Here is a 115,343-nt window from a genome sequence, read left to right as displayed (position 1 = left end):
ATTGACTTCGCCAAAGGACTAGCTACCCTATCCATTATCTTTATCCACACTGCTTTCTGGTCCGGGCAGTTTTATATTCCTGCAGAAGTAAGAGTCTTTTCTCTTGTTTTTGATGTCGCCTTATTTTATGCTTTAAGCGGAATCACATCAGGAGCTAATATTGAGAAAACGTTTTACAGATTACTGAAACTACAGATCACTTATATGATCTTTGTGACCTTTCTGTTCTTTTTAGACTACTTTTTTAAAGTATTTGGTCTTTCCTTCTTTTCTATGGAATGGCTGCAAAGTTTTTATTCAACATTTGGATCAAAATATTCCACAACCAGTATTTCAACGATGCCACAATGGCAAAACTTAGGTAACTGGTACCTTCACCAGTACACCAATGCTGATACTTTTCCGGTTGTTATGGGCAGCTTTTGGTATCTGAAAGTGTATTATATTCTTACCGTTCTGGGAGTTTTAATCTTAAGGTTTTTCCCTAAACATATCAATTGGTTCATTGGACTTTGTATTGGACTAACCTTATTATTCAACAGCTTCCCGGAATATTATCCAACAGGACAGGTGGGTTATGTTGCCTTTTATATGGCCATTTTCTTAATTGGAAACAGGATGCGTGGAAAAAAGATTACTTCCAAATTCATTCCTGTAGCCTATGCAATGGTAGCAGCAGCTTTAATATGGATGTTCTGGTATTATGGAAATGAAATTTTCTATAAAATTAATAAGAATAAATTCCCACCCCAGATCCCTTATATCATTTGGGCACAATTCTCATTAGTGACCTTATTTGTTCTTTACAACCGTTTGAAGATTACCAAGGAAAACATCATTACTTATATTGGTAAAAATGCCATCTTTTTCTATTTTGCCCAAGGACTAAGTTCTTCTTTAGTCTATTTTCTGGTAGTTCCTTTGAAGGAAAATATGCCCTGGTGGCTGTTAATGATCATTATTTATGTTATTAATATCATTTTAGCCTTTGTTATTTCTGCCGGGTTGAAAAAAATAGATGCATTAGGATGGTGTATTCTTGAGTTTTTAAGAAAGAAAACCGCTATTAAAGATTGATTGCTTAATAAATGCATCTGAAGGGTAATAATAGTAACTCCCGCATTTATAAATACAATATAAAATAGGAGCCTGATTACATAAAACTCAATAGAAAATAAAATCTATCCTATCAGAAGCACCAAATATCTCTAATTTGTTTTAAATTTACAAAAATTTTAAAAAATGTTTAAGTTGAAACTCCCAACCGATCCAAGGTGGGCAAACATTGCAGAAGGAAACATCGAAGAAATTTTAACGGACCATGCATGGTGCGAACAAAAAGCAGCGACCAATGCTATTGGTCTGATCACTATGCTTCCTGAATATCCGGAAATTGTTACAGAACTTCTTGCTATTGCTCAGGAAGAGCTGGATCACTTCAATCAGGTTCATGAGATCATTAAAAAGAGAGGCTACCAGTTTGGAAGAGCCAGAAAAGATGATTATGTAAATGAATTGGCAAAGTTTATTATTCAGGGAACCAGAGAGCAGCTTATTGTAGATAAAATGCTTTTTGCTGCGATGATTGAAGCCAGAAGCTGTGAAAGATTTAAGGTTCTTACTGAAAATATTAAAGATGAAGAGCTTAAAGTCTTTTATAAAGAACTTATGATTTCTGAAGCGAACCACTATACAACCTTCATTGGATTTGCAAGACAGCTTGGAGATCCTGAAAAGGTAAATGAACGATGGGATGCATGGTTAGAATATGAAGCCAGTATCATTAAATCTTACGGAAATAAAGAAACTATACACGGTTAAAATATAAATAGTAAAGAAGAAACATTGAAGAAACCAAGCTTTGAAAGTATTGCCAATCTATTCCTGAAAAACTTTTTTCAGGGACTGGTTATTATTGGACCAATCGGACTTACGATTTTTGTGATCTGGTATATTGTAAGTGCAATAGACAATCTTGTTCCTTCGCTTGCCAAACAGATTCCTGGGCTTGTTTTCGTTTCAATTATATTACTTACGGCTATTTTAGGATATCTGGGAAATAAATTTGTGGTGGGAAGGTTCTTTTTCGACACCATGGATAGCTTACTGGAAAAAACACCGGGAGTAAAACATATTTACACTCCTACAAAGGACGTTATGTCCTCTTTTGTGGGCGACAAGAAAAAATTCAACGATCCTGTATGGGTTAAGACCAATGAAAATCCGGAGATCTGGAGAATCGGTTTTTTAACTCAAAAAGAAATGTCGGACGTTGACAAGCATAATTACGTTGCGGTATATTTACCCCATTCCTATGCAATTTCGGGCTGGGTAATTGTTACTGAAGAAAAAAACATCAAACCTGTAGTGGGGATGACTGCTGCTTCTGCGATGAAGTTTGCAGTAAGCGGCGGTGTAGCCGGATTCCATTCTGATGAAAATATATTTAAAGCACCGGAATAATCTCTATTCTACTTTAGATATACATTGATGAATTTGAAAATTATTTTCAAACAAATTTTCTTTTACAAACAATTTAAAAACATACCAACCCATGAATTTACCGTACGCGGAGCCTTTCCGCATTAAAATGGTGGAAGAAATCCGCCAATCTACAAGAGCTGAAAGAGAAGAATGGCTTAAAGAAGCTAATTACAATCTCTTTAATTTAAAATCTTCACAAGTTTTTATTGATCTTTTAACTGATTCCGGAACCGGAGCAATGTCTGACAGGCAATGGGGCGCATTGATGACCGGAGACGAAAGCTACGCAGGTTCCCGTTCTTTTGAAGAACTTCAGAACAGTGTTGAAAGAATTACAGGGTTCAAATATCTATTACCAACTCACCAGGGAAGAGCTGCCGAAAATGTACTTTTCTCAGTATTAGTAAAAGAAGGAGATATTGTTCCAGGAAATTCACATTTTGACACAACAAAAGGACACATCGAGTTCAGAAAAGCTCATGCCGTTGACTGTACTATTGACGAAGCTTTTGATATTAATAATCCTCACCCTTTCAAAGGAAATATCAATCTTGAGAAACTGGAAGCGATTTATAAAAGCCATCCTAAAGAAAATATTCCTTTCTGTCTGATTACCATTACCTGTAATTCTTCCGGGGGACAACCTGTTTCTTTGGAGAATATGAAAGCTGTAAAAGCTCTTTCTGACCAATATGGAATCCCTGTATTCTTTGATTCTGCAAGGTTTGCAGAGAATGCTTACTTCATTAAGAAAAGAGAGCAAGGTCAGGAAAACAGAACCATCAAAGAGATCTGTAAAGAAATTTTCTCTTATGGAGAAGGAATGACCATGAGTTCTAAAAAAGATGGATTAGTAAATATTGGAGGATTTATCGCTTTAAATAATGAAGAAGTTTTCAGAAAAGCTTCTAATTTTACAATCATCTATGAAGGATTCATCACTTATGGAGGAATGGCTGGAAGAGATATGGCTGCATTAGCGGTAGGTCTTGATGAAGCTACAGAATTTGCTTATCTGGAAAGCAGAATTTCTCAGGTAGAATATCTTGGAAATAAGTTAATTGAATATGGAATTCCGGTACAGAAACCAATCGGAGGGCATGCCGTTTTCATTGATTCTTTAAGTTTCCTTCCTAATGTTTCCCGTGAGGAATATCCGGCACAAACTTTAGGTCTTGAAATCTATAAGGAAGCAGGAATCAGAACGGTGGAAATTGGAACGTTACTGGCCGACAGAGATCCTGAGACAAGACAAAACCGCTATCCGAAACTGGAACTGGTACGTCTTGCCATCCCTAGAAGAACCTACACCAATAATCATATGGATTATATTGCTGCAGCAATAAAGAACGTATATGAAAGACGTGAAGAAATTGCAAAAGGGTATAAAATTACCTGGGAACCGGAAATATTAAGACATTTTACTGTTCAGCTTGAAAAAGCATAAGGATAAAAGCAAAACCGGAATTCATTTCCGGTTTTTTTATGCCGTTTATTCATGCAGCAAATATCTTCCTCAAAATCTTATCTTTATCCTCATGCATTTCTTATGCTTTTCATCTTATTTTTCAAAAAATCAGAATCAATTTAATTTATTTTTTAAAAATAATGAATGATTTTAATTTACTTTTGTATCCATTAAAAAACAGACCGAAAAGTATTTAAACACCAACCTGAAAAAAACCATTATTCCGAACATGAACAAAATTGTTGTCGTGGGCGCTGGTATTTCCGGCTTAAGCATGGCGAATCATCTCGAAAAACACAAAATTGATTATCACATTTACGAAAGAAGAAAAAAAGAAGATTTGGCCGGCCATGGCTTTCTAATTCCACAAGAAGGCATTGAATATCTTAGTCAGATTATAGATCCAGCTGTTCTTTTTGAACACGGAAGTTTTCTGAAAAAATATGTACAATATTCCCATACAGGGAAAAAACTTGCAGAAAAGGACCTCAACAAAGTGTTTGCCATTTCGAGGCATGCACTCATTCATCTTTTATCCAGAAATATCTCCCCTGAAAAAATAACGTATAATACATCAGTAATTCCTTCTGATACAGAAAAAGGAAAACTAAAACATTCTGACGGAAGTTATATAGATGCTGACATCACTATTGTTTCAGATGGTTCTAAAAGCCGTATCAGAAGATGCCTCTTCAAGGATGAAAAAATGAGGCAGGTACAGGAAAATGAAGTGGTTAATATTATTCAAAATGAAGAAATAGCAGCAACTATTGAAAATGATTTCATAAAGTTCCATCACGATCAGGGTGGACTTACTTTTGGGATTCTTAAGCTTTCTCATGACACGATTCTTTGGTACTCGCAGTTTGATAATGAAAAATATAAGATCAATGAGTGTAGCTCAGATAATCTGAAGAAATATATGCTTGAGGTTTTTGCTGACTGGGATCCTTTAGTTTCTTCAATTATTCAAAAATCGAGTTACGAAAATGTACATTTATGGTGCGTTTATGAGTTGGAGGAGCTTAACCCCTTTTATAAAGATAACATTGTATTCATAGGCGATGCAGCACATCCGCTCATTCCTTTTACAAGTCAGGGAGTCACCTCAGCATTGAAAGATTCTTATATACTGACGAAATATTTAGTTGAAGAACACTCTATCACAGACGCTTTCCGTAAATATGAAGCAGAAAGAAAGCCTGAAATAGAAACCCATATCAATAATGGCCGAATATTATTGAATCAGTTTCTTCTCCCAACAGACCAACAGACAGACAATATTTTACCCATATCATATAAATAGAAAAATGTTTACCAATAACGATATCAACTTTGAAGCGCTAAAAAGAAAAGCGTATAACGGAAGATGGGCAACCCTAGAAGATGGGATAATCCCTTTAACAGCTGCTGACCCAGACTTTAGAACAGCTCCTGAAATAGAACAAGGAATCATTGAATACATAAAAGACGGTTATCTGAGCTATGGTCCTTTCTCCGGAATTCCTGAGTTCAAGAAAAGTGTTGCAGATCATTTTAACCAGGAAAAGCACGGGAGTTTTGCTCCTGAAAATGTATTGGCCGTCAACAGTGCAGCACAGGGAATGTTCCTTATCGCCAAATATGTTTTAAGCCCTGGTGATGAAGCCATCATTCTGGATCCTGTTGATTTTTTATTTAAGAAATCTGTAGAAACATCTGGTGGAACTGTAAAACTCTGTCCTGTAAATACCCAAACCGGAGAAATTGATTTTGAAAAACTGGTTTCATTAATCAATTCCAATACAAAACTCATCAGCATCTGTAATCCGCATAATCCGCTTGGTAAGGTATATTCCAAAGAGGTTTTGAAAAAGGTTTCAGAGATTGCTGCGGTTCATGATTTATGGGTAATGAGCGATGAAATCTGGAGTGATATTATTTATGACAACAGAGATTTTTACACCTATTCATCAGTTTCTGAAGAAGCCAAAAGAAAAAGTTTCACAGTTTATGGATTTTCGAAATCATTTGGAATTGCAGGACTGAGAATTGGCGCTGTTTTATGTAACGATCAGGAAATTCTGGAAGATTTTACAGAGAAATCCAATTTTAATTCTACTATAGAAGGTGTCTCTACCCTATCACAGATTGCTGGAAGTGTCGCATTGGAGAAAGCTAAACCTTGGTACAAAGAGTTTTTAAGTCACTTACAACAAAACAGAGATCTGGCTTTCCGATTGCTGAACGGATCAGGACTTGTAACCCCTAATCTTCCCGAAGCTACTTTTGTATTATTTCCGAAGATTGAAAACGGAATGTCCAGCGATCAGTTTGCCCAGCATGTTCTGCAACATGGAAAGGTAGCCATTGTTCCCGGATCGGAAAGATGGTTTGGAAAAGGAGCCGAAGGACACATCAGAATATGCTTCTCTACTTCTCAGGAAATTTTGGAAGAAGGTCTTAACAGAATCATTACCAGCTTTTAAGATTAAAAATTTTCGTTAAATTAAATATTTTAACTATTATTTTACTTTCATTTAATATAAACCATATTAAATTAAGACATTCATAACAAATATTTAATTTAAGTGTTGATTTAAAAATAAATATTGATAATTTTGAGTTAACCATCACTCAAAATTATCAATATGAAGATAAAATACATAAGTATCATTTTTCTTACGGCATCTTCACTATCTTACGCTCAACAGGTAAAAGATACGCTGACAAAAGAATCAAAAATAGATGAAGTAGCTATTACCGGAAGCCGGAACAAGAAAAGAACCGTCATCAATACTCCCGTTCCCATTGATGTCATCGATATCAAACAAGTAAGTCAGGCTACAGGTCAGGTAGAAGTGAACCAGCTTTTACAGTTCTCTGCACCTTCCTTTAATTCTAACAAACAATCAGGATCCGATGGTGCTGATGCAGTAGATCCGGCTACATTAAGAGGACTCGGCCCGGATCAGACTCTTTTGCTGCTTAATGGAAAAAGATACCATCAATCTTCATTAATTAACCTTTTCGGAACCAAAGGAAGGGGAAATACCGGGTATGATATGAATACCATTCCCATTGGAGCCATTAAACGGGTAGAAGTACTGCGTGACGGAGCCTCGGCTCAATATGGTTCGGATGCTATCGCTGGGGTTATCAATGTTATCCTTAATGATCGGGATAAAGGGTTTGAAGGAAATGCTTTCTATGGAATAAACCTTTTTAAAAGCCCGGGAAATAAAGATGTAGTTTCAGATCATAAAGTAGATGGAATTACTTTTGACTTCAGTGGAAACCTGGGAACAAAAATTGGAAACAAAGGAGGCTTCGGAAATTTCACCGCAGAATTCATCAACAAAGATTACGCTATCAGAAATGCTAACCCAGATGTTTATAGTGCTCCCAGACAACGTTTTGGGGATGCAAAAGCTCAAAATGTCTATTTCTTCGGAAATATTGAACTTCCATTAACTGATGGGCTGAAATTTTATTCCCGTCAGGGGTTTTCGCATAGAAATACTAAAGCCTATGCCTGGACAAGAACAACTAAAGCCAATGGTAACATCCCTGAAATCTACCCGATGGGTTTTGACCCTATTGAAGATACCAGCATTAGTGATTTCACCTTTGATAATGGTTTAAAGTTCAAAGTAGCCAATTGGGATGTAGATTTTTATAATGCCTTTGGAAATAATAGATTTACTTATGATATTACCAATACCGTTAATGCAACTTTAGGTACTAAGTCTCCGACTCAATTTTATGCAGGTGGGCATTCATTATTGCAAAATACAACAGGCTTTAATGCCGTAAGACAGTTTAAAGTACTTGAAGGGCTAAATATTGCCTTCGGATCAGAATTCAGATATGAAAAATTCAATATCATTAAAGGTGAGGCTGCTTCCTATACAATGTATGACATTAATGGAAATCCTGTAACACCCAATACTCCAGATAATTTATTAGTGAAAAATCCTCTCGCTGATCCAGACGATAACATAAGACCGGGAGGTTCACAGGGATTTCCGGGTTACTCTACAGATATCGGTAAAAACAGAAATAATTTTGCCGCTTATGTAGATACAGAACTTGATATTACTAAAAACTGGATGATAAGTGTAGCCGGAAGATTTGAGAATTACAATGATTTCGGAAGTACTTTAAATGGTAAGTTTGCCACGCGCTATGCCATTACTCCACAATTTGCCTTCCGCGGATCTGTTTCCACGGGATTCAGGGCTCCTTCTCTTGCACAGAAGTATTACAGCCAGCAGTTCACGAATTTCCAAGCCGGTAAATTGGTTACCATTCAATTGGCTTCTAATGACAGTGATCTCGCCAGCAGATTGGGTATAGAACAGCTGAAACAGGAAACATCTGTAAACGGAAGTGCCGGATTTACTTTTAATACGGGTAAGTTTACAGCAACTATTGATGGCTATTATATCAGTGTAAAAAACAGAATTGTTCTGACAGGGAATTTCTCAAGAGACGATTTACCTGCAGATGTACAAGCTGATTATCCTTATATCGACCAAGCACAATTCTTTTCCAATGCTATTGATACCAGAACTAAAGGGATTGACCTTATCCTGAGTTATAGTGAAAGCTTAGGTTCAGGGAAATTAACGGCAACATTAGCCGGAAACTATAATGACATGGAAATTACCAAAGTCAATACTTCACCCAAATTACAAGGTAAAGAAGATGTTTATTTAAGCGCAAGAGAAAGAGCTTTTATTCTGGCTTCTGCACCTAAAACTAAGATTAACCTCAACCTCAACTATAAGATCAGCAAGTTCAATGCGAATCTTCAGCTGGTAAGGTTTGATAAGGTTACATTAATTGGATATGATGATGCAGAGCAGGTTTACAATCCTAAAGTAACAACCGATATCTCTTTTGGATATGAGATTTCAAACAACCTCAACTTTACTTTGGGAAGCAAAAATGTATTCAACAGATACCCAACCTTGCAAAGCGCACACGTAAGTGATGGAAATACAGAAGCTGGTGGAATTTTTGACCCTGTGCAAATGGGATTTGCAGGTAGACAGGTTTTTGCCAGACTTAATTTTAAGTTTTGATAAGATTGGAAGATGGAAGAACTTCACTTTTCCTGCTTCCTTACAAAAATGCCAGCTGAACATCTTCAGCTGGCATTTTTTATTTCTTTGAAACTTTATACAGTTTTCCGCTATCTGTTACAGCATAGAGATTTCCATCTATCCCGTCCAGAACATCTCTGAACCGTTCATTCTGATCTGCCAGAAGGCGCTCCTCTCCTATTACTTTGTTATCTTTCATCACGATTCTGTTGATATGTTCACCACTTAGGCATCCAATAAAAAGATTTCCTTTCCATTCTTCTACATTCCCGGTATAGAAAGTAACTCCACTCGGAGAAATTACCGGATCCCAATAATAAACCGGTTGCTCCGTTCCTTCTTTCTTAGTAATGCCATCTCCTACTTTAGCCCCGGAGTATTCAATACCATAGGTTACATCTCCCCAGCCATAGTTTTTTCCAGGTTGAATAAGATTAATTTCATCACCGCCTCTTGGCCCCATTTCCACATCCCAGAGATTCCCGTTTGGATCAATAGCCAAACCTTGAGGATTACGCACTCCATACGCATAAATTTCAGGCTTATATCCCTGTTTCCCTACGAATGGTTTTCCTGGAGCCGGTAGTCCGTCCTTTGTGATTTTTATGATTTTACCTAAATAATTATCCGTTTTCTGAGCATAAACTCTTGTTACTTTATCAGATCTCTCCCCTGTACTGACGAATAAGTTTCCGTCTTTATCAAAAACCAGCCTGCTTCCATAATGTTTGTCTCCATCATATGATGGCTCTGCCCGGAAAATCACTTTCACTTCTTCAATAGATTTAAGATCATCTGATAACTTTCCCTTAGCCACAGAGGTCAGGTTCCCTTTTCCAAAGGGTTCTGAAAAGCTGAAATAAATAATGGAATTGGTTGTAAAATCAGGATCCAAAGCTACATCAAGCATTCCACCCTGGCCTTTTGCATCTACCTTTGGAAAGCCTTCTATTTTTGTAATCTGTTTTCCATCCTTTGAAACCACATTCATGTATCCTTTCTTATCTGTAATGAGGAATCTCCCATCCGGTAAGTTAATTATTCCCCAAGGTCTCCCGAGGTCTTTATTCAATATCTCAACATTATAGGCTGTATTTGTTTTCACTGCCTTAATTCTTGTCTGCCCTTTAAATGCAGGCTGATACTCAGAATTAGGCTTTTCGGTCTCTACACTGCCATCATTTCCAACCTGCTGTGCATGCGCATTATTCTTTTTACATGAAGATAAAGTGAGAATAACACTCAGCAGTGGGATATAAAATTGATTGATTTTCATTACATTATGATTAGATACTTGAAAAGATATGGAAAAATAATGATATAAAGTTTGCCTAATTAAATTTTTATTCTACATTTGTAGAACAAATTACAACATTGTAGAATGAAAGAGATTAAACTAACTGATTCTGAAAAAGTTCTTATGGATATTCTTTGGGAGAGAAAGAATATTTTCATGAAGGATATTCTGGAAGCCTATCCGGATCCTAAGCCAGCAGCCACTACAATAGCAACCTTATTGAAAAGAATGCAAAATAAGGAACTTGTAGGTTACAAATTATATGGAAACTCCCGTGAATACTATCCAATGGTAGAGAAAGGAGAGTATTTCAAGGAAGAAATGACTTCTATGATTGACCGTTTTTTCAACAGCTCTGTAGCACAGTTTGCTTCTTTTTTTACGTCAAATGCCAAACTTAGCCAAAAGCAGTTGAAGGAACTTCGTGATATTATTGACGATCAGATAAAAGAATAGCTATGTTACCTATTATTCTAAAAATAATTCTGTGCTCATCGCTTTTCATTGCGGTATATTACTTGTTTTTGGAAAAAGAGAAAATGTATAGATTCAATCGTGTCTATCTGTTGAGCTCACTGATCCTATCCTATGTAATTCCATTCATTACATTTACCGTACAGGCCCCAAAAATAACTCATCCACAACTGATTATTGAGGAAGCAGCACAGTATGTTTCCATAGTACAAACTAAACAGGAGAATTTTAATTGGACAAATATGGTATGGATAATCTATGCAGTGGTCACTCTTTTTATATTGATTAAAAGCTTTTTAGCTATCATAACCATTAAAAGAATACAGGGAGAAAAACGTATATACCAAAGTTACAATGTTATACTCACTCAGAAGAATCTATCCCCATTTAGCTTTTGGAATACCATCTATATGGGAAAAGAGTATCTGAAAAATGATACCATTGATCCAAGAATTTTTCTTCACGAGAAAAGCCATCTTGATCAAATGCATAGTATAGACCTCCTACTTATACATCTTGCAAAAATCTTCACATGGTTCAACCCTGCTCTTTATCTATATAAAAATGCAATCATTTCAAATCATGAATTTTTAGCAGATGAAGCTGTGCTGAAGAATCAGTTCAACCTTAGGGAATACCAGAACCTTATTCTGGATGAACTTATGGGCAGCCAAAATATGACGTTTACCCATTCTCTTAATTTTAACAACACCAAAAAACGATTTATCATGATGAAAGCTCAAAAAACAAAATTCAGTTTATTACGAAAAACTATAGGCATCATTACGCTCATGACTGCCACAGCACTCCTTTCAGAAAGAACTTATGCCAATACATCTGTTAAGTCTGAGAACAATACAGATTTATCTACCAATATACATGAGAAAACGACCAATACTGAAGCGCCAAAAGTTGTCCAGTATTTTATGAAAAGTATCCCTGAAGATGTTCTTCAGAAAAACAATCCTGCTGCTCCCATAGCATTAAAGAAGGAAACTATAAAATCTGTCACTGACACAATTTCTCCGAAAAAAAGCCAAGAAGGTAAAAACACAAACAACCAGGAAGACGCAAATTTTGTCAGTGCAGAGTATCCAGGCAGTATGGCAGTCCTTAGAGCTCAGATAGGTAAAACTATGGATGTAAGTGCGCTTCAATCTATAAAAGGGGTGATAAAAGCAACAGCCTATATTCACATAGACCAAACAGGAAAGGTTACCAACGTGACGACCTCAGGAGACAACGACCTTTTCAATAAGGAACTGCTAAGAACGGTGACAGCGATCAACAATGAAACAAGTTGGAAACCCGCAACAAAAGATGGACAACCCATCGCATCAGTGTTAAAGGTTCCGGCAACCATGAACTTCATACAACCATGAGAACGAAGCGCTTTTAAAGCGCTTTTTTTTATTTCTTAATTTGATATTTTCACTTAAATCCATCTTTTCAAAAAGAAACGAAAGCTACCCAAACAATCAGCAATAGTTTTGACACCAAAATATTCATCATCAAAACTTTATCATGCCTAATAATTTCTTTCGTATTTTTGTTCTATACATTCTTTTCTTATGGATTTTAAGCTTCAATCAGAATATAAACCCACCGGGGATCAGCCCCAAGCTATCGATAAATTAACTGCTGGAATAGAGATTGGTGAAAAATACCAGACTCTTCTAGGGGTAACCGGATCCGGAAAAACGTTTACAGTTGCCAATGTTGTTCAAAATGTTCAGCGCCCTACTCTGGTTCTAGCCCATAATAAAACGCTGGCGGCACAGCTTTTCATGGAGTTTAAAGAATTCTTTCCGGAAAATGCGGTAGAGTATTTTGTAAGTTACTATGACTACTATCAGCCGGAAGCTTATATTGCCACCACCGGAACTTATATTGAAAAAGATCTGAGTATTAATGAAGAAGTTGAAAAATTACGTCTTTCTGCTACTGCAAGCCTTCTTTCAGGAAGGAGAGATGTCTTGATTGTGGCTTCTGTTTCCTGTATTTATGGTATTGGGAATCCTACAGAGTTTCACAAATCGTTAATTTCCATTGCTATTGGCGAAAAAGTTACAAGAACGGCATTACTCCATTCTCTAGTGAATGCTTTATATGCAAGAACTTTAAATGAATTTCAAAGGGGAACGTTTCGTGTAAAGGGAGATGTCATTGATGTTTTTCCAGCCTATGCCGATAACGCAATCAGGATTCAGTTTTTCGGAGATGAAATTGAAAAAATTCAAAGCTTTGACCCTGTATCCGGCAATGTAGAAGATAATTTTGATCAAATACAGATTTACCCTGCTAATCTTTTTGTGACCTCAAAGGAGACTTTAAATGGAGCCATTAAAGATATTCAGGATGACATGCTGAAACAGGTTGATTTTTTCAGCTCTATAGGGAAGCCACTGGAAGCAAAACGACTTCAGGAAAGAACAGAGCTGGATCTTGAAATGATAAAAGAATTGGGTTACTGCTCAGGGATTGAAAACTATTCCCGATACCTTGACGGCAGACTTCCCGGTACAAGACCTTTCTGCCTGATTGATTATTTCCCTAAGGACTTCCTAATGGTTATAGATGAAAGCCATGTAACTGTTCCTCAGGTTCACGCCATGTATGGTGGTGACCGAAGCAGAAAGGAATCTTTGGTTGAATATGGCTTTAGACTTCCTGCTGCTATGGATAATAGACCTTTAAAGTTTGAGGAATTTGAGGCTATACAAAATCAGGTTATCTATGTTTCCGCTACTCCGGCAGATTATGAACTGGAAAGAACAGGAGGAGCTTATATTGAACAAATTATTCGCCCAACAGGACTTCTTGACCCAATTATTGAAGTAAGGCCAAGTTTAAATCAGATTGATGATTTAATGGAAGAGATCCAAAAAAGAGCCGATGCCGATGAAAGAGTTCTGGTAACTACCTTAACCAAAAAAATGGCTGAGGAATTAACCAAATATTTTACAAAATTCGGGATCAGAACACGGTATATTCACTCTGATGTAGAAACGTTGGAACGTATTCAGATCATGCAGGATCTGCGTTTAGGACTTTTTGATGTCTTAATTGGAGTAAACTTATTAAGAGAGGGGCTAGACTTACCGGAAGTTTCCTTAGTAGCTATTCTTGATGCGGATAAAGAAGGGATGTTGAGAAGCAGAAGATCTATGATACAGACGGTAGGTCGTGCGGCAAGGAATATCAACGGAAAAGCGATTATGTATGCCGATAAAATCACTAAATCTATGCAGGCAACATTGGATGAAACTGAATACCGCCGTGCCAAGCAGATGAAGTATAATGAAGATAACGGCATGGTACCAACGGCTCTGAATAAAAAGATTTCTGAAAATCTGGTTGGAAGAAGTAAAGATTTCCCTGATGAAAAGTACACTCAGAAAGAAATTCTTCAAAAGGTTGCCGAAGTTAAAGCTACCTATGCCAGTGAAGATGTTGAAAAAATGATCGAACAGAAGCAGAAAGAAATGGAAGCTGCGGCCAAAAACCTTGACTTCATTAAAGCGGCTAAACTAAGGGATGAAATTGCTGCTTTGAAAGATTAAAAATACTTAATAAAAAAGTATCGGCAGCTTCTTCGAAGCCGCCGATACTGTATATCAAAAACAGAATGTTCTTATGTTTACAATCCATTTCTTACCGAAGCTCTGATAGGTATTAGCAGCTCCATCAATCCATTCAATTTGATCTCATAGATTGTTGCCAACTGCATTCCCAGCTTTCCTTTAGGCATTCCACTTCGGTGAAACCATTCAAGGTAACTGATAGGAAGATCTGCTAAAACTGTTCCTTCGTATTTACCAAACGGCATTTTAAATACGCAGATTTCTTTTAATATTTCTGGATTTATTCCTTCCACTTTTTATATAATTAAATCAATTTATCATTTACTTCAGCCTGATTGGGTAATTCCAGATCAGGAGGAGTATTCTCATCCGTAAACTCATTTCTGTATACCTGTATCAAAAGAAGGGTTAGTGAGATCAGAATAGGACCAAAAATAAGTCCCATAAAGCCAAACAGGTTCATTCCCATGATAATTCCAAAAACGGTATTCAGAGGATGGATATTTTCAAGCTTCTTTAAAAGGGTAAAACGAAGCAGGTTATCTGTAAGTCCTACTACCACTACACAATAGATTGCAAGACCAATTCCTTGTGCCGTATTCCCTTCTGCAATCATAAAGATACAAACAGGTACATACACAATAGCTGTTCCCACAACCGGAATAACAGAAGCCGCCGCGGTTAAAGCAAAAAGCAGAACTGCTCCCGGAGCTCCGAATATCAGATAGCCAATAAGAGATACGATCCCCTGACCAATAGCAACTACAGGAATTCCTATAGCATTCGCCATAATCAGTTTTCTTAGTTTTTCGCCTAATAATGAAACATTTGATCGCTTTAAAGGTGCCGAATTAGTTAAAATTCTCTCAAACAGCCTTGGTTTATCCAGCATAAAATATAGAATAAAGTACATAGACATCACTACCGTAAGGGTATTGAATGTCCCACTTAGTGCTGAAGTAGAGAATTTCCCTACAAAATTTTTCAGCTTATTCATATTTTCCTGACTCAGAATATCAAAACCTGTTTTTGATTCGATATAAGAATGTATTTTATCTAAAAACACATTGAATTTATCCATATAAGCCTGTGCATTCCCTAATTTATCGATAATCAAATCGGCGATAAAATAAATAGGCAGGATCAGAATGATAAGACTCCCCAGCATTAATACAAAAGCGGCTAGAGAAGATTTCCACTTCTTTTCTTCCTGAAGATAGAAGTTATATTTTCTACAGACTACATAAATGGTAATAGCTCCTAAAACTGATGGAATAAACAATGCAAGATTAAAGCAGATTAAACCTGCCAGCACCAAAATAATGGCGAGCAAAGAGACCTGCTTTATGGCAACACTGCTTATTTGATTGTCTTTATTCATCAAATATTATTTTATCTTATTGTTTTGTATGTATGATCTGTCTTGGCTTTCCTACAAAAGCGCAGTATGTAGAATACATTACGATCATAATGAACGGAGCTGTTAAAATAAGTCCGATTCCACATAGAATGATTCCCGCCATTGAAATTAATACTCCTAAAAGACCTGTTGCCAGGAACGTTCCATAATTTTCTTTTGCAATATTAAAAGACTTCGATAAAGCATCTGTAGCCGAAGCATTTTCAAATAATAGAATAGGATATCCAATTAATAGAAGAGGATACACGAAAAATACAGGTATCACACACAATGCCAGGGCAACAGAAGAAATAAGCCACGTAAGTAAGCTGTAAATAAGAATATTTACAAAATTCTGACGGTATCCGATAAAAAGATCAGAAAACTCAATAGGATTCTTAGTATTGTATTTATTTACTATGTAGATCAAACCAACATACAAAGGAGACAATAGCAGTCCAAAAAGACTGGACGCTCCCATATACAATGGAAGTCCCGGAGTGCTCCAGTAGTTAAAGTTCCCTCCAGACTCTCTCATTTCTTCCACCATGGAAGCAGAATCAATCCCAAAAACAAGCTGGATTATATATCCACCCAACATATAAACGATCATAGCAACCACAGCGTAGCCCAAGACCCCTTTATACATTTCGAAAGCGTGAGAAATAATTGACCCTGTTTCCTTATTGGGAACAGAACCTTGTTGATCAAATTCGTTAAATTCAGACATAGTTTAAATATTTTAATGATTTTACCAAATTTAACTTTTTTTGATAAAAAAACACATTAAACCGGGTTGAATTTTAGCTTTTCTCAGAAAATATTGTTTTATACATTGAATAAATCATAGCATTCCAGAAAGGAAATGTAAAAAGGCCTCCTATCAAAAACAAACTGAAGCCCAAATATTTAAACAAAACAGCAACAAATACACACACCATGATTTCTACAAAATACATTCTAAGGGCTTTAAAGTTTAAAGAAATCGCTTCAAATATTCTTTTATTGGTAAAAAACATGAGTGGCGCTACGAATACCGTTACTGCTACCCAGATAATTGCCAGAAGAATCGTAGGAAACGTAAGTCTGTAGATCATGAACCAGAAAAGATAATATCCCAGGTATTTAAAAAAGTTAATTCCGTTATACCCTACAAATAAATCCCCGAGTTCAATTTTCTCTTTAAGATCAAGTTTTCTGAAGATCTGGAACATTCCAAGATTCAAAGGATACAGAAACGCTGTGCTAGCCCAGATCGCAAGGGTAAACATCTGATACCCTTCTGTGGCACTTAGCTCCGCAATCTTAGCCATATAAGCCTTTGTTCCTTCTTTTAAAGCTTCTGTCAATACTTGATTTTGCTCCCATATTCCATACCAGTTCCCAAAAAAGAACACGGAAGTAAGAAAAATTCCAAAAAAGATCATTGAAAACATCAACTGAAAAACCAGTGTTTTATTCCAGTAGAAAAAAGCCTGCTTCAATATAAAATCAATTCCCGGTTTCTGAGGATATTTACTCTGCATCATAAAAATTTTATGCAAAAGTAAACATCAATAATTATTTTTGCGGAATGTTTTCAGTGAATCATCAAAAATTTATGGAAATGGACGAACTTTCTCTTCAGAAGGTTCCCTATTTCTTTGTTATCGACTTCCTCTCAGAGAATGTTGAAATCTATCAGGAAAGCGAGATTGAAAAATCAGGCTTATTAATTGATTTTCAATCATTTTCATCCTCAAAAAAAGCACACACGCTAAATAAAAAAGTAGAATGGAAATCCTTTCCGGAAACTCTGGAAAGCTTTAAAATAGGATTTGATAAAGTTCAAAAAAATATTCGTCTCGGAAATTCTTATCTGGTAAACTACACCCGGAAAACCAAAATTGAGACTAATTTAAGTCTTGAAGAAATTTTTTATCACTCCGAAGCCAAATACAAGGTTTTTTATAAAGATTTTTTTGTATTTTTTTCTCCTGAAACTTTTGTGAAGATTATTGACGGGAAAATTTTAACCTATCCTATGAAAGGTACCATCGATGCCTCCATAGAAAATGCAGCGGAAATCCTGAAGAATGACCCTAAGGAAAAAGCCGAGCATTATACGGTAGTAGATTTACTCCGCAATGACCTGAGCATGGTAGCAGATAATGTACGTGTAGATCAGTTTCAACATATTGACTTCCTCAAAACCCGGCAGAAAAATTTGTATGCTATGAGTTCGGAAATTTCAGGAATAGTAAAACCTGAATTCGACGGAAAAGTAGGAAGTATTATGCAGAAGCTTCTCCCTGCAGGCTCTATTTTAGGAGCCCCAAAGCCTAAAACACTGGAAATAATTCAGGAAGCAGAAGGTTATGACAGAGGATACTACACAGGAGTTTGCGGCTGGTTCGATGGTAAAAATGTCGACAGCTGTGTAATGATACGTTTTATTGAAAAAGAAGGCGAGAAGCTCTATTTCAAAAGCGGAGGCGGTATAACGCACATGAGTAAATTAGAAGACGAATATCAGGAAATGAAAAATAAAATCTATGTCCCAATTCATTGAAAGCATTAAGGTAGAAGATCAGGAGGTTTTTCTATTGGAACTCCATCAAAAACGTGTTAATCAAACATTTTCCCACTTTGGAAAAGAGGGATCTATTGACCTGGCCAAGATCTACAAAAACCTGGAGCATGATGAGGACGGACTTTTCAAGCTTAGAATTTCTTATGATCTGGATAAAAGGATCAGAACTCAGATGATTCCGTATGCTATTCCTGAGATTCAGGATTTCCAATTGGTGGAAAATAACAGCTTCGATTACTCCTTCAAATTTGAAGACCGCAAGGAACTGGATAAGATGAAAATGAAGTCTAAGGCTGAGGAAATCATCATTGTTAAGAATAATCATATCACCGATACTTCTTTCTCCAATCTTTTATTTTTAAAAGGTAAGGATTGGTTTACCCCAAATTCTTTCCTTCTGAATGGAGTCCAAAGACAGCATCTTCTAAAGCAGAAAAAAATTAAAGAAGCGGAAATTACCTTACAAAACATAAAGCAATTTTCCCACTTCCAAATTATTAATGCACTAAATGATTTTGATGATATGTTCATTTATCCTATTCACAGAATCAAAAATCTTCCGGGAAATGAAGAATACCTCGATCTTTAGTTTTCCTTCATGAAATTAAAGTAAGCTTTCTGAACATCAGCACTGTTCTTCCCATAAGTATTCACTTCCAGAATTTTTGGTTGTGCATCCGGCTTGAAGAAATTTTCCAATACTCTGTCTAGCGTAAGGTCATCTTCCACCTTGATGTAAGAGAATCCGAAATGCTTAGCCAGATGTTCAGCATGTTTACGGTGTTTGGTTGCGATAAACTCATCCAGGGTATTTGGATTGGCATTTCCAGGTCCCGGAATAATTTTAAAGATATTTCCTTCCCCATTGTTGAAAATTATGATTCTTACAAAAGGAGGAATATATTGGTTCCAAAGACCGTTGATATCATAGAAGAAACTTAGATCTCCTGTAATTAACAATGTAGGATTGGCATTTTTAATGGCAAAGCCCATTGCTGTAGAAGTGGAACCATCAATCCCACTGGTTCCTCTGTTGCAATACATTTTTCTCTTACCGAAATCAAACAGCTGTGCATATCTGATCGCTGAAGAGTTAGCAAAGTGAATATTATAATTTTCAGGAACTGTTTGTGACGCTTTATTGAAAAAATAAAAATCTGAGAATTCAACGGTGTTTAAAAACTGCTGGTGTTTCGCATCTTTTTTATCTCTCAGAACATCCCAAAGATTGAAATAAGGTCTTGGTTCCAGATTAATGAATTTCAATAATTTAGAAAAGAATACTTCCGGTTTTACCTCTATTTTTTCTGTCAGAGAGAAGTAAGTATCCGGCTGCCAAACTTCATCCAAATGCCAGTGTTGTTTTGGTCTTGCACTTCTAAGGAACTGCTTTACTTTTTTAGATACCACATTCTGTCCTACCGTAATCAATAAATCCGGAGCATACTTTTTAAAATCTTCTTCTGTAAAATTGAAGATATAGCGGTCTATATGCCTGAAAAACTTCTCGTGATGCAAATTTGAATTCGCTTCACTTAATACAACAACAGAATGATTTTTAACCAATTGTGTCAATTGATTTTCCAGTTCCGGGCTATAATCTCTTGTTCCTACCAATAACATGATTCTCTGAGAGGTATGCCATTCTGCAATAAGATTGGATGGGATCTCATAATCTTTATGCTTGATTGTTTTTTCAACCGTAGGAAAGGTTGGAAGCTCTGATACCAATTCATACAATGGCTCTTCCAAAGGAATATTGATATGTACCGGTCCCTGCTTTTCAAAGCAAAGCTCGATTGCCTTTTTAATAATGTCAAAATTAATATCTTCTGCATTCTCCTTACTGTCTTCCAGCAATTGAAAGTCTCCGTAAGAATGCTGATGAAAAACATCCTTCTGTCTGATCGTCTGCCCATCAAAAATATCAACAAAATCCGTTGGTCTATCAGCTGTTAAAACTAAAAGCGGAATATTCTGATAAAAAGCTTCTGTAATGGCAGGATAGTAATTAACTACTGCGGATCCGCTGGTACAAGTAATTGCTGCTGGTTTTTTCTCACTCTTAGCCATTCCCATTGCCACGAAGGCAGCACTTCTTTCATCTACAATACTGTAGCAATTGAAGCTGTCTATTTCTGAAAAATGAATCGCTAAAGGAGCATTCCTTGATCCAGGTGAAATTACAACATCTGCAATTCCGTACTGCTGAAGAAGATGTGCAAGTATTTGGATACTTCTCTTAGAAGAATATTTTTTCATACAGCAAATTTAACTTATAAATAATGATTTTAAAATCATTTAATTTAAAAAAAATGTAATTTTGCTATTCGTAAATTTCTAAAAATGGATAAAATACCTAGTGTAGACCTGCGTGATTTCCTTTCGGACAACCCGGAACGCAAACAGAAATTTGTAAATGAAATCGGAAAAGCTTATGAAGAAATTGGTTTTGTAGCCTTAAAAGGCCACTTTCTTGATGACAACCTTGTAGAAGATTTATATGGAGAGGTAAAAAACTTTTTTGACCAACCAGTGGAAACGAAACAGAAGTATGAGATTCCAGGAATTGGTGGCCAGAGAGGGTATGTAGGATTCGGTAAAGAAACTGCAAAAGGTTTCAAAAAAGGAGACTTAAAAGAATTTTGGCACTTTGGTCAGTATCTGACTGATGATTCAAAATACAAAGCTGAGTATCCAGACAATGTTATCGTTGATGAACTTCCAAAATTCAACGAAGTAGGTAAAGAAGCCTTCCAAATGCTTGAAAAAACAGGACAGTATGTTTTAAGAGCATTAGCTTTACACCTTGGTTTAAATGAGTTCTATTTTGACGACAAAATCGCAGAAGGAAACTCAATCTTAAGACCTATTCACTATCCGCCAATCACTGAAGAACCAGATGATGCGGTAAGAGCAGCAGCTCACGGAGACATTAACCTTATCACCCTTTTAATGGGAGCACAAGGAAAAGGTCTTCAGGTTCAGAACCACAACGGAGAATGGATTGATGCTATTGCAGAACCAGATGAATTGATGATTAATGTTGGTGATATGTTATCTAGACATACCAACAATAAACTGAAATCTACGATTCACCGAGTGGTAAACCCGCCAAGAGAATTATGGAGCACTTCAAGATTTTCAATTCCTTTCTTTATGCACCCAGTGAGTGCCATGTCATTAAACGCTCTTGACAACTGTGTAGACGAAAACAATCCAAAGTTATACGAAGACACTACAGCAGGAGAATTCTTACATGAAAGATTGATCGAATTAGGATTGATTAAAAAGTAATATCAATATAATGATAAGAAGTCGGCTACCTCAAATGAGGCAGCCGCTTTTTTTATCCTGTTATACAATAAAACTCTGGACAAGGAGTAGGTTGTGTGAAAGTACCCCACGGACAGATACAGGTGTAACTGGCTCCTCCTCCAGGCCCTCCTCCTCCGGGATCACCAACATAAGGTACACATTTTCCTCCCGAACAGATCATTCCTACTCCGCAACCACCTTCACCTGGTCCTCCGCCTTCAAAACAATAGGCCGGTCCTATATCACCGGCAATCATTTTCTTTTGTTCATCTCTGGAAAGTTTTTTGAAATTTTTCATAGTTATTGATGTTTAGTTTTTTCCTACTCTCTAAGCTTTTCGGATACCGCTTCACTAAAATTAGAACTTATTTACTTAAAATTCAAATATTTACCATTAAAATTCACACTCAATTGAGTTTTCTAGTAATATTTTAAATAAATTCTACATTTTAACACATATCATTTCATTTAATTGATAATATTTTAATTAATTTTGTTTTACTATCAAATTTTTAATTAAAACTATATGAAAAATCTAAAAAAACTAAGAAAAGACCAGCTAAAAGACATCGCTGGAGGAGCTAATTTCCCAGGGGTTGAATACTGTCTGTATGCCTGTAATGGTACCATCATTTGTGCAGCTTGCCGTGATGATTTCCAATGCCCTGTTACAGGAGGAGTCGAAATAATGTAAGATCTGTTATGAAAAATGCAATTAACCGTTTCTTCTGAAGCGGTTTTTCTATTTTCCAGCATTCCAGCACAGCAATGAAATAAACAACTCATAAACAAATGCTTAATAATATTTTCATATCTTTATTTAAACCAAAATCAAACAATATGAAAAATTTAAAGAAATTAAGTAAAGGCAAGTTGAAGACAATTTCCGGAGGAATAAGTTTCCCTTATCCTGGAGAATGCTTTTATGGGTGCAGTGATGGAATACAGTACAAAGCATTATGTAGGTTAGAATTCTTTTGCCCCGATGGTGAACAACCAATTATTTATTAGAACAAAAAAATGCTCCTTTTGGAGCGTTTTTCATATATTCTAATCAAACAATCTCAATTGCTGATCCTTTGTCCCTGTAAAGTTGGCGGTTGACAGTTTAGGGAACTCTTTTCCATCAAAAAACTTTTTCCTACCTATTTTAAAGGTTGTGTGAATCATTTCGGCAATATTCCCTTCTCCTCTTTGTCTTTCAAAATATCTTTTATCACCCAACTTTCCACCACGCATAGACCGGATCAAATTCAATACTTTTTGTGCCCTGTCCGGGAAGTGAGATTCAATCCAATTAACAAAAACAGGTTCTACAGTATCATTCAGTCTTACCAGCGTATATCCAAATCCTAAGGCACCTGCATCAGAAATAGATTTCAGAATATTTAAAGGCTCATCGCTGTTCAATCCGGGAATAATTGGTGCCACCATGACGTGAACTGGAATTTTATTTTCTGACAAAATTTCAATAGCCTTTAATTTATTGGGAGCAGAACTCGTTCTCGGTTCCATCTTTCTTCTCAGTTCTTCGTTGATGGTAGGAATACTTAGAGAAACAGAAACAAGATTTTGTTCCGCCATTGGCTTTAAAATATCCAAATCTCTCAGTACCAATGCGTTTTTTGTCAGAATATTGACAGGATGTCTGTAATCCAGACAAACCTGCAGAAGTTTTCTGGTTATTTCAAATTGTCTTTCAGCAGGCTGATAGCAGTCTGTATTTCCAGAGAGTAAAATAGGAGCCGCTTTATAGCCTCTTTTCTGAAAAAATTTCTCCAACAGTTCAGGAGCATTTTTCTTCACCATGATCTTTCTTTCGAAATCAATTCCGGCACTGTAACCCCAATATTCATGGGTAGGTCTGGCAAAGCAATAGGAACAGCCATGTTCACAACCTTGATAAGGATTCATAGAATACTCCATGGGAAGATCCTCACTTTTCACCTGATTTACAATCGTTTTTGGAAAAACTTCAGTAAAAGAGGTCTTCACAGTTTCGAAATCTTCATCATCAGGCTCATAGGTATACCTGTCGAAACGGTTGATAACGTTTCGCTGAGCTCCCTGACCTTTTATGAAATTTTCGTTTGACATTCTGATGTAAAATTAGAATGGATTTCTTATAAAATAATGAACTTTAACATTTAAGTTTTCCACAAAAAAATCCAACACTTTCAAAAGCGTTGGATTTAAACATAATTTAATATATTTTTTTACTACTTCAGCGCGTAAAATTCCACTCCGTGTGTTTCATCGTCGTGGTTCTTTTCATCAAAGTGTCTGTGATAATCTGAATAATTATCACTATATTTTTTATCTTTTTTAGTCAAAATTTTCTTGATACTTATTAAACTTAATACTGCCAAAAGACCTACTCCTCCTGCCAGTAAAACTCCAACTTCTTTTTTCATATTTTCTTTGATTTATTGTGATGAGTATTGCAAAAAGTGTACCTATTTCTTTTTTCCGAATTATAAATTTTGTTAACATTAAACACTATTTTTAAGAAAATTATAATCCGCTATTTTTCTTATCTTTAGAAAAGCAATGGTTTAATTATTGTACTAATCAACAAAAATAATATTATGGAAAATCCAGAAAACATTGATCAAATGACCACCTTAAGCCAGGTAATGAAAACACTATCTGAGAGAGGAATACAGAGGGAATTCAGAATGAATGAAAGCTGTGAGATGAAATTTGAAAACTCTGAAAAAATTTATACTCCTTCTGAACTGACTATTTTAAAAACATACCGCTTTGAAGGAGATAGTAATCCTGATGACAATGCCGTATTATATGTGGTAAAAGATAATGCCGGAAATCGCGGAATGATTATAGATTCTTATGGAGCCGACAGCAATTATCCCGGAGATAAATTTGATGAATTTCTGAGAGACATCCCCATTCACGAAAGTGATGAATTCAATTTTTAAATATTGAAATGCAATATTAATTTTTTAAACCATTAAGGCTATTTTAATTAATGTAAAATTGATTTCGTGCCCATTGAAAAGATCAGCTTATAATTATACTTTAATGGTTTAAAAAATTATTTCTCTTCAGCATTATCTTTCTTTTTAAAAATACCATTTAAAAAACCTTTCTTCTCTTTTTTTTCTTCCTGAGGTTGAGAAGCATTCTTTTTCTGTTTGATTTCTTCTTTAATACCTTTTACAGATTGTTTCATTTCCTTCACTGAAGAAACCGCATTTTTAACTTTCTGTTCCGTTTTTTCAACATTTTTACCAATAAGTGTTTTCTTCAGTCCCTGTTCAATTCCCTTCCAGAAAAGATTAAAGAAGGATTTTGTAGGATCGCGTTCCACATTCTCCACCATCACCGATTCCGGATAGTTCCCAGAGTTCGATTTTAAGAAAACATTAGCCACCGCTGTTAAAAAGCCTTTCTTTTCATGATTATTTTTGTTCAGAACAGCAATCTTGAGGTCTTTATGCTTTAAATTAAATGTCCCATGCAATCCGGCAGGATTTCCTTTAAAATTAAACAGCATTTCCTGAATGGTTCCAGCCGTAGCCGTCACATGCAGATAAGGCCTGATAAACGGATTGATTCCATTCGCGGGAAGGTTCGACGTTTTTCCTGAGATGGTGAAAGCATCATGCTGATCTGCAACATCAAAGCCCCAGTTTACAGAAAGCGGTGATAAGTTCATGAATGAACAATGGATATTGATGTCCACTTTGGTAGATTTTCCTTTTGCTTTTGCCGAATTCAGGTTTTTAACATTCATAGTAAAGTTGCTGAATGTAAGTTTACCAGGTCCCATACTTTCAGGAGTATCTTCTTCGTATACCAAAACAGAATTCTTCAGATCCAGAGTATTGATATTCATAGGAATTTTAATAGAACGAAGCAATTTGGAATATAAAGGTTTAATCTTCGGGTCATCCTTTGGAATTTTACTTCTGAAAATATTAGCATCCGCAGACTGAATTACAACATGAGAGGCGTTAATAAACTTATGATCTGAAAATAGATCCCAGTCTCCTTCAGCCGTCACCTGGCCAGCCTTCAAATCATATAAATCCCTCTCCACGGGTATCATTTTGATAAACTGATTTCTCGAAACGAGAGGTTTCATTGCAAAATTATTGATCTGGATTTTATTTTTATTCAGCTTTAAAAGCCCAAGGCTGATATTGTAAAACCGAGTTTTATAAGCAAAATTACGAGTAGTCAGAAAATAATCTTTTATGGTAAAAGAAAGTTCTTTACTATTTGCTTTCGGGCCTATTTCAATACCATTTACAGTGGCGTTTAAATCATGGAACGCTAATGGTTCTTTTCCTTTATCATAAATAAGATTCGAGTTCTTCAAAGAAACTTTTCTTATGATGGCAGACTGTAAAATTCCGGGATTGGTGCTTTTCTTTTGTTTATTCTCCCCTGCGTTTATTGTTCCGTTTGCATTTTCAACCAGAATGTCTTTAACATCAAGATTCAGCTTTTTATTAATGAATTCCAGCTTATTAATATTAAAGGCAATATGATTGGATTTTAAATCCATTGTTGTTTTTCCGCTGGCTTGAACACCAGGAGTTAAGGAAAGATCTCTAATTTCTCCGCTAGTAGGCTTCAAAGCAACGCTTCCAATAGCAATATTCTGATGATCAGTATACATGATATCTTTTCCGGAGAATGTAAAGTCTTTATACCCAACCGGAATTACCTGCTCAGCCGTTTCTTTGTTGAATGCAAGCTGATTGATATTTAAATTCAGGTTTCCTGCAGACAAATGCCTGCTTCCGTCAGCCTTGTTAATTTGAACTACAGCATTTCTAAACTTTATGTTCTCCAAATGAACTTCAAAGTCCGATTTCTTCTTTTCTTTTTGAGCAGTTTTCACACCGGTATTGTAAACCGTAAAAACCGGGGTTTGAAAATCTGCATCAGAAAGAGAAACTTTATTTTTATTTAAAACAACATCTTTAAATTCCATTTTGGGAATGGTACATTCAAAAAGCTGAGTTTTTTGAGGATAAAACCTTTTAAACTGAGCAAAAGACAAGAGCGGAATAAGTTTAAAATTCTCAACAGCCATCTGCCCATCCGTAGTCTTGATGGAACTAATAGTAACAGCATATACATCTGCCGGTCTGAAAAAGAAGTTTTGCCCTTTAATACTATATCGGTCAAAAGCAACAGGCAGCTTATCTTCTGCAGACCCTTCTGTCATCTGCAGATTTTCTACCACTAGATCAAGTTGTTGGACTGACAAAAATTTCTGTTTGGTATGTTTAAAAACAGTAAGTTTCCCTTCATTGATCCGGATATTTTCAAATGAGACAGGATTTCTTTTTTTTCCGGTTTTTTGGTCTGCTGGTTTTGCAAGGATGATATTCAGGTTTGGTTTTGCCAGCAATACATCAGATGAACTTATTGTTTTATTGAAAATAGCATCGTAAATCCCAAAACGACTGACTTTTAATGTATCAACAGTTCCCTGGATCCCAATGACACCAGTATTTTGTGGGTCTTTACTGTTGACTGAAATTCCTGTTGCCAAAATGTTTCCCGTGCTAAGATCTACATCCAGGCTTTTGTAGGAAACTTTATAATCCGTATTGTTTTTGATGTACTCAGGCAGCTGGGTTTTAAGCCAAAAATTCAGCCCGAAATTCGCAGCAAGAAGAAGTCCTGCCAGGATTCCGAAACTGATTAATAGTCTTTTAACCCATTTTTTCATATTTGTGATTTGGTTGATTCTCTTTTAAAAACATTAATTTTTGATTTCCAACTCTATCACATATCCTTCATGTCCTCTTACATTGATAAAGTTTCCGCCTTCAAATCCAAGATACTGTCCTTTTACTCCAGTAAGTCTTCCGGTAAACTCAGGCTTTTTATCTAAAGTAAATGAAGTTACTTTCTCCGGTTTTTCAAATGGATAATCAAATGCCCAGAGCTCTTCTCCTTCACTGTAGAACTTCTGGAAATCCTCAGGGAAATATTCTTTAATCTTCTGTCTGAAATCTGCAAGATCTACTTCTCCTTCAAAGTCATCCTGAAGCATCTTTCTCCAGTTTGTTTTATCTGCTACATGTTCTTTTAGGGCAACTTCTATCATCCCCGCTTCATAACGGTTTTCAGTCCTTGCGATAGGCAAAGCAAAAGTTGCTCCCTGATCAATCCATCTTGTAGGAATCTGAGTATTTCTGGTCACTCCTACTTTTACATCTCCGGTGTACGCCAGATACACCGTGTGAGGTTGAAGCTGAATTTCTTTTTCCACTTCCAAGTCACGTTCTGCAACCCCTAAATGTGCCGTTGAAAGCTCCGGACGAATAATGGTCTCACTTGCATAGGGACTTTCAAAAAAGCAGCTTTTACAGAAACCCATTCTATAAATAGGTTTATTCTCACCACAGTTTACACATTGAAACCCTACATGCTTAATGCTTAATTCTTTTCCCAACAACTCATTAACATGAATCAAATCTCCTGAAAGATTCAGATAATATTGGATGGGTTTAGCATCGTAGCTTATCATTTTTAAAATTTGCCCTTGAAACTGCATATTATATTTATATTACTTTTTTACGTAAATTTAATGATTATATTTTTCAAAAAGTAAAATTTATATTTTTGTATTCATAAAAAACCATTGATGATTTATCTTGTAACAGGCGGTAGCGGGTTCATCGGTTCCCATTTAGTTGAACAATTATTAAGAAATGGACATTCTGTCATAAACATTGACAATTTTGATGATTTCTATAGCTATCAGATAAAAATTAAAAATACTTTAGAGTCTATTGATAGAATTTCGGATTTCGAATTCTCTGATAAAGAGACTGACATTCAACGTCTGGTTTCTCTCTCTAATTCTGATAAATACACCCTCTATTATCAGGATATCAGAGATAAAAAAGGACTTGAAAACATTTTCAGAAACCACCCTATTGATATGGTGATTCATCTGGCCGCATTAGCCGGTGTTCGCCCCTCTATTGAAAGACCTCTGGAGTATGAAGAAGTAAATGTTCGTGGCACTATGAATCTTTGGGAGTTGTGTAAAGACTTCCATATCAAAAAATTTATTTGCGCTTCTTCATCAAGTGTTTACGGAAACAATGAAAAAATCCCTTTTGCAGAAACCGACAATGTAGACAATCCTATTTCTCCCTATGCAGCAACGAAAAAGTGTGGAGAAATTTTAGGCCATGTTTATCATAATCTTTATCACATTGATATGATCCAGCTAAGGTTCTTTACCGTATATGGACCAAGACAACGGCCGGATCTTGCCATCCATAAGTTTACAAAGCTCATGTCGGAAGGTATGGAAATTCCCTTCTATGGTGATGGAACAACTGCAAGAGATTATACGTATATTGATGACATTATTGATGGAATTACCAAATCTGTCCTCTACCTGGAAAACAATTCCAATGTATATGAAATCCTTAATTTAGGAGAAAGTCAGGTGGTAGCTTTAACAGAGATGGTATCCACTATAGAAGACGCAATGAAAGTGACAGCCCAGAAAAAAATTCTGCCAATGCAGCCGGGAGATGTCACAAAAACCAATGCCGATATTACCAAAGCAAGGGAATTAATAGGATATAAACCTGACACAGACTTCCAAAATGGCATAAAAAAATTTGTGGAATGGTTTTTGAGAAAACGACAATAGTAAAATTGCTGACATGGCTGCCATGCAGTTGGTGACAGTGATTTACAAGAAAATATTATAAAAAGAATTGAAAATCAAGTATAAAAAAGTTTATTATACAACCTATTTTTATACTTTTGCAAAAAATTAGAAAATTATGTACTGGACATTAGAATTAGCTTCATATCTAAGTGACGCACCTTGGCCAATGACAAAAGCAGAGCTTATTGACTACGCAATCAGAACTGGTGCTCCTATGGAAGTAGTTGAAAACCTTCAGGCAATTGAGGATGAAGGAGAAATCTATGAATCTATCGAAGAAGTTTGGAGTGACTACCCAACAGACGAGGATTTCCTTTGGAACGAGGACGAATATTAATAAAGCGATAAGCTTTAGGCTGCGAGCTTAGAGCTTTTTTGCCCTTTTTTATATATTAACTTACACGATAAGCGTGTCATTAAAACGCTTAAAGCATCTTGCATTAAGCATAAAGCAAAAAATTTATGAGTTTTTTAAACAAAGTTCTTAAAGGGTTTTTGGGAGACAAAAAAGCGCAGGACCTAAAAGAAGTAAAAAAAGTTGTAACAAAAATCAAGGCTGTAGAACCTAACATCCAACAATTGTCGGATGATGGACTGAGACAAAAAACTGCTGAGTTTAAAGCAAATATTAAAAATGCTACCAGCAAGATCACAGCTCAAATAGAACAGATTAAAGAGCAGATAAAAAACTCAACAAACGTTGATGAGAAAGAAGCTCTTTTCTCAAATATTGAGTCTCTAAAGAAAGAATCGTACGAAATTGAAGAGAAAGTTCTTATTCAGGTTCTTCCGGAAGCTTTTGCATTGATAAAAGAAACCGCAAGAAGATGGGCACAGAACGGAGAAATTCGTGTAACAGCAAGTGATTGGGATAGAGAACTGGCTGCTGCAGGAAAAGATTTCGTTAGCATTCAAGGAGACCAAGCTGTTTGGAAAAACTCATGGGACGCTGCCGGAACTCCAGTAGTTTGGGATATGGTCCACTATGATGTTCAGTTTATCGGAGGTATTATTCTTCACAGTGGTAAAATTGCCGAAATGGCAACCGGTGAAGGTAAAACTTTGGTAGGAACATTACCTATTTACTTAAATTCACTTCCGGAAAGAGGTGTTCACGTTGTAACCGTGAATGACTATCTTGCGAAAAGAGACTCCGCTTGGATGGGTCCTCTTTATCAGTTCCATGGAATGTCTATCGATTGTATCGATAACCACCAGCCGAACTCAGACGGAAGAAGAAAAGCATACAATTCAGATATTACTTACGGAACGAACAACGAATTCGGTTTCGATTATCTGAGAGATAACATGGTGACTTCACCTTCAGAACTGGTACAAAGAGAATTGAACTTTGCAATCGTGGATGAGGTGGATTCCGTGTTGGTAGATGATGCAAGAACACCGTTGATTATTTCTGGTCCGGTTCCTCAGGGAGACAGACAGGAATTTGATGTTCTTAAGCCTTCTATCGACAGAATCGTTGAAGTTCAAAAGAAAACAGTTTCTGTAATCTTCAATGAAGCGAAAAAATTAATCGCAGCAGGAAAAACTAAAGAAGGAGGATTCAAATTGCTTCAGGCATACAGAGGTCTTCCTAAAAACAGACAATTAATCAAATTCTTATCGGAAAGCGGAAACAGAGCATTGCTTCAAAAAACAGAAGCTCAATACATGCAGGATAACAACCGTGATATGCCGATTGTAGATAAAGACCTTTACTTCGTTATTGAAGAAAAGAACAATCAGGTAGACCTTACAGACAAAGGTGTTGAATACATGTCTCAAGGTAACTCTGACCCTAACTTCTTCGTTCTTCCGGATATCGGAACTGAAATTGCTGAAGTAGAGGCTAAAAACTTATCTAAAGAAGAAGAATTCGAAGCTAAAGAAAGACTTTTCGGTGATTTTGCTGAAAAATCTGAAAGAGTTCACACCATGAGCCAGCTATTGAAAGCCTATACATTATTTGAAAAAGATGATGAGTATGTGGTCATTGATGGCGAGGTAAAAATCGTTGACGAGCAGACGGGTCGTATCATGGAAGGAAGACGTTATTCTGATGGTCTTCACCAGGCGATTGAAGCTAAAGAAAACGTAAAAATTGAGGCTGCTACTCAAACTTTTGCAACGATTACGCTTCAGAACTATTTCCGTATGTACAACAAACTTGCGGGGATGACTGGTACTGCTGAAACTGAGGCTGGTGAGCTTTGGGAGATCTACAAATTAGACGTTGTGGTTATTCCAACCAACCGTGTGATTTTAAGAAATGACAAACAGGATTTAGTTTTCAAAACTAACAGAGAAAAATATAACGCTGTAATTGAAGAAATTGAAAAATTAACGGCAGAGAAAAGGCCTGTACTAGTAGGGACAACATCTGTTGAAATTTCTCAATTGCTTTCAAAAGCACTTCAGTTAAGAAAAATTCCACACCAGGTATTGAATGCGAAGCTTCACAAGAAGGAAGCTGAGATTGTTGCCGGAGCAGGACAGCCGGGAGTTGTAACCATTGCAACAAACATGGCAGGTCGTGGTACGGATATTAAACTTTCTAAAGAAGTAAAAGAAGCTGGTGGTTTAGCGATTATCGGTACTGAAAGACACGACTCAAGACGTGTTGACAGACAGTTAAGAGGAAGAGCAGGTCGTCAGGGAGATCCTGGAAGTTCTCAGTTCTATGTATCTCTTGAAGATAACTTAATGCGTCTATTCGGTTCTGAAAGAATTGCTAAAATGATGGACAGAATGGGTCATAAAGAGGGTGAAGTTATTCAGCACTCTATGATTAGCAAGTCTATTGAAAGAGCTCAGAAAAAAGTAGAAGAGAACAACTTCGGAACAAGAAAGAGACTTCTTGAATATGATGACGTAATGAACAAACAACGTGACGTAATCTATAAGAGAAGAAAGAATGCTCTATTCGGAGATCACTTGAAATATGACATCACGAACATGATTTTCGATGTAGCCAACTCTATCGTTGCGAAAGGAAAAGCTACAGGAAATTATAAAGATTTTGAATATGAAATCATTAAAACATTTACAATGGAATCTCCGGTTTCACAAAATGATTTTAATAATAAAAACATTCAGGATCTAACGAATATCTTATTCAAAGCTGCTCAGGAAGATTATCAGATGAAACTGAACTTATTGAAAGAGAAATCATTCCCAATCATTGAGAATGTGTATCAAAACCAAGGTTCAATGTTTAAAATGATTCAGGTTCCTTTTACAGACGGCCACAAAACAATGACTATTGTTGCTGACCTGAAAGAAGCTTACGATACTCAGTGTGAAAGCTTAATCAATGATTTTGAAAAGAACATCACTTTATCAATCATTGATGAAAACTGGAAGCTTCACCTTCGTGAGATGGACGACCTAAGAAGATCTTCTCAAGGAGCTGTTTATGAGCAGAAAGATCCACTTGTAATTTACAAACAGGAATCTTTCCACTTATTCAGTGAAATGATGGAGAAATTAAACAAAGAAATTATTTCTTTCTTATACAAAGGAGAAATTCCTGCATAAGAAATAATTAAAGATATTATTAAAAAAACCGCTCTGGCATTGGCCGGAGCGGTTTTTTGTTGTGGATTGTATAATAATTTTATGACAAATATCAATATTATTGTTTATTTAGAATAGTTAAAAACAATATATTTGCATAAAATTTGACTTTCATGAAAAATGTACTGATGTGTGCCTCTATGTTGGGTTGTGTACTAACTTTTGCCCAAGAAAAGGATTCTACTAAAACTAAAAGCATTGATGCAGTAATCATTAATACATATATAAAAAAAGACAGTGAATCTTCAAATAAAATGCCTTTAAAGGCTATTGAAAATCCACAGGTTTACTCAAGTATTGATAAAGTCATTTTAGAAAATCAGGGAATTTATACTGTAGATGATGCCCTCAAAAACATTCCCGGTCTTCAGAATATGTGGACATCCAATGGTAGAGCGGGTGATGGTGGGGCTTATGTTAGCTTAAGAGGTTTTGTTTCTTCCAATTCTTTAAGAAACGGGGTATTGGGAGCCGTAACAGGGACAATAGATGCCATCAACCTTGAAAAAGTAGAAGTTTTGAAAGGGCCATCGGGAACATTATTCGGAAGTTTACTATCAAGCTATGGAGGGGTAATCAACCGAGTAACTAAAAAGCCTTATGACACATTTGGAGGAAATGTAAGCTTAGGAGGTGGTAGCTACAATACATACCGAGCTGCAGTAGATATTAATACTCCGCTTACTCAGGATAAAAAATTACTATTCCGTTTAAATTCGGCTTATACCAACGAAGGAACATTCCAAACAGAAGGATTCAGAAGAAACCTTGCCATCGCTCCAAGTTTAAGTTACAAACCTACTGACCGTTTGAGTATCAATCTTGATATGGAATTGTTCCAAATGAAGAATATGAGCGATCAGACCTTCTTCTTCTACTCTGGAGAGTACTTACAAAAGGTAAACAACATCAAAGATCTTAATCTTGATTATAGAAATTCTTATTTAGGAAAAGACCTTACCAATACAGGAAGAAGCATCAATTTCTTCGGTCAGGTTAATTATAAAATTTCAAAATCTATTACATCTTCTACTAACTTCAGTACATCATCCAGTTATTCTAATGGATTTATGCCTTACTTATACTTTTCAGGAAAAGATGCAGATAAGATATACAGAAGTGATCAATCTACAAGAGACAGCCGAAAAAGATCTCTTAATTTCCAACAAAACTTTAACGGAGACTTCCATATAGGAACCCTTAGAAACAGAGTGGTTTTAGGGTTTGATTATTTAAGAGTGAACAATAATCAAAATTTCTATGATGTGAATGGCTTTGATAAGAATGCCAAGGGAGAATCAATTCCAGTTCCTTTGCATCAATCGGGCTTCGATTATACCAATTTCAATGGTTCAGCCCTACAGGCACAATATAACGCGATGGCGGGAAAGGAAAGTCCCTACCTCATCAATGGGATACAGGAAAACTATGCTGTTTATATTTCAAATGTACTGAACATCACCAATAACCTTAATGTACTAATGGCATTGCGAGTGGATAATTTCAGTAATAAACCGGGCATTACAGATCTTGTAAATCCAAAGGAGGGCCAAAAATTAAATCAAACGTTCTTTTCTCCAAAATTAGGTGTGGTATATGAGCTGATAAAAGATAAGATTTCTGTATTTGGGAACTATCAAAACAGCTTCAAAAATCTTGATTATTATACAGATGCTTCGGGTGCAACGGCAACTCCTGTACCTGAACAAGCTAACCAAATGGAGGGAGGTATCAAAACGAATCTATTTAACGGAAAAATATCTTCTACATTCAGCTATTATAATATTAAGGTGAAAGATGTTTTGAGAAATGCTATCGGAGCAACTGATCCAAGGGCAAAAATACAAGACGGAACCATTGTAAGCAGAGGTGTTGAACTAGAAGTGAATGCGTACTTGGTAAAAGGATTTACAGCTATTGCCGGTTTCAGCTATAATGATTCAAAATATACTCAATCTGATGATACCGTTCTCAACAGAAGACCCAATACTTCAGGATCACCTTATCTGGCCAACCTTTATGCAAGTTATCAGTTTTTAGACGGAAAACTGAAAGGCCTTGGATTTGGAATTGGCGGAAACTATGCGAGTGAAAATAAGATTGTTAATAATTTAAATATTGACAAAGATGCTCATACTCAAAAAGAAGAGGTATTTACTCTACCATCCTATGTGGTCCTGAATGCCAGTGCTTACTATGACGCCGGAAAATTCAGAATTGGCGTTAAAGTAGACAATATCACCAATCAACATTACTGGATAGGATATACAACAGCTAATCCACAAAGATTGATTAATGCTGTAGGAACCCTTACTTATAAATTCTAAACTGTTACAATAAATTACTACCCCTTATAAACAATGAAAAAACTGACGATAGGAGCTATACTATTAACTTCAATGTTAACATTTGCTCAGGAAAAGGACACTATTAAATCTAACAATATTGAAGAAGTAATCGTTAACGGAAGATATTATAAGAAATATGTAGAAAAGCAGGGATCTTCTTCTCTTCGTCTGGATGAAGCCCTTATTAAGATTCCTCAGAATATTTCAATCATCACCAATAAAGCTTTAGAAGATCAGCAGGTAACAACTTTAAGTGATGGTGTGTTAAGAAACGTTGCCGGGGCTCAAAGACTAGAGCATTGGGGAGACATGTATACAAGAGTAAATATGAGAGGAGCCAGAGCTGCTGCTTTCATGAATGGAGTTAACGTAACTTCAAGTTGGGGTCCTTTAAGTGAAGATATGAGCTATGTAGATCATATTGAATTCATCAAAGGCCCTTCAGGATTCTTAATGTCAAACGGCGAGCCAAGTGGTATTTATAACATCGTTACAAAAAAACCTACTGGAAACGCTCTCAATGGAACCGCAAGAGTAACCCTTGGAAGTTTCAATATGTACAGAGGTGAAGCAGATATTGATACTAAGATCACTGACAAGGTAGCATTTAGATTGAACTTAATGGCTCAGAATAAAAACAGCTTCAGAGACTATGAGTTCAATGATCGTTATATTATCAATCCATCAGTTAAAATAGACCTTAGTGATAAAACAACTTTAACAGCAGAATATATTTATCAAAAGGCTAAAATGTCTGAGGTAGGATCTGCTTATGTTTTTAGTTTTCAGGGCTACAAAGCTAAACCGGTTGGATATACACTTACAGATCCCGGAATTGACCCAACAAAGGTGGACAATAATACCATAAACATCAATTTACAGCATAAATTCAACGAAAACTGGAAATTGACTTCTCAATTGACTTATGTGAATGAATATACGATGGGAAGTGATCTTTGGCCGAGCAAGTTTGAGGGTAATTATATGCTTCGTCGTTTAAATTATTGGGAAGCAGATAATACGATGAAATTTGGTCAGGTTTTTCTGAATGGACTTGTAAAAACAGGACCTGTTTCTCATAAAATCTTGGCCGGTCTTGATCTGGGAAGCAAAAAATATATGGCGGATTGGTCACAAGGATACAATCTGGATATGTTTAATGAAAATGGTGATGAAACCGCCGAAAATACCATTAAAGATTATAAATACTGGTATAATATAGACACGAATAATTATGATATTAATATTCCTGATAATCGCCCTTACTCAGGACCTAATAATACTAAAGCCTATCTAGCTTTTGACAAAACTAGACCTCTTTCAGTAAGAGCTGGCTCAGGAAGTACTATTGATCAAAGATATACTGGTTTATATTTACAAGATGAACTAGGCTTTTTCAATGATGCTTTAAGACTTACATTAGCAGCGCGTTATACGAATGTAAAAGAAGTTAATTATGGAGTAAAATCTGAAGCCAACAGAATCACACCCCGTATTGGATTAAGTTATTCTATTAATGAAAATACCTCTGCTTATGCTTTGTATGACCAATCCTTTGTACCACAGGCTGGATTATTCAGAGATGGAACAACAGCTTCTCCGTTAACAGGTGACAATATTGAAGTTGGTTTCAAGAAAGATTGGTTTGCCGGTAAATGGAATACTACCCTTTCATTATATAACATTAATAAGAATAATGAAATTACAGGAGATCCGAACCTAACAAACAATCCAAACGGAAAATATTCTATTCTTCTTGGGAAAACAAGAGTACAGGGAGTAGAATTTGATCTGAAGGGGGAAATTGTAAAAGGTTTCAATGCTATTTTTAACTATGCATTCACTGAGAATAAATATACTGAGACTACTGCTAAAGCACAAAAAGGAGACCGAGTTCCGGGATATGCGAAACACACCGCAAACGGCTGGCTAAACTACACGTTCAGTAATAATCTTCTTGAAGGTTTTGGGTTGAGTTTTGGAGGAACTTATATGGCAGACAGAAGCAGCTGGGGCTGGGGAAGCACAAATACTCAACAAATGGCGGATTATGTAAAATTTGATGCTGGAGCTTCATGGGAAAATTCAAAATTCAGAGTTAATTTTAATGTATTTAATATCTTCAACAGATATTTATATTCAGGAGCACCATATGGAGAGTATTACTATTACCAGGCAGATGCCCCTAGAAACTTCAGATTATCAATCGGATATAAATTTTAAAAAATAAAGGTTAGCCCTCTCGGGGGTTAACTTTTTGCTATGAGAAAAAAGCCCCACCATAAAAAGAAAATTTCTCCAACGAAGAAATGGTCTGCCAAACTACATTTGTGGTTTGGTTTGTCTGTTGGTATCATTGTATTCATAGTCTCTCTTACGGGGACTTTGTACGTTTTTAAGGATGAAATACAGAATATTCTCCGTAAGGACGTTATTTATGTAAAACATGAAGCCTCAGCCCAAAAACCAATACCTCTTACTATCCTTCGGGAAAAAGTAAGCTTGGAACTTCATGAAAAATATCCGATTAACTCTGTTGAAATATCCCTAGACAAAGGAAAATCTTACCGTTTTTTATATTACGAAAAGAGTAAAAAAGGCTGGAATTATTTTCAACAAGTATTGATCAACAAGCAAGCTTATGTCAATCAGTATACAGGAGAAATCCTTGCTGTTTATGATGAAAAATATGATGTATTCAATATTTTGAAATATATCCACTGGGGTCTTTTACTGAATTCTGAATGGGGGCCATATGTAGTTGGAATTCCAACCGTACTTTTTATCATCATGTTGATTACCGGAATCATTTTATGGTGGCCTAAAAATAAAAATGCCCGAAAAGGAAGATTCTGGTTCAATTGGGAAAATGTAAAAAACTGGAAGCGCAAAAATTATGATCTTCATAATGTGTTGGGGTTTTATGCCTCATTTATTGCCTTAATAATGAGTGTAACAGGAATTTATTTTGCATATCCATATGTAAAAAACACGTTTAATCTTGCCCTGTCTGGTTATTGGGAACAACCAAAAGAAAAACAGATCAAATCTCCAGATTCATTAATGGCAAAGAGGTCTGATCTTTTTGATATAACTGCTTTACAAACAGAAAAACTATACGCAGGAGCTGCCAGCTACAGAATTTCACTCAATGGAAAAAACAAGAAAGGAAAAGAGCTTAAAAACCTTCCCATCACCATCTATGGGCAGGAAGGAAGATTCAGTGAAAGGAACATGCTGACTTTTGATAAATATTCTGGAAAATTACTAACCAACAAACCTCATCAACAACTGAGCAACGCCGAGAAATATGCCAATGCCAACTATGACATCCATACAGGATCTTATTTTGGATTGTTTGGAAAAATCATCTGGTTTATTGCCGGTCTTATATGTACATCACTTCCTGTGACCGGATTTCTGATCTGGTGGGGAAAAAGAAAGAAACAAGGAAAGAAAATATAATGAAAAAAGCGCTTTTATCAGCTGCATGTCTGGGAACCATAACCGTTTTTGGCCAGAAGAATGATTCTTTAAATGCTCAAAGAGTTGAGGAAGTTGTCATGACCGCTTCCAGGAAAAAAGAGAATATTAAAGAAGTACCAAGTTCTATTACCATTGTTGGAGAGAAACAGATCCAGTCTCAATTGACAGTCAATTCAGACATTACCAGCATCCTGCAGTATACGGTTCCGAGTTTAGGAACCAATTCCGGGCAGACATCCAATACCGGGCAAACCTTAAGAGGACGTCAGGTGTTAGTTTTAATAGATGGAATTCCACAGTCTACTCCCCTTCGAAACGGAGCAAGAGATTTGAGAGTTATTGATCCTTCTGCCATTGAAAGAGTTGAAGTTATTAAAGGAGCTTCATCCATCTATGGAAATGGTGCAGACGGTGGTATCATCAATTATATTACGAAAGGAAACAAAACCAATAAAAATATTTCTGGGATTTCACAGATTGGTTTCACAGGGCAACGCTCAGGTGGAACATTAGGAGTAAGAGCCAGCCAGCTTTTATCCGGAAAGATCAATAAGTTTGATTATACCCTTTCCTTAGCCTATGAAAGAACAGGGTATATGAAAGATGCCAATAAAGTCTATTTAAGCCCTACCTACAGTACAGCAAAAATGGATAACTACAACGGAATGTTGAAATTAGGCTATGACATTAATGAAAATCAAAGAGTTGAAGCTTCTTATATCGGATATTCATCAAGGTCAGATCTTAATCTTGGATTAAACACTGGTGTATATGGCGTTAGGCCTACAATTGGTGAAGGGCAGGGAAAAAGTCTAGAAACCACACCACAAGGAACACCAAGGAATCATAATATCAGACTAAGCTATGATAATAAAAATCTGTTCACCGGAACCGCATTAAATGTGAATCTGTATTATCAGGATTTTAAAACCGTTTACGGATATAGTGACACATTTTTCAATGGTGGACAGTCTAATGTTCTTTCCAAAAAAGCAGGGGCAAGATTCAATTTAGACACCCAGCTTTGGAATACTCAAAACTCTCAGGCAGAAATCATCTATGGAACTGATATTCTGAATGATGAAACGGTACAGAAGCTGGAAGACGGTCGTTTCTGGACACCCAATATGAATATGACCAATATTGCCCCTTTCTTATTGGCAAAAATTGATCTGTTCAAAAAGTTAACCATCAAAGGAGGGCTTCGATATGAAAACATCAAAGTAAATGTAGATGATTTCAACACTCTTTCTGTTATTAAAAACAATGGGACATTTACCCCAAGTATTCCGGTAGCAGGCGGAAAATTAAACTATAATGCACTAGTAGGAAATATCGGACTACGTTACAATATTGAGCCTTACATTAACCTTTTTGGAAGCTTTTCACAAGCCTACTCTATCAATGAATTGGGAAGAATACTGAGAACCTCAACCTCTGAAACCATCAAAAACCTAGAAACGAAACCCATCATCGTAAACAATTACGAACTAGGAGCTACAGGACAGGTTTCCAGCTGGATGAATTATGAATTAACCTCTTATGTAAGTACTTCAAAACTAGGTGCTACCTTTGTTCAGAGTGCAGACAGAGCTTTGACTATTAAAAGAGCACCAGAAATTATCTATGGTGTAGAAGGTTTTTTACACTTCACACCTGTTAAATGGCTTCAATTTGGGGGAAGCTATAGCTGGATGGAAGGAATTACGTCTCCGGATGATAACGGAAATTATTCAGCTAAAATCAATAACAGTAGAATCTCTGCCCCTAAGGTCCTAGCTTATCTACAGGTAAAACCTATTCCTGAAGTTTTCGTTGGAGTTGATATGCTTCACTCGTTTCAACAGAACAGATTTGAGCCTGGGGCTAATAAACAATATACTTATGGAGAAGGATTTGTTCCTGATTACACCGTCTTTAACCTAAAACTAGGCAGCGAAATCAATAAAAACTGGAAACTGTCAATAGGAATTGAGAACTTTTTCAACAAACTGTATCAACCTTCAATTGCGTGGTGGTCAGCAAGAGACAGCGAGTTTGTAAATGCTACGGGAACAAGAGGAACACTTATTCTTGAATATAAATTTTAATTAATCTAAATAAAAAGTAAAGACTATCTTTGCGATACTTTTAACTCTTATATGAAGAAAAATCATCATCAAAAAAAGAAGCCGGGATTCTTTAAAAAATGGTCATCAAAGCTCCATTTATGGTTTGGGCTGGGTATTGGATTTTTAATCTTTATTATTTCCATTACCGGAGCATTATACGTTTTTAAGGATGAAGTGGAAAACTACACCCGAAAGGATGTGATCTACCATCATGAACAGAATATTGAGCAAAAGCAGATTCTTCCCATTCGTGTAATGGAAAAAGCAGTTGCCGAACAGGTAAAAGAAAAATACCCGATCCACTGGGTTAATGTCCCTATGGATAAGACAATGTCCTATATGTTCTTCTGGTATGAGCACAATACGGATGCCTGGAATTATTTTGATGAGTTTCCTATCTATAAGCAGGCCTATGTAAATCCTTACACAGGAAAAGTACTGAGAGTATATGATGAAAAGAACGGATTCTTCAATATTGTTAAAATGATCCACTGGAGCTATCTTCTGAAACAGGATTGGGGAACGTATGTGGTAGGAATACCAGTAATTATCTTCATCATCATGCTGATTACCGGAATTGTTTTATGGTGGCCTAAAAACAAAGCAGCAAGAAAACAACGTTTCTCATTCAAGTGGAAAAATATAAAGAGCTGGAAAAGAAAAAACTACGACCTTCACAATGTATTAGGGTTCTATGCTTCAATCTTTGCCCTTATCTTCTCGATAACAGGTTTGTTTTATGCATTCTTTGTAGTTCAGGCGATGATTTATGTAGTGTTTTCCGGAGGAGAAACCGTGTATCCTGATTTCTCCCACATTAAAACAAAAGCTCCCATCGAGATGAGAACTGAAAATACTCTGGATAAAATTATCAATACCGTTAAAGAAAAATACCCTGAGTCTTATGGTTTTGCAATAGATCTTGGACATGAGCATATGGATGACCATGAGCATCCTAATTTTGAAGTATATGTTAAACATCTTACTTACTCATATCACAAAAGCAGCAGCCTTATTTTTGATGAAAACTCAGGAGATTTGCTACATACCCATGATCCAAAGGATAAAAACTTTGGAGAAAAGGTTGTAAGTGCCAATTATGATATCCACGTAGGTGCTATTTTAGGCCTTCCTACAAAGATTATCGCTTTTATTGTGAGCCTTATCTGCGCTTCTCTTCCGGTAACTGGATTTATGATCTGGTGGGGGCGAAGAAAGAAAAAACCGGTAAAAACAGCTTAATCTTTTAAATAATACAAGGTTAATAAGCTATTAATACAATCTTTTTTATAATTTTAGCCCCTAGAATTTAATAATAGAAATGTCATTAATAGATTTATCAAAACAGGTTGCCCTTGGAGTTGACATCGGCGGAACCAATACCAAGTTCGGAATTGTAAACCACCGCGGGGAAGTTCTGGATAAAGGAAGTCTTAAAACCGATGCTTATGATAAAGTAGAAGATTTCATCGATGCTTTGTATGAACACGTATATCCTTTAATGGAAAAACATGGTTCAGAGAAGCACTTTGACGGAATTGGTGTAGGAGCACCCAACGCAAACTATTATAAAGGAACAATTGAATTAGCACCTAACCTACCATGGAAAGGGGTCATTCCTTTTACTGAACTGATGACCGCAAAATTCAATTTGCCTTGCACAGTAACCAATGATGCCAATGCTGCAGCATTGGGTGAGATGCTTTTCGGAGCAGCACGCGGAATGAAAGATTTCATCATGATTACCCTGGGAACAGGAGTAGGAAGCGGAATTATCTCTAACGGGAGCCTAATCTACGGACATGATGGTTTTGCCGGAGAATTGGGACATACTATTGTAAAGCCAGGTGGAAGAAAGCACTGGAGCACTGGATCTGAGGGAAGCCTGGAAGCCTATGCTTCTGCAACAGGAATTACCATCACAGCTAAAAAAATGAGAGCGGAGTTCCCGGAGTCTATGCTGAACCAATATCCTGAAGACGAGATCAATTCTAAAACAGTCTATGAATGTGCAATAAAAGAAGATCCAATTGCTATTGAAGTTTTCAGATATACAGGACAAAAGCTGGGTGAAGCATTAGCCAATTTCGTAATGTTTTCTTCACCACAAGCAATCCTTTTATTTGGTGGAGTCATCAAAGCCGGAGACTTTATTTTAAAACCAGCTAAACTTCATATGGAAAGGAATCTGCTTCCAATCTTTAGAAATAAGGTAAAATTAGTATTCAGTGAACTGGACGAGGCGGATGCTGCCATTCTTGGGGCAAGTGCTTTGGTTTGGGAAAAGTAACTGATACACTTATAATATTTAAAGCGATCTCATGGTGAGATCGCTTTTTTGTTTGCCACGTATTAACGAATAAATATATTAGCGCATGTGTGTCTTAAAATACAGCTCTTTTATACAGGCCCCTACTTACTTTTATTATTAGCATTATCTATGAAAACAATTCATCAGATCCGTATCAAAATCCATGAAGTTTTTCTTACTTTTGATTAGCATTTTTCGTAGCCTTTCGAGGACAAAAGAAATGTATTAAAACAATATAATTACCAAAAAATGGATAACAATAATTTAGAAACCATCGTTTTCGGTGGCGGATGTTTCTGGTGTGTAGAAAGCTGTTTCAATTTGTTAAAAGGTGTTGAATCTGCCCTATCAGGATATTCCGGTGGGCACAAAGACAACCCAACGTATCAGGAAGTTTGTACCGGCGAAACAGGCCATGCAGAAGTAGTACAGATCACTTACAATCCTTCCATAATTTCCTACGAACAACTAATGGATGTTTTCTTCTTCTTACACGATCCTACTCAGCTTAACAGACAGGGAAATGACATCGGAACTCAATACCGTTCTGTTATTTATTATAAAGATGAGGCAGAAAAGGCAAAAGCTCAGGAAGCCATTAAAGTTTCTCAGGAATCCGGAAGATGGGCTGGAACTTACGTAACTGAACTGGCGCCATTTGAAAAATTCTGGCCGGCAGAACAATACCACCAGGGTTATTATAATGAAAACCCTACTCAGCCATACTGTAGTGCTGTGGTAGGTCCTAAGATCCAGAAGTTTAAAAAGTATTTTGGAGAACTGGGAATGCTGAATGCAGAGTAATATAGAGCGGAGAGAAATCTTCGCTTTTTTTGTGGAAAAAATTGTTCTAACTGAACTAAAAATTATTTAGATAAATATATTCTTATGGTTCAGCATTTTCTCCTGCATAATTTTCTAATATTCTTTCAGATACATCTTTTAATGCCTTTTCATTTTTAGGATGCTTTCCAAAACTCGTAAAGAATTCAACCTTATTATCACTTTTATCATACCATACTTTACCCATAGCATTTTCAATAGTAAGAGTGTCTGGCTGGGTGATTTTCTTTAAATCTTTAAAATCGTCCTTTTGCATAGCAATAACTTTAAATTGCCTTCCTAAATTAGCACTATCTGTTGCAATATATCTTTCTCCATTCCAATACATATACTTTTTATCAATATCTAATTGACCGCCTAATAAACCCATCCAAATATCTTTTGCATCCAAAGATTCTTTTCTACTATTAGAAAAGGCAACACTCCCAGTAAGAAGAAGAAATATAAAAGTGAATTCTACAAAACCAAACCCATTTTTTACCGCTGAGGACCAGCTAATTACAGGCTTATTAACAATGTTAATTACAATTTTTGAAACTGTATGATTTATAGCATATTCAATAGTCTTCCATTCCATACAATAATTTACAAAATTATCATACTCAATATATTTACACAGATCATCAAGAATTGCCCTTTTAATATTGTAATCTTTTTCTTTTTCAACTATTGTTTGATAATAAGTTTCGAAAGACTTATAAGTTAGATTAACACTATAGTCATCTTTTAAGGATCTTTCAAGATGCTTGGCTATTCCATTAAATGAAGTCTCTATAGCTTCATTTTTAGCTTTTTCATAAACTTCCTCCAATAGCTTTTTTTTCTGTGGTAAAAATTTAGACATAACTGTAAATATTATGGCTTGAAAGTAAAAAAAAAGCAAAGAATAAAAATACGGAAAACCGTAACAATCAAATAAATAAAGTTTCCAATAACTTTCCAATAACTTTCTCACCCTCGCCCTATTCTCCGTTGCATCTTTGCATCAGAGATCAGTGAGAAATAAAAAATATAATCAAAATTCACAAAACTGATTTCAAAATCACCAGATAAAACGGAGGAAAACTCCGGGTTGGGAAGCAGATGTTTCTCCTCCGTTTTTGAAGGTTCACTTCCCAAAAAATTTAGAAGCGCTTCAATTTTTTTAATCGTGTAACACTGTCTGCGATCTGTTTCGCAGGAAAGAACACCAATGCTTTAACAATAAATTTTTTGAAAAAAATGATACAGTTTATTTTAATGCTACTTGGTTTAGCATTCCCAAATAATAATACCCACACAACATCTGATAACAATCAAACACCTGATATAGTAGTAACCTATTCAGAACCTGAACAAGGTATGGATGATGGGGGTCCAATTACTGGAAATACAGGGCAAACACCCCCTCCAGCTCCAAAACCTTAAGATATTTAATATCTTGTTATATAACAAAAAAGACAGATTGCATAAATCTGTCTTTTTTAGTATTTTGCAATAAACCCGAACCATGAAAAACTTTTCATTACTTTTATTGATAATTCTATTTTTTTTTTCCTCATGCAAGAAAAATGTGCTTTCAAAGAATAATTTTTTCTATGAAAAAGCCAAAAGTTTTAGAAAGGCTAATATTATTGATTCAGCATTCAATTACTACAACTTAGCTAAAAACGATTATTTAAAATCAAATGATTCATTAGGAGCAGCCAAATCATTTGTAAATATGGCAATAATTCAGGCAGGTAGAGGAGACTTTTATGGAAGCATAGAAACATCTTTGGAAGCTAATAATTTACTACAAAATGAAAAAGACAGTACTATAAGAAGCACTCTTGCGGCTAATTATAACAATATGGCTATTTCTTCTTCCTATCTTAAAAATTATGATCAATCAGTAGAATTTTATGAAAAGACTTTAGAATATGCTAATGATAGTGAAAATAAATCGGTCTATTATAATAATATAAGTGATGTATTAATACTTCAAGGAAAACTTCAATCAGCCAAGGTTTATTTGAAAAAAGCAATTTTAGCTAAAGATAGTAACAACTATTCAATGGCTTTAAATAACCTAGCTAAAGTTAAATTTTTAGAAAATAAAAATTACAATCCATTACCTGAATTCCATAAAGCTTTAACAATAAGAGAAATAAAAAATGACATTAATGGAGAAAATTCCAGTTATGCTACTCTTTCAGATTACTATGCTGAAAAAGACAAAGCAAAATCTTTATATTTTGCAAATCAATTACTATCCACCGCCACAGAGATTAAGAGCCTAAGTGACCAAACAGAAGCCTTACAAAGGCTTATCGTTTTAGATCCTAAAAATTATTTAATAAATTTCAAGAAATTTAATGAAATTCATGACAGCCTACAGATAGAAAGAAACAATGCAAAAAATCAATTTGCTTTGATAAGGTTTGATGTAGAGAAGATAAAAAAAGAAAATGAAAAGAAAGAAAATGAGCTTTTAAAAAGAAATATAGGCTTAAGTGGTTTATCCTTACTTTTAATCGGTGCTTTTTTTTGGAATAAAAAAAGGCAAAAAATTCTAAAACAGGAAAAAGAACTAGAAGTAAAAAACACGGAACTTAAAATGTCCAAAAAAGTACACGATGTTGTAGCCAACGGTATTTACCAGGTAATGACCAAGATTGAAAACCAAGAAGATTTTGACCGGGATAAAGCACTTGACGAACTGGAATTTGTATATGAAAAATCAAGGGATATTTCCTATGATAAAGTTGGAGAAGAAAAAGAGTTCAGCAAAGTAATTTCAGAACTTATTGCTTCCTTTAATAGTGAAACCGTAAAGACCTTTACAGCAGGAAACAACTCTGCGATTTGGGAACCTATTTCTGCTACAGCTAAAGAGGAAGTTTACCAAATGATTCGCGAACTGATGGTGAATATGAAAAAACACAGCCATGCCAGTCATGTGGCTGTGAAGTTTGAAAAAATAAACAATATGGTTGATATTCAATACAAAGACAATGGAATAGGAATTTCCGGAGATCTTATTTATAAAAATGGACTGCGTAATACGGCATCCCGCATAGAAACCATTAACGGAACAATTACTTTTGACACAAAAATTGAAAAAGGACTGAAGGTAAATCTTTCATTCCCTGTTTCCTAATCATATAGCCATGTTCAAAAAAGTTTTAATCGTTGAAGACCAGGAAGTAATGAATCAGGGAATCCTGAACACGATAAAAGAATTAAATATCCCTGACTTTGATTATGTAATGTATTGTGATGAAGCTTTAAGCAGAATCAGAACTGCTTTAGAAAAGAAAAGTCCTTATGATCTTCTTATCGCTGATTTGTCATTTGAAAAAGATCATATTCCTCAGCAGCTTCGTAACGGGCAGGAGCTTATTTTTGAGGCAAAAAAGGTTCTGCCAGAGTTAAAAACAATCGTATTTTCTGTAGAAAAGAAAGCTAAAATAATTGATGATCTTTACAAAACATATAAGATTGACGGATTTGTAAGCAAGGCAAGACGTGACGGGCAAGACCTGAAAAGTACAATACGCAAAATCTTTAATGGAGAGACTGTAATTCCTCAGGAAGTTTTGAATACTATGCGCCATATTTCTTCTGAGTTTGATATGTATGATATGAAATTAATTGAGCTTCTTGCCAAGGGTCATAAACAAAGTGAAATAAGTACTTATCTGAAAGAACATCGAATGCTGCCATATGGCATCAGATCTATTGAAAAAAGATTGAGTGAACTCCGTGACAGTCTTGGCGCGAAAAACAATATCGAAATGATCGTAACCTGTAAAGATATTGGCCTCATCTGATCAAATTTGTTGAAAAGATTGTTTTTTTCGCTTTATTTACGGGATCACGTAATGATGAAAAAATAAATGAATATACTTTTGAGGCCTTAACCTATTTTTTTAACTAAATCGTATAACCATGTTCAAAAAAGTTCTAATTTCCGAAGACCATGAAAGCATCAATATTTCCGTTCAGAAAACCCTTGAAGATCTGAATATTCCCAACGTAGATTATGTATACTATTGTGATGATGCCGTAGGAAAAATACAGAAAGCCTTAAGGGAAGAACACCCATACGACTTGTTGATTACAGATCTTTATTATGAAGATGATCATCATGAACAGAATCTTAAAGATGGAAAAGACCTCATCAGAAAAGCAAAAGAGATACAGCCTGATTTGAAAGTCATCGTATTTTCTGCAGAACATAAAACGGGGGTCATAGAAAATCTTTTTTCAGATTATCAAATTAACGGTTATGTTCGTAAAGCCAGAAACGATTCGAAAGATTTAAAAAAGTCGATTGCCTCTGTATACATTGGCGAAAACTATTTATCTTTTGATCTCAAGCAGGATATGAAAAAGTTCAATAGCTACGAATTCTCTACCTATGATATTACACTTGTTTCTCTCCTTTCTAAAGGAATCTTACAAAAAAACATACCTGTTCATCTCGAGGAAAGAAATATTAGACCTGCCAGCCTCAGCAGCGTGGAAAAAAGGCTAAACAGCCTGAAAGAAGACCTTGAAGTAAAAAGCAATGAGCAGCTGGTGGCCTTCTGCAAGGATATTGGCATTATATAAAAAAAATCATTTCACTTACAACCTTTCAAATTTTTTGAAAGGTTTTTTATTTTTTGCTCGTTTTACGGTTTTCCGTAATGAACCAAAATTTAATGCTCATATTTTTGGAGTATTAAAACAATAAACCATTTTTATTATGAAAAAGTATTATGTAAACAAAAAAGCTCAAGCAAATGGAGATCATGAAGTACATCATGAAAACTGTATATATCTCCCGAGCATTGATAACAGAAAATATTTAGGTCAGTTTTCGTCTTGTAAAGACGCAGTAAGAGAAGCAAAAAAAGATTATTCGAAAGCGAATGGCTGCAAAACGTGTTCTAACGAATGTCACACAAGCTAAAATAGTAATCATGGGAAAATTTATCATCACACAAAGAATCAACAACGAGTATCAGTTTAATCTGAAGGCCGGAAATGGCGAAATTATTTTAACGAGCGAAGGATATGTCCAGAAAGCATCATGTCAAAAAGGAATTGAATCTGTAAAAGTTAATTCACAGGATCTTTCAAGATACGACAAAAGGGTTGCAAAAAATGGAAAAGATTATTTCGTACTAAAAGCAAGAAACGGAGAAATCATCGGGAACAGTCAAATGTACAGCTCAAAGTCTGGATTGGAAAGTGGTATTGCATCCGTAAAAGCAAATGCTCCAACGGCAGAAATTGTTGATGAAACTTTAAAAAAATAATACTATGGATCTCAAAATTAAACTTGATCAATTACATCAGAAAGTAATTGGACTGAAAGAACAGATAGGAACGGAAGAAGCTACGAAAAATGCATTTGTAATGCCTTTTATACAAATTCTGGGATATGATATATTTAACCCAACAGAAGTAGTTCCTGAACATGTTTGTGATATAGGAACCAAAAAAGGAGAAAAGGTAGATTATGTAATTAAAAACAATGATGAACCTATTTTTATCATTGAATGTAAGCACTGGAAAGAAAACGCTGATGCCCATAATTCACAGCTTCACAGATATTATCACGTTTCTAAAACACGTTTTGGAGTTCTTACGAATGGGATTGTTTATAATTTTTATACTGATCTTGAAAAACCTAATATTATGGATGAAAAGCCATTTTTCACCATTAATATTGAAGACTTAAAAGACAGTTCCATTAAAATTCTGGAAAGCTTTACTAAAAAAGACTACAATCTAGAAAGCATCCTCGATTCTGCAGAAGCATTAAAGTACATCAAAGCTATCAGAAAAGAATTCGAAAAAGAGATCGAAGACCCGTCTGATGAATTGGTAAAACTTCTGGTTAATCGTTTCTTTGAAAAGCCTTTAACAGCCAACAGAATGATATCGTTCAAAGAATACTCTAAAAAAGCTTTAACCAGTTCTATCAATGAATCCATTAGTTTCAGACTAAAATCTGCATTGAATATTAATGAACAGATAGAAAAAAGAGAAGAAGATAAAAAAACGTCACAACCTATTGACGAAAATAATGAATCTAAGATCATAACAACAGAAGAAGAGTTGGAAGGATTTCAGATTGTAAAAGCTATCCTGAGAGAAAAAATTCCATCTTCAAGAATTGCTTACAGAGATACCCTATCATACTTTGGGATTCTGTTAGACGATAACAACAGAAAGCCTCTTTGCAGACTGCATTTTAATACTGTAAATAAATATTTAGAAACTTTTCATAACGGAAAAGAAGCAGGAGAAAAGGTTTTATTAAACACTCTGGATGAAATCTATAATTATAGAAATCAACTTCATCAGACATTAGAAAATTATTCATAAAAACTAGTAGCCATGAAAACTCTTATCCATTTAATACTTAAATCATGAAAAAAACACTATCCATTATCATACTTTTATTTAGCTTGTTTCTTTTAAATTCTTGTTTTAAAGCTAATGACAATATAGGACATGGAGGAAGGTGTACAGGCTCAGCATATTGTACAGCCTGTTTAAATTGCTCAGGATGTGGGCATTGCAATAGTGGCGGAACTTGTGGGGTTTGTGGTGGTGGTTCCAAAAAAACATCATCTTCAAACAGTTCTAACCCCAAAAACACATTTAAAAGACACAAATCCGGAGACTCTTATAAACCCTCAAAAATCGACCCTGGTAAACCGCCAAAAGTTTTTATTGATAAAGTGAATATAAATGTAAACTCCAGTACCAGATCTATTGCAGGCATTGCAATAACAAATATTTACGAAAGACCATCACTTAAATCTAAAGTAATAGCAGTAGTCCCTAAGGATACCAAATTGATAAAACTTTCAACCGAAGGATCATGGTACAAAGTACAAGTTAAATCAAGTGGAAAAAAAGGATATGTCTTCAATAAAGATGTAAAATAATCAAAAAACAACATAACATGAACTTAAAAAAATTTTTAAATGAAGAACAGGATCCTCAAGCTGTTGAAAAGCTTTTAGGAAGAATAAACAGCCTTCTTACCTCTCAGGAAACTGTAGAATATATAGCGGTTCAGAAGAAACCTTTAGTCAATTTATCGCCTGACTGTATTGCTCTTACTAACAGACGAATTATTTTCTGCAGGCCGAAAACCTTCGGATTATCAATGGATTTTCAGGATTACAACTGGGTAGATATATCTGATTGCCATATCAAAGAAGGAATTGTTGGTTCTACGTTTATTATGAAAACAACAACAAACTTTACCAACATGATGGATTATCTTCCTAAAAATCAAGCCAGAAAACTGTATCAGTTTGCACAGGAAGTGGAAGAAAGAATGCGTGGTTTAAGGAGAGAAAAAAATCTTGAAACATTGAGAGCCTCAGCAGGAGGAGTTACCGTGAACAATGCCACTCCAATTATTACACAGCCTCCACAATTCCAACAAGAAAAGAAGCCCATATTAATTGAAAATGAAGATCCTTTTGCCTTATTGCAAAAGTTAAAAGATTTAAAGGAAAATGGAATAATTTCTCCTGAGGAGTTTGAAATAAAAAAGAATGAAATTTTATCAAGAGTTTAAATTATGAAATCAAAATCAACCACTACTTTGCTTGCATTTTTCCTAGGAGGATTAGGCATTCACAGATTTTACTTAGGCCAAAATGTCATGGGAATACTGTATCTGATATTTTGCTGGACATTCATTCCTGCATTAATAGCATTTGTTGATTTCTTCGTCTTTATTTTTATGTCTGAAAGCCGTTTTAACTATAAATATAATCCCAAAACAGGATTTTAAACAAACATTATGAAACCATTTCTCACTTTCTGTGCGTTATGTTGTTTCGCGGCTATCTTCATTCTTCCCATACAATATTATACTTTTCTCCGAATTCTTGTTTCCATTGGAGCTTTATTGGTTTTATACAATACCTTAAACTCTAAACAACACTATTTCAGTATAACCTTTCTGGTCATTCTCATTCTTTTCAATCCTGTTTTTCCTATTTACTTATATCGGAAAAACATATGGATACCGCTTGATATCATAACAGGAATTTTATTCTTATTGATAGGGTTCGTAGAAAAAAAAGAACATAAAAAGGAAGAAGAAGAAACTACCGAAGAAATATCAGAGCACCCAATCCAAATACATCAAAGAACTGTTTCAAGAGACAGAATCATTAATCCTAAAAAAACAACAGAAGAATAACCATTATGGAAAACAATCAAATAACAGAAAACCTCAAAGCTCATTTTTTAAGATTGTATCAGATGGCCATCTGTGATGATGATTTCAGTGCTTTAGAATTAAAAATGCTCTACAAATGCGCTGAAGAAAGGGGAATTTCATCAAAAAATTTAGACGAAATTCTTTTAAATCCTATTAATTTAAAATCATTGATTCCTAAAACTATTGAAGAAAAAGTTGATTATCTGTATGATCTCACAGTCATGATCTGGGCAGATGGAATTGTTTCCCCAAACGAATATTCTGCGATGCAAAAATACGTTTTGATGTTTGGTTTTTTGGAAGAAAATGTAACTGCAATTGTAGATTATCTCATTGAAGCCGTGAAAATCGGAAAAAATAAAAGTGAAATTTTATATGAATTAAAAAACTAACTGATCATGGATACCACCAGTATAAAAAATTTATTTAAACTAAAATCTGTTCCGATAGAACCTGAACAGGAAACGTTCCCTAAAAACGAGGACAATCTGAATAATGAATCTCTCGAAGAAAACCGAAAAAGAACCTATCACGAATCTGGATACAGAGACAGCTCGCGAACCAGTGGAAACCACTCTACTCTATCCATCTGTCTTGACGCAGTTTACTCAAAATTTCAGAATGAAGAAAAAGAAATGGTTGAAAAACAGAAGAACCTGAAAGAATCTTACGTCAATGAACAGAAAAACCGGGAAACTGAGATCAAAGCTTTAACTGTCTCACAGGAAACCAAAGAAGAACAAGTAAAAAGTAAAAACACGGAAGTTGAAAATCATCAGCATGCTATTGAAAGCTTAAAGGCAGAAATTCTTGATCTTCCGAGAAACCCGGAAAAATATAATGTAAAAGCAGCGCGAGGAGCATCTGCAAAATTTTGGATCGGCACTATTATTCTTATTCCCATCACTTTATATTTAGCAACATTTTATATTTCAACCTCTTATTCCGCTTTTTTTAAAAATTTTGATGCCAAAAGTACCGTTATTCAAAGTGTTTTGGATGCACAAGCCTTCAGCAAAGCATGGAACGAAGGTGTTATTGAAGGAGCATTTGTAACTTTGATTCCCTTTGTATTTCTAGGACTAGGTTATTTGATTCACATGTTTTGGGAGAATAAAACGAGAGCGAATTACATTAAGCTTGGATTACTATTTATCGTGACATTTATTTTCGATTCCATTTTAGCCTATGAAATCGAATCAAAATTATATGAGCTCAATAAAATTTTTGATTCCCCACCTTTTGATCTTAAAATAGCTTTTACTAAGATTCAGTTTTGGGGAATTATTTTCGCCGGATTCATCGTTTACATTATTTGGGGATTGGTTTTCGATTTTGTAATGAAAGAACACAGAGAAAAGGATAAGATCAAAAACGAACAGGAAATCAGACAGAGAAAAGTTGAATTCTTTCAGGAAAAGATCAATGTTTTAAAGAAGGACATTGAAGAAATTCTGGCCAATATTGGAAATACAAAAGAACTTATTATTAAAACACGAGGCAGAATCGAAGAACTTCAGAATATTATTGATGGAGTGATTATTCCTACTAAGGATTACAAATTGTATGCTTCGGAATATGTTCAGGGCTGGATCACTTTTATTGGTGAAAAAATAGCAGTTTCAAGAACAGAAAAACAAACGATGATTGATGACTGTATTGCTACTTACAATACCAATTTGGAAACTGTGGGTGCTAATTCCGACAATCAGAATTTAGTGTATTTATCATCTTTATAACATCGTAGATTATGAAAAAAATACTTTATTTATTAATGATCATTTCTTTGGTTTCTTGTTGCAAAGGCAAAAATGACGGAACAAACATAGGAAAGAAAGATTCTATTGTTGTTGATTCAAACAATATCAATCTCAGTATCCTGATTGATCTTTCAGACAGAATTGATCCTAAAACAAATCCGAACCCAACAATGGAATATTACCAGCGAGATGCGGAATACATTAAAGCAATTGAAAAAGGATTCATTAATCATATCAAATCCAAGAAAATCATTACCTATGATGATCAGATGCAGGTTTTCTTCAACCCGGAACCTTCTGACCCTAAGATAAATGATTTCACAAAAGAGCTCAAAGTTTCTTTTAATAAAGATATTCCAAAAAGTTATTTTGACTCCGTTGATAAAAAATATTCTGAATTACCATTAAACATCTATCAGTCAGCTATAAAAGATGGAAAATATGTTGGCTCAGATATCTGGGAATTCTTTAAAAATAAAGTGAAAGATTATTGTATAAAAAATGATCGGAGAAATATTCTTTTCATTCTGACAGATGGTTACATGTACCATGAAAACACCAAGTTTGAAGAAAAAAAAGAAAACTCACACAAAACGTCCTATCTAACAACTAAACTTGTAAAAGCTAACAATCTAAATACTTCAGGTTTTAAAGAAGCCATTGAAAAAAATGGCTATGGTTTTGTTAGAGCAAATGAAAATCTAAGTAACCTTGAAGTTATCGTTTTAGGAATTAATCCCGAAAAAGGAAATCCTTTTGAAGAAGCCGTTATTAAAGAATATTGGGAAAACTGGTTTAAAGAAATGAAAATCAAGAAGTACCAGATCAAATCTGCAGACCTTCCTTCCAATCTGGAACCCATTATCTTAAAAACGATTTCAGGAAAATAAAAGCACATCCATATATATTTAACTATCAAAAAAGCGAAGAAGTTTATTCTTCGCTTTTTAATTTCTAATCATTTCCGTATGCGGAATATCATCCTCAAGATACTTCTTTCCTGTATCTTCAAAACCGAAATCACCATAAAACTTCAACAGGTAATCCTGCGCTGAGATTCTGATTTCGGAAGTATGAAAACGATTCTCTATAGTTTCAACAGCATACTTAATTAATAACTTTCCTAGGCTCTTACCTCTTCCTTGTTCCGTTGTAAGAACTCTTCCAATTGAGGTTTCATCATATTTTATTCCTCTATCGAAAATACGGCAGTACGCCAATACATTTCCGTTTTCTTCGGCCCAGATATGAACCGCTTTCTGATCGTAATTATCCAAATCAGGATAAGGACAGTTCTGTTCGATGATAAAAACATCAACACGTGCTTTCAAAACAGCATACAGTTCAGGAACTGTAAATTCGTCAAATGTTTTGATTTTCCAGATAATATTACTCATCGAAACTTATATTATTATTTGTTAAAAACTCATTGGTTTTTTGTATAAAATCAAGAATCTTGTCTCCCCCCTCTTTCTTTTCTGCTGAAGTAACATACAATTCTGGAAGATCTTCCCAGGTTTTATGAAGCTCCGTCTTATAATCCTCAACGTTTTTGATAACAACGTTCGGTTTTAGCTTATCAGCTTTTGTAAAGACAATTGAGAATGGGATTCCGCTTTCCCCACACCATTGGATAAATTCCAGGTCAATTTTCTGTGGAGTATGTCTTGAATCTACCAAAACAAAAAGGTTCACTAGATTTCTTCTGTTCAGAATATAATTGGTGATCAGTTTTTCAAAATCCTTTCTCTGAACCTTTGAAACCTTTGCATACCCATATCCTGGTAAATCGGTAAGGTACCAGTTTTCATTCACCAAAAAATGATTGATCAGCTGAGTTTTTCCCGGAGTTCCCGAAGTTTTAGCCAAATCTTTATGATTCATCATGGCGTTGATCAGTGATGATTTTCCTACGTTTGACCTTCCGATAAAAGCATATTCGGGAATATTGGGCTCAGGGCATTCCTGCCATTTTCCACTACTCTTTACAAACTCTGCTGTTTTAATAATCATTTTGAATATATTTTAGAAAAATAAACCACTAAGAAAAGCTCTTAATGGTTATTTATTATGTTTTAAACTTTATCTTTTATCCAGTTGTATAGGATTTCACTGAATTCATCCGGCTTTTCCATCATCGCAGCATGGCCACAGTGGTCAATCCAGAATAAATCCGAGTTAGGAATAAACTTATGCATATCCTCAGCTACCTCCGGTGGTGTTACATTATCCTGTTTCCCCCAGATCAGACACGTTGGTGTTTGAATCTTCGGAAGATCGTTCAGCATATTGTGTTTGATGGCACTTCTTGCCAACATTACCGTTTTTATTCCTTTCATTCTGTCATTCACCACAGCAAAAACTTCATCTACAAGATCTTCAGTAGCAACCTTAGGGTCGTAGAAAACTTCTTCCGTTTTCTTTCTGATATAAGATCTGTCATTCTTTCTAGGAAAACTGTCTCCGAAAGTTCTTTCATACAAACCGGAGCTTCCAGTTAGAACAAGGTTCTTTACCAGATCAGGTCTTGCTAAAGTTAAAATAAGTCCTACATGCCCTCCCATTGAGTTTCCAACAATGGTAACAGGTCCTGAAATATGACTTTCTATAAACTTGATAATATATTTTGCTATAGTGGTGAGATTCGTATTGAGTACCGGCAAATCATAGATGGGCAATTGAGGAACATATACTTTGAATCCTCTGTCCGAAAAAAAATCTACCATTTTATCGAAATTACTCAAACCACCCATTAACCCGTGCAACAGCACTAATGGATGTCCTTCCCCAGCCTCTACATAGGAATATTTCTTTTCTTTTTTTGTACTAAATATCATATAATGCCTTAATAAAGCCTTGCAAAAATACAAATTAAACCTCAAAAATATTTTGATTATCCTAATTTAAGATAAAAATAATACAATATTCCCCTTTTTAACTTTTTTTTTCAAAATCGCTTTATTATGGCTTAAATAACAGTTTTAACAACCATCTACATATCAATTAATTACATTCTTAGAACTCAATCTTTAATAAAACTTATTAACATTGAGTCAAAAAGTGGGAAAAAGTGGGAAATTTTGGAAATTATTATATAAATTTGTCCCAAATGAAAAATTTCATTGGGACATATGAGTGTAAAATTGACGACAAAGGCCGCTTAAAAGTTCCTTCATCTTTAATCAAACAGATGGAAAACTTCGAGGATAAGGCGTTTGTAGTCAAAAGATCTGTGTTCCAACCTTGTCTGGAGGTCTATCCAATGAATGCATGGGATAAACTGATGGGCAAAATTAATAAACTGAACAGATTCATAAAAAAGAATGCTGATTTCATACGAATGTTTACGGCAGGAGTAAAAACAGTTGAACTGGACAATGCAGGGAGATTACAAATTTCTAAAGACCTGATGACTTTTTCAAATCTTCAGAAAGATGTAGTAATCACCAGTGCAGGAGAACTTTTCGAAATTTGGGACAAAGAAGCCTATGAACAGGTAATTTCAACCAATGAAACTGATTTTGCCAGCCTTGCCGAGGATGTAATGGGCTCTTTTGAAGAAGAATAGCTGTAAAAGTTATTAAAATTTTATTTAATAAAAAACACAATTAAGCATGTATCATAACCCCGTTTTGTTGAAGCAGAGTGTAGATGATTTGGTGACGAATCCTGACGGAATCTATGTGGACTGCACCTTTGGAGGTGGCGGCCACTCAAGAGAGATTTTGAGCAGACTTTCTGACAAAGGAAAACTGTTCAGCTTCGATCAGGATCTGGATGCGCTTAAAAATACAATTGATGATCCCAGATTTACATTGGTAAATCAGAATTTCAGATTTCTCGAAAATTCTTTACTGATGTATGGAATATCACAGATTGATGGTGTTTTGGCAGACTTAGGAGTTTCATCCCACCAATTTGATGAAGCAGACAGAGGTTTCTCTACAAGAAGCAATGCTCCTTTGGACATGAGAATGAATGTAATGCAGAATCTTGATGCCAAAAGAGTCATTAATGAATATGGAGAAGAAGAACTTGCTGACATTTTTTATCACTATGGTGAACTAAGAGAAGCAAGAAAACTGGCTAGGGATATTGTTCATCACAGAAAAATAAAAAGCATAGAAACCACTGAGGATTTGAAAAAGCTTTTCAGCTACCTTCCTCCTCATAAAGTGAATAAATTCTATGCACAACTTTTTCAGGCAGTAAGAATAGAAGTAAACCAGGAACTTGAAGTATTAAAAGAAATGCTGGTTCAGGCTTACAATGTTTTAAAACCTGAAGGAAGATTAGTAGTAATCTCTTACCACTCTTTAGAAGACCGTTTGGTAAAAAGATTCCTGAAAAACGGAATGTTTGAAGGAGAACCGGAAAGAGATATCTACGGAAATTATCAGAAAGCATTCGAGTTGGTGAAGAGCAAAGCAATCATCCCGGACGATCAGGAGATTGAAGAAAACTCAAGAGCGAGAAGCGCAAAAATGAGAACAGGAATTAAGATATAAATGATAAATCATAAGTGATAAACGATATCAGCTATCTTTTATCATTAATCAATTATAAATAAAGCGTTGGCAAAAAGAACAACAAATCGCCCCCAGAAAAGACTCACTTTTATAGATATTATAAAAGGGAACTTTCTGAATCGTGATGAGATCAAAATACATTACAAGTATTTTCTCCTGTTGTTTATCTTGATGATGGCCATGATTTACAGTAATCATCTCGTCAATAAGAAAATTAAAATTGTAAACGCCTTAAAGGAAGAAACAGAAGAATACAAATCGAGAAACGCTTACGCCCAGAGTAAGCTGATCAAGGTAAAAATGGAATCAGAGCTGGGGAAAGAGGTTGCGCGGGACTCTTTGATGACCCTCGAAAACCACCCTCATAAATTGCTAATAAAACTGGACAGTACAGATGCAAAAGCAAAATGAATACGACAACAAACGTAAAAAAACGTTACGATGGGGCTACCTCTTTGCAGTGGTAGCTTTGTGCGTGTTTGTAATGTTCTTGGCAAGGATTGTAATCCTTCAGAATACCAATGTTCAGGAAATTAAGGATGATTACATTAATAAAAATTATCGTGAAGCCACTCTAAAAGCTGCCCGTGGTAATTTATTTGCTTCCGATGGATCTATTTTGGCCACAACCGTGATGCGCTACGACATCTATCTTGACTTCAAAACAATGAAAGATACGATCTACAGCAATCACATCGGAGCATTAACGGATTCTCTGAGCAAAATGTTCGGAAAATCCAGAGGAGAGTTCAGACAAAAATTCGACGAGCAGAAGAAAAAGAAAAACCAATATTATACCCTGGTAAAAGGGCTTGATTTTGACCAATACGACAGAATCAGACAGTTCCCGATCTTCAAAAGAGGTAAAAATAAAGGCGGCTTCATTGTAGACAGAAACTACAAAAGAGAACTTGCAACCTCAGAAATTGGTGCCGGAACCATTGGTATGGATAACGGAGATCTTAAATCAGGATTAGAGGGCGCTTTCTCAAAGTATTTAACAGGTACCGACGGAAAAAGACTAGAACAAAGAATCAATTCTTCTCAATGGAAGCCTATTGACTTCTGGAAAGTTCAGGAACCCATTGATGGAGAAGATGTATATACAACCTTAGACCTTAGAATTCAGGATATAGCACACTCTGCTTTACAGAAACAGCTTATTCATTACGAAGCTAAGCACGGAACTGTAGTAGTAATGGAAGTAGAAACCGGAAAAGTACGTGCTTTGGTTAACTTAAGAAGAACTGAATCAGGAGAATACGAAGACTCTTACAACTACGCGTTAAAAGATAATATCGAACCAGGATCCACCTTCAAAACCATTTCTCTTTTAGCAGCAATGGACGACGGATTCATCGATGAAAACTCAACGGTAAACGTAGGAAACGGAGTTTGGACCTATGCAAAACAAAGAATTTCTGATGGCCACGGTGGTGGAACTTACGATATCAGTGATGTTTTAGCCAAATCCAGTAACGTAGGAACAGCAAAACTCATTACAAAATTTTATGCTGAGAAACCACAGATCTTCCTGGACCATTTGAAACGTTGGAAATTATTTGACAAAATGGATATTGAGCTTCCAGGAATCACAAAACCGAAGATCTTAACCCCAGAAAATAAAAGATGGAATGCTGCGACACTCGCTTCTATTTCATTCGGGTATTCATCTAATGTCAACCTGCTTCAGCTGGCAACCTTCTACAACGGAGTAGCCAACGGAGGTAAAATGCTTAAACCATTATTCATTGATAAGATCATGAAAGACGGAAAGGTAATGTACAGTGCAAAACCTGAAGTAATGGTAAACAAAATGGCATCCGAGAAGGCTATTAAAATGATGACCAGCGCATTAACCAAAGCCGTAGAAAAAGGAACCGGACGAAGCATTTTCACCCCTAACCTTAAAATGGCAGGAAAAACAGGAACCGCAAGATTTGAATATTGGCTTCCTGGCCCAATGAAATATCGTGCATCATTCGCAGGATTCTATCCGGCTGATGCCCCCAAATATACATGTTACGTGATGGTAAGCGAGCCCAATACAGCAATTGGATTCTATGGAGGTCCTGTAGCAGCTCCGGTGTTTAAAGAAATTGCAGGAAAAACCTTCCTGAAAACACCACAAAACATTGAAAAAGAAATGCTCGTAGACAAAAAGGTAAACCTGAGCAAAATGGTTGAACCTAATGTAAAAGTAGCAGTCAATGATAAGCAAATGCCTAATGTAGTAGGATTGATTGGTAAAAACGTCATCCCACAATTGGAAAACTTAGGATACCGTGTCGATTTTAAAGGAGTTGGACGAATCAAAGAACAATTCCCATTAGAAGGCACAACAATCAGTAAGAACCAGAGAATATATTTATCTCTACAGAATTAAAAACAGAGTCCCAAAGGGACAATTTAAGCCGAAATAGGATAAAATCCTATTGATATAAAATGATAATAACAGAATTAGTAAACAGAATCCCAGTAATCGAAATCCACGGAGATAACAACCGTGAGGTATCCGAATTGGTGTTCGACAGCAGAAAGGTTACAGAAAACTCTCTTTACATTGCTATAAGAGGAACAGTGGTGGATGGACACTCATTCATTTCATCTTCTATTGAGAAAGGAGCAACAACAATTGTTTGTGAAGAATTCCCTGAAACGCTTGCAGAAAACGTAACTTATATCAAAGTGAAAGACTCTGCCAAAACTTTAGGTCACCTTGCTTCTAACTTCTACGGGAATCCATCTAAGAGACTTAAACTGATCGGCGTTACCGGAACTAACGGAAAAACCTCAGTTTCTACCCTGCTTTTTGATGTTTTCAAGAATTTAGGATATGATTCTGCTTTATTATCAACCGTTGAAATCAGAATTGGGGAAGAAATTATCCCAGCTACTCATACCACTCCGGATGTAATTACCATCAACAGAATCTTAGCTGAAGCTGTTGAGAAAGGATGTGAATTTGCTTTCATGGAAGTAAGCTCTCACGGAATTGCACAAAACAGAATTGAAGGATTACACTTCAAAGTAGCAGGATTTACCAACCTTACTCACGATCATTTAGATTATCACAAAACATTCGAAGAATATTTAAAAACAAAAAAGAGATTCTTTGATGAATTAGAAGATACAGCCATTGCCATCACCAATGTGGATGACAAAAATGGGAATGTCATGCTTCAGAATACAAAGGCTACAAAAAAGTCTTATGCTTTGAAAACAATGGCAGACTACCACGGAAAATTATTGGAAGTGGATTTCAACGGAATGCTGCTGAACTTCAATGGAAAAGAATTCTGGACTACATTAACAGGAAAGTTCAATGTGTACAACCTATTATTGGTTTTCGGAATTGCAGAAGAACTTGGATTTGAGCAAGCAGAAATTCTTCAGGCTATTAGCCAGTTAAAAAGAGTTTCCGGAAGATTTGAAACTATGAAATCAGATGGTGGAATCTTCTTTATTGTAGATTATGCACACACTCCGGATGCTTTAGAAAACATTCTGGACAGCATCAACGATATCAGAACCAAAAACGAAAGATTAATCACCGTTTTCGGTTGCGGAGGAGACAGAGACCACTCCAAAAGACCTGAAATGGGAAATATTGCCACGAAAAAATCAACCCTGGCAATCATCACTTCAGATAACCCGAGAACAGAAGATCCGGGACAGATTATTAAGGAAATTGAAGCAGGCGTTGAACCTCAGAACTTCAGCAAATACACTTCAATTCCAGACAGAAAAGAAGCCATAAAGATGGCCATAAAGTTTGCAGAACCTAAAGATATTATTCTCGTAGCCGGAAAAGGCCACGAAAACTATCAGGAGATAAATGGTGTAAAACATCATTTTGATGACAAAGAAGTAATTAATGAGCTTTGGAAATTAATGAGCAAATAATTATTAACAAATTGAAACTATGCTATACTATCTATACGAATATCTAACCGACCATGGAATTCACGTTCCAGGATTAGGAATGTTGAAATACATCTCCTTCCGTGCAGGAATGGCAGTATTGTTCTCTTTAATTATTGCTCTTGTCTACGGAAAAAGAGTCATCAACTACCTGAGAACAAAACAAATGGGCGAATTAGTCCGTGACCTAGGATTGGATGGTCAAAAACAAAAAGAAGGAACTCCTACTATGGGAGGGCTTATCATTATTTTGGCTACCATTATTCCCGTATTGCTGTTTACAAGAATTACAAACGTATATATTGTCTTACTGCTGGTTTCAATGTTCTGGATGGGAGCTATTGGGTTCCTGGATGATTATTTAAAGAAAATCAAGAAAAATAAAGACGGGCTAAGCGGTAAATTCAAAATTGTGGGACAAGTTGGCTTAGGGTTAATTGTCGGAATCACCATGTATTTCCATCCGGATATTACCGTTAAACGAAAATATGCAGATGCAAAAGTAGTGAACAGAAACAACGTAGAGCAAAACTTCATGCCTACAGAGAAAATCACAGTTTCTACAGTACCATTCGCAAAGAACAATGAGTTCGATTATAGCGGAATCCTGTTTTGGATGAATGAAAAAGATGCCCATGAGTGGGCATGGATTGTCTTTATCCCTATCGTGATCTTCATTGTAACAGCTGTTTCCAATGGAGCCAATATCACCGATGGAATTGATGGGCTCGCCGCAGGAACCAGCGCCATAATACTGCTTACTCTTGCCCTTTTCGCCTATCTTTCAGGGAACATCATCTTCGCTGACTATCTGAACATCATGTTCCTACCCAATATGGGTGAAACCACCATTTTTGCCGTCGCAATGGTAGGAGCCGTAATCGGGTTCTTCTGGTATAATACCTATCCTGCTCAGGTTTTCATGGGAGATACAGGAAGTTTGATGCTGGGAGGAGTCATTGCTGTTTTAGCCATTATTTTAAGAAAAGAATTGTTGATTCCTGTTTTATGCGGAATCTTCCTGATTGAAAACCTTTCCGTTATGCTTCAGGTAATTGTTTTCAAATACAGAAAGAAAAAATATGGGCTGGAATATGCTCAAAACAATAGACTATTCAAAATGTCACCATTACACCACCATTATCAGAAAGAAGGATTTCACGAAAGTAAAATCGTAAACAGAATGGTTATCATAGGAGTAATACTGGCAATTGTTTGTCTGATCACCTTAAAAATGAGATAAAACTTAATTTAAAAATTGAAAGATTAAAACACTGAAGATCTTTCAATCATTAAATCAAAATAATATGAAAATAGTTGTTTTAGGAGGAGGAGAAAGCGGATGTGGAGCTGCTTATTTGGCCAAAAAGAAAGGTCTGGAAGTATTTCTTTCAGATAAAGGGGCCATTAAAGATAACTATAAGCAGTTTCTTACCGAAAATGGAATTGAATTTGAAGAAGGAAATCACGATGAAGAAAGGATTTTAAATGCCGATTGGATCGTAAAAAGCCCAGGAATTCCGAAAAAGGCAGAGATCATCCACAAAATTCATGAAAAAGGAATAAGACTTTCCTCTGAAATTGAATTCGCTTCTGAGTTTACAGATGCTAAGATCATTGCCATTACAGGAAGTAACGGAAAAACAACCACCACTTCCCTGATCTATTATATCCTGAAAAATGATGGATTAAACGTAGGATTGGGAGGAAACATAGGATACAGCTTTGCAAAACAAGTTGCAGATGAAAACCATGAATATTATGTATTGGAAGTAAGTTCTTTCCAGTTAGATGATATTCAGAATTTCAGACCTTATATTTCTTTATTGTTGAACCTGTCTCAGGATCACCTGGATCAGTACAACTACAACTATGAAGAATATGCATTGGCAAAATTCAGAATCACTGAAAATCAGGAAAATGATAATTTCTTCATCTACAACAAAGATGATGAAATGAGTAAAAGCCTTCTTGAAAAATTAGAAATAAAAGCGAAGATGATTCCTTTCTCCACAAAGGAACAGCTTCCTGAAGGAGGTTTTGTAAACGATGATCAGATTGTAGTTAAAATGAAGGATGAATTCTCCATGAAAGTTGAAGAATTATCCCTACTTGGGAATCACAATGTTGCCAATAGCTTAGCGGCCTCTATTGCAGGTAAGATATTGAAGATCAATAATGAAAGCATAAGACATTCATTAATGACATTCCAGGCGGTAGAACACAGACTGGAATTCGTAACTGAAACAGATGGAGTAAAATACATCAACGACAGTAAAGCAACCAATGTGAATGCCACTTATTATGCTTTGGAAAGTATGAAAACCCCAACCGTTTGGATCGTTGGTGGATTAGATAAAGGAAATGACTATACCGAAATAGAGGATTTAGTTAAAAGAAAAGTAAAGGCAATTGTTTGTCTTGGAGTTGACAATAAGAAGATTATAGATTTCTTCAAGGATAAAAAGGAGTTCATTTATGATACTTCAAGCATGGAAGAAGCCGTGAAAATATCAAAATCATTGGCTAAAAAAGGAGACACCGTTCTACTTTCTCCATGTTGCGCAAGCTTTGATTTATTCAAAAGCTATGAAGACAGAGGACGTCAGTTTAAAGAGCAGGTATTAAAGTAAAAATGTAAAATGTCAGCTGTACAAAGTGGGTAACACTTTATACAAAAACATCAATACAAACTATATGGACGAGCAGAATACAGAAACCAGATTTGAATTTCTAAAGGGCGATAAAGTACTTTGGATGGTCATTCTTGTGATCTCCATTTTCTCTATTTTCCCTGTTTACTCTGCAAGTTCAAACCTGGAATACATTGTGAATAACGGAACTACAACAGGTCACGTTATCAAACACATGTTCTTTGTACTTCTGGGGTTAGCAATTATGCGGCTTGTAGGAACAATAAAATATGAATACATCGGAAAGCTCAGCAGTATCCTGCTCGGTCTGATGATCGTTTTATTGATTGTTACCATGTTTACCGGACAAACCATTGATGGGGCCAGTGCTTCCCGATGGCTGAAAATTCCGGGAACACCCATCTCATTCCAGCCGTCATCATTCGCCTTCCTGATGTTGATTATCTATTTATGCAGATATTTAACCAAAAAGATCACAAGAGAAAGGCTTCCAATAGAGAATATCATGTATATTTTCGGCCCAATTCTTCTTGTTTTTGTACTGGTGGCAAAAGACAACGGTTCAACAGCATTAATGATTCTGATGGTTTCAGTAATTGTTTTGATTGTTGGGCAGCTTCACTGGAAATACATTGCTGGCTTTATTTCAGCCTCATTTGTAGCTATTGTACTCTTCCTGTTGATTGCATTGAATACCAATATGATTGGTGGAAACCGTGTTCACACATGGATGAGCCGTATTGAAACATTTACATCAAGTAAAGCAAAATCAGCAGATACCGATGATGAAAGCGTAAAAGCCAAGAACTATCAGGTAATGCAGGCAAAAGCAGCCATCGTACACGGTGGTATTACCGGAATGGGCCCTGGAAAAAGCGCATTAAAACAAATGCTTCCACAATCTGCCTCCGACTTTATCTTCGCCGTAATCGTAGAAGAATACGGAGTAATCGGAGCCGCATTTTTAATCAGTCTCTATCTGATTATGATGATAAGGATTGTAATGATTGCCAGTAAAATGCCAGCCTTCTTCGGATCATTGCTGGTACTCAGTCTCGGGGTAATGATTTTTATACAGCTATCGGTAAATATTGCCGTAGCAGTCAATCTGATCCCGGTAACAGGGCAGCCACTACCATTGATAAGCTACGGAGGAACCTCCATGTTGGTAACCTATTTACAGTTAGGAATTATCTTAAATATAAGCTCCAGAATTCAGATTTACGATGAAGAAGGAATGGGCAAAAAACAAAGCATAGCAGAAATAAACGATATCGCATAAACCAAAAAGTCCCAAAGGGACGATTTAACAAAAAATCGGACGCAGTCCTATTATATTATATCAGACAATGAACAAAAAACTAAAAATACTACTATCAGGCGGAGGAACAGGAGGACACATCTTCCCTGCCATTGCCATCGCAGACGAAATCAAAAAAAGATTTCCTGATGCAGAATTTTTGTTCATTGGAGCCAACGGAAAAATGGAAATGGAAAAAGTTCCACAAGCCGGTTATAAAATTGAAGGAATTGATATCGCCGGAATCGACAGAGGAAACCTATTATCCAACTTAGGACTTCCTTTTAAAATTCTGAAAAGCTTATCCAGATCCAAAGAGATCATCAAAGACTTTAAACCAGACGTTGCTATAGGAACAGGAGGATTTGCAAGTGGCCCCGCTTTATATGAAGCTACCAAATTAGGAGTACCTGTCTTTATTCAGGAACAGAATGCTCATGCAGGAGTTACCAATAAGATTTTAAGTAAAGCAGCCAAAGCCATCTTTACAGCCTATCCAAAAGTAGCCGGTTTTCCGGTAGAAAAGATAAAGTTTCTGGGAAATCCAATCCGTTCTGTTATTATTTCAGGGATGCAGGAAACCACTCAGGCAAAACAAAAAATGGGATTAAATAAAGACAAACTTACCATTTTATCGGTAGGTGGATCTTTAGGCTCCAGAACATTAAACAATGCTTGGAAATCTCATTTAAAACAAATTACAGACAAAGATTATCAGCTGATCTGGCAGACAGGAAAGCTTGATTATAAAGATATTATTGAGGAAACGAAAAATATTGACACCAGAAATATTCAGATCCGTGAGTTTATCAAAGACATGGAGTTGGCCTATTCTGCAGCAGATATCATCGTTTCAAGAGCCGGAGCCATTGCCATTTCAGAGTTGGCCGTAGCACAGAAACCGGTATTATTGGTCCCATTCCCTTTTGCAGCGGAAGACCATCAAACTAAAAATGCCATGAATCTGGTTGAAAAAAATGCAGCCAGAATGGTAAAAGACTCTGAAATGCAGGAAAAATTCTGGAATACATTATCAGAAATCTGCGAAAATGAAAATGTAAGAAAAGAAATGTCCACCAATCTCGAGTATTTTGCAAAGCCAGATGCTACAAAAGAGATTGTAGATGAGATATTTAAAGTGATTAATAGATAAAGGAAAAATGAAGAATTTAGAAACATATCAAAACTTTTACTTCGTTGGAATCGGAGGTATCGGAATGAGTGCATTAGCGCGCTATTTCCATGCGTCCGGAAAAAAAGTATTGGGTTACGATAAAACCAACACCAAGCTTACTCAGAATCTGATGAAAGAAGGAATAGATATTGTTTTCGAAGATCTCATTGATGAAAAGGTTACCTCTCTTCAAAAAGAAAATACATTAGTAATCTATACACCAGCCATTAAAACACTTGGGATTTTAGATTACTTCAACCAAAATCAGTTTGAAGTGCTGAAACGAGCAAAGGTTTTAGGATTAATCACAGAAAATACAGATTGTATCGCTGTAGCAGGAACTCACGGTAAAACAACAACGTCTACCCTGGTTTCTCACTTATGTAAAGAAGCAAACCTACCATTTTCATGCTTTCTAGGAGGTATTTCTGAGAATTTTAAATCAAACTTCTTATATAATGGTTCTAAGTATTCAGTAGTGGAAGCAGATGAATATGACAGAAGCTTCCTGAACCTTTCTCCGGACTGGGCAGTAGTTACTTCAACTGATGCAGACCACTTGGATATTTATGGTGATAAAAGCCATATTGAAGAAGGTTTCAGACAATTTGCAGCCTTAGTTCCTGAAGACAAACAGCTATTCGTAAGAAAAGGTATTGAAATAGGAAGAGGGCATCAAACCTACGCTGTAAATGAAAAAGCTGATTACTATTCTGATAACCTGAGAATGGATCATGATAAAATCTATTTTGATTTCCATACTCCAACCGAAACAATAAAAGATTTTGTTTGGGAAATCCCAGGAATCCATAATGTGGAAAATGCTACCGTAGCATTGGCAATTTTACACAATTTGGGCGCAGATTTTGATACGCTGAAAAAGGCAATTGCCAATTTTAAAGGAATTAAAAGAAGATATACCAAGCATTTTTACGAAAACGGTAAAATTTATATAGATGATTACGCTCACCACCCAACAGAAATTAATGCGGTAATGGGTTCTATTAAGACATTTTATCCTGATAAAAAATTATTGGTGGTCTTCCAGCCTCACCTGTTCAGCAGAACAAGAGATTTTGCAGATGGATTTGCTGAAAGCCTGAGCAATGCAGACGAGTTGATTCTTTTAGATATTTACCCGGCAAGAGAGCTTCAGGAGAACTTTGAAGGAGTTACGTCAAGCTGGCTGTTGGAAAAGGTAACATTAGATAAAAAAGAAGTATCCACTTTATCCAATGCTTTTGAAAAAATAAAACAAAAGGATTTTGATATCCTTCTCACAGTAGGTGCCGGAAATATAGACACCCTATATGACCCGATTTGTGATTGGATTGCAAAAATTTAAATATAAACGCAGTATATGCGAAACAAGAACACAAGATTTATTCGTAAAAGTGTTTAAAGAAAAATATGAAAAATAAATACAGAATATTAAAAATTGTTATCACGGTAATCATCCTTGGATTGTTGCTGAGTTTCTCCTTAAAGAGATTCGGCGGCCAAAAGATTACAGATAATAAGATTTCTGTAAAAATGAATGAAAAAACTCCCGTTTACTTTGTTGATGAAAAAGACATCAGAGAGATTGTAAAAAAGGAGAATCCATCAGGAAAAGTAGGAGATCTGAACATTCCGGCATTAGAAAAAAAGATTAACTCTCTTCCAGCGGTAGACAGTGCCAATGTCTATCTGAACTTAAATGGAAAATTGAACCTTGATATCAAACAGAGAGTTCCGGTATTCAGGCTTAATAAAGAAGGAAAAGACTTTTATGTGGATGAAAAAGGAGTTGAATTTCCTATTTCAAGAACCTATTCTCATCCATGTATGCTCGTCACAGGAAATGTACAGCCGGATGAATATGAAAAACTGGCAGAACTGGTTGGAAAAATTGATAAAGATGACTTCAGTAAGAAATTCTTCATTGGAATTTCAAAAAATAAAGACAGCTATAATCTCCTGACCAGCGAAGGAAACTACAGAGTAGAACTTGGAGATCTGGAGAATATTGACTTTAAAGTAAGAGGATTTAAAACCTTTGTAGAAAAATACCTGGTTTATCAGGATCCTCAAAAATACAGTATGGTTTCTGTAAAATACCAGAACCAGATTGTAACCACTCTTAATCCACACTTCAAGGAAAACGACAGTATCCTGAAGGCTGGTAAATTAGAAATGGCAAAAGCTCCAGCACTTACAGCTGCTGCTAAAAAGGCCGATGCAAAACCAAAAATTGCAGAAGTGAAAAAAACAAGCTCAACTCCGGCAAAACCGAAAGTGAGTACGAAACCTAAAACACAGGCAAAGGAAGTAAAGAAAACAGAGAAAAAAACAACGGCCCCGGCACAGTCCAAGCCAAAGCCGAAACCAAAGGTGAAAATAGAATAAAAAACAGTCCCGAAAGGGCAATTTAACACAAAGCAGGACCTATTCCTGCATGGAAAAAGTAGAAAAAAATCAAATCGATATAAAAATGGAAAATCAAGAGTATTCAGTAGGTCTGGACATCGGGACAACAAAGATAGTCGCGATTGTCGGAAGAAGGAATGCACACGGGAAAATAGAAGTTCTCGGTGTAGGAAAAGCTAAAAGTCTTGGTGTTCATAAAGGTATTGTGAATAATATTTCACAAACTATTAATTCAATCAAGGCTGCAGTATCCGAGGCACAATCCAGTGCCGGAGTTCCTATCCGCAAAGTTACGGTAGGTATTGCAGGAAAACACATACGTTCTCTGCAGCACTCCGATTATATTATGCGTGAACATCCGGATAAGTTCATCACAGATGATGATATTGAAGCATTAAAAGACCAGGTCAAGAAGTTGGTTATGCTTCCTGGAGAAGAAATTATCCATGTACTTCCACAAGAATATAAAGTGGATTCCGAAGGGGAAATTCAAGAACCTGTCGGAATGCACGGAAAACGTTTAGAAGCCAATTTCCACGTTGTAGTTGGGCAAATGGGAAGCATCAGAAATATTGCAAGATGCGTTCGTGAAGCCGGATTAGAAATGGAAGCCCTTACATTAGAACCATTAGCCTCTTCAGAAGCTGTTCTTACCAAAGAAGAGAAAGAAGCAGGGGTAGCTATTGTTGATATTGGAGGTGGTACTACAGATATTGCAATCTTTAAAGACAATATCATCCGTCATACCTGCGTGATCCCTTACGGAGGTGGAATTATTACGGAAGATATCAAAGAAGGATGCTCCATTATTGAAAAACATGCTGAACAATTGAAAGTAAAATTCGGTTCGGCTGTTCCAGAATTAGAAAAAGACAGTACTTTTGTAACAATTCCGGGACTTCATGGGCGACCAGATAAGGAAATCTCTTTAAAAACCCTTGCTCAAATCATCAATGCAAGAGTAGAAGAAGTTCTGGAAATGGTTAATACCGAGCTTAAAGCCTACGGAGCCTTTGAACAGAAGAAAAAGCTGATTGCAGGAATCGTTCTTACAGGTGGTGGGTCAAACCTTAAACACCTTAGACAGCTGGCCAATTATACCACAGGTTTTGACAGCAGAATCGGTTTTGCAAATGAATATATCGCCAACGATAAAAACCAATATCTGAAAGGCCCTGAATTTGCTACCTCTATTGGGTTATTGATGGAGAGTTTGAAGATCAGAGATAAAAAACAGACTGTTGACGATATAGAAGAAGCTGTAAAAGAGCAAACTAAGCCTGAAGCAGCTCCTGTACAGGCAGAAACTGTTCAACCTATTCAGCAAACTGCAACTCCTGTTCAGGAACAGCAAATTGCTGATGAAAGACAGGAAAACAGAAAAGCTAAACTGACTTTCGGGCAGTCGCTTATGGAAAAAGTAAAAAAATTCTTTGAAGAAGTAGAATAAATTATAAATGATGAATGATAAGCGATAAACGATTTTTTCCTTATCAATTATCATCAATCAATTATCAATTATAATTATTAAAAATATAGTTATGGAAAATATAGGTACACAAGGATTTTCATTTGACCTACCAAAAGGAAATTCATCCATCATAAAAGTAATCGGTGTAGGAGGCGGAGGAAACAACGCGCTAAAGCACATGTACGAAAAAGGGATCCACGGAGTTGATTTCGTGGTCTGCAATACAGACGCCCAGACCCTGGATAATAACCCCGTTGCCAATAAGGTTCAATTGGGAACTTCTATTACAGAAGGTCTTGGAGCCGGTGCTGATCCTGAAGTAGGAGAAAAATCAGCCATTGAAAGTATTGAAGATATCAAGGCTGCTATGGGCCAGAACACGAAAATGGTGTTCATCACTGCCGGAATGGGTGGTGGTACAGGTACCGGAGCCGCTCCTGTTATTGCTAAAGTGGCAAAAGACATGGGAATCTTAACCGTAGGTATTGTTACCGTACCTTTCAGTTTCGAAGGAAAAAGAAGATTGGAACAGGCTGAAAACGGGCTTGAGAAATTAAAAAATAACGTTGATTCATTAATTGTAATCAACAACGATAAACTGAGACAGCAATTCGGAAACCTTGGATTTAAGCAGGGATTCTCTAAAGCAGATGAAGTATTAGCCAATGCCGCTAAAGGAATGGCAGAAGTTATTACGGGTTACTTTGATGTAAACATTGACTTTAGAGATGCTAAATCTGTGCTTCAGAACTCTGGTACAGCTCTAATGTCTACAGGTACTGCTTCAGGTGAAAATAAAGCTGAAGAGGCCGTAAGAAAAGCGTTAGATTCTCCATTATTGAATGATAACAAAATTACAGGTGCTAAAAATGTACTATTGTTGATCAGAAGTGGTGCGGAAGAAGTTACCATGGACGAAATCGGTATCATTATGGACCACATCCAGAAAGAAGCTGGAAATACAGCTGATATCATTTTTGGAGTAGGTGCTGATGAAGAACTTGGAGATGCAGTAAGCGTACTTGTTATTGCTACAGGATTCTCTAATGACAATAAAAAATTCTCTGGTCCTACAGAAAAGATAAGAATCAGTCTTAATGATAATTTAGACGCCCAAAAATCGTCTCCTTTTAAAACAAGAGAAGAAAGAGAGTCTGCTCCTGAAGTAACTCATGATTTTGGCAGAAAAAGCCTTTTCAGATTGGATGATGAGGACCATGACACCCCATTCAATGTGACCTCTACCGAAAAAAAAATGATTATTGAGGAGGAGGAAATCAGAACAGAAATAAAATTCTTTGATAAAGAAGAAAGTACGATCAACACTCCTGAACAAGGGTGGAGAAATGAAGATGAGCAGGAAGAATACAGCCTTTCTATTGAAGGAGAGGAAGAAGATCCAAACGATTTGGAAATTCAGTCTTTCTCATTTGATTTCGACAATAAAAAAGAGGATCCTCAGTCTGGAAATGTTTTCAACAACAATTCTTCACAAGAGAAACCGGTTGAGTTCAACTTCTTTGTTAATGAGCCTATCAGAAATGAGCCTAAAACAGATTACGGACAGCCTAAAGCAGAGTTTAATGCTCCGGTAAGTGCAGTAGCAGAACCCGCTCAGAAAATTGAAACCTTCTATCAAAAAGAAGAGCCAAAAACTGAAACAAGACCTGCTTTTGAAACTAAAACAGAAATTGAAACTCCAAAAACTGAAGAATCAGAATTCACTTTCGTGAATAAAACGATCGATCAGGACAGGATAATCGAAAGAAGAAATAAATTAAAAGAATTTAACTCCCGTTATCAAAGCTTTGACAGCACGAGTGAATTCGAATCTATTCCTGCTTTCAAGAGAAAAAACATCTCTATTGACGGAACCAATGCATCAGATCAAAATATCAACACGTATATGTCTGACAACAATGGTTCTATGCAGATCAGAGAAAACAGATTCTTAAATAAAGACGTAGACTAAAATAATGTAACAATGTACCAATCTAATAATGTAACAATTCTGTGCATTTTATAATTGGTACATTGGTATACTGTTACATTGGTAAATTAATTAAAATGAGTTTAGAAAATATTATAAGCGAAGCTATAAAAACAGCGATGAGAGAGAAAGACAGAGTTGCTTTAGACTCTCTTCGTGCCGTAAAATCTCAAATTCTTCTTTTACAAACAGAAGCCAGAGGTGCTGAAGTTTCTGCAGAACAAGAAATTGCTATTCTTCAGAGAATGATTAAGCAGCGTAAAGATTCTTTTGAGCAGTTTTCTGCCCAGGGAAGACAAGATCTTGCAGATGTGGAAGAAGCTCAAATGAAAGTTATTGAGAAGTTTTTACCAAAACAGCTTTCTGCAGAAGAATTAGAAACAGAAATTAAAAATATAATTTCAGAAACCGGAGCTGAATCTATGAAAGATTTAGGAAAGGTAATGGGAGTTGCTTCAAAAGCATTAGCCGGAAAATCAGACGGAAAAAGCATTTCCGAGATGGTTAAAAAGCTCCTTTCATAATGTGATCCGGGTTCCGGAGTTTGGATCTATTCCTGCTCTCGTAACGCGTTTCTCGTTCCATAACTAAGGATATACAACCTTTGCATATCGATTTGATTAAGAAGCCCGGGACTTTTTGAGTCTCGGGCTTCATTTTTTTGGATATTAAAGTCTGTTGATTCAAAAAACTTTAAAAAAAGAGTTTAGATACGATCATATTTCGGATAGTATTAAATGATTGATTGCTTGAGGGAAAGCCTTAAATGTTTTTTTCATGGTCGTTTGTTTTTCAGAATCATTTCAAATTTAATAATTATATTTGATTATTCCTAATTTTAATTCACATTTTTTTGAATATTGTTATATTATTAATATTCAGTTCATTTTATATACCTAAACCATTCATAGTTATTATATATTGAACAAACGTAAAGAATTCCTTAACTTTGTATCGATAAAAAACAAAATATATGTATCCAACAGATTTAGTAATGCCTATGAAGGCTGAACTTACAGATAAAGGTTTCCAGGATTTAACAACTCCTGCTCAGGTAGAAGGTGCTTTGAAGCAGTCTGGAACTACATTATTGGTTATTAACTCCGTATGCGGATGTGCTGCAGGAGCTGCAAGACCAGGAGTAGTATACTCTTTAACTGGAGATAAGAAGCCAGATCATTTAACAACTGTATTTGCAGGTTTTGATACTGAGGCTGTAGTAGAAGCAAGAAAACACCTTGCTCCATTCCCACCAAGTTCTCCTTGCGTTGCACTTTTCAAAGATGGAGAATTGGTTCACATGCTGGAAAGACACCACATTGAAGGAAATCCTGCAGGAGCAATCGCTGCAAACCTTCAGGCTGCTTATGATGAGTACTGCTAAGAAACAATAAACTAGATATTAAACCGTTACAAAATTTGTAACGGTTTTTTTATTTAACTCCACAAAAAATTCTCTAAACATTCAAATATCATTATATTTGTTGGAATGGCAACCAAGGCACTTTTTAATACTGTAGTCAACTGGTTCATCCGTCAAAGGATAGACCAGATTCAGAATTTCATGGATCATCCCATTGAAACTCAGAAGGGTATATTGTTTTCCCAACTGTTTCATGCGGAAGATACTGAATATGGTAAACTGCATGGATTTAACTCTATTTCAAGCTATCAGGACTTTAAAAATAAAGTTCCCATTGTTACCTATGAAGAAATGGAGCCTTATATTGAAAAAGCGAGGCAGGGACAAAAAGATGTAAGCTGGCCGGGACTGATTAAGCATTTTGCCAAATCCTCCGGAACAACGAATGCTAAAAGTAAATACATCCCTATTTCTACAGAAAGCCTTGAATACTGTCATATGAAGGCCGGAAAAGACATGGTTTCCATTTATGCCAACAACCATCCTGAAAACCAGCTTTTCAATTATAAAAATTTACGTTTAGGCGGAAGTTCTGAGTTATACGCAGATTTTAATACAAAATTTGGCGATTTATCAGCTATTTTAATTGATAACCTCCCGTTTTGGGTAGAAATTACCACCACTCCCAGCAAGAAAGTTTCTTTGATGGGCGAATGGGAAAGCAAACTGAGAGCAATCACCTCTGAAGTAAAAAATGAAGATGTGGGAAGCATCCTTGGAGTACCCAGCTGGATGATGGTTCTTCTACAAAAGGTATTGAACGAAACCAATGTTGATAATATTTCAGAGCTATGGCCTAATCTGGAGGTGTTTTTTCACGGTGGAATCAGTTTTAAGCCCTACAAGGAGCAATACCGCAAGATCATCGGAAAAAACATCAATTACTACGAAATTTACAATGCTTCTGAAGGCTTCTTCGGAATACAGGACAGATCTAACAGCGATGAAATGCTTCTGATGCTTGATTATGGTATATTCTACGAATTTATTCCAATGGATCAGTTCCATTTCTCCAATCCAAAGGTGGTAAGCCTTGAAGATGTGGAAATCGGGAAAAATTATGCTATGGTTATCACGACCAACGGCGGATTATGGAGGTACCTGATTGGTGATACGGTAGTCTTTACGTCTACCAACCCTTTCCGAATAAAAATAACAGGAAGAACGAAGCATTATATAAATGCTTTTGGAGAGGAATTAATGATCACCAATGTAGAATCTGCCCTATCTAAAGCCTGTGAACTCACCGGTGCTCAGATTACAGATTTTACAGGTGCGCCAGTCTTTATGAAAGAAAATGAAAGCGGTGCCCATGAATGGATCTTTGAATTCAGTCAATACCCTGATAATCTGGATAGTTTTGTTGATGCTTTTGACCAGCATTTAAAGAAAATCAATTCGGATTACGAAGCGAAAAGGTACAATAATATAACGCTTAGAAGGCCAATCGTTCATATTGCCAAGAACAATCTGTTCTATTACTGGCTGGAATCCAAAGGAAAACTTGGTGGCCAGAATAAAGTACCAAGGCTGAGTAATGATAGAGAATATATTGACCCTTTACTGGAACTTAATAAATAACAGGAAGGGAAGATGGAGGCTGGAAGATGGAAGTTCTTACAGTCTTTATACAACTTATATTTTTTAAGTAAAAAGGAGTAAAAATACAGAGACTAAATGTTATTGAGGAAGAAGCATCCAGCTTTCCTCTTTTGACTTTCAACCTAATAAAAAACCCGCAGCTGATTTCAACTGCGGGTTTTGTTTTTATTTACTTAAATCTTCTTTTAATTTTTTAGCAGCATCCTCTACTTTCGCGGCACCTTTTCTAGCGGCATCTTTTGCATCTTTTCCTGCTTCCTGAGCTCCGGTTTTAATGTCTTTTCCTACTTTATTAGCCTCATTTTTAATATCCTGCCCTGCTTTATTAAGATCTTGTTTTGTCTTGTCTGCCGTAGCATCAATCTTATCTTTAGCATTTTGAGCGGCATTATCTATCTTATTTCCGGCCTGATCTAGTTTTGCATCAACTTTTTCTTTAGCTTCATTCACTTTTGCTGAGTCAACGATGTGAGGAGACGTTTCAGAAACCGTTGTAGTTGTGGTAGTAACAGTTCCGTCTGCATTCTCTACCTGTTCTGTCTTTGTTGTGGATTTTGTGCAGGCAACTGCGAATACTGAAATCACGATTGCTGCAAGAATTTGCTTTTTCATATTGTATATTTTTAAAGATGTTTTTTGAATTTATTCTGTTTTGATTACAGGGGAAGTTGGTGTTTCAGCAGTTTTCGCTTTCTTTTCAGCATCTGCTTTTTTCTTTTCTTCCTCTTCTTTCTTTTTATTTTCCTTATCCAATTCTGCTTTAATTTTCTGTTCTTCTTCCAGCGCTTTTTTAGCCTGTTTTACAGAGTCCAGATACTGTGGTGAAGACATTCTGATCTTGCGGGCAATATCTACAGTTACAGCCCCATTGGAGAAAGAATCCACAGCCATTGTATCATAATGAATTTTCAGATCCTGTTCAGCACCAAATCCAGGAGATTCCTTCTTGGAACAAGCTGTTAAAAGAAGCACAAAAATGAAAATTGCAGACAATAAATTTTTCATGGAACTAATTTAGCAGAAATTCTGCAATTACGGGATAGTGATCCGATAATTTCACAGACTGATCTACTTTATAGCTTAGTGGAATGATTGATTTCGAGCTGAAAATATAATCAATTCTCAAAGGAATTTTATAATCATGAAAACTGGAAGCACTTCCCTTTCCTGCTGTTAAAAAAGCATCCTGAAGGTCTTTTCCCAAACTATAGTATTCATAGGAATTCGGCACAGAATTAAAATCTCCTGCTACAATAACCGGATAGGGAGAAAAATCAATCGCTTTTCTGATCTTTTTAATCTGATCTTCATGAGCCTGAAAAGTAGGAATCATGTGAGAAAGAAGGGCAGAAACATTTCCAATTCCCATAGCGTCCAGTTTTGTGAACATTGTTTTTTGAAGCCTGAAAGGCTCCAGATAAACATTTACAATTCTGATGATCTTTCCATTGATATCTACATCTGCATAGAAAGAATTTCCTCTTGAATTATCTTCTATGATTTCTGCTTGTCTTAGAATTTTATGCTTTGTTTTTAGAATTACAGAAGGGTATTTTACCAGATCCTGTCTTAAAGCACGGTTGGTATCTTTTTCCTGTACCAGAATGATATCCGGATCCTGCTCTTTGATATAGTTTTTCACTTTATCCCATCCGTAATCACCATATTTTACATTAAAAGTAAGAACCTTGATATCTCGTATTGTTTTTACTTTATCTGATTTGGGTGAAAAATTAACCCATCTTCTGATTGGATTATAAAAAAGCAATGTTCCCAATGCAAAGGCAATAGCAATTTTGTTTCTTTTGAAAATCCATACCAACGTAAGAAGAATATGTGCAGATATCAGATAGGGGAAACCAAGAGAAAGTAAATTAAGGTTCCCTAAAATATTAGGCGGAACCCATGCATTTCCCAATGTGCATAGCAGTAAAACAGCAATAGCGAGATGTATAAATAGTAATATCTGATTCGACTTCATGAAAAACATTCTTGGTACCCGTTTTTTTAAGCAAAAACCCTACCAAGCAGCCAAACTTTAACTATTTTTATGATTATTTATCACTAATCGAAAGCTCAGAAATGACAGGATAATGATCTGAAATACTGACAGAACGGTCAACGACATAGGAAATCGCCTTCAAAGATTTTGAATAAAAAACATAGTCTATCCTGATCGGAAATTTATAATCATGAAAGCTGGTTGCACTTCCTCTTCCTGCTGTCATGAATGCATCTTCAAGGCCTTCGGATAAATGATAATATTCGTAAGAATTGGGAACAGAATTAAAATCTCCGGTTACAATAACAGGATATGGTGAATTTTCCATCCCCTGACGGATTTTCTTTACCTGATCCTGGTGTATTTTGAAAGTAGGAATTAATTTTTTTACAACACCCTTTACTTTTTGCTCATTGGCTTCAGTGTCTCCATCAAGCTTAATCATCTTCTTTTCAAACTGAAACGGATAAAGATAGACATCAACAAATCTATAGGTTCTTCCTTTTATTTCAATATCTGCCTGTAGAGCACTTTGTAATTTCATATTTTCATCTTCAGAAAAAATTAATTTTTCGTTAGATAGATTATGCTTCGTCAGAATGGTTAAAATTCCGTTCGATTTAGTTCTATTATAACCTTTAAGTGTTGGATATTCTATTCCCCCATCTTCCTGCAAAAGGATAACATCTGCATCCTGAGCTTTGAGATAGTTTAAGACCTCTTCCTTGCCCATAAGCCCCGCTTTTATATTGAAAGATACAATCTTTATAGCGCTGGAACTCTCTTTCTTCTCTGAAGAGAAATTAATCCATCGTTTTACAGGATTAATGAATGCTAGCCCCACAAACATGAATACAAATGCTCTTTTCTTCCAGCTGAACACCCAAAATACCGTTAATACAATATACAGGCTCATAAGAATAGGAAATCCTAAAGAAAGCAGATTAAACCACGGAAATATTTTAGGTGGAATATAGTCATTCAATAGTGAACCCAGCAATAGGAACAGAATTCCTACATGCAGGATCAGTAATATAAGTCGGAAAATCTTCACAGGAAATGATTAATTGAATCTATACAAATGCTTCTTCCAAATTCTTGCCAACAGCCAGCCTACCAAAGCTCCTCCTACGTGAGCTAAGTGAGCAATCCCACCTCCATTTCCGGAAATTCCCAGATATACAGAAACCACAATAACAATGGGTAACAGGTATTTTACTTTTATGGGAACAGGGATAAACATAATTCCGATTTTTGAATCCGGATATAATGTTGCAAAAGCAGCCACCACTCCGAAAATAGCTCCGGAAGCTCCCACCATAGGGGTTGCCACAATTCCTTTTAAACTATCCAGTAATTCTTTCTGTTTCAGAACAGCATCTGCATTCCCTGCAAACTGTACACTGGCTCCGGACAAATAAGCATCTACATTAAATCCTAGTTGTTGTAATTCGCTGGAAAGCTGCTGAGCTTCAACAAAATTCCACAAATTAAACAGGAAGAAAGCGCCCAGCCCACTTAAAAAATATAGAATCAGATATTTTTTTTCTCCCAGAGTTTGTTCCAAGATAGGACCAAAACTGAAAAGCGTCATCATATTGAACAAAATATGCATAATGCTTCCGTGCATAAACATGTGAGTAATCACCTGCCATGAATGGAAGAAGGGAGAAAAAGGATAAAATCCGGCAAGATAACCGATAACCTGATTCCCCATTAAAGAAGTAACAATGAATACAATCACATTGATGATGATGATATTCCTTGTAATGGGTGGTATATTGTTAAACATATTCTTTAAAATTTGTTTTTAAAATCGTTAAACGGAACTTCATAGAAGCATCTTTTTCCATCCGGCAAAAACTCAGGGAAACCTAATGCTGTAAAGTCTTTGATTACCTGTTCCGCGTCTTTTTTATATATAAAGTCAAATCTTGACTTCGACTGCATTTTGCTCCACTGGTTATGGTAATAATGCATGAATTCATCTTCTGTTTTATAATCCAGAATCTCAAAAAGGTTTTCCAGGAACTTCATCGCCTGTGTTTCTTTTAATCCTTCCGGAAGTGAATCTATCCTCAATACGCTTTCATGAGCAATTTTCATATCAAACCCTAATTCAGGGAGATATTTTTTGATGGATTCGTATTTACTTTTCTCAATCTCATTCATATGATACTCGAGGGAGAAAAGCAAAGCATGGCTGTTTGTGTTTGTATTTGATTTCCTGGTAGATTTATTATTTTCTGAAACCAATAATCTGTGCATTCTTCCTAAATCAAGCATCAGGGTAACATCTCCTTTGTTGAACAGCCAGTATCCGTTGGGTAACCTCATCAGATCTTCATCAAAATCTTCATCTTCAAACAGATTGATCTTTGAAGGTTCTGCCGTAATATTCTGATGGTACATTTCCGTAAGATTCTGAATTTCTTCAGGATGTACTACATTTCTTTCTTCTAAAAATGGGTTATAATCCCTGTCTACAATAATTTCAGGCATTTTTATAATACCGCCTCCACCACCGTTGCCTTTGCTTGGAATGGGTTTATTCATCATCTCATCCAATTCCGGGTCTCTGTCGAAATCAAGACTTGGAGAAACATTATAGATTCCCAGTGATCTCTTGATGGTAGAGCGGAGTAAAGCGAAAATAAGGTGTTCATCTTCAAATTTCACTTCTGTTTTCTGCGGATGAATATTGACATCAATTTTCTCAGGATCAAGCTCCAGATAAAGGAAAAATGACGGAACATGTCCCGGCTGAAGCAGCCCTTCAAAAGCTTCCTGCACTGCTTTATTGAAATATGGACTTCTGAAATATCTTCCATTCACAAAAAGGAACTGTTCACCTCTAGCTTTTTTGGCTCCTTCAGGTTTAGCAACAAACCCGTGAAGTTTACACCAGATGATATCTTCTTTAATAGGAACTAAAAGTGGCTGCAGCTTTCTTCCGAAAACATCTACAATACGCTGCATCTGACTTCCTTTTCTTAATCTGAAAACAGCTTCATCATCATGAAACAGAGAAAACTCTAATCCTTCATGTGCTAATGCAACACGTTGAAACTCATCAATGACGTGTCTGAATTCAATATTATTATTTTTCAGAAACTTTCTTCTGGCAGGAACGTTATAAAAAAGATTCTTTACCAGAAAGTTTGATCCTTCCGCAGTCTGAACAGGATCCTGAAACTGAAAAACTCCTCCTTCAATATATATGTTGGTTCCAATGGAAGCCTCCCTTTGCTTTGTTCTCAGCTCAACCTGTGAAACTGCAGCAATGGAAGCCAGTGCTTCACCACGAAACCCTTTTGTTGCGATCTTAAAGATATCTTCCGTTCCTCTGATCTTAGAGGTAGCATGTCTTTCAAATGCTAATCTGGCATCTGTTTCGGACATTCCTTTTCCGTCATCTACGACTTGGATAAGGTTTTTGCCGGAATCCCTGATAATCAGTTCAATCTTCGTTGCATCTGCATCTATAGCGTTTTCCAAAAGTTCCTTCACGATGGATGCAGGTCTCTGCACCACCTCTCCTGCCGCAATTTGGTTGGCTACATGATCCGGTAAAAGCTGAATAATATCTGACATAAAAACGTAAATCAACTTACAAAAATAGTCAATGAAAATGGGAATTAAAACATTAAAAACGGGAATTAATATTTAATTATCAACATTTCAACAATACAGCTTTCTGCAAATTCTGCTCCAAACTGTTTGTGATATTAGCTTTCAAAGAGAACAATCCCCTATTGTTTTATACCAATAGAGGATTGAACCAGCTAGTTTATACAAAAAATTAATAGTGATATTTACCCTGCACCAGGTATCTAATCCTAGTCTTCAAAGACCAGTTTTCTATTCTTTTTACTTTTAGGAATCCCATGGATCTTCTCATACAGATAAGCCAAAAGGTTCGGTTTTTTATAAATCCTGTTGTATCTGTACTTTGTATTGAAGTGTCTTACATGAATTTTATAAGCATCATATCCGATCACGATCATAAGACACATACTGATAACGTAGAATACTCTAAATTCCAGATAGTAATAGGTTAATCCTGAAAATACAGCGCCTAATACATAAGCTAACATAATACTCAAGAGCAATTTTGCTCTTCCGATTAATTCACCGTTTTTTCTGTATTTCTTTTGAGTAAACATGGAAACCAGAATTCCTAAGTCAGTTGTTGTTCCCGTAAGGTGGGTTGTTTTAACAGAGAAGTTGGAAATACTTGCCGTTAAGCCATTCTGTAATCCTGTGGCAAAAAGCATTATTGCTACTAAAACTTCCGTTTCTTCCAACGTTTTCTGATAATACAATTGTCCGTATACTCCTACTCCAAACAAACATAATATTTCCAATACAAGAGGCATTGCATGAGCAAAATACTTGCTTTTCTTATTAAAATTAATCACAATGAAATTGGACAGGAAACTTCCGAAGAAGAATAAAAATATCCAGCTGCCCATGATTGCTACCTGAGACCAGTTTCCTTTACTGATTTCTGCAGCTAAAATGGCATAGTGACCTGTTACGTTGGATGTAAAAGAGAGAAATATAAGTAGGGATGCAATATTTATAGTACCTGCCGTGAAGGCAGTCAGCGTCCCCAACCTGATATTGTCTCCCAATGTTCTGCTGTTACTATAATTTCTTAACATTTTTTATCTTTTTTAAATTGTGTTGATGATGATTAGACCTCTACAAAGATCTCTGCCAGCCTTCCTCTTTCCGGAAGTCTTTCTCTAATCTCAAGGGTAATTTCCCCGGACTGAAGCGATTTGTGTTTTTTGATGTAAGGAACAAGATCAAATTTTCCTTTTCCTTTACTTTTAATAGAGGGAGAATAATAAGCCTCTTCAATATTATGAGCCTCTACATATTGGTTGAAAGTTCTCTGAAAACTCCCTGTAAAGATGTCGCAGACAATTTTATTAACTAAATGAGGATATTTATTCTTGATGATTTCATAGCCATCACAGAATTCAGTAGGTCTGATTTTATTAAAAACCGTTGTCTTGGTATTGAATAAAAGATCTCTGATAGAATCCCCGGAGTCATATCCCGAAACCAGAAGAATATTATATTGATTTTGATCTTCAGAAGCATCTTTTTCTCTCAGTACTTTTTTCAATATGTTTAATGACTCAAGAGAGTAATCTGTTGCAATTAAAATTGTTTTAGCCATGTTCTTATTATTTTGTATTGTGTTTATCTTTTTTGATGATACAAAATTAGAATGGCGAGATTAGAAGTTCTTTGGAACGGAATTAAAATGTCATTAAAGAGATTAAAATGAGATTAGAAAATTGTTAATAGGTATTAATATGAACAAATCTGCAGCAAGTAAAATAACATAACAACAACATTACCAATAACATAAATCAGTGTGATTAAATTTTATCGCAGATAAAATCATTGCGCCTTTGCGCTTTTCCAAAAAAAAATTCATTATGTTGGATGGACGCAAAGGCGCAAGGGTTTAAATAATAAACTGCTTTTAAGGCGCAAGAAAATCAAAGATTTTCAGCAAGCATATATTAAAGCAACGCTCTATGTGCCTATGTGGTAAAAAATTAAACCACATAGGCACATAGACTTATAAGCTAACATAAAAAATCATTAATAACTGTGGAATGTGGATCCTCATTGTTGAAGATCCTTTCAAAGCATTTTCAGAAAGTCTTTAGTTACTTTTATCTTCAGATCTACACTGTTTCTTTCTGTGTACTGTAAAAGTTAGGAAAACGCATCTGTACTGTAGTTCCCTGATTTTCATTGGATGTCACAATCAGTTCCCCGTGATGCATTCTTACAATGTTTCTTGCCAATGGAAGTCCTATTCCATAGCCTTCATAATTATTGGTATTGGAAGCTCTGAAAAAAGGATCGTAGATTTTATTCATTTCCTGCTGCGGAATTCCGATCCCGTTATCCTTTACAATGATATAAACATCAGCATCGGTAGCGCCCAGGGAAACTTTCACCTGCTGGAAATTAGAATATTTACAGCCATTACTGATAATGTTTGCAACCGCCAGGTGCAGAAGCTGCTCATTACCTTGTACTTTCAATTTTTTAGGATTATCAGGAAGCATACTGATATCCAGATAGATATTATTTCTGGAATCAATTTTTCTCAAGGTTTCAATAACATCCCAAAGCAACTGATCCATTCTCACTTTATCCATTTTCTGGATCTTCCCATCAAATCCGGTTTGGGCAATCATTAAAAGTGCCTTGATCTTTTTATCAAGCTTCTCAGCTTCATCCAGAATAATTTCAAGGGTTTCTTTATACTCTTCCGGCGTTCTGCTGATGGAAAGGGCAACATCCGCCTCTCCCATAATGGAAGTTAAAGGAGTTCTCAGCTCATGAGAAACATTTCCGATCAAATGGTTTTGAGTCTCAAAAGAGGTTTCAATGCGATTGAGCATGTCATTAAAGGTATCTACCAGCTCATTCAGCTCCTTATTATCCGGTTGAGGCTCTAATCGAAGGTGAAGGTTTTCAGAACTGATCTCTTTTACTTTTCCTGTAATTTTAAGAATAGGCTTAAAGAGGGTTTTCGACAGATAGAATGAGAAAATCATACTGAAGAATAATGAAAGCACAATACAGGTAAGCAGCGTTCTTTTAAGGAATCCAAGATAATAGATTACATAATGGTTTTTGGCTGATGCAATGGCGATATAATCTTTATCATCATACCTAAAGCTTTGACCAATATAATAGAATTCTTTGTCGTTATAATTATCTTCTCCTTTTTTAAGGATATTTTTAAAGAAATAATCGGGAATATGAACTTCCTGAGAGATTTTCCTGAAGTTAGAATCCGTTGGAACCGCAAAAACATAATCCTTTTCCATCGGAAGCTCTTCATCATTCAGGCTGCTGAGAATGTAATTTTCTGGAAGGTCCAGATGATCCTTACTTTTTTCTATCTGAACAATAGTAGCCGTACGAATTTTTAAGAGTTCATAAAACCTCTGGTGGGAAAAATTAACGATTGAAAAATAAACCAAACCACTGAACAACAGAATAATGGCGGTAAAAACCAACATTAAAAGTACCATCGTTTTGGTCTGATTTGTAATCACTCTGTTAAACATTCATTAAGCTTTTTTCAGAACGTAACCCATTCCTATTACGGTGTGAATTAGTTTATTATCATCCCTATCATCCAATTTCTTTCTTAGATAATTCACGTAAACATCTACCACATTGGTTCCCAGTTCATAGTTTACTCCCCAGACAGCGTCAAGTATTTCAGCTCTGGAAATCACTTTTTCTGGGTTATTCAGGAAGTAAAGCAATAACTTGTACTCCGTAGAAGTAAGGGTGATCTCCTCTCCAGCGCGAGTTACCTTTTTCGTATAATCATTTACTGTTAAATCAGAGAAGTTAAATACATCTTCGTTATCTGGTTCCGGCTCAACAGTTTCCTGTGGTCCGTTATTATGACTTCTTCTTAACAAAGATTTTACACGGGCCACCAGTTCAATAAATTTGAAAGGCTTCACCAAATAGTCATCTCCACCACTTTCCAGTCCCAGAACGATATTTTCAGAAGTTCCCAAAGCTGTTAAGAATAAAATCGGAACACTTTGGTTGGTTTTTCGGATCTCCTTACACACGTCCAGTCCATTCATTTCCGGAAGCATAATATCTAAAATCACCAAGTCGAAATCATTGGCCTGCACCAGCTGTACACCGGTACGCCCGTCAAAAGCTACGGAAATTTCATATCCGTTTTCCTGAAGGCCTTTTTTAATAAAAGAGACTACACTGGTTTCGTCTTCGATGAGAATTATTTTTTTCATAAATGAAATAAGGAGTTTTACAAAAATAGGGAAATTTTATTGGGATAGACAAACCTGGAAACTCCTTCAATCTTTTTATGATTTTACCTTTTTGTGAATTCCTCTTTTTACCATACAACCTATATAGAATAATACTACCTTTGTTTTTCATTGAATATAGCATGAATGATTTTTTAATAGGGATCGGAAAAAGATTAAAGGACATTAGAAAAAAGAATAATCTAACCATTAACGAACTGGCTTTCAGAGCTAATGTAAGTAACGGTCTTGTTTCCCGCATCGAAAATGGAAGAACGATTCCTTCACTTCCTGTTTTATTGGATCTTATTCAGTCTTTAGATATTGATGCCAGCTACTTCTTTGAGGGAGTAGAGAAAAAATCCAATGCAAAATTCATTTACGTTCCTAAAGAAAGCCAGCAGGTTATAGAAAAAGAGGTTGAAGCTGAAGGCTTTAAATACATGCATATCTTCAGCAAAAGTCTTCATTCTCTGGGCTTTGAAGCAGTATTGCTTACTCTTGAACCGAATTCTAAAAGGGAAAAAGTAATTACAGACGCCTGGGAATTCAAATATATTCTGAAAGGAGAAGTAAAATACATCATTGATAATGAGGAAGTCATTATGAAAGAGGGTGATTCTTTATATTTTAATGGAAAGTTTCCGCACGTTCCGGTAAGCATCAGTAATGAAAGCTGTGTGATGCTTGTTCTTTATTTTTACACCGCTTAGGCTCTTATTACACAAAGTTTTTAGCCACGAATGCACGAATGATTTCTATGTGCCTAATGTGGTTATACTTAATTTTTAAACTACATAAGTCCATAGATTTTTAAAATACTGCATTATTTTATTCGTGTATTCGTGGCGAAAAATTTATTTTATCTGTAGCAACATCATGATCTGCCATCAAAAAGTTTACTATTTGTAAACTTTTAGTTTTCTTATTTTTGATTAAAATGAACGATATGTTAATCAAAAACCTCATTTAAACTGAAAATTATCCTTTAAAAAATTACGTTTTAATCCATTTATAACAATCTACAAATAAAGGATTTATTAAAAGATTGTCGCCCTGCTTTTTCACATCAATAAAAATTCAGAAAGTAAAATTTGGGTAATAAATAGCCCTGATTTGTTAATCAATACTTAACACGAAATATTTATATATATTAAAATTATTAGCTTGATTTGCATAAAAAATTTAATATATGTAAAAATGAAAACAAATTTAGAGAAATTACTTACCCTTGCTTCTGTCTGTCTCGTCACTTTTGTTTCAGCACAAAAGCAATTAATTATAGGAACTGTTCTTGATGACAGTCAACCGCTTCCCGGCGCCACCGTCAAAATAAAAGGTTCATCCAAAAGTATAACCACGGATGTTGACGGAAAATTTACCATCAATGACATCAAAGAAGGAGAATATAGTTTACAAATCAGCTATATTGGTTATGCTACTACTGATATTACAGTTAATTTAAAATCTGATGAAACCACGGATCTTGGAACGATAAAGCTTTCACAGCCCAGAAAGAATATTGACGAAGTTGTTGTTACCGGAACCCTAAAAAATACAGAGGCAAGAGCCTTAAACTTACAGAAAAACGCGATCAACATCACCAATGTAATCGCCTCAGACGGAATTGGAAAACTTCCGGACAGAAATGCTGCAGAAACCGTACAGCGTGTACAGGGGGTTTCTATTGAAAGAGATCAGGGAGAGGGAAGATTCGTTTCTCTAAGGGGACTTCCTCCATTCTGGGCATCTACCACTATCAATGGGAACAGATTACCAACTGCAGAAGAGGAAACGACATCCAGAGCTACTGCTTTTGACTTTTTCCCAACAGAGCTTATTTCTTACGTTCATGTCAACAAATCCTTTACTCCTGATTTAGAAGCAGATGGAATTGGCGGCGGTGTTAACTTTATTACCAAAACTCCTCCTATGAAAACGGAGTTTAAAGCCACATTAGGAAGTGGTTACAATGCTAAAGCAGATAAAGGCGTTTATAATATTGGCTTATTGTATGGCGGAAGAACAAAGGATAAAAAATTCGGATACTTATTCAATTTTGCACATTTCATCAGAAACTGGTCAACGGATAATTTTGAAGCAAGGAGAAGCGGTGATGAGGGAGTTTTCAGAATGGAACTTCGTGATTATAACGGAGTAAGAAAGACAACCGGAATTAATGCTGCATTTGAATATGTACTTTCTCCTAAAAACACCTTCTATCTGAAAGGAATGTACGGAACGTTATCTGATGATGAGACCCATTACAAACACAGAGTAAGATTTGATAAGTTCAGTTCGGCTAATAATACTGCCAGAGTAGAACTTCAGAACATCCATAACTTATTGATTACAGAGCTTACTTCAATTTCATTAGGTGGAGTTCATAATTTAAATAAAGGAAAAATTGACTGGGATTTATCGTATTACGACAATCAGTTTAAGTATGGCAATATTCCTGATAAACAGAACAATTCTTATTATGTAATTAAATATACGCAATCCGGAGTTGGGATCAACCCAGATTATATTTCTGATCGCGGAAATGGACCAAGAGCCTATTGGAAAGCTGATGGTGGGAAGTTAGATTACAAAAACCCGGATGCATTATTTGGTTTCTACAGCAATCCAGACTTTAAAATGGATGCTACCCAGATGAAGTTTACCGATCTTGAATTTTATAAGGTTTTCGTACAAGAAAAAGATAAAATTGTAGCCGCTTTCAATCACGAAATCAATGCATCAGATAAACTAACTGTAAAGTATGGTTTCAAATACAGGGATAAGGAACGTAATGCTAAATTCTCTGATATTTTCTACAACTGGAGTAACGGAACCGCTCCTCTTCTATCGGATTACGCTCAATTTATTACCACTCAGCCGAATGGAAGAAAATATTTAAGCGAAATGAATGCTCATATTGGCAATACATTCGGGCCTGTACTTTCTACGGGAGGAATGAACCAATTCTGGTATGATAATCAGGGAAAACTGAAGATCAATACTGCTGATTCTGAGTCACTAGAATATAATAAAGCGTTGGGAAGAAACTTTGATGTTTTTGAAAAGCACGCTGATGCTTATGGAATGGCAACCTACAAACTGAATGATAAGATTACCCTTTTAGGAGGAATCAGATTATCAAATACCAATACAAAGGTAAAAGGATATAATGTGATTGATGATGTACTGACACCTGTAGAGCATACTAAAAATTACTTGGCTGTTCTTCCTATGCTTCATCTGAAATATACGTTGAATGATAAAACCAATCTTCGTTTTGCTGCAACCAGAACTTTTTCAAGACCTAATTTCGGAGATCTTACACCCGGTGGAACTTATAGTGAAGCGGATAATGAATTCAAAGGAGGGAATCCCAATCTTAATCCAACCTATTCATTGAACTTTGATCTGATGGGAGAATATTATTTCTCGAATGTCGGTATCCTGAGCGGTGGTGTTTTCTATAAATCTATTACAGATCCAATTTTTCAGGATTCTTTCATTGGAGAGTATAATGGAATGAACGGAGTGCAGTTCTCTGCCCCAAACAACGGAAGTGCAGCATGGCTAGGTGGTATTGAATTAGGAATCACCAAAAGATTTGATTTTCTTCCAGGCTTCTTGCAGTATTTTGGAGCTCAGGTGAACGCTACCTTCATGACTTCTGAAATGGAAAAACCAAGCGGAAGAAAGGTGGCACTTCCTTACCAGGCTAAAGAATTGTATAACGTACAGCTATTCTTCGAGAAAAAAGAGTTCAATGCCAGAATAGCTTACAACTATAAAGGAAAATATGCTGTAGAATACGCTGAAGAGGATATTAATGATTCTTACTATGGAAAATACAGCAGCTTAGACTTTGGAGGTTCCTATCAGTTCACCAAAAATATAGGCCTGTATATGGACATCAACAACATCCTGAATAAACCTTTGATCTACCACTTCGGAAAAAACGAAGACCGTCCTGAACAGGTAGAATACTACGGAGTACGATGTAACCTTGGAATAAAACTGAACTTCTAAACCATCACCATGGCCAGAACCATCAATAAAAAAACAGTGATAACCCTGAAGGCTGCTTTTGCTGCCTTCGGAGTTTACTTTTGCATGTACGGTTTCAGAAAACCTTTTACTGTAGCCTCTTTTGAAGGACTCTCCTATTTCGGGGTTGATTATAAAATTCTGATTATTATTGCGCAGGCTGTAGGTTATTTTATATCTAAGTTTATTGGAATTAAATTTATTTCTGAGCTAAAACCTGCGAAAAGACTGACTTATTTATTTTCTTTTATTGCCATAGCAGAGCTTTCTTTATTAGGGTTTGCATTGGTACCGGCTCCTTACAATATTCTTTTTATGTTTCTGAATGGAATTCCGTTGGGAATGATCTGGGGTATTGTATTTTCATACATTGAAGGCCGCAAAACAACTGAAATCATCGGGCTTTTCCTTTGTTCAAGCTTTGTTGTTTCTTCAGGATTCACCAAGTCCGTAGGAAAGTTTTTGATGGATACTTTTTCCATTTCAGAGTTCTGGATGCCTTTTTCTGCGGGATTGATTTTTATTATTCCGTTAATTCTTTCCGGACTCCTGTTGGAAAAAATCCCCAAGCCTAATGAAGAGGATGTGATGCTTAAAAGCAAAAGACAGCCTTTGAACGGTACAGAAAGAAGAGCACTTGTTCAACGTTTCTTTGTTCCGATTGTCTGTATTATTTTTCTGTACATCTGTTTAACTGTCTTAAGGGATTTCAGAGATAATTTCAACCGTGAGATCTGGGATGGCCTTCATTTTAGTTTTGACAGCTCTGTTTTTACCCTGACTGAAATTCCGATTGCGGTCATGGTATTATTGATACTAAGCTTCATGGTCAAAGTAAAAAACAACAAAAAGGCATTTGCATACTATCATTACATCCTTTTTGCGGGAATTCTAACGGTAGGGCTTTCCACTTATTTATTTCAACAGAATGCATTATCTCCTTTTTTATGGATGACAATTTCCGGTTTTGGAATGTATATCTGCTATATTCCGTTTAATGGGATTTATTTTGACAGAATGATAGCAGCATTTGATATCAAAGGAAATGTAGGGTTTCTGATCTATATTGTAGATTCTTTCGGGTATCTGGGAAGTGTTTTAATTCTGCTTTATAAAAACTTCGGTTCGGCTCAGACTTCATGGCTTAATTTTTATATCAGCCTGAATTATATTATCACCATCAGTGTTTTAATCCTTTCAATTATTGCTTTTCTGGCTTTCAGAAAGAAGGCAAAACCTAATTCAAATTCTAATCAATACATCAATTTCGATACTTCGAAAATCTTATAAATTATAGTACAATGAAAACAAAATTTGATTTACTCGTTGTGGGAGGCGGAATTTTAGGAACATTCCATGCGTATCATGCGTTGAAGAAAAATCTTAAGGTAGCTTTACTGGAAAGAAACTCTATCCCTCAGGGGGCCACCGTAAGAAATTTCGGACAGGTAGTTCCTTCCGGAATGGATCTTAAATGGCAAAACTTCGGAAGAGAAAGTCTCGCAATATATAATGAACTTCATACTCAAGCAGATCTTACCATCAGACAAAACGGATCTGTGTACATAGCTTCCAATGATGAGGAACTTCAGCTTATTGAAGAGCTGTATGAAATCAACAGAAATAATGATTATGAATCTGCTTTATTATCCAAAAGCGACTGCATCAAGAATTTTGACGGCCTTCGTTCCGATTATTGTAAAGGCGGATTGTTCTTTCCTCAGGAGCTTTCTGTAGATTCTGCAGATATGATTGTAAAGCTTCACAAGCTGTTACAGGAAAAAATGGGTTTACAGATTATTTATAATACGACGGTTGTGGAAACCCATGAAAACGATCAAAAATGTATTGCTATCACAGCAGACGGAGAAGAATACACCGCTTCTAAGATCATTATTTGTGGGGGACATGAGTTCAAAACTTTGTATCCTAATGTATTCAATGACAGTGATTTGGAAGTAAGTAAACTTCAGATGCTTCAAACCAAGCCTCAGGGAATTTATTCTCTTCAGGGAAATATTCTGACAGGGCTTTCCATCCGAAGATATGAATCATTTAGCGAATGTGCTTCTTTCCAGAAAATCAAATCGTTAGAAGATCCTAATTCGTTTGAGAAAAAATTTGGAGTTCACATCCTTTTCAAGCAGGCATTAGACGGATCCATAATTCTTGGAGACTCTCATGAATACGCTGATGCTAAAAATGCAGATGATCTTGGTTTTGATTTAAATATGGAAATTGACGAATTCATGATTCATGAAGCAAAGAAAATCATCGATCTTCCTACTTATGAAATCCAGAGAAGATGGTTTGGAGTATACTCTCAGTGCAAAACAAAAGACATTTTTGAACACAGCCCATCGCCTAACATTCATATTGTAACAGGTATTGGTGGAAAAGGAATGACGGGAAGCGGTGGCTTCTCTAAGTTTAACATAGACAAAATTTACGCATAAATTTCAATGAAAAATATAGAATTATTGGTTCTGGATATGGCCGGAACTACAGTGGATGAAGATAATGTAGTGTATAAAACTTTAACAGAAGCTGTTAATGAACATGGCTACAAAGTTAATTTGGAACAGGTTCTTATCACTTGTGCTGGAATGGAAAAACTGGAGGCCATCACCAGCTTATTAAAGGAAATTAATGGAAATGAGGCGGATGCTGTTCCTATTTTTGAAAACTTCTCCGGAAAATTAAAAAATGCTTACCAGAATTTGGATATAAAACCCATCAACGGAACGGAAGACTTTCTTCTTACAATGAAAGCTCAGCATAAAAAAGTGGTGCTAAACACAGGCTACACCGCAGAAATTGCCCAACAGCTTTTGGATAAACTTCAGTGGAAAGAAAATGTACATTTTGATGCTTTAATCACTGCTGATGATGTTTCGGAAAGCAGACCAAGCCCGGAAATGATTCATCTGGCCATGAAAAAATTCAATATTCAGGAACCGGAAAAGGTTTTAAAAGCCGGAGATTCTGTGATTGATATTGAAGAGGGAAAAAATGCAGGCTGCGGATTGACGATTGCTGTCCTTTCTGGAGCTCAGAGTAGAACAGAACTGGAAAAAGCGGAACCTGATTATATCTTCAATACGATTTCTGAGGCTATAAATATTCTTTAAATACTTGCTTTATACTTTGACACAAATGTTTTTACTAGGCATTTGTGTCTTTTTTTTAACCACCCAAACCACCCCGTCAAATCTTCGATTTGCCACCCCTCCGAGGGAGGGGAATTATCACTCTCTCGACTGAATATTTGCCTTCGTTGAACTTTCCCACTGATCATTCTGAATACAGACTGAAGGTCTGAGAACGGGCTTCAGAAGCGTAATGAAGAATCTCAAAATGCATTTAAGATTCTTCGACAAGCTCAGAATGACAAATACCTACTTTTACTATTTGTCAACTTTGAAATTTTCAATAATCCTTAATTGCATCTCTACATGCATAGTTTCAATTTAAAGCAATCAATACGTTAAAACATTAATAATATTATAGTTACAAGACTACACCTATTTCTAAAAATTCATTTTTAGAGCAACTTTTTAATTATCAATAAATTAATTTTCAGTTCACATATATTTACAAATAGTAAACTAATTTTACAATTATTAAAAAATAAATTACTATTTGTAAACTTTTACTTTTCAAAACCCTTTATCCCATGAAAACAAAACTATTCTCAATGGCTGTTGTAATGAGCTGTTTCCTTGGAGCTCAAACCAAAAAAGTCCTTTTTATCGGTATTGACGGTTGTCGTGCAGATGTCATGATGTCTACCAATGCACCTAACATCAAAAACCTCATCAGTCAATCTATCTACTCTCTTGACGGATTGTGTGCTGCCACCACATGGAGCGGAAATGGTTGGAGTACCATGCTTACAGGTGTATGGCATACCAAGCATAATGTACAGGATAATAGTTTTACTAATCCAAATTATAGTAACTACCCTGACTTTATCTCAAGAGCTGAAGCCTATAATCCTAATTTAAGAACAATGTCTCTTGTCAATTGGGCACCTATCAATGATAAAATCATACAAAATGCAGACGTAAAATCGAATTTAGGAACAGATCTCGCCGTGAAAAATGCAGCCGTCAATGCTTTACAGAATGATAATCCGGATATTCTGTTCGTAGATTTTGATGATGTGGATCATGCAGGACATTCTTACGGATTTTCTTCTGCCATTCCACAGTATGTTTCTTCTATTCAGACTACAGATACCTATATTGGCGAGATTGTAAATGCTATGAAAAGCAGATCGACTTACCAAAATGAAGACTGGTTGGTAGTTTTAACAACAGATCATGGTGCTGTAGAAAGCTCTCATGGCGGCGGAAATCTTTCAGAACGAAATATTTTTACGGTATATTCCAACCCCGGATTTACCCCTCAACAGATCAGTAAAACAGTTCTTGAATCTAATAAAACCTTTAACCAATTTAATCTTCCTTCAGGTGCTTATGCAAAACCGACAAACCAAACTCCATTTAATTTTGGAGCAAATCAGGATTTCACGATTGAATTTTGGGTAAAACCTAATGCCGCTTATACCAGTGATCCTGTATTTATTGGAAATAAAAACTGGAATAACGGAAAGAATAAAGGAATTATCTTCTCAGGATATTCCGGACAGAATTTTAAAATGAATATTGCAGATGGCACCAACCGAATTGATCTTGTAGGCGGCAAAGTGGAAACCAACAAATGGAAACATATTGCCGCAAGCTTCGACAGAGACGGCCTTGTAACCCTATTTGAAGATGGTGTTCCCGTTACTTTTGCTAAAATGAGCACAATCGGAAACATTGATTCTGTACTTCCATTCACATTAAATCAGGATGGGACAAATACTTACAGTGTTAATCTTGCCGCTTCTTACAAAGATGTAAGAATCTGGAAATCTGCGCTTCCGAATGATGTACTTGTAAATTGGGCGAATCAGGATATTACTGCATCACATCCTTATTATGCTCAGCTTTTGGCTAATTGGAAATGTGATGAAACAGCAGGAAATACTTTGACAGATTCAAGTCCTAATGCGAATCATATGAATATTACAGGTTCTCCAACTTATACTGCCAATGCCTCAAATACGTTTAAAGTTTATGATTATTCCTCAACAACAAGAGAAACAGATCATTTCCCAACCGTATTGAACTGGCTTTGTATTCCGATACAGGCTTCATGGGGAATAGATGGGGTAAATAGAATCCCGGCCTGCTCAAAAGATGTATTAGCAACCAAGGATGTTACAATGATCAGCGAAGATTTTAAAGTCTATCCAAACCCTGCCTCCACTCAAATTAACATCAGCTATCAATCTGGAGATAAAGAAATTAAGTCTGAAATTATGGATTCTAAAGGCTCACTTGTTTCCACCAGAAAATTAAGATCTTCCAATGGGAATTATAATGAGAAAATCAATATTGAAGGTCTTCCATCCGGAATGTATTTCATTAAACTTAATGGAAATAAAAAGTCTCTGACAAAGGCTTTTATCAAGAAATAAAACAGTAAAACAATTAGATTTAAATTTGATATTGGAACAAGGATATAACCATCCGAGTTCCAATATTTTTTTTGATTATGATTGAAGATCTAATTCCATCTGTACATCTACTCGATCGTAACCTGGATTAGTAATTTCAGTATGTTTAAACCCTAGTTTTTCATATAACTTTATGGCAGGAACAAGTATAGAGTTAGTCTCCAAGAATACTTTTTCTGCTTTTAATTCTCTGGCTTTTTCAACAAGAGCATTGCCCAACAGGTAACCGATCTTCTTACCTTGTGCTTTAGGACTTACGGCCATTTTTGACAGTTCAAAAGCAAGTGGTTGCTCGTGAGCTCTTACTAAGGCACATGTTCCTACCGCTTCACCATTCAACAAAGCGAAAGCAATATATCCACCTTTATCTAAAATCTCTTCTTCCGGATTATCCAACAGCTTATAATCACTGGATTCCATCACAAAGAATGTTTTGATCCATTCTTCATTTAAGGCTCTGAAAGCTTCCTTATACTGAGGCTCGTAGGCTATGATTTTTACTTCATTATTGTTATTATTCATCGCTTTAGGTGTATTAAATTCTGTTTTTTATCATTTTACCCAATTTTTCCAGATCGCTTTCTACACGGTCTGTCCATTCCAGGGCATAGTTTAGTCTCATACAGTTTTGGTACTGATTATATTGTGAAAACATTCTTCCCGGGGCAAAATTTACTTTCTGGTTAACTGCTTCATCATACAAATCTTCAGTACAAATTCTTTTATCAAGTTCCAGCCACAGCATAAATCCCCCTTTCGGTTCTGAAACTTTTGTATTATCAGGAAAATATTGTGTTACAGATTTCTGAATCTGTAAATAATTGGCATACAATTTCTTTCTGAACATTCTCAAATGGTGATCGTATCGGCCATGCTCAAGAAAGTCCGCAATCACATCCGAGAATAAAGAAGGGCTGGAAACAGTCTGCACCAGCTTTTGGCGGATAATCTTCTCTTTAAATTTTCCAGGTGCTACCCAGCCCACACGAAAACCCGGCGCTAAAGTCTTAGACACAGAGCCTACCCACATCACAATTCCTGCTTCATCATAAAATTTACATGGCTTCGGCCTTCCTGCTCCGAAATAAATATTTCCATAGACATCATCTTCTACCAAAGGAACATTATGCTCGGTAAGCATTCTTACCAGTTCTTTCTTATTTTCATCCGGCATCTGAAAACCTAACGGATTATTGTAATTCACCACAAAACAACAGGCAGAAAGTTTTGGTAATACCTTTTTTAAGGCATCCAGATCTACCCCAGTAATAGGATGGGTAGGAATTTCCACCGCCTTCAATCCCAGCAGCTGAATCGCCTGAAGAATTCCAAAATAAACAGGACTTTCCACCGCAACTGAATCTCCCGGCTGGGTAACAGCCATAAGACAATTGTAAACCCCATTCATAGCACCGGAAGTAATCACCAGATCATCTTCGGTAATTTTGCCTTCCATCACTATAGACCACTTAGCAATTTCTCTGCGAAGACTTTCACTTCCCTGCACCGGCTCATAATTGGTTCCACTATCACTCTTCCTCTTAATCACTTCTATCATGCACTTCTTCATCTTTGCTACCGGAAGAAGGCTTTTCCCCGGAATCCCCAAAGCAAATTGAGTAACATCCGTTCCCGCAATGGTTCCAAATACCTTTCCAACAAGATCTTCCGGGCTGTTTTCTCCCTCCCACACCTTCATTTTCGCCACAGAGGGTAATGCTAATTTTCGCTGAGAGGTCTGGCTTACATAGTAGCCATATTTTGGCCTTGATTCTACCAGAGAACGGCTTTCCAACTCCATATAAGCCTGCTTTATGGTATTTAAACTAACATTATACAGCTTTTGGGCACTGCGTAATGAAGGTAGCCTGTCTCCAAACTGCAGTGTTTCGCTATTGATCTGCTCTGTAACAGAATTGGCTATTTTAAGGTAAAGAACATCTTTAGGCATCGATCACTGTTTTAAGTAAATGTACAACTTTATCACTTTTTGATTACTGATTGAGCCAGCTAACCATCTTGCAAATACTATTTTTAAGCTGTTCTGGGTTACGGAAATTAGCGGTATTATTCTTTTTAAAATAGCTCTCGACCCGGGAGATAAAGTTTTTCTTTTCAGCGTTCTGTTCCCCTGTTTTATCATAAATTTTAAAGGCTATTCCTCCTTTTTCATTCATAACCAGACTCGCAAAGGCAATCACCTCTTCTTTCTTTTTAGCCAATAGGAAAGGGAGTCCAAATTCTGTGCTCACCTTTCCGGTATTCTGTGCTTGTAGAAATATATTTTTTAGCTCCAACATGTCTGAAATATAGACTTCTGCATATTGAAGCGGTTCCTGATATTGAACATTGGTTTCCATAGTATTCTTCTTAACAAAGCAAAATTATGGAGTATCCAAGTTTGGATACAGATACAGAAGTATTGAATATTATGGGTACAGATTTTCATGAATGAGAATGTTCTGTTGGAAAGCACAATGGCTGCTTCAAAGAAACAGCCGTTATATTTTCAAAAATTTAAAATGAGAAGTACTACTCCACTTTTTTCAAAGCTTCTTTAATTCCATCCAATCCGTCCCCGAACTGAGCAAGCAAAGCAACAATCTGAGACATTCTATCATTTTCTCCTAACCCTTTCAGCGTTTTATTTTTTACAAAGGTCTTTTTGATTTCTTCCCAACGTTCTGTTTCTTCTTCCGAGATTACTCCTATCAGTTCTTTCAGTTTCAGCATATTGGCTTCTGCACCTGTTGTTAACGTTTGAGATTCATTCTGATAATGGTTCAATACGATCTGCATGACTTCATTTTTCTTTAAAATAGGCTGAATCTGTGCAATCAGCTTATTCATATTACGATAAGATCCCTGAAGTTTGAACGAAGGTTCATTTCTGTAGTCATCAGACATCGCTGCGGAAGCAATATATTCTTTGTTGACTTTCAGAATCATATTTCTAACCATGATCGTGTTTTTCAGCACCGCTCTGAAGTCTGATATTTCATTGGAGCTGAAATTTCCATTGAGATTGTCTGCTGGATTATCTGTTACCACACAATCATACAGTTCATATAGATTTTGCATTCCTGGATGGGTAAGTCTAGTCAGATATTCATTGGACATCAAAGCGTTTTCTATCAAACTCAGATCAAATAAGTCTGTTTTTGAACCTGATATTTCCCCCAAATTGTAAGTATCTGAACGGTTTGCCAGCATATCCGGAATTTTAAACTTCTCTCCATTCTCTGTATACGGGTTTCCTGCCATTACCAAACAGAATCTTTTCGAGCGTAAATCATAGGTTTTACTTTCTCCGTTGTAAATTCCTTCAATTTTTCTCTGACCATCGGCAAGGGAAATGAATTTTTGCAGAAACTCCGGATTACAGTGTTGAATATCATCCAAATATAACATCACATTATCTCCCATTTCCAAAGCAAGATTTAGTTTCTCCAACTCCTGCTTTGCTCCTGCATTTCTAGCTTCAGACGGATCTGTGGAAACAATATCATAGCCTAATGAAGGTCCGTTGATCTTCATAAATACCAAGCCCATACGTTCTGCCATATATTCCATCAGAGTTGTCTTTCCGTATCCAGGAGGCGATACCAGTAAGAGCATTCCCATTCTGTCTGTTCTCTTATCCAAACCAACTGTTCCCAGCTGCTTTGCAAGGTTAGCTCCAATCAGAGGAAAATAGACCTCATTGATCAGTTTATTTCTGACAAATGAACTTAATATCTGCGGCTGGAAGGTCTCCAGCTTCAATGCTTTTTTCTTTCCATCTACCCAGCTGTATTTCAATTCCTGAAGTCGTTTGTATTTCGGAACGGTAATGGTATTGAAATGATTCAGTCGGGATACGAACTCAAAATAATTCAGATTATATTCTGTATCTTTTTCAAGCGATTTCAACTCTTTAAGTATAGATTCATAGGAAATATGTCTGACATTTTTCGGATCATACTTTTGTGTCATAACAAATACCAATACTTCATCTATGATATTTTTTTCGGCCTTCGGATCAAAAGCTTGTAATGCACCTTCTGCAATATAATAACAAGCTGATGGATATTGATGCATAGCCTGTATTTGAGCAAAAAACTCCAGATCTTTGCCTTTTTCTTTAAGTTCTTTTAAAAACAACTCATATAATGCTCCTGCTTTTTCTGAGATCAGGAAGTTTTCTTTATCTTCTTCTTTCAGATATATTGCAGCATTCATATAATCTGTTTCTGTCAATATATTATGTATTGATGCAAAAGATCTCATCTCTTCAGCCATTTCTCTGCTTAGGTATTCAAATCCCTGCTTTACAGCAAAAGATTGAGCAATAATAGCAGTTGCTTCGAATTGTTGGGCATAATATTCTTTTCTCTCCGGATTTAGAAAAAACCAGAATAACTGTGCAAGGGCTCTTTCCTGTGTGGTAAACCTCATCAATCCCAACTCATTGTGTGTCTGCTGAAGTCTTGTTACAATGATTTGTGCATCTTTATCATGAATACCTTTCACTAATCCTTCTCCAAAATGCTGGGTCATAAACTGCTGAACCGCTTTTTCATTCTGTTCCGCTGTTGTTATTTCTTGATGATTTGAAAATACATTCCAGGCAAGGTATTCAAACTTTTTCACCTGAGTGTTTTCAGAAACAAGTTCCTGATTCCAGACATCTTTGAATTCATCTGCCGTATTAAAGTTTAACGGCTCATAGAAGCTGGTTCCAGTAAGATGATAATAATATTGTGCATTTCGAAGAACAAGAGTAAGATCCAGTTTCTGCTTATTAACTGCGAATTTATAATCTCCCAGCGCAATAACGCTTTCACCGTCTACGTAAATTTCCTTTTTATCTTTGAGCTTTCTTACCGATTCCTGCTGGCAGGTTTTTAGAAGGGTTTGAATTTCTTCGGATTTTGCTGAATCTCCTAATTCTACCAATTGTCTCGAAAGATCCCTCACTTTTTCAACCATCAGATCCGAAGCAAAATACCCATTAATCTCATTTTCAGAGTCAAAGGATTCCGCCTTGGTCTGAACAGAGTTCAGAATTCTTTGGGCTGCATCAAAGAGGCTTTGTGTTCTTTTATTTCTTGATTCTGTAAGCTGTACTCTTTTATTCTGGAAATGTCCGTAAACTTCTTCTCTTTTGGCTCCTATCTGCTGGATAAATTCATCAAAATCAATGAATTTCGTCTCCATTTCTTCCAACTGAATGGAAAGTTTGGTCAGATATTCATCACATTTCTCAGGAGTCTGAGAAAGTTCCAGAAAATTAATAACTGACTGATCAAACAATGTAATCTGAGCCTGAAAATCTGAAGCGAGTTCTTTTCCGGAGATCTCTCTTTTCCTTTTGCTGAGTTCAAGCCTTTCCTGGTTCAATCGGGCAAAGATCAGTGATATGTTTTCAATAATCTGAGTAGATTGAGAAGCATCTTCAATTTTAAGATTATTGACAATATCTACCAACAGCTCCAGCTGTCCTGATAAGGTACTTATATCTTCATCAATAATTTTGGCATCAATGGTTTTTTGTAATGCTATAATTTCTTCTGAAATTTTCTGTGCTTTTTCCTCATAAGGCAGCAGAGCTCCTTCCTGCAAAAGAAAATCCACGCAGGCATTGGAAAGTTCAGTATAGCGGTCTGCCAAGGCTTTTTCAAGAGAGTCCAGAAGGCTGGTATCTGCATATTTAAGTTCTCTTGTACCTATTACTTCTCCTCTTAATGCTCTGATTTGTGAAAGGGCATCAATATATTCTGTAAGCTGAGAATAATGAAGTCTTTTAGTATCATCAAGGATCTTATCACAGGTATGCTTTATTTTTTCTAAAGCTTCTTCTGTATTTTTCCTTTGCTCAACTACTTTTTCATACTCATTGATTGCAGAATGAGCAATACCTCTGATTTCCTTTAATGGCTGATCCAGTTTATGAACTTCTTCTTCTCCCAGAAAATAATAAGTATCCAGAATAAAGGTGGAAAGCTTTACAATATCGTTGTAAAGTCCGCTGTAAGAGTCTTTTTTATTTAAAAGGGTAATAAGTTCTTGGCTTTCTGCCATAACTCTTACAATATCTTTGTTTCCGATCTTATACAGTAAGCTGTCTGCCTTTTCGGCATTGGGTAACAATTCCTTTGAAAATGGGGTTTGCCAGATCTGAGCGAGATGGTTTTTTGTAGTTTCTATGCTTTCTCTAAGGTAAATGAGCCTTCCATCACTCAGGAAGGTAAAGCCGCTGCATCGAATCGGAGTTTCAATGGTTTGGGTGATGATATTATAAGAGATCAGCTGATAGTTGTTTGTTTTATCATCATAGAAAACATACAAAAAGTTCTCTCCGTTAGGTTCTACAATGGTTTTCAGGTAATATAGTCTATTCTGATCCTGTGAAATCACCTTCAATCCCCCGGTTTGGAGTGCATATCCATTAGAAAACAGTACGCCCTGGCTCTCTGGTAATAGCAGCCCGGAATATTTCAGTGCATCTGCTCTTGAAACAGTCTTTTCTTTATGATTATAAATAAAATAACGTTCAGTTTCCTGATAAGGCTTTATTTTAAACAAAACAAGGTTATCCAAATCGCAGAAATGGATCTCGGCATCATCGAGGTTTTGATCTTTATGGATCACATCTTCGGAATAAATTCCTTTTCCTGTGTCTGTATTATCCTCAACCTTAATGGTAATATCTCCACCGATACTTTCTACGAAAACTTTATCAGCAAGAGAAATATGAGGATGTTTACCTGATCGCTGCATGTCTCTTGTAGCCTTCATCCATACAAAACCATGTTGGGGTGGATAAGCTGTTTCTGAAGCACTTCTTGAATCTATATAAATCAGCTGGCCTTCTTTAATTAACCATTTGAAGGCTTTAATATCTGTAGTGCTTTCCGAAAGCTGGAAAACCATATAAAGATAATTCTCTGTAAAGCTAAACCTTGCAAAGAAAGTATTTCTGTAGTATTTGTAAAGGTTTTTAAACTCGTCAATAAAGACCTCATCATTGATAAGGGTATGATCCTGAGGTTCAAACCTGTTTCTATTAATGGTATAAATGGAGAAAACATCCGAAATATTGATTTCAGTCTGTAAGCCTAAATGTGCATTGGAGCCCAATATCAAATGATCTCCAAGAGAATAAATATCCTTCGCAATACAGTTATGATCTGTGGAAATTCTTTCATTAGCAATCAACGAAAAATCTATTCCACCAAAGATATTTTTACGGTCTTCATTAAGCTGCTTAAGCCTTTCTATAAGGTCATTTTTTTGCTCATTCAGACGATTCTGAATAATTTCGTAAGTCCCGGAATTAAGTGTTTCTGACATAGTGTTGAATTATATTGTCATTCCTGCTGAGAGCAGCAGATCCGTGTGTAGAACTTATAATATGTTGTTTTAGTCCAGACCTTATAGGTTTAGTAAACCTGTAAGGTCTGTAACATCAGCAATATTATACGTGATTACCGTTCACCGGTTTATTGTCTACTCCCATATGTTTAGCCATGTCAAGAGCTCTTTCCAGAATTCCTCTTTCTTGTTGGTTGGCTACTCCATTCAGTTTGAAGATCAGAGATGCAATACTCATATTCTTGATATCATCTGATGAAATTTTGTATTTGTCTACCATTCCCATTACCTTGGCGATGATGTTTTCACCATCTCCTAAAAGATTCTCTCTCACCATCTGAGCATTTTCGCTATGGCTTACAAATTTATCCAGTCCTTTTCCTGCAGAAACCTGGCGGATTACATTATCAAAGAAGGTATTATCACCCCCTACGATATCAATTTTTGCTGTTTTGAACGCTTCTGCTAATACCAGAGACTGAGCTTCTGCAATATCTTTCTGAATTGCTATTTCAGCCAATTCCACTTCTTTTTCCTTGTTCAGTTTCAGACGGAATTCTTCATGGTCTTTTCCGGCTTCATTCAGTTTCTTCATCGCTTCTGCTTTTTCAGTAATACCTGCTGCTTCTGCCAATGCTTTTTCTTTGATGACTTCAGCCTGAGCAATTCCTTCTTTCTTCACAGCATCAGCTTTTTTCTCAATCACCACAGCTTCCGCAATCCCCTGTCTCTCTGCCGCATCAGCTTTAGCATGCATCACCTGAGCTTCAGACAACCCTACGGTCGCTTCTTCTTTAGCCTTAGCATCTGCTATAATCTTGCGGGCTTCTGCTTCTTTTTCTGCAGCATCTCTCTTTGCCTGTGCTTCGATCACATATTTCTGTGCATCTTTTTCTGCTGCCAGCTTGCGTGCTTCTGCCGCTCTTGTTTCTTCGATTAGTTTTTTCTCTGCTTCCTGAGTAGCCAGGGTAATTTCAACCTGTTTGTTTCTTTCTGCTGTTTTGAACGCTTCAAGATCTTTGATTCCCTGCTGCTCTTCGACTACCGTTTTCTCCATTGTTAAACGTTCACGGATTGCATCCTGGATACTTTTTTTCTCTAATTCTATAGCTTTCTCTTTTTCAATCTGCGCAAGGGAAACAATCCTTTCTCTTTCTGTAGCTTCTAAAGCTTTATCTTTTAATACTCTTTCTGTTTCTACCAAGTCTGCACGTTCTTTATTTTTGGCAGCAATGACCACCTGGCGAAGTTTATTTTCTTCTGCAATCTGTAGCTTTTCTTCTGTTGCGATACGCACTGTTTCATATCTCAGACGTTCTTCTTCCTCTACTTTTAAAATTTCAGCATTTTCACGCGCTTTGATATTGGCAACTTCTCTTTTCTGAGACTCCTGTTTCTCTGCCAGTTGTTTTTCAAGCTCCAGAATAGCTTCACGGGCTTCTACATTTTGTTTTGTAATTGTTTTTTCTTCATCACGACGAACCTGATTGGCTTTAATATTCTGTGTAGCAGTAAGTTCTGTAATTTTTTTAATCCCTTCTGAGTCAAGGATATTGTCTTTATCCAGCTTATCAATGGAAGTTTGCTCAAGATAGTCGATCGCGCAGTCGTCCAAAACGTATCCATTCAGGTCTGTTCCTATAATATCAAGGATTTCCTGACGGAATTCACTTCTTGCTTCGTATAATTCAGTGAAATCAAATTTCTTTCCTACTGTTTTTAGCGCTTCTGAAAATTTAGCTTCAAAAAGTTCTCTTAAGGTTTGAGCATCAGAAGCTCTCTGGCAGCCAATCGTCTGAGCAACATTCACAATATCATCTACTGATTTATTAACACGGATAAAGAATGCTACCTGAATATCTGCTCTCATATTGTCTTTACAGATCAGTCCTGCTCTTCCTTCTCTTGAGATTTCTAGTTTTTTCACGGAAATGTCCATAGACTCCATGCGGTGAATGACTGGGATTACGATTCCTGCGTTAAAGAAAACTTTTGTACCGCCGTAACCGGTTCTTAAAATAACAATTCCCTGAACAGTTTTTTTATACATGGATAAAATCCAGAAAATCAATCCTATTGATGCTACTGCAACAATGATAATTCCAGCAATTAATGGTAAGTTCATAGTTTTATAAGTTTATCGTTTATATAAATGTGTTTTTTTTATTTAAAAGTATTGAGACAGCATCTCCAAAATACAGTTCAACATGATTAAAAATAAGCTGAGCATGATTATAGTTTTTTTTAATATCTCATGGATTTCTGTACATAGTAAACTCGTTTATCAAGATCTTCGTCTACGATCATTACACGCGTCCCGTGTTCCAGCTTCGTTCCATCATTACTTCTTACCATCAACGTCATTGGGTCACTGCCGATAAAGACTTCCATCATTCCTATTTTATCATCCTGAATGCTTGATTTCAAACGTCCTTCTCTTCCCAGAAATGCATAGGATGCCTCTCCTTTGTGGTTAATTTCCTTAAAAAAGGGATTTAAAGGCTTTAGAATTACTTTGGTAAGTAACATTCCTGCAATAAACAATGGAAAGAGAATCAATATTCCCGCCCATGTTGGTAATGGAATGAAATAATTAAGATAAAATGATCCTAACCAGGTAATCAACAATGATAGTGTAAGAAAATAAGTAATCGGAACAATATCCAGGTTCAGAAACTTCAGGAAGTGCATCCATGCAGAGGGGTCATGATCGGGAGCATGAAAATGGCCGTCCGGAACATGAGTATCTGCCCCGACATCAAGATCAGAATGCAACCCCACATCAATATCCAGTCCAGTAATTATGGTAAATAACCAATACACCACCGAAAGACCCAGCAATACACTCAAAACAGTGTTCACCGGTGAAAATGCTATGTTTAAAAATTCCTGAAAGGTCATATATTAGCCTTTTTTAAGAGTTTCTTTTAATCTGTTTAAAGCTTCTTCAGCTTCTGTATCATTGCTGTTTACCATGGCATCAATCTCTTCATCAATGGTCTTTCCGGATTTTGAAATATCGGAATAAGCTTCTGCCAGTGCTTCCTGCTGTACCACTCTTTCTTTCAGTTTTTCCAGCATGCTTACCGCACTTCCGGTATCCATCTGGGTCATTTTCTGATTAATATCCCTTGTGGCCTCACTTACCTGAACTCTTGCCTTTAAGGTTTTAAGTTCATTTTCCCATTTGCCAATACTTGATTTCAGATGATTGATTGTCGTCTGCATCTTTTCACATTCGGAGTGAAGCTTTTCATGTTCCTGGTGTAGCTGATTAGCATTTTCCTGGGAAGAAGACTGTCTTTTTAAGGCTTCTTTAGCCAGACGATCCGCTTCTGAAGTTTCTACCTCACCTTTTTCGGCTTTCTGAACAATGACTATTGCTTTATTATAATAGTCTTTTGAGGTTTGTTCTTCTGCCTCTGCCTCATTTTTCTTACGAATGGTAAGTGCCTTTAACTGAGCCAGGGATTCAATACTTTTCCCCAGTTCTTCTTTCATTTCACGGATTCCTTGTTCCGTTAAATTGATAGGATCTTCAAAATTGTCAATCACAGAATGGATCTCTGCTTTTCCTATTGTTAATAATCTTTTGAAAATGTTCATTTTAAATATCTTTTGTGAATTACTTACTCATTTCAAGCATCTCGTTGGTAAACTCGCCTACCAAAATCCCCAGTGAATTGATGGAGGCCATTACTTCATTTTGTGCCATATGGTCTGTAGGAAGAGTATCTCTGAAAATAATCCGTTTCCCAGTACTGTCTAAAACAAAAGCTCCATGTACGATATCTCTGTTTTTCTGGAGCAGTCTTCTAAAGGTTTGTTCGGATGGATTTTTTATTTCGAAAAGAAATTGTTCCATAATAAGGATAGAATCGGATATAATAAGGATCATATTTTTGATTCCGTTGGATTCTTTTTCAATGATTAAGATTCTCTGAGCCTCATCTTCCAGAGTGATGGTAAACTCATAATCTAACAACCACTCTTTGACCGTTCTAAATATTTGATTTTTCATGCTGGCTGGTTTAGTGTTTTGAATTTTCGTTCTACACAAATATACCATAAAATTTTCAAATTGCAAATATTTTTAGCAATCATTTGTTTAATAATCTCTATCTTTGCAAAAAAGATTAGACAACAATGAGCTTCTTTGGAACTAATATTAAGAAAATAAGACAGGTTAAAGGTTTGAGCCAAAAGGCTTTTGCTGATTTATTTGACTTAAACAGAGGAGTAATCAGTTCTTATGAAGAAGGTCGTGCTGAACCGAAGATCGAGACCATATTAAAAGTAGCCAGTCATTTTAGTCTTGACCTGGATAAATTATTAACTGAAACCCTTCAAGTAAACCAGTTAGCCAGTGTTTCAGACATTGATCAATTGATGCTTTTCCCTGAATTAGCCATCAGTGAAAGAAAAAACGCGAACCATTCAAGAGAAAACAATTCTGAGAACAACTCTATATTGCAAAAAATATTAGCATCTGTAGACCTGGTATATGAATTGACTAAAGAGAAAACACCGCTTTCCCCATATTATTACGGTGATATTTTATTTTTGAATAAAGCTGATCTGAAAAAAGATCCCAATCATCATTTATTAGCCCATACAAATGGAAATTTAGAGTACGCAACCCATACTGATAACCAGAATCTTTATAAAATTGTGGGGCATATTTCAACCGCTGAAAAGAATATTTTCACAGATATTTTTGAGAGATTGGAAAGACTGGAAAAAGTGCAAAAAAAATAATCATTACTAAGAAGCCCCTTTCTTCTTTTTCTTAAACCACCATACCAAAAATCCGGTGATTGGAAGCGAAGCTCCTATAATGGTAATAAAGAAATATAAGATCCTTCCCCATATTCCTCCAAAAGCAGAACCTACATGAAGATCATAATTCAGTTTCTGTACTTTAGTGGCAAAGTCTGCTTTATCAAAAGGCATTGCATATGCTGAAGTATTAGCAAGCAAAACACCTGTATTCCTATCATAGCTGAAGCTTTGCAGGTCATAAAACTGACGATGTGAAAGATATAAAAACAAGCCTATAGTCTCTGCTGAATCTTTAGGAACAGACAGATAATACCCTTTTGCATCTACTTTATCTATAGCATCTTCCCAAGCCATAAGCATAGATTCTGCTAACTTCTCCGGGTTATGTGATGATATATTTTTTATTTCCTTACGTTCAGTTTTGACTGTTTTTCCAAGAGAAGTCGTAAAGTATAGGAATTTATTGAACCATGGAAGCCCATAATACATTCCCGTCATTGATATCACTAACAGGATCAACAGAGCATAGAAACCCAAAACATTATGGAGATCATAATTGAGCCTTTTGATTTTCGCATCCCATTTTACAGAGAAACTCTGCTTCCTCATGGCTTTTGTCCACTTTTTAGGCCACCACAACAATAATCCCGACAACAAAGTGATTAAGAAGATGAACGTAGAATAATTGATAACAGGTCTTCCTATCTCTGAGGGTAGCCATAGAAAACGATGCCCCTTCAACGTCCATTCAAAAAAATCAAATTCTTCTTTGAATGAAGGTTTACGGATCACTTCACCGGTATAAGGATTAAGATGCAGAACAAACCCAGGATTTCTTTTCCCAAATCCTATCATTGCGGTTTTACCCGAAGGACGCCATATAAATGATATTTCCTGTTCCGGATACATTTTTTTTGCTTGACAATAAAGATCTGCAGGGTTAGCCATTGCTTTTCCGGATACAGACTCAATTTTCAGTTCAGGATTCAGCCAGTCTTTAATTTCATCACGAAAAGACCATGTAATTCCGGTAATACAAATCACGACAATAATAATCCCAGAAATAAGGCCCAGCCACAAATGCAGCCAGGCAGATATTCTATAAAATAAACTTCTGTTATTTTTCTTTTTAAGTTTTCCGGTATTCATTTAAAAATTATATGAAAGATTCATTCTGAAATTGATAGGATTAGTGGCCCGCCATCCATAATGGGTATAGCTCCAGGCACCCGGATAAAATCCAACATAGTTATACCGGTCTGTTAGATTATTTACCAGAAATGACAGCTGATAATTATCCCGCTTATAAGAAACCCCTACATCCAAAGTAAAATAATCATCCGGAAGGTACGGATGGTCTAAAACAACCGGCCACGCCGCTCTTTTAGCCTGATATTCATACCCCAGAGAAAAACCAAGCCCTTCTAAATCTCCTTCTGCAATGGTGTATTTTAGCCACGCATTAGTAATATGCTTTGCTGTTCCATATAGCATTCCTCCTATTTTCTTAGGATCATTATCTTTGGTTACTTTGGCATCGGTATAAGCATAATTGAAAAGGACGCTCCAGTTTTTACTGATATTTCCATTCAAATCAAACTCAATTCCTTTAGACGTGCTTTCTCCTGACTGTTCAAATAATCCGGGATAATCTATTCCTGCCGACGTAAGCATATTGGTTTTTGTAAGATGATAGACCGTAAGATTGGTCATTAACTGTCCATTAAACCATGTTTTCTTCAATCCAAACTCTGTATTTTTCCCATAAGAAGGGTCTGCTGTACTTCCATTCATTAACTTCCCGGTCTGCTCCTGAAAAGATTCATCATACAATCCATACACTGTGAAAGTTGGTGTCAATAGCCCGGTAACACTAAATCTTGGAGTTACTGCTGTATTTTTAACCTCTCCTCCTTTGTCGGCAGCACTTGTTTTTGATGTTGAAGTATAGCGAAATCCAGCTGCTATTCTTAGTTTATTATCTATAAAACGAGCTTCATCCTGAAGGTGGATGGAAGTATAAGAATAATCGCTCAAATAGTTAGCTCCTCTCTCCCGAAGAGATCTGGATCTGTCATATTCCGGAATATCAGATTTTTTCAGATTTCCATATACTGGATTATAGATATTAAATACCGGGCCCACAGTCTGAGGGAGCACAGACCAGTCTGCCACATAGGACTTTTTTCCCATATCTATTCCTGCAAGAATGTTGTGGCTGATATTTCCTGTTTCAAACTTTCCTCTTGTGAACACCTGGCCAATAGTAGATGTATTTAAAGCATCATTGATGCTGATTCCACGATCTACATCCCCTTTTTTTCTTCCTGTAACCGGATTGTCAGCCAATGCTATTGTATTATATTTAGCATATAATGACTCTCCTTCCATCTGAGAACGAATGTATCCAAACTGCCCGGTAATCATCCAGTTATCATTAAAGTTATGATTAATCGTTCCATAGACATTGTGTTCCCACGAACGGGTAGGATCTATAATAGGATCAGAGAAGGAAAAGGATCTTTTCAGTTCTTTAAATCCTTCAATTCCGTACACATATTTGGCAAATCCTCCCTGAAAATTATTCTGAGAGAGAATATATTCAAAAGTGATATTAGTATTTTCTGAAGCAATATATTTAAAGGATGGATTAATCACGAATTGTTCGTGCTCTACATATTGCTGAAATGATCCTTTTTTTGTTCCCATAAGGTTCAGCCTTCCCCAGAATTTCCCGTCTTTGCTTAACTTTTTCTCAACATCAGCGGTTGCACGATACAGATTATAGCTTCCAAGAGTCAGTTGAATATTTCCTCTTTCTCTCCCTACAGGCTTTTTCGTTACAATATTATAGAATCCACCTGGCTGGGTGTTCCCCATCATAAATCCTGCAGGACCTTTTACAAACTCTACACGGTCTACAAAGGACATATCTTCACGAAGCGGGCCAAAGCTCCCACTCACATCCATTCCATTCCTAAGATTAGAAGCTGAGAATCCGCGCACGGCAATACCTACACTTCCTTCTTCCTGATGGGTAATGGTACGTACGCCACTTACATTTCTGCTTAGGCCTTCAGCTGTTGTAAGGATTTGCTGATCGCTTAGTAAACGCTGATCTATTACCTGAATATTCTGAGGAGTAACCAATAGGTTTTCTCCTAATCTTAATGTAGAAGATGGAATGGTTTTACGGTTTGCAGTAACATTTACAGCTACTATTTGATAAGCATCGCTTGGCGTTTGTATAAAATCATGGGTAATGACATCATTCTCTTTTAAAGTAAAAGAATAGGTTTTAACAACATCCGGATCATCCACTTTAAGTACATAATTTCCTGCAGGCATATTATTGAACCGGTAAAATCCGTTATCATCTGTATAAGCTTCTGCTTCTCCGTTATTTAGAATAACTTTTACAGCCGAAACCGGTTTCTTTTGAGAGTTTATCACTTTTCCTGTAATCTGTGCCGTACTTTGTGCCCAGAAAGCAGCAGGGAAAAGCAATGCAGAGAAAAGGAACTTGTTCTTATTCATAAATTGTTATTTAGAATTAGTTTAATTAAATTTACGCTGGCAAAATTAACGGTTGCCAACAGGAAAAGCTTTTGAGCTTGGGATAAAGACATTTGATTTTGGGAGAGATTGTACCGAACCATACCATTGCAAGACAGATTTTAGATTTTTTTGGAGAGAATCATTGCGGTGGTGTACCAGAAATTTTCGTTAATGAACTGGGAAAATTTGAAACCTTGACCTTATATGAAGGTGATGAGTTTTTAGTAAAAGAGTATCAATTTTCCTATACTGAGGATTATATCATGAAATTCCGAACAGAAACGATAAAATACATCGAACTTGCTTTTTTTCTTAATGGTGCGGATGTTATCAGAGATTCTGTTAATGGGAAAAATGGAGAATATAAGCTCTTTCATCACTATATCTATTTTACCCCTGAAAATGCTGATGTAGAAATTCAATTCCAAAAAGAAACCAGTTATAAAAACCTGGATATTTATGTCTCAAAAGATTATTTTCATCAATTGGTAGAGAGCAGTGGTCTATTAAAGGATTTTATCCTTACAATAGATCAGAACAAAGCTGCCAGCCTATTCCCGGAAGGGCTTCCTATAACCCCGCAAATGATGGGTATTCTACTGGAGATCAAAAAATGTACTCTGGAGGGCTTGTATAAAGAATATTTCATTAAAAGTAAGATCCTCAATCTTCTGTTGCTCATCTTTGAATTTGCAAAAAATAAGGAAACAAAAAAGAAAACTTCTATCAACACCTATGAAATTCACAAACTGATGGAAGTAAAAGAGTTTATAGAAGGAAACCTGAAATCTTTTTATACCATAGAACAGCTTTCTATAAAGTTTGGTATTAATGAATTTAAATTAAAAAATGGCTTTAAAGAGCTGTTTGGCGACGGTGTTTTTCATTATGCTTCAAAACTTAGAATGAAGGAAGCACTTTATCTCCTTAAAAATTCTGATTTCTCTATTAAGGAAATTGCTTATCATCTTGGATATGCTTCTCCTTCGTCTTTTAGTGTAGCTTTTAAGAACGAAGTGGGTGTTGGGCCCAGTTATTATCGCAAAAACTAAAAGAGAATACCAGAGATACATTTCTGCCCCACTTCAGATTAGGATCGTATAAAAACAAAAAACCCTCCGTATTCAAAATACAGAGGGTTTTGTACCCCAGACGGGACTTGAACCCGTACGTCCTTGCGGACACAGGATTTTAAGTCCTGCGTGTCTACCAGTTCCACCACCAGGGCCGGTGTGTGGTACAAAAAAAGGATTTGAAAGCAAATCCTGTTCTTTGTATTGTGCGGATGAAGGGACTCGAACCCCCACGCCTCACAGCACCAGATCCTAAGTCTGGCGTGGCTACCAATTACACCACATCCGCTGGTTATATTGCTCTGCCACCGCAGATACAATCGATAATTCTTACAAATATAAGAAATTTATTTAAAAGATCACTCTCTCTATTAAAACAAAAAACCCTCCGTAGCAAATACAGAGGGCTTTGTACCCCAGACGGGACTTGAACCCGTACGTCCTTGCGGACACAGGATTTTAAGTCCTGCGTGTCTACCAGTTCCACCACCAGGGCATGGTGTGGAGCGAAAAACGGGATTCGAACCCGCGACCCCAACCTTGGCAAGGTTGTGCTCTACCAGCTGAGCTATTTTCGCATAGTGCGGATGAAGGGACTCGAACCCCCACGCCTCACGGCACCAGATCCTAAGTCTGGCGTGGCTACCAATTACACCACATCCGCTGGTTTTTTAATATTGTAAGTTTTAAAGAGCTTGCTTCGTTTTTGTGAGTGCAAATATAGGACAATTTCCTTTACCTCCAAACTTTTTAGAAAAAAAAATTAAAATTTCCAGATTTTTTTTCTGCGGCACCTATTATTACATTTCATTTTCTTACTTTTACAACGTTAATAATTACGATATGGAATTACAAGGAACGGTAAAGAAACTTTTTGAAACTCAAACTTTTGCAAGTGGATTTCAAAAAAGAGAATTGGTTATTTTAACCCAGGAACAGTATCCACAGCCGATAAACATAGAATTTTTATCTGATAAAATTAGTTTATTAGATAACCTTAAAGAAGGTGAAAACGTAAAAATAGGAATCAACATCAGAGGTAGAGAATGGGTTTCTCCACAAGGTGAAACTAAATACTTCAACTCTATTACTGGATGGAAAGTAGAGAAAGTTTTTGATAATGGATCAGAACCTACTCAGGCTATGCCTCAGCAATCAGCTTCTCCTGTTTCTAATGAGAATCCGTTTGCTGGAGATGATGATGATGATTTACCTTTCTAATTAAAGAATTAAAATCAAATATAAATCCTGCTTTCTTAAAAGTGGGATTTTTTTGCTAAAAAATGGTCCGACTAGACGAAAACGAGATTTCATTTCCTGATCCGGAGGTGTATGACGGACATGATGGGCTTATTGCCTATGGTGGAGATCTGTCTATAGAACGCATTTGGTTCGCTTACCAATTGGGTATTTTCCCCTGGTACAACCCAGGAGAGGAAATTCTATGGTGGAGCCCGGATCCTAGATTTGTTTTAGTTCCTGATGAAATAAAGGTTTCTAAATCAATGAGAAAGATATTAAACAGAAAGGTTTTTACTTTTTCTGAGAATAAAAACTTCAGAGAAGTCATCAAAAACTGTCAGCAAACCGAACGTAAAGGACAATCCGGCACATGGCTTTCAGATGAACTGATGAATTCTTTCATCAAACTTCATGAATATGGCCTGGCAAGAAGTATTGAAGTATGGCAGGATGGAGAGCTTGTAGGAGGTTTTTACGGTTTACAGATCGGAAATGTATTCTGTGGTGAGAGTATGTTTACGAAAGTGAGCAATGCCTCAAAAGCAGGATTCATTCACTTTGTAGAAAGCAACAAAGAACAGATTGAATTAATTGACTGTCAATCTCATACCGAACACCTAGAGAGTCTGGGGGCAAAAATGATTCCTAAAAAAGAATTTTTAAAAATCCTACACGAAAACAATGAACGCAGATAAAGAAAAATGGCTCCTTCTGGCTACCCTGAGCATTATTTGGGGATCTTCTTTTATTTTGATCAAAAAATCACTGGATCATTTCAGTCCGTATCAGGTAGGATCACTAAGAGTCCTTATCGCTGGTATTATTTTACTTCCTATTGCTATTTCCAATTATAAACTTTTTCCGAAAAAACATTTAAAGTGGCTTATATTGGCTGCGTTTACCGGAAATTTTATCCCCATGTTCCTTTTCCCGATTGCAGAAAAGGAGGTCACCAGCAGTATTGCAGGGATCATTAACTCCATGATGCCTATTTTTGTCATCATTGTGGGAGCTTTGGTATGGAAGTTTGAAACCACGAAGAAACAAATCATAGGAGTTCTGATAAGCTTTACGGGAGTTTGCATCCTGGCTTTTGGTGGTGGTGACAGCGGTGAACTTAAAATGATACCGATTCTACTCCTATTGCTTGCTACTTTATGCTATGCAATAAGTACAACCACTGTGAAATCAAAACTGATGGATGTTTCATCCGTTGTTTTGTCTTCTTTTATATTTTCTTTTGTCTTAATCTTTCCTTCCATTATTGCTCTTACCAGTACAGGATTCTTTTCCGAATTCAGTTTTACAAAAGGTAATATGCTTGGATTGATGTTTGTAAGTCTACTTTCCATTTTCGGAACCGGGCTTGCCATGACA

The 115,343-nt window shown here is 36.1% G+C and carries 102 protein-coding genes and 5 tRNA genes (2 of these 107 running past the window's edge); 67 read left to right on the top strand and 40 right to left on the bottom strand.

What is annotated here, in order from left to right; genetic code table 11:
- From BLS98_RS09075 to BLS98_RS09040, 7 genes are all read left to right on the top strand, one after another.
- Window positions 1–1,077 carry the 3' portion of an acyltransferase family protein gene (locus BLS98_RS09075; protein WP_089735668.1) on the top strand. It extends 18 nt beyond the left edge of the window, so only the last 1,077 of its 1,095 coding nucleotides appear in the window; its start codon lies beyond the left edge, outside the window; it ends in the stop codon at window positions 1,075–1,077.
- A 165-nt stretch (window positions 1,078–1,242) separates the two neighbouring features.
- On the top strand, window positions 1,243–1,821 hold the full coding sequence (gene miaE, locus BLS98_RS09070; protein WP_089735666.1) for a MiaE family protein: 579 nt from the start codon (window positions 1,243–1,245) through the stop codon (window positions 1,819–1,821).
- Between the two features lie 24 nt (window positions 1,822–1,845).
- Complete coding sequence (locus tag BLS98_RS09065; RefSeq protein ID WP_089735663.1) at window positions 1,846–2,463, top strand: DUF502 domain-containing protein; 618 nt, start codon at window positions 1,846–1,848, stop codon at window positions 2,461–2,463.
- Window positions 2,464–2,554: 91 nt separating this feature from the next.
- Complete coding sequence (locus tag BLS98_RS09060; protein ID WP_089735662.1) at window positions 2,555–3,931, top strand: tryptophanase; 1,377 nt, start codon at window positions 2,555–2,557, stop codon at window positions 3,929–3,931.
- A 250-nt stretch (window positions 3,932–4,181) separates the two neighbouring features.
- The gene (locus tag BLS98_RS09050; protein WP_089735658.1) at window positions 4,182–5,258 is read left to right on the top strand and encodes an FAD-dependent monooxygenase; all 1,077 of its coding nucleotides are present in this window, start codon (window positions 4,182–4,184) and stop codon (window positions 5,256–5,258) included.
- Window positions 5,259–5,262: 4 nt separating this feature from the next.
- Window positions 5,263–6,420, top strand: a complete 1,158-nt coding sequence (locus tag BLS98_RS09045; protein ID WP_089735656.1) for a pyridoxal phosphate-dependent aminotransferase — start codon at window positions 5,263–5,265, stop codon at window positions 6,418–6,420.
- Between the two features lie 162 nt (window positions 6,421–6,582).
- On the top strand, window positions 6,583–9,021 hold the full coding sequence (locus tag BLS98_RS09040; RefSeq protein WP_089735654.1) for a TonB-dependent receptor plug domain-containing protein: 2,439 nt from the start codon (window positions 6,583–6,585) through the stop codon (window positions 9,019–9,021).
- Between the two features lie 79 nt (window positions 9,022–9,100).
- Here BLS98_RS09040 and BLS98_RS09035 read toward each other — a convergent pair whose 3' ends face one another.
- Window positions 9,101–10,318: a PQQ-dependent sugar dehydrogenase gene (locus BLS98_RS09035; RefSeq protein ID WP_089735652.1), complete on the bottom strand. Its 1,218-nt coding sequence runs from the start codon at window positions 10,316–10,318 to the stop codon at window positions 9,101–9,103.
- Between the two features lie 105 nt (window positions 10,319–10,423).
- On the opposite strand from BLS98_RS09035, the gene BLS98_RS09030 reads away from it, so the two are divergent.
- The 3 genes from BLS98_RS09030 to uvrB all read left to right on the top strand — a co-directional run bounded on the left by BLS98_RS09030 (window position 10,424) and on the right by uvrB (window position 14,376).
- Entirely contained in the window at window positions 10,424–10,795 is a 372-nt protein-coding gene (locus tag BLS98_RS09030; protein WP_089735650.1) for a BlaI/MecI/CopY family transcriptional regulator, read from the top strand.
- A gap of 83 nt (window positions 10,796–10,878) precedes the next feature.
- Entirely contained in the window at window positions 10,879–12,195 is a 1,317-nt protein-coding gene (locus BLS98_RS09025; RefSeq protein WP_167356192.1) for a M56 family metallopeptidase, read from the top strand.
- Window positions 12,196–12,384: 189 nt separating this feature from the next.
- Complete coding sequence (uvrB, locus tag BLS98_RS09020; protein WP_089735646.1) at window positions 12,385–14,376, top strand: excinuclease ABC subunit UvrB; 1,992 nt, start codon at window positions 12,385–12,387, stop codon at window positions 14,374–14,376.
- Between the two features lie 77 nt (window positions 14,377–14,453).
- On the opposite strand, the gene BLS98_RS09015 is transcribed toward uvrB, so the two are convergent.
- From BLS98_RS09015 to BLS98_RS09000, 4 genes are all read right to left on the bottom strand, one after another.
- The gene (locus tag BLS98_RS09015) at window positions 14,454–14,681 is read right to left on the bottom strand and encodes a DUF3820 family protein (RefSeq protein WP_089735755.1); all 228 of its coding nucleotides are present in this window, start codon (window positions 14,679–14,681) and stop codon (window positions 14,454–14,456) included.
- A gap of 20 nt (window positions 14,682–14,701) precedes the next feature.
- The gene (locus tag BLS98_RS09010; RefSeq protein ID WP_089735644.1) at window positions 14,702–15,778 is read right to left on the bottom strand and encodes an AI-2E family transporter; all 1,077 of its coding nucleotides are present in this window, start codon (window positions 15,776–15,778) and stop codon (window positions 14,702–14,704) included.
- 16 nt (window positions 15,779–15,794) lie between these two features.
- On the bottom strand, window positions 15,795–16,526 hold the full coding sequence (locus tag BLS98_RS09005; RefSeq protein WP_089735642.1) for a beta-carotene 15,15'-monooxygenase: 732 nt from the start codon (window positions 16,524–16,526) through the stop codon (window positions 15,795–15,797).
- Window positions 16,527–16,599: 73 nt separating this feature from the next.
- Entirely contained in the window at window positions 16,600–17,325 is a 726-nt protein-coding gene (locus BLS98_RS09000) for a hypothetical protein (RefSeq protein ID WP_089735640.1), read from the bottom strand.
- Between the two features lie 44 nt (window positions 17,326–17,369).
- On the opposite strand from BLS98_RS09000, the gene BLS98_RS08995 reads away from it, so the two are divergent.
- Both BLS98_RS08995 and BLS98_RS08990 read left to right on the top strand, forming a co-directional pair.
- On the top strand, window positions 17,370–18,347 hold the full coding sequence (locus BLS98_RS08995; protein WP_089735638.1) for an aminodeoxychorismate synthase component I: 978 nt from the start codon (window positions 17,370–17,372) through the stop codon (window positions 18,345–18,347).
- Window positions 18,331–18,957, top strand: a complete 627-nt coding sequence (locus tag BLS98_RS08990) for an aminotransferase class IV (RefSeq protein ID WP_089735636.1) — start codon at window positions 18,331–18,333, stop codon at window positions 18,955–18,957. Before BLS98_RS08995 ends, BLS98_RS08990 begins: the two co-directional genes overlap by 17 nt.
- Here BLS98_RS08990 and menD read toward each other — a convergent pair.
- A complete protein-coding gene (gene menD / locus BLS98_RS08985) occupies window positions 18,954–20,630 on the bottom strand; it encodes a 2-succinyl-5-enolpyruvyl-6-hydroxy-3-cyclohexene-1-carboxylic-acid synthase (RefSeq protein ID WP_089735634.1) in 1,677 nt (558 codons plus the stop codon). The two genes, BLS98_RS08990 and menD, sit on opposite strands and share 4 nt — an antisense overlap.
- 84 nt (window positions 20,631–20,714) lie before the next feature.
- Here menD and BLS98_RS08980 point away from each other — a divergent pair, with 84 nt between their 5' ends.
- On the top strand, window positions 20,715–21,665 hold the full coding sequence (locus BLS98_RS08980; protein ID WP_089735632.1) for an isopenicillin N synthase family dioxygenase: 951 nt from the start codon (window positions 20,715–20,717) through the stop codon (window positions 21,663–21,665).
- A 52-nt stretch (window positions 21,666–21,717) separates the two neighbouring features.
- Here BLS98_RS08980 and BLS98_RS08975 read toward each other — a convergent pair whose 3' ends face one another.
- A complete protein-coding gene (locus tag BLS98_RS08975; RefSeq protein WP_089735631.1) occupies window positions 21,718–21,984 on the bottom strand; it encodes a hypothetical protein in 267 nt (88 codons plus the stop codon).
- Window positions 21,985–22,212: 228 nt separating this feature from the next.
- On the opposite strand from BLS98_RS08975, the gene BLS98_RS23260 reads away from it, so the two are divergent.
- A complete protein-coding gene (locus BLS98_RS23260; protein ID WP_167356191.1) occupies window positions 22,213–22,380 on the top strand; it encodes a bacteriocin-like protein in 168 nt (55 codons plus the stop codon).
- 98 nt (window positions 22,381–22,478) lie between these two features.
- Window positions 22,479–22,697: a bacteriocin-like protein gene (locus BLS98_RS23790; RefSeq protein ID WP_449384767.1), complete on the top strand. Its 219-nt coding sequence runs from the start codon at window positions 22,479–22,481 to the stop codon at window positions 22,695–22,697.
- Window positions 22,698–22,736: 39 nt separating this feature from the next.
- On the opposite strand, the gene BLS98_RS08970 is transcribed toward BLS98_RS23790, so the two are convergent.
- Both BLS98_RS08970 and BLS98_RS08965 read right to left on the bottom strand, forming a co-directional pair.
- Complete coding sequence (locus BLS98_RS08970) at window positions 22,737–23,783, bottom strand: PA0069 family radical SAM protein (protein ID WP_089735628.1); 1,047 nt, start codon at window positions 23,781–23,783, stop codon at window positions 22,737–22,739.
- A 122-nt stretch (window positions 23,784–23,905) separates the two neighbouring features.
- Window positions 23,906–24,100: a hypothetical protein gene (locus tag BLS98_RS08965; RefSeq protein ID WP_045492359.1), complete on the bottom strand. Its 195-nt coding sequence runs from the start codon at window positions 24,098–24,100 to the stop codon at window positions 23,906–23,908.
- Window positions 24,101–24,274: 174 nt separating this feature from the next.
- On the opposite strand from BLS98_RS08965, the gene BLS98_RS08960 reads away from it, so the two are divergent.
- Window positions 24,275–24,625, top strand: a complete 351-nt coding sequence (locus tag BLS98_RS08960; protein WP_089735626.1) for a hypothetical protein — start codon at window positions 24,275–24,277, stop codon at window positions 24,623–24,625.
- Window positions 24,626–24,741: 116 nt separating this feature from the next.
- On the opposite strand, the gene BLS98_RS08955 is transcribed toward BLS98_RS08960, so the two are convergent.
- Together BLS98_RS08955 and BLS98_RS08950 are read right to left on the bottom strand one after the other, a co-directional pair.
- A complete protein-coding gene (locus BLS98_RS08955) occupies window positions 24,742–27,399 on the bottom strand; it encodes an AsmA family protein (RefSeq protein ID WP_089735624.1) in 2,658 nt (885 codons plus the stop codon).
- 33 nt (window positions 27,400–27,432) lie between these two features.
- On the bottom strand, window positions 27,433–28,230 hold the full coding sequence (locus BLS98_RS08950) for a DUF2797 domain-containing protein (RefSeq protein ID WP_089735622.1): 798 nt from the start codon (window positions 28,228–28,230) through the stop codon (window positions 27,433–27,435).
- Window positions 28,231–28,320: 90 nt separating this feature from the next.
- Between BLS98_RS08950 and BLS98_RS08945 the strand changes: the two genes are divergently transcribed.
- The 10 genes from BLS98_RS08945 (at window position 28,321) to msrA (ending at window position 44,006) form a co-directional block, all read left to right on the top strand.
- A complete protein-coding gene (locus BLS98_RS08945; protein WP_089735621.1) occupies window positions 28,321–29,349 on the top strand; it encodes a GDP-mannose 4,6-dehydratase in 1,029 nt (342 codons plus the stop codon).
- 136 nt (window positions 29,350–29,485) lie between these two features.
- On the top strand, window positions 29,486–29,707 hold the full coding sequence (locus BLS98_RS08940) for a DUF2795 domain-containing protein (RefSeq protein ID WP_002662059.1): 222 nt from the start codon (window positions 29,486–29,488) through the stop codon (window positions 29,705–29,707).
- Window positions 29,708–29,832: 125 nt separating this feature from the next.
- Window positions 29,833–32,907, top strand: coding sequence for a preprotein translocase subunit SecA (gene secA / locus BLS98_RS08935; RefSeq protein WP_089735619.1), 3,075 nt, complete (start codon window positions 29,833–29,835; stop codon window positions 32,905–32,907).
- A 152-nt stretch (window positions 32,908–33,059) separates the two neighbouring features.
- Window positions 33,060–35,273, top strand: a complete 2,214-nt coding sequence (locus BLS98_RS08930; protein ID WP_089735616.1) for a TonB-dependent siderophore receptor — start codon at window positions 33,060–33,062, stop codon at window positions 35,271–35,273.
- A gap of 33 nt (window positions 35,274–35,306) precedes the next feature.
- Complete coding sequence (locus BLS98_RS08925) at window positions 35,307–37,517, top strand: TonB-dependent siderophore receptor (protein ID WP_089735614.1); 2,211 nt, start codon at window positions 35,307–35,309, stop codon at window positions 37,515–37,517.
- Window positions 37,518–37,556: 39 nt separating this feature from the next.
- Complete coding sequence (locus BLS98_RS08920; protein ID WP_089735612.1) at window positions 37,557–38,759, top strand: PepSY-associated TM helix domain-containing protein; 1,203 nt, start codon at window positions 37,557–37,559, stop codon at window positions 38,757–38,759.
- The gene (locus tag BLS98_RS08915) at window positions 38,759–40,870 is read left to right on the top strand and encodes a TonB-dependent receptor (RefSeq protein WP_089735753.1); all 2,112 of its coding nucleotides are present in this window, start codon (window positions 38,759–38,761) and stop codon (window positions 40,868–40,870) included. Before BLS98_RS08920 ends, BLS98_RS08915 begins: the two co-directional genes overlap by 1 nt.
- A 51-nt stretch (window positions 40,871–40,921) precedes the next feature.
- On the top strand, window positions 40,922–42,133 hold the full coding sequence (locus tag BLS98_RS08910; protein ID WP_089735609.1) for a PepSY-associated TM helix domain-containing protein: 1,212 nt from the start codon (window positions 40,922–40,924) through the stop codon (window positions 42,131–42,133).
- A gap of 79 nt (window positions 42,134–42,212) precedes the next feature.
- Window positions 42,213–43,181, top strand: a complete 969-nt coding sequence (locus BLS98_RS08905) for an ROK family protein (RefSeq protein ID WP_089735607.1) — start codon at window positions 42,213–42,215, stop codon at window positions 43,179–43,181.
- Window positions 43,182–43,451: 270 nt separating this feature from the next.
- The gene (msrA, locus tag BLS98_RS08900) at window positions 43,452–44,006 is read left to right on the top strand and encodes a peptide-methionine (S)-S-oxide reductase MsrA (RefSeq protein WP_089735605.1); all 555 of its coding nucleotides are present in this window, start codon (window positions 43,452–43,454) and stop codon (window positions 44,004–44,006) included.
- An 82-nt stretch (window positions 44,007–44,088) separates the two neighbouring features.
- Here msrA and BLS98_RS08895 read toward each other — a convergent pair whose 3' ends face one another.
- Window positions 44,089–44,889, bottom strand: a complete 801-nt coding sequence (locus BLS98_RS08895; protein ID WP_089735603.1) for a hypothetical protein — start codon at window positions 44,887–44,889, stop codon at window positions 44,089–44,091.
- A gap of 395 nt (window positions 44,890–45,284) precedes the next feature.
- On the opposite strand from BLS98_RS08895, the gene BLS98_RS23255 reads away from it, so the two are divergent.
- The 14 genes from BLS98_RS23255 (at window position 45,285) to BLS98_RS08825 (ending at window position 54,907) form a co-directional block, all read left to right on the top strand.
- A complete protein-coding gene (locus tag BLS98_RS23255) occupies window positions 45,285–45,452 on the top strand; it encodes a hypothetical protein (RefSeq protein WP_167356190.1) in 168 nt (55 codons plus the stop codon).
- A gap of 145 nt (window positions 45,453–45,597) precedes the next feature.
- A complete protein-coding gene (locus tag BLS98_RS08885; RefSeq protein ID WP_167356189.1) occupies window positions 45,598–47,166 on the top strand; it encodes a tetratricopeptide repeat-containing sensor histidine kinase in 1,569 nt (522 codons plus the stop codon).
- Between the two features lie 10 nt (window positions 47,167–47,176).
- Window positions 47,177–47,839 (top strand): DUF5932 domain-containing protein, encoded by a 663-nt coding sequence (locus BLS98_RS08880; RefSeq protein WP_089735597.1) that lies wholly within the window; start codon window positions 47,177–47,179, stop codon window positions 47,837–47,839.
- Window positions 47,840–47,957: 118 nt separating this feature from the next.
- A complete protein-coding gene (locus tag BLS98_RS08875; protein ID WP_089735595.1) occupies window positions 47,958–48,623 on the top strand; it encodes a response regulator in 666 nt (221 codons plus the stop codon).
- 136 nt (window positions 48,624–48,759) lie between these two features.
- Complete coding sequence (locus tag BLS98_RS08870) at window positions 48,760–48,966, top strand: hypothetical protein (RefSeq protein ID WP_089735593.1); 207 nt, start codon at window positions 48,760–48,762, stop codon at window positions 48,964–48,966.
- A gap of 10 nt (window positions 48,967–48,976) precedes the next feature.
- Window positions 48,977–49,315 carry a YegP family protein gene (locus BLS98_RS08865; RefSeq protein ID WP_089735591.1) on the top strand — a complete coding sequence of 113 codons (339 nt, stop codon included), beginning with the start codon at window positions 48,977–48,979 and terminating at the stop codon, window positions 49,313–49,315.
- A 4-nt stretch (window positions 49,316–49,319) separates the two neighbouring features.
- A complete protein-coding gene (locus BLS98_RS08860; protein ID WP_089735589.1) occupies window positions 49,320–50,390 on the top strand; it encodes a type I restriction endonuclease in 1,071 nt (356 codons plus the stop codon).
- A 44-nt stretch (window positions 50,391–50,434) separates the two neighbouring features.
- Window positions 50,435–50,959, top strand: a complete 525-nt coding sequence (locus BLS98_RS08855; RefSeq protein ID WP_089735587.1) for an SH3 domain-containing protein — start codon at window positions 50,435–50,437, stop codon at window positions 50,957–50,959.
- A 17-nt stretch (window positions 50,960–50,976) separates the two neighbouring features.
- On the top strand, window positions 50,977–51,603 hold the full coding sequence (locus BLS98_RS08850; RefSeq protein WP_089735585.1) for a PH domain-containing protein: 627 nt from the start codon (window positions 50,977–50,979) through the stop codon (window positions 51,601–51,603).
- 3 nt (window positions 51,604–51,606) lie between these two features.
- Window positions 51,607–51,822 carry a TM2 domain-containing protein gene (locus BLS98_RS08845; RefSeq protein WP_089735583.1) on the top strand — a complete coding sequence of 72 codons (216 nt, stop codon included), beginning with the start codon at window positions 51,607–51,609 and terminating at the stop codon, window positions 51,820–51,822.
- 9 nt (window positions 51,823–51,831) lie between these two features.
- A complete protein-coding gene (locus tag BLS98_RS08840) occupies window positions 51,832–52,236 on the top strand; it encodes a DUF6804 family protein (RefSeq protein ID WP_111994727.1) in 405 nt (134 codons plus the stop codon).
- A 5-nt stretch (window positions 52,237–52,241) separates the two neighbouring features.
- Window positions 52,242–52,649 (top strand): hypothetical protein, encoded by a 408-nt coding sequence (locus BLS98_RS08835; protein WP_089735579.1) that lies wholly within the window; start codon window positions 52,242–52,244, stop codon window positions 52,647–52,649.
- A 6-nt stretch (window positions 52,650–52,655) separates the two neighbouring features.
- Window positions 52,656–53,996, top strand: a complete 1,341-nt coding sequence (locus BLS98_RS08830; protein ID WP_089735578.1) for a coiled-coil domain-containing protein — start codon at window positions 52,656–52,658, stop codon at window positions 53,994–53,996.
- Window positions 53,997–54,007: 11 nt separating this feature from the next.
- Window positions 54,008–54,907: a hypothetical protein gene (locus BLS98_RS08825; RefSeq protein ID WP_089735576.1), complete on the top strand. Its 900-nt coding sequence runs from the start codon at window positions 54,008–54,010 to the stop codon at window positions 54,905–54,907.
- Window positions 54,908–54,964: 57 nt separating this feature from the next.
- Here BLS98_RS08825 and BLS98_RS08820 read toward each other — a convergent pair whose 3' ends face one another.
- The 3 genes from BLS98_RS08820 to BLS98_RS08810 form a co-directional block, all read right to left on the bottom strand.
- Complete coding sequence (locus BLS98_RS08820; protein ID WP_089735574.1) at window positions 54,965–55,414, bottom strand: GNAT family N-acetyltransferase; 450 nt, start codon at window positions 55,412–55,414, stop codon at window positions 54,965–54,967.
- A complete protein-coding gene (gene yihA, locus BLS98_RS08815; protein ID WP_089735572.1) occupies window positions 55,407–56,030 on the bottom strand; it encodes a ribosome biogenesis GTP-binding protein YihA/YsxC in 624 nt (207 codons plus the stop codon). Before yihA ends, BLS98_RS08820 begins: the two co-directional genes overlap by 8 nt.
- 62 nt (window positions 56,031–56,092) lie before the next feature.
- Window positions 56,093–56,854 (bottom strand): alpha/beta fold hydrolase, encoded by a 762-nt coding sequence (locus BLS98_RS08810; protein WP_089735570.1) that lies wholly within the window; start codon window positions 56,852–56,854, stop codon window positions 56,093–56,095.
- Window positions 56,855–57,126: 272 nt separating this feature from the next.
- Between BLS98_RS08810 and mraZ the strand changes: the two genes are divergently transcribed.
- The 16 genes from mraZ (at window position 57,127) to BLS98_RS08730 (ending at window position 76,472) form a co-directional block, all read left to right on the top strand.
- Entirely contained in the window at window positions 57,127–57,585 is a 459-nt protein-coding gene (mraZ, locus tag BLS98_RS08805) for a division/cell wall cluster transcriptional repressor MraZ (protein ID WP_089735568.1), read from the top strand.
- Window positions 57,586–57,631: 46 nt separating this feature from the next.
- Complete coding sequence (rsmH, locus tag BLS98_RS08800) at window positions 57,632–58,525, top strand: 16S rRNA (cytosine(1402)-N(4))-methyltransferase RsmH (protein ID WP_089735566.1); 894 nt, start codon at window positions 57,632–57,634, stop codon at window positions 58,523–58,525.
- Window positions 58,526–58,591: 66 nt separating this feature from the next.
- Window positions 58,592–58,957, top strand: coding sequence for an FtsL-like putative cell division protein (locus BLS98_RS08795; RefSeq protein ID WP_027372881.1), 366 nt, complete (start codon window positions 58,592–58,594; stop codon window positions 58,955–58,957).
- Window positions 58,941–60,932 carry a penicillin-binding transpeptidase domain-containing protein gene (locus BLS98_RS08790; protein WP_089735564.1) on the top strand — a complete coding sequence of 664 codons (1,992 nt, stop codon included), beginning with the start codon at window positions 58,941–58,943 and terminating at the stop codon, window positions 60,930–60,932. Before BLS98_RS08795 ends, BLS98_RS08790 begins: the two co-directional genes overlap by 17 nt.
- A gap of 59 nt (window positions 60,933–60,991) precedes the next feature.
- Entirely contained in the window at window positions 60,992–62,452 is a 1,461-nt protein-coding gene (locus tag BLS98_RS08785; RefSeq protein WP_089735562.1) for a UDP-N-acetylmuramoyl-L-alanyl-D-glutamate--2,6-diaminopimelate ligase, read from the top strand.
- A gap of 19 nt (window positions 62,453–62,471) precedes the next feature.
- Complete coding sequence (gene mraY / locus BLS98_RS08780; RefSeq protein ID WP_089735560.1) at window positions 62,472–63,713, top strand: phospho-N-acetylmuramoyl-pentapeptide-transferase; 1,242 nt, start codon at window positions 62,472–62,474, stop codon at window positions 63,711–63,713.
- A gap of 64 nt (window positions 63,714–63,777) precedes the next feature.
- Window positions 63,778–65,103: a UDP-N-acetylmuramoyl-L-alanine--D-glutamate ligase gene (gene murD, locus BLS98_RS08775; RefSeq protein WP_089735558.1), complete on the top strand. Its 1,326-nt coding sequence runs from the start codon at window positions 63,778–63,780 to the stop codon at window positions 65,101–65,103.
- 64 nt (window positions 65,104–65,167) lie between these two features.
- Window positions 65,168–66,406 (top strand): FtsW/RodA/SpoVE family cell cycle protein, encoded by a 1,239-nt coding sequence (locus BLS98_RS08770; RefSeq protein ID WP_089735556.1) that lies wholly within the window; start codon window positions 65,168–65,170, stop codon window positions 66,404–66,406.
- Window positions 66,407–66,473: 67 nt separating this feature from the next.
- Window positions 66,474–67,577, top strand: a complete 1,104-nt coding sequence (murG, locus tag BLS98_RS08765) for an undecaprenyldiphospho-muramoylpentapeptide beta-N-acetylglucosaminyltransferase (protein WP_089735554.1) — start codon at window positions 66,474–66,476, stop codon at window positions 67,575–67,577.
- A 7-nt stretch (window positions 67,578–67,584) separates the two neighbouring features.
- Window positions 67,585–68,943, top strand: coding sequence for a UDP-N-acetylmuramate--L-alanine ligase (gene murC / locus BLS98_RS08760; RefSeq protein ID WP_089735552.1), 1,359 nt, complete (start codon window positions 67,585–67,587; stop codon window positions 68,941–68,943).
- Between the two features lie 65 nt (window positions 68,944–69,008).
- Complete coding sequence (locus BLS98_RS08755) at window positions 69,009–69,986, top strand: cell division protein FtsQ/DivIB (protein WP_089735551.1); 978 nt, start codon at window positions 69,009–69,011, stop codon at window positions 69,984–69,986.
- An 85-nt stretch (window positions 69,987–70,071) separates the two neighbouring features.
- Window positions 70,072–71,457, top strand: a complete 1,386-nt coding sequence (ftsA, locus tag BLS98_RS08750) for a cell division protein FtsA (protein WP_089735751.1) — start codon at window positions 70,072–70,074, stop codon at window positions 71,455–71,457.
- A gap of 91 nt (window positions 71,458–71,548) precedes the next feature.
- Complete coding sequence (gene ftsZ / locus BLS98_RS08745) at window positions 71,549–73,450, top strand: cell division protein FtsZ (RefSeq protein ID WP_089735549.1); 1,902 nt, start codon at window positions 71,549–71,551, stop codon at window positions 73,448–73,450.
- A gap of 95 nt (window positions 73,451–73,545) precedes the next feature.
- Window positions 73,546–73,992 carry a GatB/YqeY domain-containing protein gene (locus BLS98_RS08740; RefSeq protein ID WP_089735546.1) on the top strand — a complete coding sequence of 149 codons (447 nt, stop codon included), beginning with the start codon at window positions 73,546–73,548 and terminating at the stop codon, window positions 73,990–73,992.
- A 449-nt stretch (window positions 73,993–74,441) separates the two neighbouring features.
- On the top strand, window positions 74,442–74,852 hold the full coding sequence (locus BLS98_RS08735) for a BrxA/BrxB family bacilliredoxin (RefSeq protein ID WP_045492287.1): 411 nt from the start codon (window positions 74,442–74,444) through the stop codon (window positions 74,850–74,852).
- A gap of 105 nt (window positions 74,853–74,957) precedes the next feature.
- The gene (locus tag BLS98_RS08730) at window positions 74,958–76,472 is read left to right on the top strand and encodes a GH3 auxin-responsive promoter family protein (protein WP_089735545.1); all 1,515 of its coding nucleotides are present in this window, start codon (window positions 74,958–74,960) and stop codon (window positions 76,470–76,472) included.
- 186 nt (window positions 76,473–76,658) lie between these two features.
- On the opposite strand, the gene BLS98_RS08725 is transcribed toward BLS98_RS08730, so the two are convergent.
- The 10 genes from BLS98_RS08725 to BLS98_RS08680 all read right to left on the bottom strand — a co-directional run bounded on the left by BLS98_RS08725 (window position 76,659) and on the right by BLS98_RS08680 (window position 86,324).
- Complete coding sequence (locus tag BLS98_RS08725; protein ID WP_089735543.1) at window positions 76,659–77,105, bottom strand: hypothetical protein; 447 nt, start codon at window positions 77,103–77,105, stop codon at window positions 76,659–76,661.
- 30 nt (window positions 77,106–77,135) lie between these two features.
- A complete protein-coding gene (locus BLS98_RS08720; RefSeq protein WP_089735542.1) occupies window positions 77,136–77,498 on the bottom strand; it encodes a hypothetical protein in 363 nt (120 codons plus the stop codon).
- A 4-nt stretch (window positions 77,499–77,502) separates the two neighbouring features.
- Window positions 77,503–78,474 carry an endonuclease/exonuclease/phosphatase family protein gene (locus BLS98_RS08715; protein ID WP_089735749.1) on the bottom strand — a complete coding sequence of 324 codons (972 nt, stop codon included), beginning with the start codon at window positions 78,472–78,474 and terminating at the stop codon, window positions 77,503–77,505.
- A 73-nt stretch (window positions 78,475–78,547) separates the two neighbouring features.
- On the bottom strand, window positions 78,548–79,549 hold the full coding sequence (locus BLS98_RS08710; protein WP_228425117.1) for an endonuclease/exonuclease/phosphatase family protein: 1,002 nt from the start codon (window positions 79,547–79,549) through the stop codon (window positions 78,548–78,550).
- Window positions 79,550–79,558: 9 nt separating this feature from the next.
- Entirely contained in the window at window positions 79,559–80,287 is a 729-nt protein-coding gene (locus BLS98_RS08705) for a rhomboid family intramembrane serine protease (RefSeq protein ID WP_089735540.1), read from the bottom strand.
- Between the two features lie 5 nt (window positions 80,288–80,292).
- Window positions 80,293–82,089, bottom strand: a complete 1,797-nt coding sequence (mutL, locus tag BLS98_RS08700) for a DNA mismatch repair endonuclease MutL (protein WP_089735538.1) — start codon at window positions 82,087–82,089, stop codon at window positions 80,293–80,295.
- Window positions 82,090–82,334: 245 nt separating this feature from the next.
- A complete protein-coding gene (locus BLS98_RS08695) occupies window positions 82,335–83,162 on the bottom strand; it encodes a YoaK family protein (protein WP_089735537.1) in 828 nt (275 codons plus the stop codon).
- A gap of 32 nt (window positions 83,163–83,194) precedes the next feature.
- Window positions 83,195–83,689, bottom strand: coding sequence for a hypothetical protein (locus tag BLS98_RS08690; RefSeq protein ID WP_089735535.1), 495 nt, complete (start codon window positions 83,687–83,689; stop codon window positions 83,195–83,197).
- Between the two features lie 520 nt (window positions 83,690–84,209).
- The gene (locus tag BLS98_RS08685) at window positions 84,210–85,613 is read right to left on the bottom strand and encodes a sensor histidine kinase (protein WP_089735533.1); all 1,404 of its coding nucleotides are present in this window, start codon (window positions 85,611–85,613) and stop codon (window positions 84,210–84,212) included.
- 3 nt (window positions 85,614–85,616) lie between these two features.
- Complete coding sequence (locus BLS98_RS08680; protein WP_089735530.1) at window positions 85,617–86,324, bottom strand: response regulator transcription factor; 708 nt, start codon at window positions 86,322–86,324, stop codon at window positions 85,617–85,619.
- Window positions 86,325–86,485: 161 nt separating this feature from the next.
- Here BLS98_RS08680 and BLS98_RS08675 point away from each other — a divergent pair, with 161 nt between their 5' ends.
- From BLS98_RS08675 to BLS98_RS08650, 6 genes are all read left to right on the top strand, one after another.
- Entirely contained in the window at window positions 86,486–87,055 is a 570-nt protein-coding gene (locus BLS98_RS08675) for a helix-turn-helix domain-containing protein (protein WP_045492263.1), read from the top strand.
- A 487-nt stretch (window positions 87,056–87,542) separates the two neighbouring features.
- On the top strand, window positions 87,543–90,368 hold the full coding sequence (locus BLS98_RS08670) for a TonB-dependent receptor (protein WP_089735528.1): 2,826 nt from the start codon (window positions 87,543–87,545) through the stop codon (window positions 90,366–90,368).
- A 9-nt stretch (window positions 90,369–90,377) separates the two neighbouring features.
- Window positions 90,378–91,676 (top strand): DUF5690 family protein, encoded by a 1,299-nt coding sequence (locus BLS98_RS08665; protein ID WP_089735526.1) that lies wholly within the window; start codon window positions 90,378–90,380, stop codon window positions 91,674–91,676.
- 11 nt (window positions 91,677–91,687) lie between these two features.
- The gene (locus tag BLS98_RS08660) at window positions 91,688–92,842 is read left to right on the top strand and encodes a TIGR03364 family FAD-dependent oxidoreductase (protein WP_089735524.1); all 1,155 of its coding nucleotides are present in this window, start codon (window positions 91,688–91,690) and stop codon (window positions 92,840–92,842) included.
- Window positions 92,843–92,848: 6 nt separating this feature from the next.
- On the top strand, window positions 92,849–93,517 hold the full coding sequence (locus BLS98_RS08655) for an HAD-IA family hydrolase (protein ID WP_089735522.1): 669 nt from the start codon (window positions 92,849–92,851) through the stop codon (window positions 93,515–93,517).
- Window positions 93,518–94,062: 545 nt separating this feature from the next.
- Complete coding sequence (locus BLS98_RS08650) at window positions 94,063–95,916, top strand: alkaline phosphatase family protein (RefSeq protein WP_089735521.1); 1,854 nt, start codon at window positions 94,063–94,065, stop codon at window positions 95,914–95,916.
- 75 nt (window positions 95,917–95,991) lie between these two features.
- On the opposite strand, the gene BLS98_RS08645 is transcribed toward BLS98_RS08650, so the two are convergent.
- The 8 genes from BLS98_RS08645 to BLS98_RS08610 all read right to left on the bottom strand — a co-directional run bounded on the left by BLS98_RS08645 (window position 95,992) and on the right by BLS98_RS08610 (window position 107,332).
- On the bottom strand, window positions 95,992–96,477 hold the full coding sequence (locus BLS98_RS08645) for a GNAT family N-acetyltransferase (RefSeq protein ID WP_089735519.1): 486 nt from the start codon (window positions 96,475–96,477) through the stop codon (window positions 95,992–95,994).
- Between the two features lie 13 nt (window positions 96,478–96,490).
- On the bottom strand, window positions 96,491–97,906 hold the full coding sequence (locus tag BLS98_RS08640) for an aminotransferase-like domain-containing protein (protein WP_089735516.1): 1,416 nt from the start codon (window positions 97,904–97,906) through the stop codon (window positions 96,491–96,493).
- 43 nt (window positions 97,907–97,949) lie between these two features.
- Complete coding sequence (locus BLS98_RS08635; protein WP_089735514.1) at window positions 97,950–98,315, bottom strand: hypothetical protein; 366 nt, start codon at window positions 98,313–98,315, stop codon at window positions 97,950–97,952.
- A gap of 172 nt (window positions 98,316–98,487) precedes the next feature.
- Window positions 98,488–103,290: a DNA repair ATPase gene (locus BLS98_RS08630; RefSeq protein ID WP_089735512.1), complete on the bottom strand. Its 4,803-nt coding sequence runs from the start codon at window positions 103,288–103,290 to the stop codon at window positions 98,488–98,490.
- Window positions 103,291–103,414: 124 nt separating this feature from the next.
- Entirely contained in the window at window positions 103,415–105,436 is a 2,022-nt protein-coding gene (locus tag BLS98_RS08625) for a flotillin family protein (protein ID WP_089735511.1), read from the bottom strand.
- Between the two features lie 119 nt (window positions 105,437–105,555).
- Window positions 105,556–106,212: a hypothetical protein gene (locus BLS98_RS08620; protein WP_089735508.1), complete on the bottom strand. Its 657-nt coding sequence runs from the start codon at window positions 106,210–106,212 to the stop codon at window positions 105,556–105,558.
- Window positions 106,213–106,215: 3 nt separating this feature from the next.
- Window positions 106,216–106,917, bottom strand: coding sequence for a PspA/IM30 family protein (locus BLS98_RS08615; RefSeq protein ID WP_089735506.1), 702 nt, complete (start codon window positions 106,915–106,917; stop codon window positions 106,216–106,218).
- 19 nt (window positions 106,918–106,936) lie between these two features.
- Window positions 106,937–107,332 carry a YbjN domain-containing protein gene (locus tag BLS98_RS08610; protein ID WP_089735745.1) on the bottom strand — a complete coding sequence of 132 codons (396 nt, stop codon included), beginning with the start codon at window positions 107,330–107,332 and terminating at the stop codon, window positions 106,937–106,939.
- A 125-nt stretch (window positions 107,333–107,457) separates the two neighbouring features.
- On the opposite strand from BLS98_RS08610, the gene BLS98_RS08605 reads away from it, so the two are divergent.
- Window positions 107,458–108,069: a helix-turn-helix domain-containing protein gene (locus BLS98_RS08605; protein ID WP_089735504.1), complete on the top strand. Its 612-nt coding sequence runs from the start codon at window positions 107,458–107,460 to the stop codon at window positions 108,067–108,069.
- Between the two features lie 6 nt (window positions 108,070–108,075).
- On the opposite strand, the gene BLS98_RS08600 is transcribed toward BLS98_RS08605, so the two are convergent.
- Together BLS98_RS08600 and BLS98_RS08595 are read right to left on the bottom strand one after the other, a co-directional pair.
- Complete coding sequence (locus BLS98_RS08600; RefSeq protein WP_089735502.1) at window positions 108,076–109,242, bottom strand: PepSY-associated TM helix domain-containing protein; 1,167 nt, start codon at window positions 109,240–109,242, stop codon at window positions 108,076–108,078.
- On the bottom strand, window positions 109,243–111,630 hold the full coding sequence (locus BLS98_RS08595; RefSeq protein ID WP_089735500.1) for a TonB-dependent receptor: 2,388 nt from the start codon (window positions 111,628–111,630) through the stop codon (window positions 109,243–109,245).
- A gap of 98 nt (window positions 111,631–111,728) precedes the next feature.
- Between BLS98_RS08595 and BLS98_RS08590 the strand changes: the two genes are divergently transcribed.
- Window positions 111,729–112,703: a helix-turn-helix domain-containing protein gene (locus BLS98_RS08590; protein ID WP_228425119.1), complete on the top strand. Its 975-nt coding sequence runs from the start codon at window positions 111,729–111,731 to the stop codon at window positions 112,701–112,703.
- Window positions 112,704–112,795: 92 nt separating this feature from the next.
- On the opposite strand, the gene BLS98_RS08585 is transcribed toward BLS98_RS08590, so the two are convergent.
- The 5 genes from BLS98_RS08585 to BLS98_RS08565 form a co-directional block, all read right to left on the bottom strand.
- A tRNA-Leu gene (locus BLS98_RS08585) sits at window positions 112,796–112,879 on the bottom strand.
- 52 nt (window positions 112,880–112,931) lie between these two features.
- Window positions 112,932–113,013: transfer RNA gene (locus tag BLS98_RS08580), tRNA-Leu, on the bottom strand.
- 123 nt (window positions 113,014–113,136) lie between these two features.
- Window positions 113,137–113,220: transfer RNA gene (locus tag BLS98_RS08575), tRNA-Leu, on the bottom strand.
- A 6-nt stretch (window positions 113,221–113,226) separates the two neighbouring features.
- Window positions 113,227–113,302 (bottom strand) — tRNA-Gly (locus tag BLS98_RS08570).
- A gap of 4 nt (window positions 113,303–113,306) precedes the next feature.
- A tRNA-Leu gene (locus BLS98_RS08565) sits at window positions 113,307–113,388 on the bottom strand.
- 179 nt (window positions 113,389–113,567) lie between these two features.
- On the opposite strand from BLS98_RS08565, the gene BLS98_RS08560 reads away from it, so the two are divergent.
- From BLS98_RS08560 to BLS98_RS08550, 3 genes are all read left to right on the top strand, one after another.
- Complete coding sequence (locus BLS98_RS08560; RefSeq protein WP_045492249.1) at window positions 113,568–113,945, top strand: DUF3127 domain-containing protein; 378 nt, start codon at window positions 113,568–113,570, stop codon at window positions 113,943–113,945.
- Between the two features lie 62 nt (window positions 113,946–114,007).
- Window positions 114,008–114,661, top strand: a complete 654-nt coding sequence (aat, locus tag BLS98_RS08555; RefSeq protein WP_089735497.1) for a leucyl/phenylalanyl-tRNA--protein transferase — start codon at window positions 114,008–114,010, stop codon at window positions 114,659–114,661.
- A protein-coding gene (locus BLS98_RS08550; RefSeq protein WP_089735495.1) for a DMT family transporter crosses the window boundary here: on the top strand, window positions 114,648–115,343 show its 5' portion. It continues 183 nt past the right edge of the window; only the first 696 of its 879 coding nucleotides appear in the window; its start codon is at window positions 114,648–114,650; its stop codon lies beyond the right edge, outside the window. The genes aat and BLS98_RS08550 overlap by 14 nt, the downstream gene beginning before the upstream one ends.

The sequence above is a fragment of the Chryseobacterium jejuense genome (assembly GCF_900100075.1).
Taxonomy (GTDB): domain Bacteria; phylum Bacteroidota; class Bacteroidia; order Flavobacteriales; family Weeksellaceae; genus Chryseobacterium; species Chryseobacterium jejuense.
The sequence above is the reverse complement of the archived record's forward strand: the minus strand, read 5'-3'. Positions and strand labels throughout refer to the sequence as shown.

Bases quoted from the DNA above. Each gene is read 5' to 3' on its own strand.
- miaE (WP_089735666.1), top strand. From the start codon at position 1,243: ATGTTTAAGTTGAAACTCCCAACCGATCCAAGGTGGGCAAACATTGCA.
- BLS98_RS09060 (WP_089735662.1), top strand. From the start codon at position 2,555: ATGAATTTACCGTACGCGGAGCCTTTCCGCATTAAAATGGTGGAAGAA.
- BLS98_RS09050 (WP_089735658.1), top strand. From the start codon at position 4,182: ATGAACAAAATTGTTGTCGTGGGCGCTGGTATTTCCGGCTTAAGCATG.
- BLS98_RS09045 (WP_089735656.1), top strand. From the start codon at position 5,263: ATGTTTACCAATAACGATATCAACTTTGAAGCGCTAAAAAGAAAAGCG.
- BLS98_RS09040 (WP_089735654.1), top strand. From the start codon at position 6,583: ATGAAGATAAAATACATAAGTATCATTTTTCTTACGGCATCTTCACTA.
- BLS98_RS09035 (WP_089735652.1), bottom strand. From the start codon at position 10,318: ATGAAAATCAATCAATTTTATATCCCACTGCTGAGTGTTATTCTCACT.
- BLS98_RS09030 (WP_089735650.1), top strand. From the start codon at position 10,424: ATGAAAGAGATTAAACTAACTGATTCTGAAAAAGTTCTTATGGATATT.
- BLS98_RS09025 (WP_167356192.1), top strand. From the start codon at position 10,879: ATGTATAGATTCAATCGTGTCTATCTGTTGAGCTCACTGATCCTATCC.
- uvrB (WP_089735646.1), top strand. From the start codon at position 12,385: ATGGATTTTAAGCTTCAATCAGAATATAAACCCACCGGGGATCAGCCC.
- BLS98_RS09010 (WP_089735644.1), bottom strand. From the start codon at position 15,778: ATGAATAAAGACAATCAAATAAGCAGTGTTGCCATAAAGCAGGTCTCT.
- BLS98_RS09005 (WP_089735642.1), bottom strand. From the start codon at position 16,526: ATGTCTGAATTTAACGAATTTGATCAACAAGGTTCTGTTCCCAATAAG.
- BLS98_RS09000 (WP_089735640.1), bottom strand. From the start codon at position 17,325: ATGATGCAGAGTAAATATCCTCAGAAACCGGGAATTGATTTTATATTG.
- BLS98_RS08995 (WP_089735638.1), top strand. From the start codon at position 17,370: ATGTTTTCAGTGAATCATCAAAAATTTATGGAAATGGACGAACTTTCT.
- BLS98_RS08990 (WP_089735636.1), top strand. From the start codon at position 18,331: ATGTCCCAATTCATTGAAAGCATTAAGGTAGAAGATCAGGAGGTTTTT.
- menD (WP_089735634.1), bottom strand. From the start codon at position 20,630: ATGAAAAAATATTCTTCTAAGAGAAGTATCCAAATACTTGCACATCTT.
- BLS98_RS08980 (WP_089735632.1), top strand. From the start codon at position 20,715: ATGGATAAAATACCTAGTGTAGACCTGCGTGATTTCCTTTCGGACAAC.
- BLS98_RS08975 (WP_089735631.1), bottom strand. From the start codon at position 21,984: ATGAAAAATTTCAAAAAACTTTCCAGAGATGAACAAAAGAAAATGATT.
- BLS98_RS23260 (WP_167356191.1), top strand. From the start codon at position 22,213: ATGAAAAATCTAAAAAAACTAAGAAAAGACCAGCTAAAAGACATCGCT.
- BLS98_RS23790 (WP_449384767.1), top strand. From the start codon at position 22,479: ATGCTTAATAATATTTTCATATCTTTATTTAAACCAAAATCAAACAAT.
- BLS98_RS08970 (WP_089735628.1), bottom strand. From the start codon at position 23,783: ATGTCAAACGAAAATTTCATAAAAGGTCAGGGAGCTCAGCGAAACGTT.
- BLS98_RS08965 (WP_045492359.1), bottom strand. From the start codon at position 24,100: ATGAAAAAAGAAGTTGGAGTTTTACTGGCAGGAGGAGTAGGTCTTTTG.
- BLS98_RS08960 (WP_089735626.1), top strand. From the start codon at position 24,275: ATGGAAAATCCAGAAAACATTGATCAAATGACCACCTTAAGCCAGGTA.
- BLS98_RS08955 (WP_089735624.1), bottom strand. From the start codon at position 27,399: ATGAAAAAATGGGTTAAAAGACTATTAATCAGTTTCGGAATCCTGGCA.
- BLS98_RS08950 (WP_089735622.1), bottom strand. From the start codon at position 28,230: ATGCAGTTTCAAGGGCAAATTTTAAAAATGATAAGCTACGATGCTAAA.
- BLS98_RS08945 (WP_089735621.1), top strand. From the start codon at position 28,321: ATGATTTATCTTGTAACAGGCGGTAGCGGGTTCATCGGTTCCCATTTA.
- BLS98_RS08940 (WP_002662059.1), top strand. From the start codon at position 29,486: ATGTACTGGACATTAGAATTAGCTTCATATCTAAGTGACGCACCTTGG.
- secA (WP_089735619.1), top strand. From the start codon at position 29,833: ATGAGTTTTTTAAACAAAGTTCTTAAAGGGTTTTTGGGAGACAAAAAA.
- BLS98_RS08930 (WP_089735616.1), top strand. From the start codon at position 33,060: ATGAAAAATGTACTGATGTGTGCCTCTATGTTGGGTTGTGTACTAACT.
- BLS98_RS08925 (WP_089735614.1), top strand. From the start codon at position 35,307: ATGAAAAAACTGACGATAGGAGCTATACTATTAACTTCAATGTTAACA.
- BLS98_RS08920 (WP_089735612.1), top strand. From the start codon at position 37,557: ATGAGAAAAAAGCCCCACCATAAAAAGAAAATTTCTCCAACGAAGAAA.
- BLS98_RS08915 (WP_089735753.1), top strand. From the start codon at position 38,759: ATGAAAAAAGCGCTTTTATCAGCTGCATGTCTGGGAACCATAACCGTT.
- BLS98_RS08910 (WP_089735609.1), top strand. From the start codon at position 40,922: ATGAAGAAAAATCATCATCAAAAAAAGAAGCCGGGATTCTTTAAAAAA.
- BLS98_RS08905 (WP_089735607.1), top strand. From the start codon at position 42,213: ATGTCATTAATAGATTTATCAAAACAGGTTGCCCTTGGAGTTGACATC.
- msrA (WP_089735605.1), top strand. From the start codon at position 43,452: ATGGATAACAATAATTTAGAAACCATCGTTTTCGGTGGCGGATGTTTC.
- BLS98_RS08895 (WP_089735603.1), bottom strand. From the start codon at position 44,889: ATGTCTAAATTTTTACCACAGAAAAAAAAGCTATTGGAGGAAGTTTAT.
- BLS98_RS23255 (WP_167356190.1), top strand. From the start codon at position 45,285: ATGCTACTTGGTTTAGCATTCCCAAATAATAATACCCACACAACATCT.
- BLS98_RS08880 (WP_089735597.1), top strand. From the start codon at position 47,177: ATGTTCAAAAAAGTTTTAATCGTTGAAGACCAGGAAGTAATGAATCAG.
- BLS98_RS08875 (WP_089735595.1), top strand. From the start codon at position 47,958: ATGTTCAAAAAAGTTCTAATTTCCGAAGACCATGAAAGCATCAATATT.
- BLS98_RS08870 (WP_089735593.1), top strand. From the start codon at position 48,760: ATGAAAAAGTATTATGTAAACAAAAAAGCTCAAGCAAATGGAGATCAT.
- BLS98_RS08865 (WP_089735591.1), top strand. From the start codon at position 48,977: ATGGGAAAATTTATCATCACACAAAGAATCAACAACGAGTATCAGTTT.
- BLS98_RS08860 (WP_089735589.1), top strand. From the start codon at position 49,320: ATGGATCTCAAAATTAAACTTGATCAATTACATCAGAAAGTAATTGGA.
- BLS98_RS08855 (WP_089735587.1), top strand. From the start codon at position 50,435: ATGAAAAAAACACTATCCATTATCATACTTTTATTTAGCTTGTTTCTT.
- BLS98_RS08850 (WP_089735585.1), top strand. From the start codon at position 50,977: ATGAACTTAAAAAAATTTTTAAATGAAGAACAGGATCCTCAAGCTGTT.
- BLS98_RS08845 (WP_089735583.1), top strand. From the start codon at position 51,607: ATGAAATCAAAATCAACCACTACTTTGCTTGCATTTTTCCTAGGAGGA.
- BLS98_RS08840 (WP_111994727.1), top strand. From the start codon at position 51,832: ATGAAACCATTTCTCACTTTCTGTGCGTTATGTTGTTTCGCGGCTATC.
- BLS98_RS08835 (WP_089735579.1), top strand. From the start codon at position 52,242: ATGGAAAACAATCAAATAACAGAAAACCTCAAAGCTCATTTTTTAAGA.
- BLS98_RS08830 (WP_089735578.1), top strand. From the start codon at position 52,656: ATGGATACCACCAGTATAAAAAATTTATTTAAACTAAAATCTGTTCCG.
- BLS98_RS08825 (WP_089735576.1), top strand. From the start codon at position 54,008: ATGAAAAAAATACTTTATTTATTAATGATCATTTCTTTGGTTTCTTGT.
- BLS98_RS08820 (WP_089735574.1), bottom strand. From the start codon at position 55,414: ATGAGTAATATTATCTGGAAAATCAAAACATTTGACGAATTTACAGTT.
- yihA (WP_089735572.1), bottom strand. From the start codon at position 56,030: ATGATTATTAAAACAGCAGAGTTTGTAAAGAGTAGTGGAAAATGGCAG.
- BLS98_RS08810 (WP_089735570.1), bottom strand. From the start codon at position 56,854: ATGATATTTAGTACAAAAAAAGAAAAGAAATATTCCTATGTAGAGGCT.
- mraZ (WP_089735568.1), top strand. From the start codon at position 57,127: ATGAAAAATTTCATTGGGACATATGAGTGTAAAATTGACGACAAAGGC.
- rsmH (WP_089735566.1), top strand. From the start codon at position 57,632: ATGTATCATAACCCCGTTTTGTTGAAGCAGAGTGTAGATGATTTGGTG.
- BLS98_RS08790 (WP_089735564.1), top strand. From the start codon at position 58,941: ATGCAAAAGCAAAATGAATACGACAACAAACGTAAAAAAACGTTACGA.
- BLS98_RS08785 (WP_089735562.1), top strand. From the start codon at position 60,992: ATGATAATAACAGAATTAGTAAACAGAATCCCAGTAATCGAAATCCAC.
- mraY (WP_089735560.1), top strand. From the start codon at position 62,472: ATGCTATACTATCTATACGAATATCTAACCGACCATGGAATTCACGTT.
- murD (WP_089735558.1), top strand. From the start codon at position 63,778: ATGAAAATAGTTGTTTTAGGAGGAGGAGAAAGCGGATGTGGAGCTGCT.
- BLS98_RS08770 (WP_089735556.1), top strand. From the start codon at position 65,168: ATGGACGAGCAGAATACAGAAACCAGATTTGAATTTCTAAAGGGCGAT.
- murG (WP_089735554.1), top strand. From the start codon at position 66,474: ATGAACAAAAAACTAAAAATACTACTATCAGGCGGAGGAACAGGAGGA.
- murC (WP_089735552.1), top strand. From the start codon at position 67,585: ATGAAGAATTTAGAAACATATCAAAACTTTTACTTCGTTGGAATCGGA.
- BLS98_RS08755 (WP_089735551.1), top strand. From the start codon at position 69,009: ATGAAAAATAAATACAGAATATTAAAAATTGTTATCACGGTAATCATC.
- ftsA (WP_089735751.1), top strand. From the start codon at position 70,072: ATGGAAAATCAAGAGTATTCAGTAGGTCTGGACATCGGGACAACAAAG.
- ftsZ (WP_089735549.1), top strand. From the start codon at position 71,549: ATGGAAAATATAGGTACACAAGGATTTTCATTTGACCTACCAAAAGGA.
- BLS98_RS08740 (WP_089735546.1), top strand. From the start codon at position 73,546: ATGAGTTTAGAAAATATTATAAGCGAAGCTATAAAAACAGCGATGAGA.
- BLS98_RS08735 (WP_045492287.1), top strand. From the start codon at position 74,442: ATGTATCCAACAGATTTAGTAATGCCTATGAAGGCTGAACTTACAGAT.
- BLS98_RS08730 (WP_089735545.1), top strand. From the start codon at position 74,958: ATGGCAACCAAGGCACTTTTTAATACTGTAGTCAACTGGTTCATCCGT.
- BLS98_RS08725 (WP_089735543.1), bottom strand. From the start codon at position 77,105: ATGAAAAAGCAAATTCTTGCAGCAATCGTGATTTCAGTATTCGCAGTT.
- BLS98_RS08720 (WP_089735542.1), bottom strand. From the start codon at position 77,498: ATGAAAAATTTATTGTCTGCAATTTTCATTTTTGTGCTTCTTTTAACA.
- BLS98_RS08715 (WP_089735749.1), bottom strand. From the start codon at position 78,474: ATGAAGTCGAATCAGATATTACTATTTATACATCTCGCTATTGCTGTT.
- BLS98_RS08705 (WP_089735540.1), bottom strand. From the start codon at position 80,287: ATGTTTAACAATATACCACCCATTACAAGGAATATCATCATCATCAAT.
- mutL (WP_089735538.1), bottom strand. From the start codon at position 82,089: ATGTCAGATATTATTCAGCTTTTACCGGATCATGTAGCCAACCAAATT.
- BLS98_RS08695 (WP_089735537.1), bottom strand. From the start codon at position 83,162: ATGTTAAGAAATTATAGTAACAGCAGAACATTGGGAGACAATATCAGG.
- BLS98_RS08690 (WP_089735535.1), bottom strand. From the start codon at position 83,689: ATGGCTAAAACAATTTTAATTGCAACAGATTACTCTCTTGAGTCATTA.
- BLS98_RS08685 (WP_089735533.1), bottom strand. From the start codon at position 85,613: ATGTTTAACAGAGTGATTACAAATCAGACCAAAACGATGGTACTTTTA.
- BLS98_RS08680 (WP_089735530.1), bottom strand. From the start codon at position 86,324: ATGAAAAAAATAATTCTCATCGAAGACGAAACCAGTGTAGTCTCTTTT.
- BLS98_RS08675 (WP_045492263.1), top strand. From the start codon at position 86,486: ATGAATGATTTTTTAATAGGGATCGGAAAAAGATTAAAGGACATTAGA.
- BLS98_RS08670 (WP_089735528.1), top strand. From the start codon at position 87,543: ATGAAAACAAATTTAGAGAAATTACTTACCCTTGCTTCTGTCTGTCTC.
- BLS98_RS08665 (WP_089735526.1), top strand. From the start codon at position 90,378: ATGGCCAGAACCATCAATAAAAAAACAGTGATAACCCTGAAGGCTGCT.
- BLS98_RS08660 (WP_089735524.1), top strand. From the start codon at position 91,688: ATGAAAACAAAATTTGATTTACTCGTTGTGGGAGGCGGAATTTTAGGA.
- BLS98_RS08655 (WP_089735522.1), top strand. From the start codon at position 92,849: ATGAAAAATATAGAATTATTGGTTCTGGATATGGCCGGAACTACAGTG.
- BLS98_RS08650 (WP_089735521.1), top strand. From the start codon at position 94,063: ATGAAAACAAAACTATTCTCAATGGCTGTTGTAATGAGCTGTTTCCTT.
- BLS98_RS08645 (WP_089735519.1), bottom strand. From the start codon at position 96,477: ATGAATAATAACAATAATGAAGTAAAAATCATAGCCTACGAGCCTCAG.
- BLS98_RS08640 (WP_089735516.1), bottom strand. From the start codon at position 97,906: ATGCCTAAAGATGTTCTTTACCTTAAAATAGCCAATTCTGTTACAGAG.
- BLS98_RS08635 (WP_089735514.1), bottom strand. From the start codon at position 98,315: ATGGAAACCAATGTTCAATATCAGGAACCGCTTCAATATGCAGAAGTC.
- BLS98_RS08630 (WP_089735512.1), bottom strand. From the start codon at position 103,290: ATGTCAGAAACACTTAATTCCGGGACTTACGAAATTATTCAGAATCGT.
- BLS98_RS08625 (WP_089735511.1), bottom strand. From the start codon at position 105,436: ATGAACTTACCATTAATTGCTGGAATTATCATTGTTGCAGTAGCATCA.
- BLS98_RS08620 (WP_089735508.1), bottom strand. From the start codon at position 106,212: ATGACCTTTCAGGAATTTTTAAACATAGCATTTTCACCGGTGAACACT.
- BLS98_RS08615 (WP_089735506.1), bottom strand. From the start codon at position 106,917: ATGAACATTTTCAAAAGATTATTAACAATAGGAAAAGCAGAGATCCAT.
- BLS98_RS08610 (WP_089735745.1), bottom strand. From the start codon at position 107,332: ATGAAAAATCAAATATTTAGAACGGTCAAAGAGTGGTTGTTAGATTAT.
- BLS98_RS08605 (WP_089735504.1), top strand. From the start codon at position 107,458: ATGAGCTTCTTTGGAACTAATATTAAGAAAATAAGACAGGTTAAAGGT.
- BLS98_RS08600 (WP_089735502.1), bottom strand. From the start codon at position 109,242: ATGAATACCGGAAAACTTAAAAAGAAAAATAACAGAAGTTTATTTTAT.
- BLS98_RS08595 (WP_089735500.1), bottom strand. From the start codon at position 111,630: ATGAATAAGAACAAGTTCCTTTTCTCTGCATTGCTTTTCCCTGCTGCT.
- BLS98_RS08560 (WP_045492249.1), top strand. From the start codon at position 113,568: ATGGAATTACAAGGAACGGTAAAGAAACTTTTTGAAACTCAAACTTTT.
- aat (WP_089735497.1), top strand. From the start codon at position 114,008: ATGGTCCGACTAGACGAAAACGAGATTTCATTTCCTGATCCGGAGGTG.